The 113,607-nt window shown below is 68.5% G+C and carries 105 protein-coding genes and 1 pseudogene (2 of these 106 running past the window's edge); 45 read left to right on the top strand and 61 right to left on the bottom strand.

Translation table 11 applies throughout. The annotated features are described in order from the left end of the window. The 7 genes from DIE17_RS01540 to DIE17_RS01510 all read right to left on the bottom strand — a co-directional run. Positions 1–292, bottom strand: partial view of a xanthine dehydrogenase family protein molybdopterin-binding subunit gene (locus DIE17_RS01540; RefSeq protein WP_124920596.1) — the beginning only. 1,928 nt of this gene lie to the left of the window's left edge; 292 of the gene's 2,220 nt are visible here — the first part of the coding sequence; the start codon lies at positions 290–292; its stop codon lies beyond the left edge, outside the window. 84 nt (positions 293–376) lie between these two features. Next, the gene (locus DIE17_RS01535) at positions 377–832 is read right to left on the bottom strand and encodes a (2Fe-2S)-binding protein (protein WP_124484828.1); all 456 of its coding nucleotides are present in this window, start codon (positions 830–832) and stop codon (positions 377–379) included. A 141-nt stretch (positions 833–973) separates the two neighbouring features. Further along, complete coding sequence (locus tag DIE17_RS01530) at positions 974–1,273, bottom strand: putative quinol monooxygenase (RefSeq protein ID WP_044843118.1); 300 nt, start codon at positions 1,271–1,273, stop codon at positions 974–976. 94 nt (positions 1,274–1,367) lie between these two features. After that, positions 1,368–2,411 carry an NADP-dependent oxidoreductase gene (locus DIE17_RS01525; protein ID WP_124519462.1) on the bottom strand — a complete coding sequence of 348 codons (1,044 nt, stop codon included), beginning with the start codon at positions 2,409–2,411 and terminating at the stop codon, positions 1,368–1,370. A 205-nt stretch (positions 2,412–2,616) separates the two neighbouring features. Continuing rightward, positions 2,617–3,237 (bottom strand): TetR/AcrR family transcriptional regulator, encoded by a 621-nt coding sequence (locus DIE17_RS01520; RefSeq protein ID WP_124920595.1) that lies wholly within the window; start codon positions 3,235–3,237, stop codon positions 2,617–2,619. A 123-nt stretch (positions 3,238–3,360) separates the two neighbouring features. Beyond that, positions 3,361–4,371 (bottom strand): DNA-binding protein, encoded by a 1,011-nt coding sequence (locus DIE17_RS01515; RefSeq protein ID WP_124920628.1) that lies wholly within the window; start codon positions 4,369–4,371, stop codon positions 3,361–3,363. A gap of 246 nt (positions 4,372–4,617) precedes the next feature. After that, positions 4,618–5,964 carry a PLP-dependent aminotransferase family protein gene (locus DIE17_RS01510; protein ID WP_124920594.1) on the bottom strand — a complete coding sequence of 449 codons (1,347 nt, stop codon included), beginning with the start codon at positions 5,962–5,964 and terminating at the stop codon, positions 4,618–4,620. Positions 5,965–6,097: 133 nt separating this feature from the next. On the opposite strand from DIE17_RS01510, the gene DIE17_RS01505 reads away from it, so the two are divergent. The 3 genes from DIE17_RS01505 to DIE17_RS01495 are packed head-to-tail and all read left to right on the top strand — an operon-like array spanning position 6,098 to position 8,067. Next, a complete protein-coding gene (locus tag DIE17_RS01505; protein ID WP_124920593.1) occupies positions 6,098–6,502 on the top strand; it encodes a VOC family protein in 405 nt (134 codons plus the stop codon). Between the two features lie 35 nt (positions 6,503–6,537). Then, on the top strand, positions 6,538–7,167 hold the full coding sequence (locus DIE17_RS01500) for a LysE family translocator (protein ID WP_124920592.1): 630 nt from the start codon (positions 6,538–6,540) through the stop codon (positions 7,165–7,167). Between the two features lie 54 nt (positions 7,168–7,221). Continuing rightward, on the top strand, positions 7,222–8,067 hold the full coding sequence (locus DIE17_RS01495; RefSeq protein WP_124920591.1) for a PhzF family phenazine biosynthesis protein: 846 nt from the start codon (positions 7,222–7,224) through the stop codon (positions 8,065–8,067). 150 nt (positions 8,068–8,217) lie between these two features. Here the strand turns inward: DIE17_RS01495 and DIE17_RS01490 are convergent, their stop codons facing one another. Continuing rightward, on the bottom strand, positions 8,218–9,408 hold the full coding sequence (locus DIE17_RS01490; RefSeq protein ID WP_124920590.1) for a helix-turn-helix transcriptional regulator: 1,191 nt from the start codon (positions 9,406–9,408) through the stop codon (positions 8,218–8,220). A gap of 281 nt (positions 9,409–9,689) precedes the next feature. Between DIE17_RS01490 and DIE17_RS01485 the strand changes: the two genes are divergently transcribed. The 5 genes from DIE17_RS01485 (at position 9,690) to DIE17_RS01465 (ending at position 15,046) form a co-directional block, all read left to right on the top strand. Then, on the top strand, positions 9,690–10,628 hold the full coding sequence (locus DIE17_RS01485) for an alpha/beta hydrolase (RefSeq protein WP_124920589.1): 939 nt from the start codon (positions 9,690–9,692) through the stop codon (positions 10,626–10,628). Further along, on the top strand, positions 10,625–11,749 hold the full coding sequence (gene ribBA, locus DIE17_RS01480) for a bifunctional 3,4-dihydroxy-2-butanone-4-phosphate synthase/GTP cyclohydrolase II (protein ID WP_124920588.1): 1,125 nt from the start codon (positions 10,625–10,627) through the stop codon (positions 11,747–11,749). Before DIE17_RS01485 ends, ribBA begins: the two co-directional genes overlap by 4 nt. A 174-nt stretch (positions 11,750–11,923) precedes the next feature. Then, on the top strand, positions 11,924–12,346 hold the full coding sequence (locus DIE17_RS01475) for a helix-turn-helix transcriptional regulator (RefSeq protein WP_124484836.1): 423 nt from the start codon (positions 11,924–11,926) through the stop codon (positions 12,344–12,346). Between the two features lie 2 nt (positions 12,347–12,348). Next, positions 12,349–13,683: a type II toxin-antitoxin system HipA family toxin gene (locus DIE17_RS01470; protein WP_124920587.1), complete on the top strand. Its 1,335-nt coding sequence runs from the start codon at positions 12,349–12,351 to the stop codon at positions 13,681–13,683. Between the two features lie 127 nt (positions 13,684–13,810). After that, entirely contained in the window at positions 13,811–15,046 is a 1,236-nt protein-coding gene (locus tag DIE17_RS01465; RefSeq protein ID WP_124519470.1) for an NADH:flavin oxidoreductase, read from the top strand. Between the two features lie 71 nt (positions 15,047–15,117). Here DIE17_RS01465 and DIE17_RS01460 read toward each other — a convergent pair whose 3' ends face one another. Beyond that, complete coding sequence (locus DIE17_RS01460) at positions 15,118–16,245, bottom strand: 4-hydroxyphenylpyruvate dioxygenase family protein (RefSeq protein ID WP_044843109.1); 1,128 nt, start codon at positions 16,243–16,245, stop codon at positions 15,118–15,120. Between the two features lie 356 nt (positions 16,246–16,601). On the opposite strand from DIE17_RS01460, the gene shiA reads away from it, so the two are divergent. From shiA to DIE17_RS01430, 4 genes are all read left to right on the top strand, one after another. Further along, positions 16,602–17,909: a shikimate transporter gene (gene shiA / locus DIE17_RS01450; RefSeq protein ID WP_124484839.1), complete on the top strand. Its 1,308-nt coding sequence runs from the start codon at positions 16,602–16,604 to the stop codon at positions 17,907–17,909. Positions 17,910–18,120: 211 nt separating this feature from the next. Continuing rightward, a complete protein-coding gene (locus DIE17_RS01445) occupies positions 18,121–19,422 on the top strand; it encodes a UDP-N-acetylglucosamine 1-carboxyvinyltransferase (RefSeq protein WP_044843107.1) in 1,302 nt (433 codons plus the stop codon). Positions 19,423–19,818: 396 nt separating this feature from the next. Next, positions 19,819–20,190: a DUF4440 domain-containing protein gene (locus DIE17_RS01440; RefSeq protein ID WP_124519472.1), complete on the top strand. Its 372-nt coding sequence runs from the start codon at positions 19,819–19,821 to the stop codon at positions 20,188–20,190. A 313-nt stretch (positions 20,191–20,503) separates the two neighbouring features. Next, positions 20,504–21,274, top strand: coding sequence for an IclR family transcriptional regulator C-terminal domain-containing protein (locus tag DIE17_RS01430; RefSeq protein WP_124484841.1), 771 nt, complete (start codon positions 20,504–20,506; stop codon positions 21,272–21,274). 54 nt (positions 21,275–21,328) lie between these two features. Here the strand turns inward: DIE17_RS01430 and DIE17_RS01425 are convergent, their stop codons facing one another. From DIE17_RS01425 to DIE17_RS01400, 6 genes are all read right to left on the bottom strand, one after another. Next, positions 21,329–23,629: an ATP-dependent DNA helicase gene (locus tag DIE17_RS01425; protein WP_124920586.1), complete on the bottom strand. Its 2,301-nt coding sequence runs from the start codon at positions 23,627–23,629 to the stop codon at positions 21,329–21,331. Next, positions 23,626–25,320, bottom strand: coding sequence for a VRR-NUC domain-containing protein (locus DIE17_RS01420; RefSeq protein WP_124920585.1), 1,695 nt, complete (start codon positions 25,318–25,320; stop codon positions 23,626–23,628). Before DIE17_RS01420 ends, DIE17_RS01425 begins: the two co-directional genes overlap by 4 nt. A gap of 107 nt (positions 25,321–25,427) precedes the next feature. Further along, positions 25,428–26,306, bottom strand: coding sequence for a MipA/OmpV family protein (locus DIE17_RS01415; RefSeq protein WP_044843101.1), 879 nt, complete (start codon positions 26,304–26,306; stop codon positions 25,428–25,430). A 207-nt stretch (positions 26,307–26,513) separates the two neighbouring features. Further along, a complete protein-coding gene (locus DIE17_RS01410; RefSeq protein ID WP_124920584.1) occupies positions 26,514–26,825 on the bottom strand; it encodes a hypothetical protein in 312 nt (103 codons plus the stop codon). 17 nt (positions 26,826–26,842) lie between these two features. Then, on the bottom strand, positions 26,843–27,034 hold the full coding sequence (locus DIE17_RS01405; RefSeq protein ID WP_124920583.1) for a hypothetical protein: 192 nt from the start codon (positions 27,032–27,034) through the stop codon (positions 26,843–26,845). Between the two features lie 89 nt (positions 27,035–27,123). Beyond that, complete coding sequence (locus DIE17_RS01400; RefSeq protein WP_124519568.1) at positions 27,124–27,423, bottom strand: hypothetical protein; 300 nt, start codon at positions 27,421–27,423, stop codon at positions 27,124–27,126. Positions 27,424–27,564: 141 nt separating this feature from the next. Here DIE17_RS01400 and DIE17_RS01395 point away from each other — a divergent pair, with 141 nt between their 5' ends. The 3 genes from DIE17_RS01395 to DIE17_RS01385 all read left to right on the top strand — a co-directional run bounded on the left by DIE17_RS01395 (position 27,565) and on the right by DIE17_RS01385 (position 29,151). After that, positions 27,565–27,813 (top strand): hypothetical protein, encoded by a 249-nt coding sequence (locus DIE17_RS01395; protein WP_124519570.1) that lies wholly within the window; start codon positions 27,565–27,567, stop codon positions 27,811–27,813. Between the two features lie 343 nt (positions 27,814–28,156). Next, positions 28,157–28,588 carry a CBS domain-containing protein gene (locus DIE17_RS01390; protein WP_044843097.1) on the top strand — a complete coding sequence of 144 codons (432 nt, stop codon included), beginning with the start codon at positions 28,157–28,159 and terminating at the stop codon, positions 28,586–28,588. A 62-nt stretch (positions 28,589–28,650) separates the two neighbouring features. Continuing rightward, positions 28,651–29,151 (top strand): PRC-barrel domain-containing protein, encoded by a 501-nt coding sequence (locus DIE17_RS01385; protein WP_124484847.1) that lies wholly within the window; start codon positions 28,651–28,653, stop codon positions 29,149–29,151. A 34-nt stretch (positions 29,152–29,185) separates the two neighbouring features. Here DIE17_RS01385 and DIE17_RS01380 read toward each other — a convergent pair whose 3' ends face one another. After that, positions 29,186–29,830, bottom strand: a complete 645-nt coding sequence (locus tag DIE17_RS01380; protein ID WP_124920582.1) for a DUF4142 domain-containing protein — start codon at positions 29,828–29,830, stop codon at positions 29,186–29,188. A gap of 378 nt (positions 29,831–30,208) precedes the next feature. After that, positions 30,209–32,176: an ATP-binding protein gene (locus DIE17_RS01375; RefSeq protein WP_124920581.1), complete on the bottom strand. Its 1,968-nt coding sequence runs from the start codon at positions 32,174–32,176 to the stop codon at positions 30,209–30,211. 380 nt (positions 32,177–32,556) lie between these two features. On the opposite strand from DIE17_RS01375, the gene DIE17_RS01370 reads away from it, so the two are divergent. Next, positions 32,557–33,594 carry a sigma-54-dependent Fis family transcriptional regulator gene (locus tag DIE17_RS01370; protein ID WP_124920580.1) on the top strand — a complete coding sequence of 346 codons (1,038 nt, stop codon included), beginning with the start codon at positions 32,557–32,559 and terminating at the stop codon, positions 33,592–33,594. Positions 33,595–33,638: 44 nt separating this feature from the next. Here the strand turns inward: DIE17_RS01370 and DIE17_RS01365 are convergent, their stop codons facing one another. After that, on the bottom strand, positions 33,639–35,438 hold the full coding sequence (locus tag DIE17_RS01365) for a methyl-accepting chemotaxis protein (protein WP_124484850.1): 1,800 nt from the start codon (positions 35,436–35,438) through the stop codon (positions 33,639–33,641). 244 nt (positions 35,439–35,682) lie between these two features. Beyond that, entirely contained in the window at positions 35,683–35,937 is a 255-nt protein-coding gene (locus tag DIE17_RS01360) for a DUF3562 domain-containing protein (protein ID WP_124484851.1), read from the bottom strand. Positions 35,938–36,535: 598 nt separating this feature from the next. Between DIE17_RS01360 and DIE17_RS01355 the strand changes: the two genes are divergently transcribed. Continuing rightward, complete coding sequence (locus DIE17_RS01355; RefSeq protein ID WP_124920579.1) at positions 36,536–36,946, top strand: hypothetical protein; 411 nt, start codon at positions 36,536–36,538, stop codon at positions 36,944–36,946. A gap of 519 nt (positions 36,947–37,465) precedes the next feature. On the opposite strand, the gene DIE17_RS01350 is transcribed toward DIE17_RS01355, so the two are convergent. The 6 genes and pseudogenes from DIE17_RS01350 to DIE17_RS01325 all read right to left on the bottom strand — a co-directional run bounded on the left by DIE17_RS01350 (position 37,466) and on the right by DIE17_RS01325 (position 43,027). Further along, complete coding sequence (locus DIE17_RS01350) at positions 37,466–38,401, bottom strand: universal stress protein (RefSeq protein ID WP_124920578.1); 936 nt, start codon at positions 38,399–38,401, stop codon at positions 37,466–37,468. A 259-nt stretch (positions 38,402–38,660) separates the two neighbouring features. Then, positions 38,661–38,930 (bottom strand): annotated as a pseudogene (locus DIE17_RS01345) (amino acid permease); the annotation flags it as partial. 212 nt (positions 38,931–39,142) lie between these two features. Further along, on the bottom strand, positions 39,143–40,345 hold the full coding sequence (locus DIE17_RS01340; RefSeq protein WP_124920577.1) for an MFS transporter: 1,203 nt from the start codon (positions 40,343–40,345) through the stop codon (positions 39,143–39,145). Positions 40,346–40,486: 141 nt separating this feature from the next. Continuing rightward, on the bottom strand, positions 40,487–41,512 hold the full coding sequence (locus tag DIE17_RS01335) for a DedA family protein/thiosulfate sulfurtransferase GlpE (protein ID WP_124519578.1): 1,026 nt from the start codon (positions 41,510–41,512) through the stop codon (positions 40,487–40,489). 188 nt (positions 41,513–41,700) lie between these two features. Beyond that, positions 41,701–42,207, bottom strand: a complete 507-nt coding sequence (locus DIE17_RS01330; RefSeq protein ID WP_124920576.1) for a cupin domain-containing protein — start codon at positions 42,205–42,207, stop codon at positions 41,701–41,703. A gap of 349 nt (positions 42,208–42,556) precedes the next feature. Beyond that, positions 42,557–43,027, bottom strand: coding sequence for a universal stress protein (locus DIE17_RS01325; protein ID WP_124484858.1), 471 nt, complete (start codon positions 43,025–43,027; stop codon positions 42,557–42,559). A gap of 390 nt (positions 43,028–43,417) precedes the next feature. Here DIE17_RS01325 and DIE17_RS01320 point away from each other — a divergent pair, with 390 nt between their 5' ends. Together DIE17_RS01320 and DIE17_RS01315 are read left to right on the top strand one after the other, a co-directional pair. Then, positions 43,418–45,460 carry a PAS domain S-box protein gene (locus DIE17_RS01320; RefSeq protein ID WP_124920575.1) on the top strand — a complete coding sequence of 681 codons (2,043 nt, stop codon included), beginning with the start codon at positions 43,418–43,420 and terminating at the stop codon, positions 45,458–45,460. Further along, positions 45,457–46,104, top strand: coding sequence for a response regulator transcription factor (locus DIE17_RS01315; protein WP_124484860.1), 648 nt, complete (start codon positions 45,457–45,459; stop codon positions 46,102–46,104). Before DIE17_RS01320 ends, DIE17_RS01315 begins: the two co-directional genes overlap by 4 nt. 69 nt (positions 46,105–46,173) lie before the next feature. On the opposite strand, the gene DIE17_RS01310 is transcribed toward DIE17_RS01315, so the two are convergent. From DIE17_RS01310 to DIE17_RS01280, 7 genes are all read right to left on the bottom strand, one after another. Beyond that, positions 46,174–46,578, bottom strand: a complete 405-nt coding sequence (locus DIE17_RS01310) for a lysozyme inhibitor LprI family protein (RefSeq protein ID WP_124920574.1) — start codon at positions 46,576–46,578, stop codon at positions 46,174–46,176. A gap of 281 nt (positions 46,579–46,859) precedes the next feature. Continuing rightward, on the bottom strand, positions 46,860–47,189 hold the full coding sequence (locus DIE17_RS01305; RefSeq protein ID WP_124484862.1) for a DUF4148 domain-containing protein: 330 nt from the start codon (positions 47,187–47,189) through the stop codon (positions 46,860–46,862). 294 nt (positions 47,190–47,483) lie between these two features. Continuing rightward, positions 47,484–48,359, bottom strand: a complete 876-nt coding sequence (locus tag DIE17_RS01300) for a PilZ domain-containing protein (protein WP_124665894.1) — start codon at positions 48,357–48,359, stop codon at positions 47,484–47,486. A gap of 78 nt (positions 48,360–48,437) precedes the next feature. After that, positions 48,438–50,981, bottom strand: coding sequence for a penicillin-binding protein 1A (locus tag DIE17_RS01295; protein ID WP_185735354.1), 2,544 nt, complete (start codon positions 50,979–50,981; stop codon positions 48,438–48,440). 195 nt (positions 50,982–51,176) lie between these two features. Then, a complete protein-coding gene (lhpH, locus tag DIE17_RS01290) occupies positions 51,177–52,184 on the bottom strand; it encodes a trans-3-hydroxy-L-proline dehydratase (protein ID WP_124484865.1) in 1,008 nt (335 codons plus the stop codon). Positions 52,185–52,244: 60 nt separating this feature from the next. Beyond that, a complete protein-coding gene (locus tag DIE17_RS01285) occupies positions 52,245–53,366 on the bottom strand; it encodes a branched-chain amino acid ABC transporter substrate-binding protein (protein ID WP_124519484.1) in 1,122 nt (373 codons plus the stop codon). Between the two features lie 121 nt (positions 53,367–53,487). Beyond that, positions 53,488–54,225: a FadR/GntR family transcriptional regulator gene (locus tag DIE17_RS01280; RefSeq protein WP_044843075.1), complete on the bottom strand. Its 738-nt coding sequence runs from the start codon at positions 54,223–54,225 to the stop codon at positions 53,488–53,490. 262 nt (positions 54,226–54,487) lie between these two features. Here DIE17_RS01280 and lhpI point away from each other — a divergent pair, with 262 nt between their 5' ends. From lhpI to DIE17_RS01265, 3 genes are all read left to right on the top strand, one after another. After that, on the top strand, positions 54,488–55,423 hold the full coding sequence (lhpI, locus tag DIE17_RS01275; RefSeq protein ID WP_124920572.1) for a bifunctional Delta(1)-pyrroline-2-carboxylate/Delta(1)-piperideine-2-carboxylate reductase: 936 nt from the start codon (positions 54,488–54,490) through the stop codon (positions 55,421–55,423). Between the two features lie 187 nt (positions 55,424–55,610). Then, entirely contained in the window at positions 55,611–56,018 is a 408-nt protein-coding gene (locus DIE17_RS01270; RefSeq protein WP_124484869.1) for a response regulator transcription factor, read from the top strand. A 17-nt stretch (positions 56,019–56,035) separates the two neighbouring features. Further along, positions 56,036–56,815 carry a helix-turn-helix domain-containing protein gene (locus DIE17_RS01265; protein WP_044843072.1) on the top strand — a complete coding sequence of 260 codons (780 nt, stop codon included), beginning with the start codon at positions 56,036–56,038 and terminating at the stop codon, positions 56,813–56,815. Between the two features lie 20 nt (positions 56,816–56,835). Here the strand turns inward: DIE17_RS01265 and DIE17_RS01260 are convergent, their stop codons facing one another. The 6 genes from DIE17_RS01260 to DIE17_RS01235 form a co-directional block, all read right to left on the bottom strand. Further along, positions 56,836–57,189, bottom strand: a complete 354-nt coding sequence (locus DIE17_RS01260) for a metal ABC transporter ATPase (protein ID WP_124665889.1) — start codon at positions 57,187–57,189, stop codon at positions 56,836–56,838. Between the two features lie 169 nt (positions 57,190–57,358). Next, a complete protein-coding gene (locus tag DIE17_RS01255; RefSeq protein ID WP_124519488.1) occupies positions 57,359–57,598 on the bottom strand; it encodes a UDP-glucose 4-epimerase in 240 nt (79 codons plus the stop codon). 16 nt (positions 57,599–57,614) lie between these two features. Beyond that, a complete protein-coding gene (locus DIE17_RS01250; RefSeq protein WP_044843069.1) occupies positions 57,615–57,905 on the bottom strand; it encodes a DUF1488 domain-containing protein in 291 nt (96 codons plus the stop codon). Positions 57,906–58,008: 103 nt separating this feature from the next. Continuing rightward, positions 58,009–58,407, bottom strand: coding sequence for a DUF488 domain-containing protein (locus DIE17_RS01245; RefSeq protein WP_124920571.1), 399 nt, complete (start codon positions 58,405–58,407; stop codon positions 58,009–58,011). A 131-nt stretch (positions 58,408–58,538) separates the two neighbouring features. Continuing rightward, positions 58,539–59,741, bottom strand: a complete 1,203-nt coding sequence (locus DIE17_RS01240) for an amino acid aminotransferase (RefSeq protein ID WP_124484872.1) — start codon at positions 59,739–59,741, stop codon at positions 58,539–58,541. 43 nt (positions 59,742–59,784) lie between these two features. Then, positions 59,785–61,170 (bottom strand): amino acid permease, encoded by a 1,386-nt coding sequence (locus DIE17_RS01235; RefSeq protein ID WP_124484873.1) that lies wholly within the window; start codon positions 61,168–61,170, stop codon positions 59,785–59,787. A 318-nt stretch (positions 61,171–61,488) separates the two neighbouring features. Here DIE17_RS01235 and DIE17_RS01230 point away from each other — a divergent pair, with 318 nt between their 5' ends. Continuing rightward, on the top strand, positions 61,489–61,962 hold the full coding sequence (locus tag DIE17_RS01230; protein WP_044843065.1) for an Lrp/AsnC family transcriptional regulator: 474 nt from the start codon (positions 61,489–61,491) through the stop codon (positions 61,960–61,962). Between the two features lie 48 nt (positions 61,963–62,010). On the opposite strand, the gene DIE17_RS01225 is transcribed toward DIE17_RS01230, so the two are convergent. Further along, entirely contained in the window at positions 62,011–62,922 is a 912-nt protein-coding gene (locus DIE17_RS01225) for an EamA family transporter (protein WP_124519490.1), read from the bottom strand. 344 nt (positions 62,923–63,266) lie between these two features. Here DIE17_RS01225 and DIE17_RS01215 point away from each other — a divergent pair, with 344 nt between their 5' ends. Beyond that, entirely contained in the window at positions 63,267–64,940 is a 1,674-nt protein-coding gene (locus tag DIE17_RS01215) for a phospholipase C (RefSeq protein WP_124920570.1), read from the top strand. A 111-nt stretch (positions 64,941–65,051) separates the two neighbouring features. Further along, positions 65,052–66,470: a cytochrome-c peroxidase gene (locus tag DIE17_RS01210; protein ID WP_124920569.1), complete on the top strand. Its 1,419-nt coding sequence runs from the start codon at positions 65,052–65,054 to the stop codon at positions 66,468–66,470. Between the two features lie 24 nt (positions 66,471–66,494). Here DIE17_RS01210 and DIE17_RS01205 read toward each other — a convergent pair whose 3' ends face one another. The 5 genes from DIE17_RS01205 to DIE17_RS01185 all read right to left on the bottom strand — a co-directional run bounded on the left by DIE17_RS01205 (position 66,495) and on the right by DIE17_RS01185 (position 70,886). Beyond that, a complete protein-coding gene (locus DIE17_RS01205) occupies positions 66,495–67,226 on the bottom strand; it encodes a class I SAM-dependent methyltransferase (protein WP_124920568.1) in 732 nt (243 codons plus the stop codon). 79 nt (positions 67,227–67,305) lie between these two features. Next, a complete protein-coding gene (locus DIE17_RS01200; protein ID WP_124920567.1) occupies positions 67,306–68,616 on the bottom strand; it encodes an FAD-binding oxidoreductase in 1,311 nt (436 codons plus the stop codon). Beyond that, positions 68,613–69,368, bottom strand: coding sequence for an amino acid ABC transporter ATP-binding protein (locus DIE17_RS01195; protein ID WP_124665883.1), 756 nt, complete (start codon positions 69,366–69,368; stop codon positions 68,613–68,615). Before DIE17_RS01195 ends, DIE17_RS01200 begins: the two co-directional genes overlap by 4 nt. Beyond that, entirely contained in the window at positions 69,365–70,021 is a 657-nt protein-coding gene (locus DIE17_RS01190; protein WP_124665882.1) for an amino acid ABC transporter permease, read from the bottom strand. Before DIE17_RS01190 ends, DIE17_RS01195 begins: the two co-directional genes overlap by 4 nt. 88 nt (positions 70,022–70,109) lie before the next feature. Continuing rightward, positions 70,110–70,886 carry an ABC transporter substrate-binding protein gene (locus DIE17_RS01185; protein ID WP_059690034.1) on the bottom strand — a complete coding sequence of 259 codons (777 nt, stop codon included), beginning with the start codon at positions 70,884–70,886 and terminating at the stop codon, positions 70,110–70,112. Positions 70,887–71,046: 160 nt separating this feature from the next. On the opposite strand from DIE17_RS01185, the gene DIE17_RS01180 reads away from it, so the two are divergent. After that, on the top strand, positions 71,047–71,838 hold the full coding sequence (locus DIE17_RS01180; protein WP_059700324.1) for an IclR family transcriptional regulator: 792 nt from the start codon (positions 71,047–71,049) through the stop codon (positions 71,836–71,838). Between the two features lie 203 nt (positions 71,839–72,041). Here the strand turns inward: DIE17_RS01180 and DIE17_RS01170 are convergent, their stop codons facing one another. The 3 genes from DIE17_RS01170 to DIE17_RS01160 all read right to left on the bottom strand — a co-directional run bounded on the left by DIE17_RS01170 (position 72,042) and on the right by DIE17_RS01160 (position 75,346). Further along, complete coding sequence (locus DIE17_RS01170) at positions 72,042–73,376, bottom strand: chloride channel protein (RefSeq protein ID WP_124920565.1); 1,335 nt, start codon at positions 73,374–73,376, stop codon at positions 72,042–72,044. Positions 73,377–73,564: 188 nt separating this feature from the next. Further along, complete coding sequence (gene codA, locus DIE17_RS01165) at positions 73,565–74,806, bottom strand: cytosine deaminase (RefSeq protein WP_124920564.1); 1,242 nt, start codon at positions 74,804–74,806, stop codon at positions 73,565–73,567. A gap of 75 nt (positions 74,807–74,881) precedes the next feature. Next, complete coding sequence (locus DIE17_RS01160) at positions 74,882–75,346, bottom strand: VOC family protein (protein WP_124920563.1); 465 nt, start codon at positions 75,344–75,346, stop codon at positions 74,882–74,884. 308 nt (positions 75,347–75,654) lie between these two features. On the opposite strand from DIE17_RS01160, the gene DIE17_RS01155 reads away from it, so the two are divergent. Further along, on the top strand, positions 75,655–76,806 hold the full coding sequence (locus tag DIE17_RS01155) for a porin (protein ID WP_044843051.1): 1,152 nt from the start codon (positions 75,655–75,657) through the stop codon (positions 76,804–76,806). A 223-nt stretch (positions 76,807–77,029) separates the two neighbouring features. Then, positions 77,030–77,332, top strand: coding sequence for a DUF4148 domain-containing protein (locus DIE17_RS01150; protein WP_124484885.1), 303 nt, complete (start codon positions 77,030–77,032; stop codon positions 77,330–77,332). A 149-nt stretch (positions 77,333–77,481) separates the two neighbouring features. Here the strand turns inward: DIE17_RS01150 and DIE17_RS01145 are convergent, their stop codons facing one another. Then, positions 77,482–78,429 (bottom strand): LysR family transcriptional regulator, encoded by a 948-nt coding sequence (locus DIE17_RS01145; RefSeq protein ID WP_124920562.1) that lies wholly within the window; start codon positions 78,427–78,429, stop codon positions 77,482–77,484. Between the two features lie 191 nt (positions 78,430–78,620). Between DIE17_RS01145 and DIE17_RS01140 the strand changes: the two genes are divergently transcribed. Further along, the gene (locus tag DIE17_RS01140; RefSeq protein WP_124920561.1) at positions 78,621–80,804 is read left to right on the top strand and encodes an FUSC family protein; all 2,184 of its coding nucleotides are present in this window, start codon (positions 78,621–78,623) and stop codon (positions 80,802–80,804) included. A gap of 158 nt (positions 80,805–80,962) precedes the next feature. Continuing rightward, complete coding sequence (locus DIE17_RS01135; RefSeq protein ID WP_044843047.1) at positions 80,963–81,175, top strand: hypothetical protein; 213 nt, start codon at positions 80,963–80,965, stop codon at positions 81,173–81,175. Positions 81,176–81,322: 147 nt separating this feature from the next. On the opposite strand, the gene DIE17_RS01130 is transcribed toward DIE17_RS01135, so the two are convergent. Further along, positions 81,323–82,432, bottom strand: a complete 1,110-nt coding sequence (locus DIE17_RS01130; RefSeq protein ID WP_124920560.1) for a P1 family peptidase — start codon at positions 82,430–82,432, stop codon at positions 81,323–81,325. Positions 82,433–82,479: 47 nt separating this feature from the next. Continuing rightward, a complete protein-coding gene (locus tag DIE17_RS01125; RefSeq protein ID WP_124920559.1) occupies positions 82,480–83,886 on the bottom strand; it encodes an APC family permease in 1,407 nt (468 codons plus the stop codon). A gap of 132 nt (positions 83,887–84,018) precedes the next feature. Here DIE17_RS01125 and DIE17_RS01120 point away from each other — a divergent pair, with 132 nt between their 5' ends. Further along, the gene (locus tag DIE17_RS01120) at positions 84,019–84,819 is read left to right on the top strand and encodes a helix-turn-helix transcriptional regulator (RefSeq protein WP_124665877.1); all 801 of its coding nucleotides are present in this window, start codon (positions 84,019–84,021) and stop codon (positions 84,817–84,819) included. Positions 84,820–84,837: 18 nt separating this feature from the next. Here the strand turns inward: DIE17_RS01120 and DIE17_RS01115 are convergent, their stop codons facing one another. Further along, complete coding sequence (locus tag DIE17_RS01115; protein WP_409410389.1) at positions 84,838–86,145, bottom strand: cytochrome P450; 1,308 nt, start codon at positions 86,143–86,145, stop codon at positions 84,838–84,840. A gap of 219 nt (positions 86,146–86,364) precedes the next feature. Here DIE17_RS01115 and DIE17_RS01110 point away from each other — a divergent pair, with 219 nt between their 5' ends. Further along, on the top strand, positions 86,365–87,303 hold the full coding sequence (locus DIE17_RS01110) for an AraC family transcriptional regulator (RefSeq protein ID WP_124920557.1): 939 nt from the start codon (positions 86,365–86,367) through the stop codon (positions 87,301–87,303). Between the two features lie 21 nt (positions 87,304–87,324). Here DIE17_RS01110 and DIE17_RS01105 read toward each other — a convergent pair whose 3' ends face one another. After that, complete coding sequence (locus DIE17_RS01105; RefSeq protein ID WP_124665874.1) at positions 87,325–87,702, bottom strand: nuclear transport factor 2 family protein; 378 nt, start codon at positions 87,700–87,702, stop codon at positions 87,325–87,327. 404 nt (positions 87,703–88,106) lie between these two features. Here DIE17_RS01105 and DIE17_RS01100 point away from each other — a divergent pair, with 404 nt between their 5' ends. The 3 genes from DIE17_RS01100 (at position 88,107) to DIE17_RS01090 (ending at position 90,792) form a co-directional block, all read left to right on the top strand. Continuing rightward, positions 88,107–88,991 carry a LysR substrate-binding domain-containing protein gene (locus DIE17_RS01100; protein WP_124484892.1) on the top strand — a complete coding sequence of 295 codons (885 nt, stop codon included), beginning with the start codon at positions 88,107–88,109 and terminating at the stop codon, positions 88,989–88,991. Positions 88,992–89,155: 164 nt separating this feature from the next. Continuing rightward, positions 89,156–90,088 (top strand): AEC family transporter, encoded by a 933-nt coding sequence (locus tag DIE17_RS01095; protein ID WP_044843150.1) that lies wholly within the window; start codon positions 89,156–89,158, stop codon positions 90,086–90,088. Positions 90,089–90,417: 329 nt separating this feature from the next. Next, positions 90,418–90,792, top strand: coding sequence for a hypothetical protein (locus tag DIE17_RS01090; RefSeq protein WP_044843040.1), 375 nt, complete (start codon positions 90,418–90,420; stop codon positions 90,790–90,792). A gap of 161 nt (positions 90,793–90,953) precedes the next feature. Here the strand turns inward: DIE17_RS01090 and DIE17_RS01085 are convergent, their stop codons facing one another. After that, positions 90,954–92,471, bottom strand: a complete 1,518-nt coding sequence (locus tag DIE17_RS01085) for a CoA-acylating methylmalonate-semialdehyde dehydrogenase (RefSeq protein ID WP_124920556.1) — start codon at positions 92,469–92,471, stop codon at positions 90,954–90,956. A gap of 49 nt (positions 92,472–92,520) precedes the next feature. Next, positions 92,521–93,879 (bottom strand): aspartate aminotransferase family protein, encoded by a 1,359-nt coding sequence (locus DIE17_RS01080; RefSeq protein WP_044843038.1) that lies wholly within the window; start codon positions 93,877–93,879, stop codon positions 92,521–92,523. Positions 93,880–93,984: 105 nt separating this feature from the next. On the opposite strand from DIE17_RS01080, the gene DIE17_RS01075 reads away from it, so the two are divergent. Together DIE17_RS01075 and DIE17_RS01070 are read left to right on the top strand one after the other, a co-directional pair. Continuing rightward, positions 93,985–94,950 carry a LysR family transcriptional regulator gene (locus DIE17_RS01075; RefSeq protein WP_257772540.1) on the top strand — a complete coding sequence of 322 codons (966 nt, stop codon included), beginning with the start codon at positions 93,985–93,987 and terminating at the stop codon, positions 94,948–94,950. Positions 94,951–95,055: 105 nt separating this feature from the next. Further along, entirely contained in the window at positions 95,056–95,547 is a 492-nt protein-coding gene (locus tag DIE17_RS01070) for a 2,4'-dihydroxyacetophenone dioxygenase family protein (protein WP_044843036.1), read from the top strand. 113 nt (positions 95,548–95,660) lie between these two features. Here the strand turns inward: DIE17_RS01070 and DIE17_RS01065 are convergent, their stop codons facing one another. Both DIE17_RS01065 and DIE17_RS01060 read right to left on the bottom strand, forming a co-directional pair. Continuing rightward, positions 95,661–96,809, bottom strand: coding sequence for an epoxide hydrolase family protein (locus tag DIE17_RS01065; RefSeq protein ID WP_124920555.1), 1,149 nt, complete (start codon positions 96,807–96,809; stop codon positions 95,661–95,663). A 76-nt stretch (positions 96,810–96,885) separates the two neighbouring features. Further along, positions 96,886–97,845, bottom strand: a complete 960-nt coding sequence (locus DIE17_RS01060) for a GlxA family transcriptional regulator (RefSeq protein ID WP_124920554.1) — start codon at positions 97,843–97,845, stop codon at positions 96,886–96,888. 135 nt (positions 97,846–97,980) lie between these two features. Between DIE17_RS01060 and DIE17_RS01055 the strand changes: the two genes are divergently transcribed. The 3 genes from DIE17_RS01055 (at position 97,981) to DIE17_RS01045 (ending at position 101,664) form a co-directional block, all read left to right on the top strand. Beyond that, a complete protein-coding gene (locus DIE17_RS01055; RefSeq protein ID WP_124920553.1) occupies positions 97,981–98,781 on the top strand; it encodes an SDR family oxidoreductase in 801 nt (266 codons plus the stop codon). A gap of 11 nt (positions 98,782–98,792) precedes the next feature. Then, positions 98,793–99,554 carry an SDR family oxidoreductase gene (locus tag DIE17_RS01050; RefSeq protein WP_124519625.1) on the top strand — a complete coding sequence of 254 codons (762 nt, stop codon included), beginning with the start codon at positions 98,793–98,795 and terminating at the stop codon, positions 99,552–99,554. 319 nt (positions 99,555–99,873) lie between these two features. Then, on the top strand, positions 99,874–101,664 hold the full coding sequence (locus DIE17_RS01045; RefSeq protein WP_124920552.1) for a sensor domain-containing diguanylate cyclase: 1,791 nt from the start codon (positions 99,874–99,876) through the stop codon (positions 101,662–101,664). Positions 101,665–101,747: 83 nt separating this feature from the next. Here the strand turns inward: DIE17_RS01045 and DIE17_RS01040 are convergent, their stop codons facing one another. The 3 genes from DIE17_RS01040 to DIE17_RS01030 all read right to left on the bottom strand — a co-directional run bounded on the left by DIE17_RS01040 (position 101,748) and on the right by DIE17_RS01030 (position 105,710). Then, on the bottom strand, positions 101,748–103,103 hold the full coding sequence (locus DIE17_RS01040; protein ID WP_124484901.1) for an MFS transporter: 1,356 nt from the start codon (positions 103,101–103,103) through the stop codon (positions 101,748–101,750). A gap of 88 nt (positions 103,104–103,191) precedes the next feature. Then, positions 103,192–104,568: an MFS transporter gene (locus DIE17_RS01035; protein WP_124920551.1), complete on the bottom strand. Its 1,377-nt coding sequence runs from the start codon at positions 104,566–104,568 to the stop codon at positions 103,192–103,194. 182 nt (positions 104,569–104,750) lie between these two features. Continuing rightward, positions 104,751–105,710 (bottom strand): MBL fold metallo-hydrolase, encoded by a 960-nt coding sequence (locus tag DIE17_RS01030; RefSeq protein ID WP_124920550.1) that lies wholly within the window; start codon positions 105,708–105,710, stop codon positions 104,751–104,753. 177 nt (positions 105,711–105,887) lie between these two features. Here DIE17_RS01030 and DIE17_RS01025 point away from each other — a divergent pair, with 177 nt between their 5' ends. Beyond that, positions 105,888–107,540, top strand: coding sequence for an IclR family transcriptional regulator (locus DIE17_RS01025; protein WP_124920549.1), 1,653 nt, complete (start codon positions 105,888–105,890; stop codon positions 107,538–107,540). An 849-nt stretch (positions 107,541–108,389) separates the two neighbouring features. On the opposite strand, the gene DIE17_RS01015 is transcribed toward DIE17_RS01025, so the two are convergent. Next, positions 108,390–108,872 (bottom strand): Lrp/AsnC family transcriptional regulator, encoded by a 483-nt coding sequence (locus DIE17_RS01015; RefSeq protein WP_124519633.1) that lies wholly within the window; start codon positions 108,870–108,872, stop codon positions 108,390–108,392. Positions 108,873–109,155: 283 nt separating this feature from the next. Between DIE17_RS01015 and DIE17_RS01010 the strand changes: the two genes are divergently transcribed. Further along, positions 109,156–109,803, top strand: a complete 648-nt coding sequence (locus tag DIE17_RS01010) for a LysE family translocator (protein WP_124920548.1) — start codon at positions 109,156–109,158, stop codon at positions 109,801–109,803. Between the two features lie 91 nt (positions 109,804–109,894). After that, on the top strand, positions 109,895–110,326 hold the full coding sequence (locus DIE17_RS01005) for a YqaA family protein (RefSeq protein ID WP_124519518.1): 432 nt from the start codon (positions 109,895–109,897) through the stop codon (positions 110,324–110,326). 78 nt (positions 110,327–110,404) lie between these two features. Here the strand turns inward: DIE17_RS01005 and DIE17_RS01000 are convergent, their stop codons facing one another. Then, complete coding sequence (locus DIE17_RS01000) at positions 110,405–112,057, bottom strand: acyl-CoA synthetase (protein ID WP_124665861.1); 1,653 nt, start codon at positions 112,055–112,057, stop codon at positions 110,405–110,407. A 196-nt stretch (positions 112,058–112,253) separates the two neighbouring features. Between DIE17_RS01000 and DIE17_RS00995 the strand changes: the two genes are divergently transcribed. Then, positions 112,254–113,033, top strand: coding sequence for a Crp/Fnr family transcriptional regulator (locus DIE17_RS00995; RefSeq protein ID WP_124920547.1), 780 nt, complete (start codon positions 112,254–112,256; stop codon positions 113,031–113,033). 239 nt (positions 113,034–113,272) lie between these two features. Next, positions 113,273–113,607, top strand: the 5' end (the start) of a protein-coding gene (locus DIE17_RS00990; protein WP_124484909.1) for an efflux RND transporter permease subunit. The gene runs 2,833 nt beyond the window's last position; only the first 335 of its 3,168 coding nucleotides appear in the window; it begins with the start codon at positions 113,273–113,275; its stop codon lies off the right edge, out of view.

Below are 113,607 nucleotides of genomic sequence, written 5' to 3'. Positions count from 1 at the left end.
GCAGCGCCGTGTAGACGCCCTGGCCCATTTCGACCTTCGGCATCACCAGCGTGACCTTGCCGGCGCGGTCGATCTGCACGAACGCGTTCGGCGCGAATACGCCGGCGCGCGCGCTTTCGTCCGCATCGCCGCCGATCACCGAGCGGCGTGCATCATCGCCCGCCGCCGGCATGCTGAAGCCGAGCAGCAGGCCGCCGCCCGCCGCCGCGCCGAGCGACATGCCCGCCTTGAGAAACGAACGGCGCGACACGCCCGCGCCGGCCCGACCTGCTTCGATCAGTCCTCGCGACATGTCAGCCTCCGCAGAGCCGCCTCAACGAGGCTGACCGCCCCCTCGCGGGGCAGCGAACAAAGTGAGCGTGGTGGCTGTTTCATCTCATGCCCCCTTCGCGGCGTGTTTGACCGCCGCGCGAATCCGGTTGTAGGTACCACAGCGGCAGATGTTGCCGGCCATCGCCGCGTCGATGTCGGCGTCGCTCGGGTTCGGGTTCGATGCGATCAGCGCGGTGGCCGCCATCACCTGCCCGGACTGGCAGTAGCCGCACTGGACGACGTCGAGCTCGCGCCATGCCTGCTGGACCTTCTGCCCGGCCGGCGTCGCGCCGACGGCTTCGATCGTCGTGATCCTGCGGCCCGCGACGGCCGCGACCGGCAGCACGCACGCGCGTGCGGCGACACCATCGAGATGCACGGTGCACGCGCCGCATTGCGCGATCCCGCAGCCGAATTTCGTGCCGGTCAGGCCGACGACGTCGCGCAGGACCCACAGCAGGGGCATGTCGTCGGGGGCGTCGACCGTGCGGTTCTCGCCGTTGATGTTGAGGGTGACCATTCAGCCTCCGGGGCGGTGTATTGGGGAAGCGGCGCGAACGATGCGCTGCGCCGCGTTGTCGTTGTCATCGCCGTTGCGTCATGCGTGACGGCTGCCGCACGGTCCCGGGCGAGAACGGGCCGTGACGGGGGTACCGCGTCGTTACTCGGCCACGTCGATGCCCGACAGCACCTTGATGACGGGCGGCGCCGCGAACCAGTCGGCCGACTTCACGCGAAATTCCGTGAAATGCGGGCTGGCGAGGTGCGCGTCGAACGCGGCCTGGTCGTCGTAGATCTCGTACAGGTGCAGGTTCGGCGAACCGTCCTGCTCGCGGAACAGGTCGTAGCGCCGGTTGCCCGGCTCGACGCGCGTCTTGGCGACCATGCTGCGCAATTCGGCCTCGGCGGCCTGCGCGTGTTCGGGTTTCAGGAACAGGGAAGCAATCACGTGAAGCGCCATCTTTGTCACTCCTTTCGAAACGGAATCGAGCATGCCACAAGCCGGCGTCTCGCGACGCCAGCGTGCAATCGTCGTGTGTCGTCTTGCGCCGGTGTCAGGCCAGTTCGTCCGGACCCACGCGCACGACGACCTTGCCGAAATTCTTGCCGGCGAGCAAGCCGATCAGCGCGTTCGGCGCATCGGCGAGATCGGGGATGACATCCTCGAGCGCCTTCACCTTGCCCTGCGCGAGCCACTCGCTCATCTCCGTCAGGAACTGCGCGTAGCCCGTCGCGTAATGATCGAAAATGATGAAGCCCTGCATCCGGATGCGCTTGCGCAGGATCGTCCCCATCAGCAGCGGCAGGCGATCGGGGCCGGCCGGCAACGCGGTGTCGTTGTAATGGGCGATCAGTCCGCACACCGGCACGCGCGCATGCTCGTTGAGCAGCGGCCACACCGCATCGAACACGGCGCCGCCGACGTTCTCGAAATAGACGTCGATGCCCTTCGGACAGGCTTCCTTCAGCCGGGCGGCGAATTGCGGATCGCGGTGGTCGACGCAATCGTCGAAGCCAAGCGTGCCCTTCACGTACGCGACCTTGTCGGCGCCGCCCGCGACGCCGATCACGCGGCAGCCCTTCAGCTTCGCGATCTGGCCGACCACCGCACCGACCGCCCCGCTCGCGGCGGCGACGACCACGGTTTCGCCGGCCTTCGGCTCGCCGATCTTCAGCAGCCCGGTGTACGCGGTGAACCCCGGCATGCCGAGCACGCCGAGCGCGTGCGACGGATGCGCGAAGTCGCGGCCGAGCGGAATGAGACCGCTGCCGTCCGACAGCGAATAGTCCTGCCAGCCGCCGCGCGCGACGACCAGGTCGCCTTCGCGATACGCGGGCAGGTTCGACGCCACGACACGGCTGACCGTGCCGCCGACCATCACGTCGCCGAGCTCGACCGGCGGCGCATACGACGGCGCGTCGCTCATCCGGCCGCGCATGTACGGGTCAAGCGACAGCCAGATCGTGCGCAGCAGCACCTGGCCGGCACCGGGCACCGGTACGTCGCCGGTTTCGAGACGAAAGTCGTTCGGGGTGGGCGCGCCGACCGGGCGCGCATTCAGAATGATTCTGCGGTTTGCTGCCTTGCCTTGCGGCATGGGAACCTCCGTCAACAGGAAGGGACGTGCACGGGCACGATTGGATCAACGTTGGACAACCGTGATGCGCGAGGCTGCGGCGTTGCCGGCGAATCGGCCGGCGGCGGGGCCGCCGCCTCGCGGGTAAACCAATGTGACTTCAGCGTAAGTAGACCAGTCGTCTAGCGCTCACGCAAAAAACAAGGCGCGCCTGCGCGCGCCCACATTACGACTGCACTCCGTCAGGCTCGAAGGACGGCAGGTTCAGCATCCGCCGTGTTTCGAGCATCGCGCGTTCGAGCGGTTTGCGGTCGCGGTGAATCTTCTCCAGCAGCGTCGCGCCCAGCCACAGCTCGTAAAGGATCGCGGCCGTATGCGCCGGATCGTCGACACCGCTCAGCGAACCGTCGGCCAACCCGGCCTCGATCCCGCCCGCGAGCCGCTCGATGATCTGGCTGGTGCCGCGCCGCAGGACCGCGCGCATCGCCTCCGACAGATCGGACACTTCCGCACCGAGCTTCACCGCGAGGCACTTGCCTTCCGGATCGTCCGCGCACTGCGTGCGCAGCCAGTTGCCCCAGTACGTCATCAGGCGCTGCGCGCCCGTGCCGGCCGGGTGCTTGAGCAGGTTGTCGAGGTGCTCAAGATAGCCTTCGAAATACGATTCGAGCAGCGCCTCGCCGAACGCCTCCTTCGAGCCGAAGTAATGGTAGAACGAGCCCTTCGGGATGCCCGCCGCGGCGAGAATCTCGTTCAGACCGACCGCCGAAAACCCCTTGTGGAGCATGATCGGCTTCGCGATATTCAGGATGTGCTGGCGGACTTCCGCGCCTGAAGATGCATTCATGATGGCGTATCTTAGCAACGATTAGACCGGTCGTCTAGTAACGTCGAGCCGGCAAGTTGAGCGGCACTTTACCCGAATCGCACCGCGTCGCGGACACGTCGTCGCCGCACCGTGGCGCCCACGTCACGCGGGTTTCGGGACGCGCTTCCTCGCGACCGGTTTCGCCGCACGCAGGGTGCCGCCCGCCGGTCGACCCGGCGCCCGGCGCGCGGGGGGACGTGACGCGCGTTCGGCACGCAATGCGTCGAGTTCGCCGACGTACGCGGCATTGGCCGCGCGGGCCCCGTCGAGCTGACCTTCGAGCATGCCGCAGCGGTGTTGCGTGTCGGCCAGTTGCGCCTGCAGTGCCGCGAGATCCTTGCGGTGCTGCGTATCGCGCTGTTCGGCACGAGCCGTGGCCGCGTCGAATTCCTTCTGAACGCGTGCGGCCGCGAGCCGTTCGCGGTCGATCTCCTGAAGCGCTCGCTTCTCCGCTGCACGCAAGCGTTCCTCGGCCCGGCCCGCGTCGTCGCGCAGCCGGTCGAGTTGCGACGTGAAATCGGCACGCGCCTGCGCCAGCGCGCGATCGGCGTCCGCGTTGTCGGACTTCAGCCGCTCGATTTCCGCTTGCAGCGCACGGCGCGATGCTTCGTCGGCCGCCCTCGCCTGCTCGAGTTCCTGGATGCGCACCTGGGCCGCCAGCAACGCGCTCGTGCGGTGCTCCAGCGCGGTTTCGGTACGGGACAGGTCGGCTTGCAATGCCGCGACCTCCGCTTTCGCCGCGGCCCGCTCGGCTTCGACTTCGGCGCGCAGTGCATCGAGCGCTGCGGCGGCATCGGCACTCGAGCGGCGCCACAACGCGGCGACGAGCTCGCCCGCTGCCGCCTGCAGATCGGCCGGCAAATCCGGATGCTCGATGCGCACCCGGCTCTTTTCCCGCAACTCGGCCCAGAACTCGCCGAGCACCGCCGTCGGCGTGCTCATGCTGCCCTTGCGCACGAGCTGGTAAAGGCGGTTCGCGGTGGGCGTGACGCCGAAACGGAAGAACATCAACGCGCAGACCTCGCGATACAGCTCGCGGGTCTTCGGGAAATCGGCTCTCAGGCGGTCGATTTCGGCGATCAGGCGGGATTCGTCGGCAACGAGGTCGGACATGACGGTTTGAGTCGGTAGTTTCGTTAATAATATAACGTAAACCGTTAAATATCCAATTGCGACACCTCTGTTGTTTGACATTATTTCTATAATGTTGAAATGAGCGAGGCGTGTGGCGTGTGGAATCGAAGCAGATCGTTTGCACGATTTTGTAATCGCCAGACCAAAGAGCCGCCAATTACCGTTAGTGGGGAGAGATACAAAACCCTGCGACCAAACGGCTAGTACGGTGCTCGCCCGGTGGCGTCACGCGCGCTGCTTCATCAGCCCTGCCAGAAGTGTCAGTGCTTCTGTCAGATCGTCGAACGACGGGCCGCCGAGGCAAAGTCGAATTCCGCTCGCCCGATCCTCCGGGTTCACCATCATGGATTCCGGAGGGGTCACCTTGATACGCATCGCTGCTGCGACGGATGCGACACGATTGGCAGCGTCACGCTCCATCGGCAGCCACGCATTGTAGGCGCCGGGATGCGAGACCACTTCGCTCGCGCCGAGCAGAGAGATGGCCAGATTGGATCGACGCCGCGCCTCATGGTGCAGGTCCCGCTGGATCGAGGAGATGACGTCGGTGGCCAGCCACTCCTCAACCACTGCGCAAGAGAGCGCCGACGGCGCCATTGGCAGGTCGCGCAGCGCGTCTTCCGCTGCGTCGTTGAGTCCGGCCGGCAGCGCGAGCACGCCGATCTGCAAACCGGGGCCGAGCGATTTGGACAGCCCGTTCACATGCAAGGTGATCTCGGGCGCCAACGCCGCAAGCGGTGGCGAAGCCGGCTCTGCCGACGCATAGACGCCGTCCTCGATGATCCACGCGCCCGCCCGGCGGCAAATATCCACGATGGCCTGCCTTCGTTCCGTGCCCATCGTTGCGGTGGTCGGGTTGTGCAGCGTCGGCGTGAGATAGACCGCCTTGCTGCCGGTCGATGCGATGCCGTCGAGTGCGTCCGCCAGTGCCCCCGGCGCCATCCCCTGCGCGTCGGTCTCGACGCCCTGCATCCGATATCCGTTGCGCCGAGCCAGCGCGATCGCGCCAGGATAGGTGATCCGCTCGGTCAGAAGCAGCCCCTGCGAGCCACAGGCAAGATCGAAGGCCAACGATAGCGCCTGACGGGCGCCGCTCGTTAGCACCAGATGCGTCGGTTCCACCATCAGGCCCAGCGTTTCGAGCCAGCGAGCCAGCACACGTCGGTGCTCCATATGTCCGGCGGGCGGGGCATAGAGATTGAGATGGTCCGCATCGATCTTGCGTGCGATCCCCGTCAACGTTCGCGCCAGCAAGCGCGCGTCGAGCATGGCTGGCGGCACATTGGACGAAAGGTCGATCTGGCGATCGTGATGCGCCTGGCGGATCGCCACGAAAGTTCCTCGGCCCTTGATGCTGCGCGTCAGGCCTCGCCGTTCAAGCGAGGCATAGGCTTTCGTCACCGTGCCAAGGCCAATCCCCAGTTTCAACGCGAGATCGCGGTGAGCGGGCAGACGGTCGCCTCCCGTCAGCCGCCCCTCGATGATGTCGTCAGCCAGGGCGAGGACCAACCGCTCGGCGGTATTCGCGTCGATGTCGGCAAGTCGTGGTGACCAAGGGGATTGCAGAAGCATGTTCGCCGCCCAAATATTAGTGTCACGTGACACTATTTATGAAAGCAACAAGCGTAACATGCGCGATGTGATGGGATGAGGTCATGCATTTCTGGAGGCGCCTGATCGCCATGACAGGCGTGTGGAGAGTCGAATGTTGAGCCATGTAACTGTTGGGGCGCGTGATCTTGGGCGGGCAGGCCGTTTCTATGATGCGCTGCTCGCACCGCTCGGACTGAAGCGTCGCGTCGTCACGTCCGATGGCGGGCCTCCGGCGCTTTGCTGGGTAACCGGTCAATCGCCGCTGCCGCGCTTCTATGTCTACATCCCGTACGACGGTGAGCCGGCGACCATCAGCAACGGCAGCATGGTCGCCTTTCTGGCCCCCTCGCAAGAAGCCGTGAACACGGCCTACGCGAACGGTCTCGCGCACGGCGGGACGGACGACGGTGCACCCGGGTTACGCCCCCACTACGGTAACGGCTACTTCGGCGCGTATCTGCGCGACCCCGACGGGAACAAGGTCCATATCGTTCATCGCGGAGACCTCCAGCCGTAACGCTGGAGACGCCCCGCATCTTTGGAGAAACTCGAATGATCGCCAGTCAGATCGCACTCGCCTACGGCACCTATCTGATCGCCACCGCCAGCCCCGGACCGAGCAACATGGCGATCATGGGAACAGCGATGCGCGACGGCCGTCTGCCGGCCCTCGTTCTGGCTGCCGGCGTCATCACGGGCTCACTCTTCTGGGCGATCCTGGCGGCGACCGGCGTTTCCGCCGTGCTGGCCGCCTATGCCGAGGCGCTTTTCGTCATCAAGATGGTTGGGGGTGTCTATCTGCTCTACCTGGCGTTCCGCACGGGCAGATCGGCGCTGAAACCGGGCTCCGGCTTCGCGAAGATGGAACCAGGACGCTCGACACCTCGCTATCGGCGGCTCTACCGCCAGGGCATTCTCATGCATATCGGGAACCCGAAGGCGGTTCTGGCCTGGATGGCAATCATGTCCCTTGGGCTTCATGAGCACGCCCCCGGCGGCACCTTGCCGGCGATCATCGGTGGTTGCGCGTTCCTCGGCGTCATCGTGTTCGGTGGTTATGCGGTCCTCTTCTCGACCGCTCGGATGATCGCCCTGTATACCCGTCTCCGGCGCTGGATCGAAGGCACGCTATCCGCGGTGTTCGCCGTTGCGGGAGTCAATCTGCTTGCCTGGCAACGTTGATATCCCGGCTTGTCGGCGCCATCACGAACTGACCTGAATTGAAAGAGCGATGTCATGACCTTTGCGATCCATATGATCGATGTCTTCGGCGCCGGGCCGCTTTCGGGCAATCCGCTGGCGGTCGTCATCGGTGCCGATGCCCTGGCAACGGACGACATGCAGCGGCTGACGCGATGGTTCAACCTGTCCGAGACCGCTTTTCTCTTGCCACCCACGCATCCTGAGGCGGACTACCGGGTCAGGATCTTCACGCTGGACAGGGAGATGCCTTTTGCCGGGCACCCGACGCTCGGCAGCTGTCATGCGTGGCTCTCGACGGGCCGCGTGCCGAAGAGCGAAGCGGAAATCGTCCAGGAATGCGGAGCCGGGCTGGTTCCGATCCGACGCAATCACGAGCGGCTTTCCTTCGCCGCCCCGCCGCTGATCCGCTCCGGCGCGCCGACACAGGATGAATTGGACCAGGCCCGGCGACTGCTGGGGATCGAATCCGGCGATGTCCTTGATGCCGCCTGGATCGACAACGGTCCCGGATGGCTGGGCATCAGGCTGGTATCGGCGGAAACGGTGCTCGCCCTCAATCCGCTCCGCGGTTGGCCCGGCCGGATCGATGTCGGCGTTATCGGCCCTCATGCAACAGGCGGCAACGCGGCCTTCGAGGTTCGCGCCTTCTTCAGCGACCATCTGGGCACCGTCGTCGAAGACCCGGTCACTGGAAGCCTCAATGCTTCAATGGCGCAGTGGCTGTTCGCGACAGGTGTGGTTGACGACGACTATGTCGCCGCCCAGGGGACACGCCTCGGCCGCCATGGCCGCATTCATTTGACCCGCGACGAGGCTGGTCATATCTGGGTTGGCGGCAAGACCCGCACGCATGTCGAAGGCCGGCTCCGCGGCCTTTGAAAAGGCAAACGAGAAAGCGGCAACCGGATGTACGGGCGAGCCTCTTTTGCATGATGCCTCCATCGCCGAGCGTCACGTGCCCCGTCGACTGTTGTCGCTGGCTCGCCAGAGGAATGCGGCCGACTCCGACGGATCGACATCGGCCTCTACTTATCCCAGCGGCACCACGCTCCCGAGCAGGATTCGCACGAGTGTCGCCTGGCGCGTCACGCCCGTCTTCGAGAAGATCGCGCGCAGGTGCGTGCGCGCCGTGTTCTTGCTGATCCCCGATTCCTCCGCCGCCTCCTCGAGCGTCAGCCCGTTCGTCAGCAGCAGCGCGAGCGACGTCTCGGCGGGCGTCAGGTCGAACAGCTTGCGGATGATTTCCTGCGCGCCTTGCGGCTTGCGGTCGGGGTCGCGCAGGAACAGCGTGACGGCCGGCCGGCGCTTGTTGTCCTCCGACCAGTCGGACAGCAGCACGGTGCGCACCAGCAGCCCGAGGCGCGGCTTGTCGAAGCCGCGCGTGATCGGCATCGCCTCGACGATCGCCGCGGCCGTGCCGTGGTGCCCCATCACCGCGTGGCGGATCAGCCGCTTGAGCGTGCGGTTCTCCTGCGCATCGGTCGCCTCGATCGTGCCGCGCGCAATCGTCAGACCGTTGTTCTGCTTCAGGATCTCGTCGGCGACGCCGTTCATGTCGATGATCGTGCCGTTCTCGTCGAGCGTGATCGTGCCGATCTGCATCCGGTTGATCGCGTTGGCATAGATCGACCGCTCGACCTCGGCCGTGTCGAGCCGCGAATGCAGTTCGACCGCCCGCTTCAGGTGCGGCAGCAGCAGCGCGCAGATCGCCTTGTCGCGCGCGGAGAACTGCTTCGACGCATGATTGCGGCACACGCGGAACCGGCACTCGACGCCCGACGGCGTGCGCAGGTCCGCGCCGAGAATGTAGCGCACGTCCTGCGGCTTCAGGAACTGCTTGTACAGTTCGCTCGACCGCCAGCCCGTATCGCCGAACACGTCGTCGACCGTGACCACGCGATCGGCCGGCAGGCCGACGAACGGGTCGAGCGAATAGTAGTAGTTGTTGTACGACGCCTCGCCGTCCCCCGGCACGACCGGGCCGAACTCCGATGCATGCACGGACAGCGGCGCGCGACGGTCGCTCGCGGCCGCGCGCAGGATCAGCGTCACGTAGCTGGCCTGCAGCAGCCGGCGAACCATCTCGAGCGCGCCCGCCCACGGCGGCGTTTCCATCGGCCCCTGGTAGATGCGCGCCATCAGCTCGCTGAAATCAGCGACGCCGATGTCGGCCTCCTCGCTCGTTGACTGGCTCTCTTGCGGGGCCCATCTCGTCTCCATCAGCACGCTCCATCCTCCATGCAACTTGTGTTCGGTGCGATTCATCCGCGCCGCCATGATTAAGACGTGTCTTAATTCCGGCGTCATCGGGACATTCACTGAATGGTGAGCTTTGGCCATCCGGACGTGCGAACCATCGTCCAATCGGATGATGTGGCGCCCTGCCCGCTGCGCTGGAATGCCCGTCAGGCCGTGCCGGCAAGCATCCGGCGCGGGCTCAGGGAAAACCGCGATGCGGGTTTACCTGATTCAGACCGCATCCGATTCAGACAGGAGTTCCAATGCCGCTCGACCCTCAGGCGCAGGCGCTGCTCGCCGCGCTCGCCCAAGTGCCCCCGATCGATTTCGATCGACTGACCGTGCCCGCGTACCGTGCGAGCCTCGCCGGAGGCAGCGCGTTCGCGCCCGGCGACGCGATTGCCGCCGAAGAGGACTGGCAGATCCCGGCGCCGGGTCGTCAGTTATCCGCACGACTGTATCGGCCCGATGCCAACGGGCCGTTGCCGCTGACCGTGTTTTTCCACGGTGGCGGCTTCGTCGCGTGCGGGATCGATTCGCACGCGAACCTGTGCCGCAGTCTTGCCAGGCGGGCGCGCACGCTCGTGCTGTCGGTCGATTACCGGCTCGCGCCCGAAGCGCGCTTCCCGGCAGCCGCGCAGGACGCTTGCGACGCGGTGCGCTGGGCCGCCGCCGGTGCGCGCGATCTCGGCGCGCGCGCCGGGGCGATCGCCGTGGCCGGCGACAGCGCGGGCGGCAACCTGGCCGCGGTCGCCGCGCTGCAGTTGCGCGGCTCGGGCATCGCGATCGCGCACCAGTTGCTGCTGTATCCGGTCGTCGATTGTGCGACCGAGCATCCGTCGTACGAATCGCTCGGCGAAGGCTATTTCCTGACGGCGGACGCGATGCGCTGGTTCAAGCGCCAGTATTTCGGCGACGGCGCCGACCGCGCATCGCCGCTCGCGAGCCCGCTCGCCGTGGCGGACCTGTCGGGCGCGGCGCCGGCCACCATCGTCAGCGCGGAATTCGATCCGTTGCGCGACGAGGCCGAAGCGTACGCACTGCGCCTCGCGCAGGCCGGCACGCCGGTCTCGCTCGTGCGTTGGCCGGGGCAGCTGCACGGCTTCGCGAGCATGCTCGGCGCAATCGACGCGGCCGATCGCGTGCTGACCTTCGGCGCCGACGCGCTGCGCCGCGCCTTCGACGCGACGGAGGCGCAATGACGCTCGCCAGTACGCGGGAAATCGTCGACGAGCTGCGTGCGGGACGGATGGTCCTGCTCGTCGACGAGGAGGACCGCGAAAACGAAGGCGACCTCGTGATCGCGGCCGATCACGTGACGCCCGACGCGATCAACTTCATGGCGCGCTTCGGGCGCGGGCTGATCTGCCTGACGCTGACTGCGGAGCGCTGCGAGCAACTGCGTCTGCCGCCGATGGCCGATCGCAACGGCACGCCATTCGGTACCGCGTTCACCGTCAGCATCGAGGCGGCCGAAGGCGTGACGACCGGCATTTCGGCAGCCGATCGCGCGCGAACGATCCGCGCGGCGGTGCGCGCGGGCGCGCGTCCCGACGATCTCGTGCAGCCCGGCCACGTGTTTCCGATCGCCGCGCGCCCGGGCGGCGTGCTGGTGCGCGCGGGACACACTGAGGCCGGCTGCGATCTCGCGGCGCTCGCCGGGCTCACGCCCGCGTCGGTGATCTGCGAGGTGATGAACGACGACGGCACGATGGCGCGGCTGCCCGAGCTGCGGACGTTCGCCGCGCATCACGGGCTGAAGATCGGCACGATCGCGGACCTGATCCATTACCGCCGCGAGCACGAGTCGCTCGTCGAACGTGTCGGCGAACGGCCGCTGCATACGCCGTGGGGCCGGTTCCGCGCGATCGAGTATCGCGACACCGTGCACGGTGCGCCGCATCTTGCGCTGGTGCGCGGCGAGCCCGATCCGTCGACACCCGTGCTGACGCGCGTGCACGAATGCCATTCGCTGCTCGACCTGCTCGACGCGGAACCGTCCGCGCATTCGTGGCCGCTGCACGCGGCGCTGCAGCGGATCGATGCGGCCGGTTGCGGCGTCGCGGTGCTGCTCGACTGCGACATGCGCGGCGACGCGATGCGAACGCCGGCTGGCCACGCGCGCCGTGACGGCCGCGTGACGGGAATCGGCTCGCAGATCCTGCGCGAGCTCGGCGTGCGGCGGCTGAACGTGCTGTCGAGTCCGTTCCGGCTGCCGGCGCTGTCGGGGCACGACCTGGAAATCATGGCGTTCATCCCGCTCGGCGACGACGATCCGGAAAGCGCGGGCGCCGCCGATGCGAGCCCGCTGCGGGCGGCGTGATGATGCCGGGCTGACGGGCGCGTGCCGCGCGTCCTGGCGCGGCCCCAAGGGTTTCGCTTGACAGGCTGTCGTTTGTTTTTATGAAATACAGTCTCGGGTTTGTATTTTGACGATACATGCCATAGACTGTATTTTTCGATTACAAACGATCGCCTGTCATTGCGCGGAGAGCCCATGGCATTCCCTGTCCAGACCTTGAGCCAGTTGCGCCCGATCCTCGTCGGCTTCCGGAAGTCGGCGGGGTTCACGCAGGCGCAGCTCGCTGCCCGCCTCGGCGTGACGCAACAGTCGTACGCGCAGCTCGAAGCCAATCCGTCCGCGGTCAGTATCGAACGTCTTTTCAAGGTGCTGAACGTGCTCGGCGTTCGCCTGGCGCTCGAGCCGGGCACGCCGGACGACGCAGCGGCGCCCGCTGGCACCGCGCCGGCGCCCAAGCGCACGCCGGCCGCGCGCGGTCGCTCGTCCGGTTCGCCCGGTTCGTCCGAGCTGCCGGCTCGCCCGCCGGCCGCTGCGAAGGCCCCATCCGCCGCCACGCGGAAACGGCCCGCCGCCGCCACGCCCGGCAAGCCTCGGGGCACCACGCGGGAGGACTGGTGACGATGGCCCGCCGCCCCCGCCACGACCGCCTCGACCTGTGGATGAACGGCATCCCGGTCGGCTACTGGGAAGTCCGGCGCGGCGTCGAGCGCCTCGTCTACCTGCCGGCGTGGGTCGACGATCCGCAAGGCCGTCCGCTGTCGCTGTCGCTGCCGTTCACGCCGGGCAATCAGCCGCACCAGGGCGCGATCGTCGCCGACTACTTCGACAACCTGCTGCCGGACAGCCAGCCGATCCGCCGCCGCATCGCGCAGCGCTACCGGCTCGGGTCGACGGCGCCGTTCGAACTGCTCGCGTCGATCGGCCGCGATTGCGTCGGGGCGCTGCAGTTGTTGCCCCCGGACGAAGCACCGGTCGACCTCGAATCGATCGACGGCACCGCGCTCGACGATACGGCCGTGGCCGACGTGCTGCGCCACGCGACCGCCGCGCCGCTGCCCGGCCACGCGGAGCCGGACGGCGAGCTGCGCCTGTCGATCGCCGGCGCGCAGGAAAAAACCGCGTTATTGCGCGACGGCGATCGCTGGCTGCTGCCGGCGGGCAGCACGCCGACCACGCATATCTTCAAGCTGCCGCTGGGGCGCGTCGGGAACATGCAGGCCGACATGCGCACGTCGGTCGAGAACGAATGGCTGTGTTCGAAGATCGTCGCCGCGTACGGCCTGCCGGTCGCCGCGTGCGACATCGGCCGGTTCGACGACCAGAAGGCGCTGATCGTCGAGCGTTTCGACCGCCGTCCGTCCCGCGACGGCACCTGGATCCTGCGGTTGCCGCAGGAGGACATGTGCCAGGCGACCGGCACGCCGTCGGGCGCCAAATACGAATCCGACGGCGGCCCCGGCATCGCGACGATCATGGGCATCCTCGCGAATTCAGCCGAGGCCGCGCGGGACCGGGCGAACTTCTTCGTCACGCAGCTCGTGTTCTGGGTGCTCGCGGCCATCGACGGCCACGCGAAGAATTTCAGCATCGCGCACCTGCCCGGCAACACGTATCGCAGCACGCCGCTGTACGACGTGCTGTCCGCGCATCCGATCATCGGCACGCGCCGCAACCAACTGCCGCCGCGGCGCGCCCGGCTCGCGATGGCCGTGTGCGGGAAGAATCGCCATTACGTGATCGGCGACATCCAGCCGCGTCACTGGATCGCGCAAGGCGCGCGTGTCGGTCTGACCGAAGACGTCGTACGCGCGGCCATGGCCGATGTGGCGGCACGCACCGAACCGGTAATCGCCGGCGTCGCGTCGCGCATTCCGGCGGATTTCCCGTCAGACGTGGCCGATGCGATCTTCGACGGGATGCGCCGCCAGGCGCGCAAGCTGGGCGCGGCCGACTAGGCGGTGCGGGCGGCGGGCGGCGGGCGGCGGGCGGCGGGCGGCGGGCGGCGGATCATCCACGTGGACGATGCGATCCGGCGTCGGCTCCGCACAATGGTCGCCATCCCCATTCCGACGCACGCCCGACATGGAACCTGCCGCCCTCGATACTGCGTTCAGCCCGCTGCAGATCGGCCCGCTGACGCTGCGCAACCGCTTGATCAAATCCGCGACCAACGAAGGGATGACGCCGAACGGCGTGCCGTCGCGTGCGCTCGTCGGGTTTCATGAACGCATCGCCGCGGGCGGCGCCGCGCTGACGACGGTCGCGTACTGCGCGGTCAGCGACGACGGCCGCACGTTCGTCGACCAGGCGCGGCTCGATGCGCCCACGGTCCGGCAATTCCGCGCGCTGACCGACGCGGTGCATCGCCACGGCGCGGCGGCGTCCGCGCAGATCACCCACGGCGGCTGCTTCACGTTCCTGCCGTCGCTGTCGACGAAACGTCCGTTGAGTGCGTCGGGCGGGTTCAACAAGGTCGGCGTGATGAGCGGGCGCTTCCTGAAGCAGGCGATGACGCGCGACCAGATGACCGTCATCGCCGACGAATTCGCACGCGCGGCGCGCCACGCGCGCGACGCGGGCTTCGACGCGGTCGAGATCCATATGGGTCACGGTTATCTGCTGAGCCAGTTCCTGTCGCCGCTGTACAACCGCCGCCGCGACGCATACGGCGGCGATGCGGCGCGTCGCGCGACGTTCCCCGTCGAGGTGCTGCGCCGCGTGCTCGATGCGGTCGGCCGCGATCTCGCCGTGGTCTGCAAGATCGGCGTGACCGAAGGCGTGCGTGGCGGCGGAACGCCCGACGACGCATCCGAGATCGCACGGCGGCTCGAGGCCGAGGGCGCGCACTTGCTGGTGCTGAGCGGCGGGATGAACGTCGAGTCGGTGTGGCAGCTGTTCGGCAGCCCGCTGCCCGGCGAGGCGCGCGCGAACGCCGACAACGCGATCGTGCGCACCGCGATGGCGCTGCAGAAGCTCACCGAGCCGAAGATGGGCGCGTTTCGGGAGATGTATTTCCTCGAGCATTCGCGGCAGGTGCGAGCGGCCGTCCGGATGCCGCTCGCCTATCTCGGCGGCGTGCGCTCGCGCGAGAACGTCGCGCTGGCGATGCGCGAAGGATTCGACGCGGTGGCGCTCGCCCGCGCGCTCGTGTTCGAGCCGGGTTTCGTGAACGAACTGCGCGACGGCCGCATCGCGCAATCGGGCTGCACGTCATGCAATCGCTGCGTCGTGTCGATGTACACGCCGGGCGGTACCGCATGCGCGCTCAAGGCGCCGAACGATCCGGCGCCGAACCGTGTGCCGGCCGCGGGCGGGTGACGTTACGCGGTCGCTGATTTCTCAGTCGCACTCGCGGCCGTGGCCACTACCGCGACCACGCCCTCTGTCGCTCACCCGGCGTCGCGGGCGCGGGCCAGCGCCGCGAGGTTTCCTTCCCCGAATCCGTGGTGCCCCTGCCGCTGCACGATCTCGAAGAAGATCTCGCCGGGCCGGCGCTTGACGAAGGTCTGGAAGAACAGGCGCGGCACGCCGTCGCTGCCGATTTCGCCGTCGACCAGCACCGCGCGGCGGCGCAGCGCGTCGAGATCGACGCCGTGCCCCGGCAGCCGCGCATCGACTTCGTCGTAATAGCGCGCCGGCGGTTCGATGAATTCGACGCCGTTCGCGCGCAGCGCATCGACGCTCGCCAGGATGTCGTCGGTCGCCAGCGCAACGTGCTGGACGCCTTCGCCCGGATGGTCCGGCAAATACGCGTGCATCAGCTCGGTGCGGCGCGTGCCTTCCTCGTAGACCGGAATCCGCACCGCGCCGCACGGCGACACCATCACGCGCGACTCTTCCGACACATGCCAGTGCGCGTCGATTTCATGGATTTCGCGGAAGTGCAGCAGGTCGTGATAGAAGTCGAGCCACTCGCGCATGCGCCCCGCGCCGACCGTCTGCGTGAAATGGTCGACCTGCTGCAGGCCCGTGCCCGCGCAATCGAGATCGGTATGCGCGGTCGCGATGTCGATCGGCCGGAAATCGATGTCGAAGATCGAGATGTCGCCGACGCCGCCGCGCTGGCCGTCCCGCCCGCGCCAGCGATCGACGAAATAAAGGTGCGAATCGCCGATCCCCTGGATCGCCGGAATCTTCAGCTCGCCGACCCCGATCCGCTCGCCCTCGAACGCCCACGCGCCGAGCTCGATCGCACGCTCGAACGCGCGCCGTGCGCTGGCCACCCGCAGCCCGATCGCGCACACGCCCATCCCGTATTCCTCTGCATAGCGCGCAGCGAACGAATCGGGCTCGGCGTTGATCAGGAACTGCATCTGCCCTTGCCGGTACAGCGTGACGTTCTTGCTGACATGGCGCGCGATCGCCTTGAATCCGAGCTGCTCGAAGCGTTGCGCGAGCGCGTCCGGCACCGGCGCCGCGAACTCGACGAATTCGAGTCCGGCCATCCCGAGCGGATTGGCGGCCGGATCGGCAACGGGCGGCGTATCGCTGGACAGGGGGTGGGAATTGCCGGGCATTACAGTCTCCGGGGGTATGCGGTCGATGGGGATGACGCCCGCGCGTGCGGCATCCCCGGCCGATGGGGTGGCCGGGTGTCCGCCCGATTCGGGCAAGGTTTTGATGGTCCCGATTTTAACCAGATCGTTCACGCCGGCACACCCTGGCCGAACGGGATACGAATGCCTCGCCTAGTGCAAACCCGGGATTCGTTCGATAATCGCACATAAAAGAGCGATAATCGCGCATTTTGTCCGATCGGCCAATTGCCGTCGCGCGGCGCGCGCCCTATTCTCCGTCCACCCATCGACTTCAATGCAGCATCGGACGCGGCGCCGCCACGATTCCACGATGCGCCATGCCAGGAGACTTCGCCATGACCCCAACCTTCGACACCCTCGACGCCGCCGCCGGCGCCCGCGCGCGCAGCCAAGCCCGCAAGGCCGCGATCGGCAGCTTCGTCGGTGCCGTCGTCGACTGGTACGACTTCCTGCTGTACGGGATCGTCGCCGCACTCGTCTTCAATTCCGAATTCTTTCCGAAGGTCAGCCCGACCATGGGCACGCTCGCGGCGTTCGCGACCTTCGGCGTCGGCTTCCTGTTCCGGCCGCTCGGCGGCGTCGTGTTCGGCCATTACGGCGACCGGCTCGGCCGCAAGCGGATGCTCGTGCTGACCGTGATGCTGATGGGGCTGTCGACCGTCGCGATCGGCCTGCTGCCGAGCTTCGCGACGATCGGCTGGTGGGCGCCCGTGCTGCTGGTGCTGATGCGTGCGATCCAGGGCTTCGCGGTCGGTGGCGAATGGGGCGGCGCGGCGCTGATGGCCGTCGAGAGCGCACCGAAGCAGAAAAAGGCGTTCTACAGCAGCGGCGTGCAGGTCGGCTACGGCGTCGGGCTCGTGCTGGCCACGGGGATCGTGTCGATCCTGAGCCATACGCTCGGCGAGGCCGCGTTCAAGTCGTGGGGCTGGCGCCTGCCGTTCGTATTCAGCATCGTGCTGGTGCTGATCGGGCTGTGGGTCCGCAAGAGCATGGACGAGTCGCAGGAATTCGTCGAGAAGGTCGAGCACGGCAATCGCAAGCTGCGCCTGCCGGTGCTGGAGGCGCTGACGCGCCATCCGAAGGCGTTCCTGCTGATCGTCGCGCTGCGGCTCGCCGAACTGTTCACGATGTATATCGTCACCGCGTTCGCGCTCAGCTATTCGACGTCGAACCTCGGCATGTCGCGCGACCTGTTCCTGAACATCGGCCTGCTGGTCGGCGCGGTCAGCTGCGTGACGATCCCGTGCTTCGCATGGCTGGCGGACCGCTTCGGCCTGCGCCGCATCTACCTGATCGGCGCGCTGATCGGCCTCGCGTCGGCGGTGCCGTTCTTCGTCGCGCTGGAATCGCGCTCGATCGCGTGGATCGTGGTCTTCTCGATCCTGCTGGCCAATGCCGCGCACGACATGATCGTGAGCGTCCAGCAGCCGCTCTTCACCGAGTTGTTTGGTGCGGAATACCGCTACAGCGGCGCGGGCGTCGGTTATCAGTTCGCGAGCGTCGTCGGCGGCGGGTTCACGCCGTTCATCGCGGTGGCGCTGGTCAGCCTGGCCGGCGGTTCATGGCACCTGGTCGCCGGCTATCTCGCGGTGGGTTGCCTGATCTCGCTGGTGGTCGCCGCGCGGATGCGGGCGGCGGAGTGAGGAAATGACCGGAGGGCCGGCCGCAATACGCGCCGGCCATTTTCACACCGGCTACTATCCCCGGCGAGCCGGACGGGCCCGGCCCTCGCCCAACGTCAAACACGGTCAATCCCGCGCGCAGAAGCCCTTTTTGCCCTCTGAACATTCCACGTCACCCGCCGACCAATGGCATCATATGGGCCTACGTCAGTCACAGATACGCCCCCATATCATGTCGAATCTCATCGTCCACGGCGGCACTCCGCTGCGCGGGGACATCAAGCCGTCCGCGAACAAGAACGCCGTCCTGCCGATCCTGTGCGCCACCCTGTTGACCGATCAGCCGCTGCGCCTCGTCGGCGTGCCGGACATCACCGACGTGCGCAAGATCCTCGACATCTTCCGCACGCTCGGCAGCGACGTGTCGGTCGACTTCACGACCGGCATTCTCGAACTCCACCATCGCAACACGACGTTCGACCCGGCCGTTCACCGCCTGCCCGAGGCGATGCGCTCGTCGATCATGCTGATTCCGCCGCTGCTCGCACGCTTCGGCGTCGCGCGCCTCGAGAACGACGTGAAGGGCTGCACGCTCGGCGTGCGCGAAATCGATCCGCACGTCGAAGTGTTCGAGCGCTTCGGCGCGCACATCCAGCGCACGCCCGATTCGCTGATCGTCCGTGCCGACGGCCCGCTGACGGCCAACGATCACTGGCTCGACTACGCATCGGTGACGACCACCGAAAACTTCGCGCTGTGCGCGACGGCCGCGGGCGGCACCTCCACGCTGATGAATGCGGCGTCCGAGCCGCACGTGCAGGAGTTCTGCCAGTTCCTCGCGATGATCGGCGTCGCGATCGAAGGCATCGGCACGTCGCGCCTGTGCGTGACGGGCGGCGGCAAGCTCGGCGGCGGCGAATTCCGCTTTGCCGAGGATTTCCACGAAATCGCGACGTTCCTCGCGCTGGGCGCGATCACCGGCGGCGACATCACGGTGCGCAACTCGTCGCCGGAGCATTTCCCGCTGATCGACCGCACGTTCGCGAAGTTCGGCGTGACCGTCACGCACCGCGACGGCTGGTCCCGTGCGGAACGCGACGGCCCGCTGCGCGTGCGCCGGCCGTTCACGCAGAACATCCTGACCAAGGTCGAAGCCGCGCCGTGGCCGTACCTGCCGGTCGACCTGCTGCCGATCTTCATCGCGCTCGGCGTGCGTGCGGAAGGCAGCGCGATGTTCTGGAACAAGGTCTACGACGGCGCGCTCGGCTGGTCCGGCGAACTGTCGAAATTCGGCGCGCACGTGCTGCTGTCCGATCCGCACCGGCTGATCACGTTCGGCGGCCTGCAACTGACGCCGGCGCGCGTCGAGAGCCCGTACATCATCCGTGTCGCGATCGCGCTGCTGATGGTGGCCGCGAGCATCGAAGGCCGCTCGGAAATCATGAACGCGCTGCCGATCCGCCGCGCGCACCCGCATTTCGTCGAAAACCTGCGTTCGGTCGGTGCGAACGTCGAGTGGACGAGCAGCGAGTAATGGCAATCGGGATGCGGCGGGCGTAACAGGCGCGCCGCATCCGCCGCTTTTTGCATTCGACCGGCGGCGCCGACGCGCCGCTGCCCCCTCTTCAGCCATCGGCCGCCGTCGGGTGCGTATCGGCCACGCTCCCGCCTCACTTCCCGTCCCGGCATCGACGTCGTTCGCGTCGACGTGGCAGCATCGATCACACCATTACGGTCACGGCCCCTCGGCCGGGATTGCTCGAGCGCATGAGCTGGATGTCGCCGGCGCCAATGCATTGCATCGCTCGCCGAACGCCAGATTCAGACCTGTCCGATTGCCCAAACACCTGTCGAAGCCATAGGCTGCGTTCCTTCCCAAGCGAATAGCCGCACACACGGCAACTCGCACTTCAACCGGAATGCAAGCGACATGGAACCTCGATTCACACTGATGCAGATGCGCGAAGTCTGGATCGATGCGTATCGCCACGCCGACGTCGAGCAACTCGATTTCGTGGCAAGCCCGCACTTCTTTATCCAGCACGAAAATCGCTTTCGTCCGAAAGCGCAGTTTCTCGCTCGAATGCGCGCCCTGTCGGCCGAACGGGCGACGGTCACACGTCGTGTTGCATACCGGGATGACGCGATACAGATCGCCGAGCACGCGCAATGGGCGACGATATCCGGAACTGGATTCGTCTGGCACGACGGAACGATGGATTCTCGCTTCGATTTTCTGGAGCTGTGGTGCGTGAGCGACACCCGATGGCGGATTGCCGCGCTTTGTCACGAACACACGTGAGCCCGAGAACCTCGCGCTGCCTGACCGCCCGTCGCGACCAGAACGCCGGACGAGCGCGTGCCCGAAACCGCCGGCGCTCAGACAAACGGATTCCGCAATACTGGATCACCCTCCACCCGCAAGCCGTCATGCATATCTTCGGTGTACAGGTACTCGCAGCCCTCGATCGAGGCCGTTGCCACGATGCACGGGCTGCAAGGCCGCACAGCCGGCCGAACGGATAGCGCCGGCTGGCCGCATGTCGCATTGTCCGCCGCGCCGCGCGATAATCGCCCACTCCCGCACGAACACCGCGCACGACGCGCCCCCGACCATGAAAAAGCCCGACCTCGACCGACGCGACTGGATTGCCGGCCTCGAAAAGGGCCTGATGATCCTCGAGGCATTCGACAGCCAGCACGCGCGGATGACGCCGACCCAGGCCGCCGCCCGCACCGGCCTCACGCGCACGGCCGCGCGGCGCTACCTGCTGACGCTCGAATCGCTCGGCTACGTCTACACCGACGGCAAGCTGTACGGCCTCACGCCTCGCGTGCTGCGGGTCGGCTGGTCGTACTTCGATTCGGCGCGCCTGCCGCGCACGGTCCAGCCCTATCTGCAGCAACTGAGCGCGTCGCTGAACGAATCGGCGTACGTGAGCGTGCTCGACGGCTGGGAACTCGTGTTCATCGCCCGCAACGGCGTGTCGCGCGTGATGACGACCGGCTTCGTGCTCGGCGCGCGCGTGCCCGCCCCGCTGACGTCGCCGGGCGTCGTGCTGCTCGCGCATCAACCAGATCGCGAGGCCGTCCGCACGTGGCTCGACGACACCGAACTCGCGCCGTTCACGCCGCACACGATCACCAACAAGGCACGCCTGCTCGAACAGGTCGACCACGCGCGCGACGCGGGCTTCGCGGTGATCGAGCAGCAATTGCAGGTCGGCGTGCGCGGCATCGCGGTGCCGCTGAAGAACCGTCACGGCGAAGTCGTCGCCGCGCTGAGCACGAACATGCCGATCGGCGCGGAGACGACCGACGCGGCCGTGCGGCGCGTGCTGCCGCATCTGCAGGAAACCGCGCTCGCGATGCTCAACGTGCTTTAGGGATTCACGCGAGCCGCGCGCACGACATCCCGCGCACGACATCCGTCACGCCCGTCACCCGATCCGCCACCACCGCGGCAACAGATCGCGCACCTCCCGCCGCCGGTAACGATCGTCGATCAGATGCACGACGCCCTCGTCGTGTTCGGTGCGGATCACGCGCCCGGCCGCCTGCACGACCTTCTGCAGGCCCGGGTACAGATACATGTAGTCGTACCCGTTGCCGAAGCGCGCCTCCATCGCGCGCCGCATCTGTTCGTTGACATCGTTGACCTGCGGCAGCCCGAGCGTCGCGATGAACGCGCCGATCAGCCGCTCGCCGACGAGATCCACGCCTTCCGAGAACGCACCGCCCAGCACCGCGAAGCCGACTCCGCGCCCGCCCGCGTCGAAGCGCGCGAGAAACGCGTCGCGCTCGCTTTCGGCCATGCCGGGCGCCTGGGCCCACACGGGCACGTCCGGATGACGCGTCTGCATCAGCGCGACGACGCGCCCGAGATAGTCGAAGCTGCTGAGGAAACCGAGGTAGTTGCCGGGCCGTGTCGCATACTGCGCGGCGATCAGGTCCACGATCGGTTCGAGCGAACGGTCGCGGTCGCGCCAGCGCGTCGATACGTGGCTCGCGACGCGCACGGTCAGTTGCTCGGCGCGGAACGGCCCGTCGACGTCTAGCCAGCCGGTGTCGGCCGGCAACCCGAGCGTGTCGCGATAGAAATGAAACGGGCTCAACGTGCCGGAAAACAGCACGGTCGCGCGCGCGGCGTCGTAACGCGGCGCGAGAAAGCCGGCCGGAATCACGTTGCGCACGCACAGCATCGACTGGATGCGGCGCCGGCGCCCGGCCGGTGCGACGCCGTCGAGCCCGGCCTGGCGCGGCAGCGGCTCGCCGTGCAGCGTCGCGTCGAAGATCGACGCGCCGTCGAACGCATCGGCGAGCACGCCGAACTGGATCGCCTCGAAATGAAAGCGCAGCAGCGCGTCGCCGTTCGCGCGCGGCGCATCGGTCAGGTGTTCGCCGATCGCCGCGACGAGGTTCTGCACGGCCGACACGATCGGCCCCGGAATCTCGGGGTATGCCGCATAGCGCGCGGCCTGTGCGCGATTGAGCGTGCCCCACGCGCGCGCGAGCCGGTCGAACGCCTTGCGCAGTGCCGCGGGCGCCGCCTCGCGCGCGGCCGCGAATGCGAACGGGTCGAGCGATGCGCTATACATCTTGCGGGCTCGATCGAGCAGGTTGTGCGCCTCGTCGACGAGCACGCCGACGCGCCACTGGTTCTGCTGCGCGAGCGTATGCAGCATCGCGCTGCCGTCGTAGTAGTAGTTGTAGTCGCCGATCACCATGTCCGACCAGCGCGCCAGCTCCTGCGCGAGATAGTACGGACAGACGTCGTGCGCGAGCGCCGCCTCGCGCACGGTATCGCGATCGAGCAGCCCCGCGCCGATCGCCGCGTCGCGCGCCGCCGGCAGGCGGTCGTAGAAGCCTTGCGCAAGCGGGCACGATTCACCGTGACACGCGCGGTCGGGATGCTCGCACGCCTTGTCGCGCGCGACGAGCTCCAGCACGCGCAGCGGCAGCGCCGGCGTGCCGGCGCCGAGCGTGGTCGCCGCTTCCAGCGCGAGCGCGCGGCCAGGCGTCTTCGCGGTCAGGAAAAACACGTGATCGAGCTCGCCCTCGCCGCACGCCTTCAGCAGCGGAAACACCGTGCCGAGCGTCTTGCCGATGCCGGTCGGCGCCTGCGCCATCAGGCAGCGCTCGTCGCGCGCCGCGCGATAGACGGACACGGCCAGCTCGCGCTGGCCGCTGCGGAATCGGCCGTGCGGAAACGTCAGCGCGCGCAGCGCCGCATCGCGGGCCGAGCGGTGCGCGGTCTCGCGCTCGGCCCAGCCGACGAAGCACGCGCACTGCTCGGCGAAGAACGCGGCGAGCGCGCTTGCGCCGAGCGTCTCGGTCAGCACGGTCTCGCGCTCCGACACGATGTCGAAATACACGAGCGCGACGTCGATTTCCGCGAGTCCGCGTGCGTCGCACATCAGGTGCGCATAGACCTTCGCCTGCGCCCAGTGCAGCGCGCGATGATTGGCCGGCATCGCGTCGAGGTTGCCGCGGTAGGTCTTGATCTCCTCGAGCCGGTTCGCGACCGGGTCGTAGCCGTCCGCGCGCCCGCGCACGGTGAGCGTGCCCCACGTGCCGGTCAACGCGATCTCGGTTTCGTAGCGCGCGCCGCGCTTCGACGTGACGGCGCCGTGGCCGGCAATGCCTTCGAGCGCGGTCGGCGCGGGCGTGAAGCGCAGGTCGAGATCGCCGCGCCGCGCGGTGAATTCGCACATCGCCCGCACCGCGACGACGTAGCTCATGCGGACAACCCCGCCGCTTCGGCCTGCTCGACACCGGCTCCGGCCCATTCGACATCGACGACACGCACCGGCATGCCGTGCGCGAGGCAGTACGCGAGCCAGCGCGTCTGGTTGTCCTGCAGCCGGTCGCCGGGGCCCTTCACCTCGATCAATTCATAGCGCCGCTCGCCGGGCCAGAAACGGACGAGATCGGGCAGCCCCGAGCGGTTGCCGCGGATATCCGCGAGCAGGCGCGTGAACCACAGCCGCAGGTGCTCGGGCGGCAGGCAGGCCAGCGCCTCGTCGAGCAGTTCGCCGGTCAGCACGCCCCAGAACACGAACGGCGATTGCAGCCCCGTCTTCGTCGCGAAGTGCCGGCGGATCGTGTCGCGGTACGCGCCCGAGTCGAGTTGCGCGAAACAGGCGGCGAACGCGTCCGTGCGGCGCACGGCGAAATCGGGCGCGTGCAGGTCGGCCGGGCCGCGCTGGAACGGGTGAAAGAACGCGCCGGGCACGGCCGCGAACACGGGCTCCCAGCACAGCAGGCCGAACAGCGAATTGATCAGCGTGTTCTCGACGTAGTGAACCGGCGCATCGGGCTGCGCAAGATGGTCGCGCACCGCGTATTCGACGCTGACGAACGCTTCAGGGCGCATCAGCACGAGCGTCTCGCGCGGCACCTCGGGCGTGCCGCCCGCGCGTTCGACCCGCTGCCCGAGACGGCGCTGCAGGCGCGGCAGCATCCGCTCGACGCGCTGGCGCTCCTCGTCGCTTTCGAAGCCGCCTCGCGCATCGAGCGCCAGCGCGAGCGCATCGGTGTCGCGGCCGCAGCGTTCAAGCACGCGAATGCGCCGGTGCCGGCTGCCCGGCCACGCGCTGCGCGCATACGCGTCGAGCGCGGCAGCCCAGTCGGCGCGGCGCTCGCAGGTCTGCCCGAGCGTGAACAGCAGCTTCGCGCGGCGCGTCGCGAGCCACGGCTGCGCGCAGCCGACCGCGTCGATCGCCTGCAGCAGATCGTCGAACGGCTGGTCGTCGGGCCATGCGTCGAGTGCTTCTCGGCAGGTCTGCAGCGCGAGATACGCGTCGACGTCGTCGCGCTGCTGGAACGCGCGCGACGACGGCGCGAACGGCACGCTTTCGTACTGGAACACGCCGAGATCGGCGAGCACGAATTCGCTCCAGTCCTGATGAAGATTGCCGAAGAACATCAGCCGCAGGCGGTCGCACAGCGCGCCGACCGTCACGCGCAGCACGCAATCGTCGGCCTGCGCGCACCATGCGTCGAGCGGTTGCGCCACGTCGTGCGCGGGCCGCAGCCGCTCGAGCCACTCGGGCTTGCGCTCGCCCGCGTGCGCCGCGAGCGACGGGAACATCTTCAGCAGGTCGGCCTTGGTCGACAGCAGGAACAACTCGTCGAGCGTGAGCGCGGGTGCCGGATCGACCCAGCCGAGCTCGACGAGCGGCGCGGCCGCGTCGAGCGTGCTGCCGATTTCGTCGTACACGAGCTTGCTCGCGCGGAAGTCGGCGCCGCTGCGCATCAGCATCCGCACGAGCAACGCACGCGACCCTTTCGGCAACTGCGCGAAATGCGCGAGAAACGCATGTTCGCTCGCATCGAGCAGGTCGTCGTAACGCTCGCCGAGCCAGGCCAGCGCGCGTTCGAAATTGGTCAGGTAGTAAAACGCCGGGGGCGTCGGCGATGCAGGCGTCACGGGGATCGATCACTGTACGTTTGTACAGGTCGGAATCATATCAAATGTGACGAAAAATGCCGCATGCCGCGCACCGCCATGCGGCTGCCCCGCCGGCGCCGATCCGGTCAGAACTGGTAATTCACCGACATGTCGAACACGCCGTTCGTCGACTGCTGCGTGATCGGGCTGCGCCGTGCGCGGCCGACGAGCTGTTCGATCGCGCCGTCCATCGTCACGAACCAGTGCTTGTTGACGAACCACACCATCGTCACGCCCGCGCCGAACGACTTCATCCCCGCGCCCGACGAATAGGCCGGCAGCCCCGAGCGCGCGGACGCCCCCGCGGGCACGCCGAACCAGCTGTTCATGTAGCGCGAATCGGCGAACGACACGGTCGGCCCGGCGAACCAGAAGAAGTGTTCGTTGCTGCCCGGCATCGGCATGTACGCGGAGAAATCGCCGACCCAGCCGTTCGAGCCGCCGATGCTGCGCCGCACATCCGCGCGCAGCACGAGCGGAAAATCCTTCGAGATCACGTAGTCGGCCGCGAGCTTCATCACCGGCGCCGCGTTGATGTTGTCGAGCCCGTTCAGGTGGTCGAGGTCGTCGGCCGAGCGGCGCCCGAGGTCATAGCCGACCGACAGGCTCACGCGCCAGTTGGGCCCGCGCAACACGTTCGCGCCGAGCCCGTCGCCCGTCGACAGGAAGAACAGGTCGCGATAGCGCACGTCGAGATTCGGGCCGCCCATCACGCGATAGCGATCGGACCCCGCGTAGCGCGGCTGCAGCGTCATCGCCGCGCCGACGCTGACCTGCCACGTGGGGACGGTCGGGCTGAACAGTTTCTGCAGCGGGACGCCCGCCGAGTATTGCCATTCGCCGAGCGGCGACGGCGTCTGGGCCGACGCGTCGCGGGCACCGGCCGCCGCGAGCGCGGCGAAGGCCGACAGGCCGGACACGAACCGGCGGGTGCCGGGCGACAACAACGGGCGGGCAACTGTCATCAAGGCGGTCTCCGTCGGTTGCACGAAACGAACCTGAGGGAAAGCGCGTCGCAGCCTGGCCGGCTGCAACGGCGAGCAGCCGACGGCGCGAACGTAGCGTGCGCTGAATTGTGAACATCCTACGCTGGCGCGCGCGAAGCCGCAAAGCGCCCGTTGAACGCGGGCACTTTGCCGTATTCCGGCATGAACCGGCGCAGGGTTGCGGAATCAGAAACGCTCGACGTGATAGTCGCCGGCGAGCGCGGCCGGGCTGCGCTTCGCCATCATGCGCGAGAAGCCGTCCGCGAGACGCCCGAGCGCGAGCTGCTTCTGGCTCGCGTCCCAGTGCGTGTAGGTGTCGTAGGCGGTGTCGTCGAACGACACGGTGACGGCGACCGGGCGCCCGCTCGCGCGAAAGCCGATATGCAGCACGCCGCCCGGCAACTCCTCGATGTGGTAACGCAATGAACGCGACTCGAAATAGCGGCCCAGCACCTGGGCGATCGCGCGCTTTTCGGGCGATTGCACGTGAATGTCCATGATGGTCCTCCTTTTGATCATCGCGCGGCCGGCCGCGGTTCGCTGCCCTCGCCCGGCATCCGCATCGGCGGCGGCTGCGACGGCGGATCGCCTTGCGGCAGGCCCGGGGGCACGGGCGGATCGAACGGATCGTCGTGCTCGGGCAGCGCCGGATCGGGATCGAAGTCGGGCGTCGGCTCCGGACGGTGCAGCATGGATCGTGTACTCATGTCGCTCCTGCGCGGCGGCTCGCGCGTGTCGATGGGTGCGGCGAGCGCGCGCAAGCGGCGTGCCTGCCCGGTGGGCAGCCGCGCACCGGTCATGCATCGTAGGCCGCCATCACCAGCCACAGCGTGCGCCCTTCGGCGGCGAGGCGCGCCGCGAGTGCGAATCGATCGGACGGCGCGCATCGCGCGGCGAGCGCCCGCCGTGCGCTTTCCGGCCCCGCGTAGACAGTAGGGTTCAGCTCGCGAACCTCGTCCTTCCCGTCGAACATGCGCCGCTCGGGCCGGTGGATCTGCGATTCGCGCTTCCATGTGTCGAAACGCTCGCGCACTTGACTGAAATCGCCGCCGCACACGTTCGCGTCGTAACGTATTCTTTCCCTGGGTTCATTCATCACGATGTCCTCTCGTCCACGCCGGCGGCGGGCCGGCCACGTCTCAGCCCGCTCGGCCGGCTCGACGGCTGCAAGCGTCATGCCGCCCGCGCTGCGCGGGTACGGTGCTTGCACCCCTCGTACCCATAAGGAGGTTCGATCATGACCGCATCCGCCCCCGGTAGCCGAGACGCCGTGTCACCGGCTGCCAGCCCGCTCTCCCTGGCCACGTCGCGCAAGCCGTCCGACGACAAGACGGAAGAGCGCATCGACGAAGGGCTCGAGGAGACGTTCCCGGCCAGCGATCCGCCCGCCGTCGGCGGTGCGACCCGCATCGACCCCGCCAGGCCGTCCGGCGAACGCGAACGTCGCGCGCCCGACGCCCCGCCACCGCCCCGCGATCACGGCTGACGGCGGCACCCCGGCCCGCGATGCGCGGCAGCGTAGCGTCGCCCGGCCGGCCCAACCGGAGTGAAGTGATGAAACGCATCGAACGTGCATGGCACGAAGTCAGCGGCGCCGCAGGCGTCGCGGCGCTCGCCGCGATCGAGAGTGCGCTGGTCCTCGCAATCGTCGTGATGACGGGCGTCGGCCACTGAGCGTCGCTCGCGGCCGGGCCGCGGCTGCCGCCGTGGAAGATGTACAAGCCGGCTGGCAAATTTCTCCGTGGCCCGGCCGCCCAGGCCCGGCCTGTGCCGATTGAACGCGGCACGCGTTCTGCTTCCATGTCGTCTCGTTCACGAAGGAGGCGTTCATGTATCGCGTCAATGAAATCATGTCGCGCGACGTGGTCTGCGTCGCGCCGACCGACACGATTCGCCATGCGGCCGAATTGATGCAGCGCTTCGACATCGGCGTGCTGCCGGTCTGCGACGACACCGGGCTCGTCGCGATCGTGACGGACCGCGACCTCGCAGTGCGAGCGCTGTCGCACGGGCATTCGTCCGATACCCCGGTGAAGGTGGTCGCATCCGCGCCGGTGCAGTGGTGCGTGGAAGATGACGGCGTCGGCGACGTCCAGCAGCGGATGGCCGACGTGCAGTTGCACCGGATGCCGGTGCTCGACGCCAATCACCAGATCGTCGGCATCGTGTCGCTGGGCGACATCGCGACACGCGCGGGCGGCCCGGCGCGCGACGAGCTGGCGAACACGCTCGAGGACGTGTCCCTGCCGCGCCGCCGCTGACCGCGGCCCTCACCCGGCCCGCGCGCCGTGTGCGCCGCGCCGCTTCGACCAGGAGAACAGCGATGACAACGGACAGACCGTCGCGCACGCAGGCGCGCATCGTCGGCGACCGCGGCCGTTCGGCCGGCGGGCCGGGGCCGGACGTGATGGCCGCCAGCACGCTGGAAGACGATCGCGTGCTGACGCTGGACGGCGACGACATCGGCAAGATCACGAACATCATGCTCGATATCCGCTCGGGCCGGATCGCGTATGCGGTCGTGTCGTCGGGCGGGTTGCTCGGGATCGGCGACAAGCTGCTCGCGGTGCCGTGGAACGTGCTGACGCTCGACGCCGGGCGCCGCTGCTTCGTGCTGCCCGTTTCGACCGAGCGCGTGCGCGACGCGCCCGGCTTCGAGAAAGACCGCTGGCCGACGATGGCCGATCCCGCCTGGGCCGAGGGGCTGCACGCGTACTACGGCGCATCGCCGTACTGGCTGATCGAGGAAGGCGAAACGGTACTCGATGCGCCGCCCTTCGAGGCGTCGCCGGAGGGACCGGAAAGCGACACGCGGCCGCACTGACGGACGCGCCGGGGCGCGCGGATCGCCGTGCGGATCAGTGCGCGGCCGCGATCGCACGCTCGAGTGCGCGCGCGGCGCTCAGGTGCGCCTTCAGCGTCGGCAGCGCATTGACCGCGAACGCGCGAAGCTGCGGGTCGTGGCCGTCGCGCGCCTCGGCTGAGTAGAGCCGGATCGCCGCGTCGTGCGCGTTCGGTCCCGCCAGCTCGATGTACCCCTTTTCGAACGCATGGCCACTCTTGCTTCGCAGCGCATTCACCGCCGGATCGACCAGCATCCGCGTCTGCACGGGCAAGCCCTTTTGCGTGCCGAGCCGGCGCAATTCCGCGGTCATGCGAACGTGATCGTCGATCATCCGGCGCGCGAAGGCCTTCACGCGCGGATTCGACGACCGGTCGAGCGCGAGCTTGCTCGCCTGCAGCTCCGTCTTGCCGACGATGCCCGCCTTGTCGATGAATTCGGCGTCGATGCCGCTCGGCCGCCGCGTCATGTCCGCCTCGTCGGCGGTCGCGCCGGGACTGACGACGCCCGGCGCGACCTGAACGGACGATGCCGGCGGCGCCTGCGCATGCGCCGGCGCGAACGCCGGCACGCGCAACACCGCGAGCGCACCCGATCCCAGCAGGCACACGATGGCGGCAACCGCGGTGGCTCGGCGGAGATTCCTGTCGCTCGTTTTCATCCGGACCTCCGTATCGGTCGACGGATCGGCCCTGCCGAACGCGGCAACCGGCCCGTCATGCGGGACGATGCGCGGACGCGGGAAATCGGTCAACGCGCCTTTGCTCCATGCACCCTCGACACGCTCGATCCACAATGCGCCGGTCGCCAGCGTGTGCTCAGCGAACGTCGTGTCACGTGACCTCCCGCGGATCCGCAGCCTATCGCACACACCGCGCGCGCACCGTCGATGTCTTGCACGACCCGAATCGCGGTCGCGCGTCGCCGCTCGTCGGGTACGCCGCCCGTCGACTCGGCCTGCCGCCGGGAGCCGATGCGCCGGGCAAGGTTCGATCCCTTCATCGTGCCGCCTGGCGCGGGATGCGGAGGCCGCCGCGCGTCAGCGATGCCGCTCGGCGCTCGACACGTCGACGATGACGCTGGCCAGCGTCGACATGTCGACCGGCTTGCACAGATACGCGTCGAAGCCGGCGGCCATCACGCGGTTCCGGTCCGCCGCACCCGCATGCGCGGTCACCGCGACGACGGGCAGGCGCCCGCTGCCGTTCGGCAAATGGCGGATGTGGTCGAGCAGCCAGAAGCCGTCGCCGTCCGGCATCGCGAGATCCGACAGCACGACGCTCGGGTGCTGCCGCGCGACCACGTCGAGCGCGTCGCGCCCCGATTGCGCGGTCGACACCTGTGCACCGAGCGTTTCGAGCGCCGCCGCGAGGCTCGCGCGCGACGTCGCATCGTCATCGACCACCAGCACGCGCCGGCCGTCGAGCGCGACCGCCGTCGACGCACCGCTCGGCCGTAACGGCTGGCCGTTCGGCATGTCGGCGCCCCAGTCCACCGGCAGCATCACGGTCACGGTCGTGCCGCGCCCGGCGCCATCGCTCGCAGCCGTCACCTCGCCGCCGTGGAGCCGTGCGATGTTGCGCACGATCGACAGGCCGAGTCCGAGCCCACGCTTGGGCGAGGCCGACGCGCCTTCCGGCCGGTTGAACGTATCGAACAGATGCGGCAGGCGTTCCGCCGAAATGCCTTGGCCGGTATCGGCGACCGACAGCCGCACGCGCGCGCCGACCCGGGTCAGGGACACCTTGATGCTGCCGCCCGGCGGCGTGAACTTGATCGCGTTCGACAGCAGGTTCGACAGCATCTGGCGCACCCGCTCGCCGTCCGCGGAGATCACGCAGTTGGACATCGCGCACGCGATCGACAGTTCGAGACCGTTCGCCTCCGCCGTCGCGCCGAGTTCGCGCACCGCCTCCCGCACGACGCGCACGAGATCGACGGGCGCGCGCTCGAGCCGCATCCGCCCCGTCGCGAGCGACGAGGCGTCGAGCAGGTCGCCGACCATCCGCGACAGCGAGCGTGCGCTGCGGTCGATCGCATCGATCGCCTGGTGAGCGAAGCTCTGGCCGTCGGCGCTGCGCATCACCTCGACCCAGCCGTAGATCACGTTCAGCGGCGTGCGCAGTTCATGCGATACGGTGGCGAGCAGTTCGTCCTTCAGCCGGTTCGACTCGTCGGCCTGCACGCGCGCGTCACGCGCACCGCGTAACGAACGCAGGTTGCGCCGCTCGCTTCGGCGGCGATCGCGCGCTTCGCGCAGCGTCATCGACATGCCGGTGCAGTTGCCTTGCGCGTCGACGATCGGCGCCGCCACGAAGGTCGCGCGAAAGCGGCCGCCGTCGTGGCGCAGGCACAGAATGTCGAGCGGGCCGGCGGGGGCGCGCGCGTTCGCGAACGACGTGGGGACCGGATGCAATCGCAGCCAGCGCGGCGCGATCAGCGTCGTGACGTCGTGGCCGATCACCGCCGCGGCATCGATGCCGAACAGGCGCCGCGCGGCCGGGTTCCAGCTCGTGATCCGCCGGACCGCATCGACGCCGACGATCGCGTCGGGCGACGCATCGACCACACGGCGCAGCAGGATGTCGTCGAGCGAGCGCGCCGCGGGTGCCGGTTCGCGGCGCGGCACGCGTGCGTCGTTTTCCTCCACATCCTCGGCCCCGTGCAGCCGATCGTTTGCGAGCAGCGGCTTGATTACCATCACGAGCACGCATTCGACGAAACCGATCGCGACGAAGGCGCCGGCCTGCGCGAGCAGCGCGGGCAGCGTCACCTCGCGCCAGCCCAACGCGCCGATCACGACCGCGCTCGCGGCGATCGCGGCCAGGCCGCCGCCGAACGACGTCAGCCAGGCCGCAGCCGCAACACCGGCGTAGAAAGGCAGCTGTGCAAACGGTGCATGTACGCCGACGACGTGCATCGCCCACGCCTGCAGCGCGGACGCCACCCCGACGGCCAGCACGACCCATGCGCCCTGCCGGAACAGTTCACGGGTAAGGATCCTCATCGTGTCCCTGCATCGCCCCGGCGACCGTCGCTCGACGGCTCCCGCCTCGGCGGCCGGCATGTGCCGTCGAGCGTTCGGGGGCGAGCCCAAGGGCCGGCGCAACGCGCGTACCCGCGGCACGGCCGCGCGGCGGCTTCGCGGCGCGGCCCGCGCTGCGCGTGCCGCCGCGCCGCATCGCTCGGCCGCCCCGCCGCGTTTGCGCGGAACGCGGGCGCTGCCGACTTGCGATTTTTCATCGGTCGGCTGCAAAAAAGCATCGACACGCGGTGTCGGCTGCCGCCTGTCGGCATCGTGCCCCCGTGATCGCGTATTTCTTCGATCACCGCACCAGACATTGTAAATTTCTAAATCGCGGCACCTTCCGTGCGGTTTCGCTGTCGATGATAGATATTGCAATGAAGGGAACGTGCGGTGCCGATTTTCAAAACGGGCCGCCGACGCTTATGGCTGAATCCGCAAACCGTCCGAAGCAAGGCGCCGACGCGCGCCGGCTGTCCGGCCGCTCCGCGGCGATGCGCACGCTGCTCGGCCGTATCGAGAAAATCGCTCCGACCCGCGCCAGCGTGATGATTGCCGGCGAAAGCGGGGTCGGCAAGGATATCGTCGCGCGCCGGCTGCACGACCTCAGCGCGCGACGCGACGGGCCGTTCGTGCCCGTCAACTGCGGCGCGATTCCGGCGGACATCGCCGAAGCGCAATTGTTCGGTCACGAAAAAGGCAGCTTCACCGGCGCGATCGCGCAACGGGAGGGGTTTTTCGAAGCCGCGTGCGGCGGCACGCTGTTGCTCGACGAGATCGCGGAGATGCCCGCGTCGCTGCAGGTGAAGCTGCTGCGGGCGCTCGAATCGAACACGATCATGCGGGTCGGCGGCACCGACTCGATTCCACTCGACGTGCGCATCGTGTCGGCGACCCGCCACAATCCAGCCGATGCCGTGCGCGACGGCCGGCTGCGCGAGGACCTGTTCTACCGCCTCGCCGCGTTCGCGCTGTATGTGCCGCCGCTGCGCCAGCGCAGCGGCGACGTCGAGGCGATCGCGCATGAGTTCGTCGATGCGCTCAACGCGCGGCACCGCTCGCACAAGCGGCTGACCGACGCGGCGATCGCCGCGCTGCGCGCCTATTCGTGGCCGGGCAACGTGCGCGAGCTGCACAACACGATCGAGCGCGCGTACATCCTCGCGGACGACGGCATCGACGTCGCGTTGCCGAGGCCGGCAGCGCCGCCCGACCACACGTCGGACGACGCGATGGCGCTGCCGCTCGGCGCGACGCTGCACCATGCGCAGCAACGTTTCATCGCGGCGACGCTGCAGCACTTCGACGGCAACAAGCCGCAAGCCGCGAAAGCGCTCGGCATCAGCCTGAAGACGCTCTACAACCGGCTCGCGCTGATGCGCGACGACGGCCGCCCCTGAGCGCCGCCGCGCGCCGCGGCGCGCCCTGCGTCAACCGGCGCAGGTCATGCGACCTTGAACTGCCCGACCGTCGTCGCGAGCGCGTTCGCCTGCGTCTGCAGCGCGGTCGCGGCCGCGGTCGACTGTTCGACGAGCGCCGCGTTCTGCTGCACCATTTCGTCGAGCTGGGTGACCGCGCGGTTCACTTCCTGGATGCCGCGCGTCTGCTCGTTCGCCGCGTGCGTGATCTCGGAGATGATCGTCGTCACGTTGGCGACGTTCGACACGATCTCGCGCATCGTCTCGCCGGCCTGGCGCACCTGCCCCGACCCGGCCGACACGCTCGCCACCGTCGATTCGACCAGCACCTTCACCTCGCGCGCGGCCTGCGCGCTGCGTTGCGCGAGACTGCGCACCTCCTGCGCGACGACCGCGAAACCGCGGCCCTGCTCGCCGGCACGCGCCGCTTCGACGGCCGCGTTCAGCGCTAGGATGTTGGTCTGGAACGCGATCCCGTCGATCACGCCGATGATGTCGCCGATCCGGCCCGACGCTTCCTCGATCTTCTCCATCGTCGACACGACGTCCGATACGACCACGCCGCCGTGCGACGCGATCCGCGACGCCGCGGCCGCGCGTTCGTCGGCCTGGCCGGCAGCGGCCGCCGACTGGCCGACCGTCGCGGTGATTTCTTCCATCGACGCGGCCGTTTCCTCGAGGCTCGCCGCCGCCGATTCGGTGCGCGACGACAGGTCCTGGTTGCCCGCGGCGATTTCGTTCGCGGCCGTGCGCACCGATTCGCTCGCGTCGCGGATCTGCCGCATCACGTCGTTCAGCTTGTCGACGAAGCTGTTGAACGAGCGCGCGATATCGGCCACCTCGTCGCGGCCGTCGGCCGGCAGGCGCTGCGTCAGGTCGCCCGTGCCCGAGCCGATCGACGCCATCGCCTGACGCACCTGAGACAGGCGGCGGAACGCGGTCGTCGTGATCGCGCCGACGATCAGCGACGCGACGCCGACGATCACCACCAGCGTGATCAGCGACGCGGTCAGCAGCGAGCGCATCCCGGCCGTCGCTTCCGATTTGTCGAGCAGGACCAGTGCGTACCAGTCAGTGCCCGGCACCGCTTGCGCGCGCACCAGCTTCGCGTCGCCGCCGACGTGCACTTCGACCGGCGCGCTCGACGCCGCCAGCGTCGCGGCGCCGATGCCGCCGAGGTCGGGCGACACGTCGGCGACCGGCTTCAGCGTGAGCTTCGCGTCAGGATGCGCGACGACGTGGCCGCTGCTGTCGATCAACATCCCGAAGCTCGCGGGCGTCGGGTGGATCGACTTCACGTTCGCGATCACGCTGTCCATCGCGACGTCGGCGGCGACGACGCCCTTCAGCGCACCGTCGCGCAGGATCGGCACCGCGAACGTGACGACCAGGTTGCCGGTGCCCGCATCGACGTACGGCGGCGTGACGACCGGCTTGCCGGCCTGGGCGGCCTGCTTGTACCACGGACGGCCGGTCGGGTCGTAGTCGGGCGGAATGCCGGTCGGGTCGGAGAAATGGAACACCTTGTCGGCATAGCCCGCGTAGACGTTCGTGAAGCCGCCCGCCGCGGCCATCTGCTTGAACACCGGCAGCGGATCGGGCGACAGCGCGGCGTCCTGCAACGACGCGATCATCCGGCTTTTCGTCGCGACCCAGTCGCCGATGCCGACCACGTGGCCGCTCGCGACGGAGGTCAGGTTGCGGTCTATCGCGTCGTTGTTGTACGCGCGTGCGATGAAGTAATTGATCAGCGTGGTGGCGACGAGCGCGAACACGACGATGGCGACGCACGCGGCAAGGATGCGGGTGCGGATGGACGAGAACATGGCAACGACTCGGTAAGGGAGCGCGAACGCCCGGTGGACGAATTCACCGGGTATACGGCATCCGCGCCGCTTACTTGAGGCCGTTGTGTCGATTCGGTCAAATATATGAAGAAAGGCGCGACCGGCAGGCAGGCGCGTTGTCGGCATGCAGGCGTGCAGCGGTGCCGGTGCCGGAGGCGCGCGCGGCGCTCAGGGGCCTTCCGCTGTCATGAGGCACCGCGGCGCCGGTCGCGCCGATCGTCCCTTACAGACGGCGGCCGGTACGCGTATCCGGCTCGTCGCGCGGCGTACTGGCCGGCGTGTCGCGCTCGAGTTCGTCCTGCCTGCGCATCCGTTCGCGCAGGTGGCGGATCGCGAACACGTGGATGTAATCGTGCACGCGGGCATCGGACGACAACGCTCGCACTTCATCGTCGAGCATCGTGCGCAACTGATCGGCGCCGATCGCGCGCTCTGCGGCGACGGCCTTCAAGGCATCAAGCAAATTGTCCTGTGACATCGACGGGCTCCTGACGGTCGAGGAACGAAAGGAAAACATGACGCTATCGGAAGATTAAAGGCTGGACAGCCGCCCGGCGTACGATGCGCCGAAGCGTGGTTGCGCGCGATCAACGGCACCTTGCGTGCCGCCGCGCCGATCCGTTGCCGAACCGGCCCGCGCGCAGGATTCGCGGCGCCCAGGGCCCGCGAACGACTGGAAGGATTGTCACGCCACCCCGAGGCGCGGCACCGTGCGACCGCTCGGACGATGAACCGTCGCGCGATGCCGATGCAGTGTGGGACCTTAGACCCGCGAAAGTCCTGCGTCAAGCGACGCGCGACGGCCGCGATTCGTCTGTTCGAATGCACCGGATCGGGGCGCCGCACATCGCGCCTGCCCGCCTGCCCGCCTCGCGCCGCAGCGGCGGCTCGCCGGTCCGACGTGTCAGCGGATTCCGATACCTCGCACGCAACGTCTGACAGCGACTTCAGCACGCACCGATTGGCAGCGCGGTCTCCGCGGCGGATACTGATGTCATGAACGACGCGTTCATACCCGGTCATCGCTCAGCCGGCCCTCGAGCCGGCACGCGGGGTCGGGCGCAGGGAGACCCATCATGATTCATCGCAACTTCCCGGCGCGGGACGGACATCGGCGCACGCGCATGCTGGCCACGACCGCCGTGCCGCCCGCAATACGCCCGCCGGAAGATCTCGACGCGTTGCTCGCACTCGCGCGCGAATCGGGCTTGCTCGTCACGCTCGACGGGCAGATCGGCCGCGAAAAGTACCAGAGCGTCGCGGGATCGGTGCTCGCGCTGCAGCGGTTCGCCGCGGCGCTCCGCGCGCGGGCCGGTGCCGGCGCAACGGTCGTCGTGAGGCAGCGCCGCAAGACGCGCCCCGGCTGGCCGCGGCTGCGCAATCGCACGCCTGGCGGACGAGGCCGACTGCATGGCGTGCGTCGCGGTGCATGCGTATGCCGCGACGCGCACCGCCAGCGCGACCTGCGAGCGCCTCGCGCCGCGTAAAGGCCTGAACGCGGGGCCTTCACGCAGCCGACGCCGCACGCGGCCGCGTGAAGGCTGCGGCATCGCGCCGGACGCGCAGCGCATGCCGCGATCCACACCGAATCCGCGATCGCGCGATCGCGTGGCATCACGCGCCGTTCCACACGGCGACATCGACGAAGACAATACCTGCGAGGAAAAGAGTCAGCACGGGGCCAGGAAAGCGGACGGGGTGCAATGCACCCCGTCCGTTATCCAAGGCAGCCGCCGGCTGCCTACCCTCGTGCCAGAGAGTTCGTGATCGGCCGATGCGCGATGCGCTGCGCGGCACGGCTCCGGAAATCGGCTGAATCGCAACGGCGTCGGACATGCGCCGGTTCGCGCGGTTCCGGACCGACGTGTCGAATCGCGGCGTCGGGTACGGACGACGGACCATCCGCCGCATGCACACGCACCTCGTGCGACTATCTCATGCAAAACGCGCGACGTTTCTGATGCAGGTCAATGAAAGTCCGCTTCGCATTCGTCGCAGCGCAATCCTCACCCGGCCTCGCGCACGAGCAGCACCGGCACCTGCGCGAGATGCGCGACCCGGCGCGCCACGCTGCCGATCAGCCAGGCCGCGATGCCGCGCCGGCCGTGCGTGCCGACCACCAGCAGTTCCGCATGCCAGTGCACCGCGTCGCGCATCAGCGCATGGGCGACGTCGTCGCTGGTCGGACGGGTTTCGACGATGCCGCGCTTGGTCGGGTTCCCCGTTGCATGGAACAGCGGACCGATCCGCGCCAGCGCATCCTCGCCCTCCGCGCGATACGCATCCTCGAGCGCGCGCACCGGCACGAGATCCGTCAGACGCACCGCGCGATCGACGACATAGGCCGCGTACAGCAGCGTCGTCGGCACCGCGAAGCCGAGCCCGACGCGCACCGCGTGCAGCGACGGCTCGCTGCCGTCGACCGCGAACATCAGGCGCTGCAGCGGCCCGTCCGACGGCCGCACATAGTCGGCGGGCACGATCAGCAGCGCGCAGCGCGCGCGCGCGGCCAGCGTGTCGGACACCGCCCCCTCGACGAGCCGCAGCAGCCCATGGTGCGGATTGGCGCCGACCACGAGCACGTCGGCGTGCCATGCCGACGTGTCGTTCGCGAGCGCATCGGCCACCGTGCCGCCCGTGAGCGACGTATCGATGATCATCTGCTCGATCCCCACGCCGCTGCCGGCGAACAGTTCCGCGATGCGTTCGAGCGTCGCCTGAGCTTCACGCGTCATCTCCTCGCGCGCGGAGGTCAGCAGCGCGTCGACGCGCGGGATGTCGGGCAGCACGAGACGCGGATTGTCGATTGCGCAGACGATGCGCACCTGCATGCCGGGACGCAGCAGCGTGCGCGTGTAGCGCGCGGCGGACAGCGACTCCGGCGTCAGATCGACGGCCAGCGAGATCCGCGCGAGCGGCGGGATGGTCGGGGTGGACTGCATGGCGAAAGCCTCCTTGCGGACGCGTCGTCGCGAACGACGACCGGAGCTTCGCGCAGGCAGCGGCGAACGACGAACGGCGGACGGACGGCCGACGCGGTCGCGCGGATCGGCGGACGGCCACGCGAAGCGCGGACAAGCGATTCAGACAGCATATGTCGTCCGGCCCGCACGTGCATGATCGCGATCAATACCCGTGCGGGCCGCGATGCGCCGCGCACGCCTGTGCGGCGCGCGGCGCGGCGACTTTCGGCCGCTTGGCTTACGACTTCGTCGACGCGGGCGCGCTCGCCCGGTTCGCATGGAACACCGCGTATGCGATGCCGAGCAGCACGATCCAGACCGGGCCGATCACGAGCGCGACGCGCGTATCCGGCGAGAACGCCATCAGCACGACGACCAGCGCGAGAAACCCGAGTGCGACGAACGAGCCGAGCGGATAGAACGGCACGCGGATCGGCAGGCGCGCGATCCTGTCGGCCGACAGCGTGCGGCGAAAGCGCATCTGCGCGATCAGGATCACGCACCACGTTTACTTCGATAACGGCCGGACTGTCGACCCTGTCGACACCCGTCAGGCTCGATCCGGTCGATGCAGCGAGATTACGATCACCCCGCATCCGGGTTCGAGCGCCTGCCCCGCCCCGGTCACGATCACGTCCGGGAATGCAGCGACTTCATCTCGCACCGCGCCGAACACCGGTTTCGCGTCGCCAGCGCCGTACTCCTTGCGGCACCGCCGCGTCAGTCCGAAACGCGCGCAGTCGATCGCGGCCGGCCGGCGCCAACGGCAATGACCGCGCCACCGAGTATTGCCATGCCGATCGAGGTCAGCGTCACGACGAGCGCAACGCGCCCGTGACCGGAGAAGAGCCCCACAAGCAGCCCGGCAAGCGGCTGCGTCGCGTTATTCAGCAGGACGATGACGCCCGTCGTCTTGCCATAGTCCCGAGGGGGAATGATGGCCTGCCGGGCGCTGCGTATGTACACGTTGAACATCTTGTCGAAACCGATGACCAAAAGGAAACCGGCGACGTACATCGCAATCGAGCCGGCCATGCCCATCGCGAGACCGCCAGCCGCGATCGCGACGAATGCGACGATGCCGAGCCGCTCGCGCGCTACCTCGATACGCGCGACGAACAGCAGGATCGCGACTGTCGCGACGGCACCCGTGATCTGCAGTCCGGCATAGAAATCGCCGGACTGCCGAAACGCACCGGTGACCATCGCAGCCGACGTCGCAAGTGTCGTCCCGATCACGAGGTTTTCCGCCGCTGCGAGCAGGATCAGCCGCAACAGCCCCGGCAGCGTGACGACATGCTTCAGCGCCACACCGAACGGTGCATACCACGGCCCCACCGAGCGTTCCGGAGGCGCAACGCGTGCCGTGCTGGTCCGTTGCCAGACGAATGCCAGCAAATCCGCCGAGACAAACAGCAGCGCCGCGGAAGCGACAGCCCACTCCCAGTCGCGATACCCAAGCAGCGCCGCCGCGACGATCGGTCCAAGCACGACGCCCAGCTGATCGGCGAGCTGCGTATAGGACAACACTTTTTCGAAGCGCTGCTGCGGAAAGATCTGCGGCAGCAACACCTCACGAGCGACGAGACCTTGGCTCGTGAGTGCGCCGCATACGGCGGACAATGCGATCAGCCATCCGATTCCGCTCCAGGCGACATAGCCGGCGATGCCGATCACGCAAGCGACGGCCCGGCTGGTCTGGCTCGCTCGCAGCACGCGGATCGGTGACACACGGTCGCTCAGTGCGCCACAGACCGGAAAGGCGATGAATCGCGGGAACGCCTCGACGAAAAAGGCGAGCCCGGACCACGTCGCTTTCCGAGTGACCTGAAAGACGACGAGCGGCACCAGAAAGAGCAGCATCTGGTCTGCGAGCCGCGACAAAAAGAAAGAACCCAGAAAGGCCGGCTGATCGACGCGCATCCCGCGTATGCCCCTGCAGATTTATTCCACCTTCACGACGTGTTGGCAAAGGGACTGATCCGCTTGGGCTGTTCGGGACCACACACGAATTGGGTGCACGCTTCGGACACTTTCCGTCATGAACGGAATCCCGCGCACGACTCACTTCGACAACGTCGCGCGCACCGTATATTCGCCTGCGAGCGCCGCATGTTCCGGCCGCACGAAATACCTCGATGAATCGAGATCGGCCGGCAGCGGCTCGACCGGATAGCCGTGCTTCTCCCACGCGTCGAGGCCGCCCTTCAGCGCCTTGATGTTGTGCAGCATCTTCTTGCGCTGCATCTTCGCGATCAGGCGCTTCGCGGTCGCCTCGTTCGGGCACACGCAATACACGACGATCGGCCGCTTCAGCAGTTCCGGATCCAGCAGGTCCGGCGAATCGAGATCGACCGGCACCGCACCGGCAATCCGGTACGGCTCGCGTTCGCGAATCGCGCGCGGCCGCGCATCGAAGATCAGCGGCGGCTCGTTCGACGTCATCATCTCGACGAGTTGCGGCGGGGAGATGCGCACTTGCGCGAGGTAGCGGCGGAACTGCACGCGGCGCACCCAGCGGTACAGCAGGAACGTGATGAAGATCGCGAGGAACGCGTCGAGGATCGTGCCGCCGCTCGCGCGCACCCACAGCACGAACTGGACGATCTGGTCGTGCACGGCCGCGCCGCCGATGAGCCAGAACGCGGCCCACAGCGACGCGCCGGCCAGATCCCAGAACAGGAACACGCCGACGCCGATCGCGGTCGTGCCGAGCAGCGGCGCCGACACGAGGCCGAGGCCCGGCAGGAATTTGGAGAGGACGAGCAGCGGCGCGCCGTATCTTTCGAATACATTACGCGCGAAGCGCAGCGTCGTGTCGAGCGACAGCGAGAATCGCACGAGCCCGTTCAGCAAGCGCCGACCGCGCGTGCGGCCCATGAAGAACCACAGCGAATCGGCGAGCATCGCCGCGCCGATCGCCGCCACGAACATGCTCGCCCAGGACGCCTGCCCCATCGCCGCCATCGTACCGCCGAGGATCAGCATCGGCACGGCCGGCACCGGCACGCCGAGCTGCGTGATCAGTACGCTCGCGAACACGGCCCACGGGCCGAGCGACGAGGGAATCGCGATGGGAAAGTGCCACACGGCGGCGCTCCTGGAAGACATGCGGACCGTGCGACGGGGGCGGCCGTCGATACGGCAAGCAGCGATCGCCACGGCACGTCCGCGGCCGATCCTGCACCACCGTGCATTCTAAACGGGTTTGGCCGCGGCCGCGCGGAACGGCTGCCGTCGAAGGCGGCTCGGTGCGGCCGGCATGGCCGCCGGCGCACTCACGCGTCGGAGCGCTGCGCGAGCCCCGCGACGTATTCCGCATACTCGGGGAATGCGGCGGCCAGCGCCGTCGCGTCCGCGAGTTCGAATTCCGCAAACTCGAACCCCGGCGCAACCGTGCAGCCGACGAGCGCGACGTGCTCCGGCGAGGCGCAGCGCGCGCCGAACCAGCGCCCGGCCGGCACGACCGCCTGGAATACGGTGCCCGGGTGCGTGAGCGGGTTGCCGAGCCGGTGGATCGTCAGGCCGTCGCGCTCGTCGAGCACCCATACTTCGAGCGGATCGCCCGCGTAGAAATGCCAGACCTCGTCGGAACGGATCCGGTGCCACGATGAATACGCGCCGTCGCACAACAGGTAGTAGATCGCGGTCGACGCCGCACGCGAGGCGCCGTCGGCCGGACGCACGACCGTATCGGCCGCGCGGTAGGTTTCGCGGAAATAGCCGCCCTCGGGGTGCGGTTGCAGATCGAACTGTTGAATCACGTCGGCGGCGGAGATCGGCATGGCGGATGACGTCGATGAAGGAGTGAACCGGACACGCAACGCGCGGCCCGTCCGATCGACGATGCGATCGACCGGCGTCGCGTGCTGCTGCGTCGATCGCCGCGGCCATGCACGCGGCGACCGGGTCGCGCGCGGAACGCGGCGCGCGACGATGAAGCGAACGCCGGTCGATGCTGCCAGAAGTGCAGGCCACGATGCAACCGGCGCGACGTGACACCGCCGTTGCGGCGCAGCGTATGCGCGGCATGGCGATCGATGCAACCGGCGCACCGTCGAACCCACATCACGCCGGCGCCCGCGCGGCAGCCCCTGCCCGCCGCCGCTCACGCGTCGGTGCCGTACCGCCCCGTCACGCGGTCGCCGCCGCGGCCGGCTCGTCGTGCCGCACCAGCAGCACGGGCCGGTCGGCCGCGCGCAGCAGCGATTCCGCGACACTGCCGAGCAGCAGCCGGCGCAGGCCGTGGCGCCCGCTCGTCCCCATCACGATCAGATCCGCGCCGACCTCGGCCGCCGTGCGCATCAGCACCGCGGCAACATCCTCGCCGTACGCGTCGATCGCGCGCACGGTGCCCGCCACTTGCCGCTGCGCGAGCGCCGCTTTCGCGTCGTCGAGCACGGGTGTCGCCGCAGCGGTTGCCGCCGCGTCGCCATCGCGTTCGGCCGCAAATCCCGCATCGACGTCGACGAGCTGCGGCCGGTGCTCGACGACATACGCGCACGTGACCTCGCCGCCGGATGCCGCCGCGATCCGGATTGCCTCGTTCAGCGCGAGACGCGCACTCGGGCTGCCATCGAGCCCGACGAAAATCCGCTTGTACATGGTCCACCCTCCGACCGGGCACCCGTCGCGCATCGCGCATACGGCGTCCCCGTCACCGCAAGCCGGCCCGATGCCGGCTCGCCTGCCGAACAGTCTGCCCCACGTGCCGACGCGCCCGTTGACGCGCGTCAAATGCGGCCGGGACGCCCGCTACACCGCCCGGCTATCTCATTTTTAGCTGACCCTATTACAAAAAACGCGTAAAACGCGCACAATTTCATCTTGAAAATAGACGTCGCACGCGGCCGGTGCGAGTTTTTCCCGGTTTTTCCCGGTTTTGCCGCGCTGCCCGCGTGCCACGGGCGGCCCCGACACCAGAATGGCCATCGAATGACCACCGCCAGTGGAACCCCGTCGCGTGACGCCCGAGGGCCCGCGCGTTTCCAGATCATGTTACGCCAGCCGCTCGCGGCTGGCGTCGTTACGCTGTTCGCCGGCGCGGCGCTGTCGCTCGGCGTCGCGCTGCTCGTGCGCGAGCAGTGGCAAGGCGCCGTCCATACGCGCTTCGAACGCCGCACGACGCACGTGACGGCGATGCTGCGCCACGAGCTGCAAGGCAGCGTCGCCGTGCTCGAAAGCGCGCGCGGCGCATTCGCGCTTGCGCCGCAGATCACCGCCGAACAATGGCGCCGGTATGCCGACACGCTCGATCTCGACAGCGGGCGCTCTCCGATCCGGCAGCTTGGCTATGCGCCGCTGTCGACCGCGGCGCGCAGCGCCCTCGCCGGCCACGCGCCGATGCCGGCCGGCCCGCTCGCGGTGGCCACGCTCGTTGCGCCGGCATCGAGCTCGGCCGGCGTGCGCTTCGGCGCGCCGGACCAGGCTCCGCTGGCGCACGCGCTGCGGACCGGCGATATCGCGCTCGGCATCCATCCGGCCGACAACGATACGTCCCGCGATGCGCGCACCCTCACGCTGTTCGTCCCCGCGACGGCTTCGTCGCGCACGGCCGTCGCCCATGACGCCGGCGCGGACGGCGTGCTGTTCGCGGAAGTGAGCCCGAATCGCCTGGTCGAGCGCGCGCTCGACGCGGAACGCGGGCTCGACCTTCGGATGAGCGCGGGCGACGATCCGCACCCGATCGCGAGCGCCGAGACGACGACCGACGAAGCCTCCGCGTCACCCGACCTGATGCGGCGCACCGACCAGCTGAATTTCGGCGGAACCGTGCTGAAGCTCGCCTATTCCGCGGACGGCCGACCGAGCGCGACCGGCGCGCAGCGCGCGGCCGGCACGGTGCTCGCCGCGGGGCTGATCGCGTCGTTCGCGTTCGCGGCGCTCGTCCATGCGCTGCTGCGCGGCCGCGCCGGCCACGCCGATACGGGTGCCAGCAGCCGCGGCATCCTGAACGAGGCGCGGATGATGGGCATCATCCGTTCGTCGATGGAAGCGATCATCACGATCGACGAGAAGCAGACGGTGGTGATCTTCAACCCGATGGCCGAACAGGTCTTCGGCGTGTCGGCGATGGAAGCGATCGGCGCGCCGCTGTCGCGCTTCATCCCCGAGCGGTTTCGTGCCGCGCATGCGAAGCACGTCGACCAGTTCGGCGTGACGGGCGTGTCCGAGCGGCAGATGGGCCGCCAGCGCGTGCTGTTCGGGCTGCGCGGCAACGGCGAGGAGTTCCCGATCGAGGCGTCGATCTCGCAGATCCGCGATGCGTCGGGCAAGCTCTATACGGTGATGCTGCGCGACATCACCGAGCGGCAGCGCGCCGAGAATGCGCTGAAGCAGTCGCGCCAGGAGCTGCGCGAACTCTCGGCGAACCTGCAGAACGTGCGCGAGGAGGAAAAAACCCGCATCGCGCGCGAACTGCACGACGACCTCGGCCAGCAACTCACCGCGCTGAAGATGGACCTGTCGGTCATCGAGCAGCAACTGCGCACGCCAGAGCATGCGCAACCCGAAGTCGGCGTGCTGTCGCACCTGCAGGGCATGCGCCGGCTGATCGACGCGACCGTCGCGTCGGTGCGGCGCATCGCGGCCGACCTGCGCCCCGTGATGCTCGACGATCTCGGCCTCGTGCCGGCGATCGAGTGGCTCGCGAACGACTTCACGAACCGCTACGGCATCGACGTCGAGCGCCACATCGAAACGGGCGGCCTCACGTTCACCAGCGCGGGGGCGACCACGCTGTTCCGGATCGTCCAGGAAGCGCTGACGAATGTCGCGCGCCATGCGGACGCGACGCGCGTCGCGCTGCGCCTCGACATCGAGGAAGGCTTCTGCGTGCTGCGCGTCGCGGACAACGGCCGCGGCGCGGCACCGGTCGGCACCGCCCACGAGGACAAATCTTTCGGCCTGATCGGCATTCGCGAACGCGCACACATGCTGGGCGGCAGCGTGACGATCGACACCGCGCTCGCGCGCGGCTTCTCGATTACCGTCGCATTCCCGCTCGGTTCCGTACAACAGGAAACCACCCTCACATGATCAAGGTGCTCATCGCCGACGACCATACGCTCGTGCGCGACGGTCTGCGGCACATCCTCCAGAACGCCACCGGATTCGAAGTGGCCGGCGAAGCATGCGACGGAGCGTCGACGATCGCGCTCATCCGGTCGACGCCTGCGCAGGTGCTGGTGCTCGACCTGTCGATGCCGGGCCGCAACGGCGTCGAACTGATCAAGCAGATCAAGGACGAGAAGCCCGCGCTGCGCGTGCTCGTGCTGACCATGCACGCGGAACAGCAATACGCGGTGCGTGCGTTCCGCGCCGGAGCGTCGGGTTATCTGACCAAGGAAAGCGCGAGCGCCGAACTGGTCGGCGCGGTGACCAAGGTGGCGTCGGGCGGCGTCTACGTGAGCCTCGCGATGGCCGAACAGTTCGCGCAGAGCCTGAACGAGCCGGCCGAGACGCTGCCGCACCAGCGGCTGTCCGATCGCGAGTTCGACGTGTTCCGCCGCATCGCCGCCGGGCAGACGCTGACCGAGATCGCGCAGGCGCTGTGCGTCAGCGCGAAGACGGTCAGCACCTACAAGACCCGGATCCTGGAAAAGATGCAGATGCCGCACGAAGCGGCGCTGGTCCGCTACGCGCTGCGGCACAAGCTGCTCGACGAAACGGACGACGTCTAGGCGAACGGGCCGGCGAACCATGCCGGCCGCGCGACGTGCGCTATAAGCTGGCCGGACGTCGCGCAGCCGTTACTTCGCCGGCACCGGGCACGCGAGATCGCCTTCCTCGCAGGACAGATAGCCCTTCAGCGTCTCGGTGCGGGTCTTGGTCAGATCGTCGAGGCAGGTCGACACGACCATCGGATAGGCGCTGCCGCCTTCGGCATTCGCGCTGGAGAAGTTGCATTCGGCATCGCGGTAGGCGATCCACGCGCGCTGCGCGTTCACGAGTTTCTCTGCGAGCGGCTTCGCATCGCGCAGGCGCGCGGTGACAGCCTGGTAGGTGCGGTTCAGCTCCGCGTCGGATTTCTTGTACGCGCGATCGGCACATGCCGTCATCGCCGCCTGATCCGTCGCGTCCGCGCAATTCGCCTGTGCGTGGGCAAGGTCCGCCGTCAGCGCCAGCGCGCACAGCAGACCGGTCAAGACACGCATGGATGCTCCTGTTTGTTTTCGTTGAAGTCGTGGAACGTGATGCCGGGCTTGCCGCCGCGCCTCGGCGCGCGGCGTCGCAGGCCGGCCGGCGCTACCCCATTCGCCGCGGCTGCGGCTACGGTAGCGTGGCGATGCCGACCGGGATGCTAGCGCACGCGCGGCGGATTGTCAGCCGGCGCCACGCTTGGCCGCGCACGCAAAAAAGCCCGCGCTCGACATGAGTGCGGGCTTTTCGATACGGCTTTGCCGGCGGCCCGGAGGCCGCGCGGTGAACGGCTTGCTCAGTGACCGAAGTACACCGACGAACGATCGGCTGCGGCCGGCACGGTCACGCGCTGGCCCGACTGCGACGTCGCCGCCGGGTTCGCGCCGTAGCCCGTTGCATCAGCCTGCGCACCGGTGTTCTGGGCTGCCGCGATCTTCGCCTGTGCGGCCTGGATGTTTTCCGGATAGTTGATCCAGTCGTTCGGGTTGTAGCCGGCCTTTTCCAGCTGGGCCAGTTCGGCACGCACTTGCGCGCGCGTCAGCGGCTGCTGGTTCGATTGAGCGAACGAGACGACCGGTGCGGCCACCAGAGCGGCCAGTGCAACTGCCTTGATCAGCGATTTCATGATGCGTTACCTCCAGATTTGTCTTGTCAGGCGCTTCGGACTGGGTAGTCGTTGCGCATGAGTGAAAGTCTAGGCGGCACGGTTATCAGGGTAAATACTTAAATCGCAAATTCACTGTTGACCGAAACCGTACAATTGCCGCGCATTCGATCGAATCATCAGATGATTATGACCGCATCCGCAGCCAATAGGCTCTGCGCGCTCTCGCCCGGCTCGCGCGGTGCGGATCGATTCACCGGGCCGTGGACGACCGCCCAGCGGTTGCACGTTTGCCCCGCTTCTCCGTTCGACACATCAGCGGACCTGCTCCGCCTCCACCGCCCCCGACGACAGGTCGAACAGCAGCGCCTTGAGGCGCATCCGGTCGGCAGCAGCGACTTCGTCGAACGCCGCGTGGTGAAGCGTCCAGCCCGACCCGGCCGGATCGGCATGCACCGCACGCACCGTCCCGTCGAGCGTCAGCAGCGCGACACGGTCCTCGTCCGCATACGGCAACTGCACGCGCAACGGCTCGCCGGCCGCCGCGAGCGGCCGGTCGACCGCGATCGACAGTCCGTTCAGGCTGAGATCGCGCACGATCCCGATGCCGTCGGCCTGCGCCGGCCCGCCGGTGCAGCGGGCCGCGATCCGTACCGGCACGCGCGGCTCCGCGCGCGTGCGCAACCGGTCGACGAAGCCCGGCGGCGACAGCACCATGAACGGCGCGGCGCCCGTCGCCTGCACCGCTTCGACCGTCGCACCGAAGCGCGACACGGCCGACCGGCCGATCGCGACCGCCTCGACGTCGTCGCCGCGGGCAAACTCGAGCACGACCGCCGGCTGCGGCTCGACGAACAGCGCGCCCGATGCGCCGACCCCGATCAACCGGCAGCGCTGCAGCACGCGGGTCGCGCCGACCCGCCGCCGGATGCCGATCGCGGCGCCGGCCGACAGCCCCATGCGCGTGGCCGCCGGCACGGTGTCGTGCGCCGGCGCGGCAGGCTCGGCGTCATCGCGCCGGCGCACGGGCCGGAAGTGATCGAACAGGAAGTCATGCTGCGCGGGATCGCGCAGCGTCGTGCCGGCGGGCAGCAGCGCGGCGCCGCCGGCATCGTAGAGATCGAAGCCGAGCGGGACGCCGGCGGAGATGTCATCGCGCGCGAGCGCGACGTGATCGGTGATGAGCCGCATCGGAAAGGCGCGGAGCGACCGCGCGAGCTGTCGTGACAACGTTATTACGGCAGCCTCGCGCGAAATCTGAACGGCTCGTTACTCCGAACCGCTGGTCGCGTCGGGTGAAGCCGGTGTCGGCGCCGGCGTTGCGGAAGGCGCGACGGCCGGGGCGGAGCCGAGGCCGCCACCGGCGTTGCCCGGGCTCGTCGCATTGCCGCCCGCCGCCGCCGGCGGCTGCGCGACCGGCGGTTGCGACGCCGACAACGCAGCGGCCGATGCCGCCACCTCGGACGCGGGCACCCATTCCTCGACGATGCCGCCGGATGCCACCTCGGGCGCCGACGCGCCGGATGCGGCCGACGCCGCGGCTGCATCCGCCTCCGGCTCGCGCTCGATACGCTGCGTCCTGACGGGCGCCGCCGCCTGCTTCGGCTCGGGACCGAACCAGCCGTCGACCAGGTCCGTCACCCGTTCACGCACCGACGCGAACCAGCCGGGCGACGGTTCGGTGTCGAATTTCAGCTTCGTGTCGACGATCCGGGCGCGCTGCGCGCGCTGGAAGAAGTCGCCGACGATCGGCAGCGCGCTGTGCGCGCCTTGCCCCCAGTAGTCGCTGCGCAGCGTCACGCGGCCGTCGTCGAAACCGACCCACGCGCCGGCCACCAGCCCGGGCTGCATCAGGATGAACCAGCCGTCCGCGTTGTCCTGCGTGGTGCCGGTCTTGCCGGCCACGTCGCCGCGAATGCCGAAGCGCGTACGGATGCTGCTGCCGGTGCCGCGCGTCACGACGCCGCGCATCACGTCGAGCAGCGTCTTGTCGGTTTCGGCGTCGAGCGCGCGCTCGGGCGGCGCCGGCGCGTATTCGGCAAGCACCTCGCCCCGGCGGTTCTCGATGCGCGTCACCATTTGCGGCTCGACGTACAGCCCGCCGTTCGCGATCGTCGCGTACGACGCGACCATCTCCTTCAGCGTCACGGGGCTCGTGCCGAGCGCAAGCGACGGCACGCGCTCGAGCGGGCTTTCGCGCACGCCCATGTCGCGCGCGAACCGCGCCACGGCCGCCGGACCGACCTTCTCCATCACCTGCGCGGTGATCCGGTTGCGCGACAGCGCGACCGCGTCGCGCAGCGTCATCGGCTTGCCCGTCGGCGGCGCATCGTCGCTCGGCCGCCAGATCTCGCCGCCCTTCAGCGGAATCTCGACCGCCTGGTCGATGAAGGTGTCGTCCGGCTTCATCCCGTTCGCGAACGCGACGCCATAGACGAACGGCTTGAAGGTCGAGCCCGGCTGACGCCGCGCCTGCGCGACGTGATCGAACGGCTCGTTCGTGAAGTCGCGGCTGCCGACCCACGCGCGAATCTGCCCGTCGCGCGGATCGATCGCGACGAAGCCGGCCTGCACGTCGGTCTTCGCCTTGCACAGCGCGCGCATGAAGCCGCGGTCGGCGGCGAGCTGCTTCATCGCGGCCGCATCGTTCTTGCCGGCGTCCTGCGCGGCCTTGTATTCGGGCGACTCGCGCATGAAGGTGCGGAACACCTCGTTGTCGGTGCCGCAGCCGTCGCGGCCGCTCCACGCATTGTTCGCGATGCCCTGCAGCTGGTTCGCCTGCAGCGTCAGCGCCTGGGTCGCCATCTGCTGCAGACGCGAATCGATCGTGGTGCGCACGATCAGCCCGTCCGAATAGATGTTGTAGTCGTTGCGGTCGGCCCAGCCGATCAGCCATTTGCGCAGTTGCTGCGCGAAGTGCGGCGCGGGCCCCGGCGGCTCCTTCTGGCGCTCGAAGTCGATGCGCAGCGGCCGGCGCTGCAACTGCGCGAACTGCGCCGGCGACAGCTTGCCGTACTTCACCATCTGGCCGAGCACCGTGTTGCGCCGCTGCAGCGCGCGCTCGGGATTCAGCACCGGGTTGTAGTAGCTGTTGCCCTTCAGCATCCCGACGAGCGTCGCGCTGTCGAGCACGTCGAGCTCGTCGGCCGACTTGTCGAAATAGGTGCGCGCGGCCATCTCGACGCCGTACGCGTTGTACAGGAACGGCACCGTGTTCAGGTAGGTCTCGAGGATCTGGTCCTTGCTGTAGACGGCCTCGATCTTCAGCGCGGTGATCGCCTCCTTCACCTTGCGCGTGAGCGTCGGCGCGCGGCCGATCTCGTCCGGATACAGGTTGCGCGCGAGCTGTTGCGTGATCGTCGAGCCGCCCTGGCGGCTGCCCGAGAACGTATGGAGCGCGGCCGACGCCGTGCGCTTCCAGTCGAGACCGTGATGCTCGTAGAAACGATGGTCCTCGGTAGCGATCAGCGCATCGACCATGTGCGGCGAGATCTGCTTGAGCGACACCCATTCGCGGTTCGACGGCTTGAATTCCGCCAGCACCTTGCCGTCGGCGGACAGCACCTGCGCCGGCTGGTCGACGCGCGCCTTGCGGATGTCGCCGATGCCCGGCGTGAACGGAATCAGCACCAGCACGTACAGCAGGAACAGCGCGGGCACGGCGGCAGCCGCGCGCAGCACGCCGCGGCGCGTCGGATGACGGAGATGGTGCCAGGCGCTGGCCAGGACACGCTTGACGAGCACGGCGGCAGCGGCCGCGACGGGTTGGGCGCGCGCGACCCATTTGGCACTGAGGTCACGCACTGACGACACGTTTCGGCGATTCACGCGGGTGGGGGATCTGCTGGAAAGGCTGCATCGTACCAAAACTCGCGCGGCCCACCGGCCGGCGGCCGTCCCGGGCCTGCGCGAACGGCGTCCGGGCGTGCGTTTTTACAACAAAAAAAGCGCGCGCCCCGCAACGGGGCCGCGCGCCAAGCCTGGTACAACGGTGCCGTGCGCCGCTGCTCAGCGCACGAGAAAACCGTAGGTCAGCGGATCGCGCTCGTCGACGATCCAGTTCGCGAATCCGCAGATGTGCGCGCTGCCCTCCACTTCCGGGATCACGGCCGGGATGTCGCCGACCGTCGTCTCGCGCAGCACGCGCCCCTTGAACACGGTGCCGACGATCGACTCGTTGACGAGCGTGTCGCCGGCCGCGAGCCGGCCGCGCAGGTACAGCTGCGCGACGCGGCCGCCGGTGCCGGAGCCGGTCGGCGAGCGGTCGACCTCGCGATCCGCGAACACGCAGCAATTTGCCTGCGTCGAGCCCGGATGGCGCGGCGCGTTCGCGATGATCGTGCCGTAGATATGGTTGATCTCCGGAATCTCCGGATGCACGACCGGATATTTCGCGTTCGCGGCGGCTTTCACTTCGGCGCCGAAGCGGATCAGCTTCTCCACGGCCGCCTCGCGCACCGGCAGGTCGAACGGCGCGCCGTCGACGTAGAAATAGAACGCGCCGCCATACGCGATGTCGCCGGTCACGGTGCCGAACGACGGCGTGTCGACCGACACGTCGCGCTGCCAGATGAACGACGGCACGTTGACGAAGCGCACCGGCCCCGCATGCTCGCCGTCCCATTTCACGAACGCCTCGATGAAGCCGCATGGCGCGTCGATGCCGACGCGCGTCTCCGGCACCGTGCGCTGCACCCAGCCGAGCTCGACCGCGGCGGTCGACAGCGCGATCACGCCGTGCCCGCAATGGTCGCTGTAGCCTTCGTTGTGCACGAAGATCACGCCGAAATCCGCGTTCGGCGACACCGGCTCGGTCAAGTAGCCGCCGTACATGTCGGCGTGGCCGCGCGGCTCGAACATCAGCGCGCGGCGGATCTCGTCCGCGTTCTCCTTGAGCCATGCGCGGCGCTGGACGATCGTGTCGCCGGGCAGGCGCGGCAACCCGCTCGTGACGATGCGGAACGCTTCGCCGCCGGTATGGACTTCGACGGTGGAAAGGGATCGGGAAATTTTCATGAAGATCGAATGCGTGAAGACGAACGACGGCGCACCGGCGCCGTCGTTCCGGTAACGGTTTTACTTCGCGTACGGTTCGGGCAGCCCGTTGCGGATCACGTAGACGCTGGTCGGCGCGCCCTTCAGGTCGCCGTGTTCGTCAAACGAATAGGTGCCCGCGACGCCCGCATAGTTCGACTTCGCCAGCTGCGCGATCAGCTTCGCCTTGTCGGTGGTCGTGCCGGCCTTGACCATCGCGTCGGCGAGCAGCTTCATGCCGTCGTAGTAGTTGACGCCGTAGACCTGCGTATCCGTGTGATAGGTGTCGTGGTACTTCTTCAGGAATTCGCGGCCGGCCGGCGTCTTCTCGAGCGCGACGCCGCCCTGCGCGCAATAGACGATCGACGCGGCCTCGCCCGCGACCTTGCCCATGTCGGCCGAGCAGATGCCGTCGCCGCCGAGCAGCTTCGCGCGCAAGCCGCGCTGCTTCATCTGCTTCGCCATCGGCGCGCCCTGCGCCGCATAGCCGCCGAGGAAGATCACGTCGGGATTGCTGGCCTTGATCTTGGTGAGAATGCCGAGGAAATCGGTGGCCGACGAGTTCGTGTACTCCTGGTCGACGATCTTGATTCCGTTCGCCTTCGCGACGTTCATGAACTGCTCGGCGACGCCCTGCCCGTACGCGGTGCGATCGTCGATGACCGCGGCGGTTTTCGCGTTCAGCGTCTTCGCGGCGAAGGTCGCCATCGTGCCGCCGAGCTGTTCGTCGCTCGCGCCGATCCGGAAGATGTTCTTGAAGCCCTGCCGCGTGAGTGCCGGGTTCGACGCGACCGGCAGCATCGGGACGCCTGCGTTGCTGTACACACGCGATGCCGGGATGGCGACGCCCGAGTTGTACGGCCCGAGCACCGCGACCACGCCCTTGTCGACCAGGTTCTGCGCGACCTGCACGCCCGCTTTCGGGTCGGCCTGGTCGTCGTCCGACACCAGCTTGAACGTGACCGTCTTGCCGGCCACCTTCACGCCCGCCTTGTTGAGCTCGTCGACGGCGAGGCGCGCGCCGTTTTCATTGTCCTTGCCGTTCGCGGCCTGCGGGCCGGTGAGCGGCGCGGAATGGCCGATCATCACGACTTCCTGCGCGTGCGCGGCGCTCAGCGCGCCGGCGGCAACGGCCACCGAGAGCGCGGTAACGAAGTGTCGCATGGTGTCTCCTGATTGGTTTTGTGTGAAACCAATGTAGGACACATGTGGTCACCATGCAAGCAATTTCAAAAAGATTTTTGTTATTCTGGTCATTTTTTAGACCAGAGTGAGGCGGCGCGCATCACTTCGGCGTGATGTCGCGACGCACGCGAAGAATGTGCTGCTCGACATAGAACGCGGCCGCATCGGCGTCGCCGGACACGATCGCCTCGTAGATCAGCCGGTGCTCGGACACGTAGAGCCGGATCCGGCCCGCGTCGTAGATGCCGTCGTCCTTCAGCCGCTTCCACAGCGGCTGGTCCATCGTCTTCGCGACTTCGTCCGCGATCTTCACGATCAGCGCGTCGCCGGTCATCAGCGCGAGCTGCCGGTGGAACAGCCGGTCGCTCTCGTTCCACAGCGCGCGCTGCTGCGGATCGTCGATGTCGGAGACGGTTTCCATCTGTGCGAGATAGCCTTCGGCGACAGGATCGGCGCGACCGTGCGCGGCCGCGAGGCGCGCGATCGCGGGCTCGAGGATGAGCCGCACGTCGAGCGTCGACGTCGGGCTGAAGTCGGCATCGGGCGCGCCTTGCGGGTCGCCGCGCTGCGCGAGTACGTCGAGCGGCGCCGGCACGACGTAGGTGCCCGAATTGCGCTTCGTGAACACGAGCCCTTCGTTCTGCAACGCGCCCAGCGCCTCGCGCACGGCCGGCCGGCCAACCTGGAACAGCGCCGCGAGTTCGCGCTCCGACGGCAGCCTGGAATCGGCCGCGTAGCGCCCCGCGCGAATCTCGTCGCGAATCCTTTCGGCGACCTGTTCGTAGATCTGCAGCGGCCGGAAACCGGCTTCGAGCGATTCGGGACGTGCGGACATCATCTGGGGCTCCTGCCCGGTCGGGTGGGGGATCGGGAATGCGTCGCACTATACCGGAGCGGTACCGGCGCCGGTGCGCGCGACGCCCATCTGGACGGATATTAGAACCAAAATCGGTCGTCCGCTGGCTTTTCCGGCTTGCCGGGTGGCCGGAAACTGGTATAGATTTGATCCAGACCGCCTGCCACCGCGACAGCCGGCCGCCTCCGTGGCGAGCGCGCGATGCGCCCGTCACCCACGCCCACCGCCCCAACCGACCGACACGATGACCGCCATCTCCCGGATTCCCTCTTTCGACGCCGCCGAAACGGCCGCGCTGCTCGACTACCCCGCGCTGCTCACGACGCTCAGGCACACCGTCGCCGAATACGCGGCGGGCGAGATCGTCAGTCCCGAACGCCTGGTCGTGCCGCTGCAGGCCGGCGGCGTGATGCTGTCGATGCCGTCGAGCGCGCGCGACCTCGCGAGCCACAAGCTCGTGAACGTGTGCCCCGGCAACGGCGCGCGCGGGCTGCCGACGATCCTCGGGCAGGTGAGCGCATACGATGCGACGACCGGCGAGCTGCGCTTCGTGCTCGACGGCCCGACGGTCACCGGGCGCCGCACGGCGGCCGTTACCGCGCTGGGCATCCAGGCGCTGCACGGCGCCGCGCCGCGTGACATCCTGCTGATCGGCACCGGCAAGCAGGCGGCCAATCACGCGGAAGCGCTCGCGGCGATCTTTCCGGACGCGCGCCTGCACGTGCGCGGCTCGCGCGCCGACAGCGCGGCCGCGTTCTGCGCCGCGCACCGCGCGCAGGCGCCGCAGCTCGCGCCGCTCGACGGCGATGCGATTCCCGATGCGATCGATGTCGTCGTCACGCTGACGACGAGCCGCACCCCCGTCTATCGCGAAGCGGCACGCGAAGGCCGCCTCGTGGTCGGGGTCGGCGCGTTCACCGCGGATGCCGCCGAGATCGACGCCGATACCGTGCGCCACAGCCGGCTCGTCGTCGACGATCCGGCCGGCGCGCGCCACGAGGCCGGCGACCTGATCGTCGCGCAGGTCGACTGGCAGCAGGTCGCGTCGCTCGCCGACGTGCTGCGCGGCGCCTTCGCGCGCGGCGGCCCGCTGCTGTTCAAGACCGTCGGCTGCGCCGCATGGGATCTGGCCGCGTGCCGCACGGCACGCGACGCGCTGGCCGCGCGCCGGCACGGCTGATTCGACGGCGGCGGCGGCGACCGGCAACCTGCCGGTTGCACCACGCACGCCAGCCAGCGCGGCTCGGGCGTCGCCGCCGCCTTCGCGTACGCGTTGTAGGAATCGCCCTACAACACGTCGAAGCGGCCTACACAAACTTCCAGTTCGGCCGATTTCATTTTTGGCGGCGCAACACGATACTGCCGGCATGAATGCCAGCCTGTCACCCGCCGTCGCGCTCAGGGTGTTTCTCGTCGATCACGCCATCGCCGTCCGGCAACGGATCGCGCTGCTCGTCGGCGCGATCCGCGGCGTCGCGGTCGTCGGCGAAGCGGAAGACGGCCAGGACGCGTGGATGCACATCCGCAGCAGCCACGCGGACGTCGTGATCGTCGACCTGCGGCTCGCGGACGGCAGCGGTCTCGACCTGATCGGGATGCTGTCGAAGGCCACGCCGCGCGTCGTGACGATCGTGCTGACGAACCACTCGGCGGCGGCATTCAGAGAGGCATGCGCGGCGGCCGGCGCCGATTATTTCTTCGACAAGACCGCCGAATTCGACGCCGCATGCCGCGTCATCGAATCCCTGGTGCACGCTCGCGCGCACCACCCCTGATCGAGCCGGAGTGACTCATGTCTACCGCCACTGCCTGCGCCACCGCCCCGCCCGTCGCGCCTCGGCCAACGACTCCGCTTCGTGCGGTCGCGCGCACCGACGCCGTCAAAACCCCGGCCGCGCGCTGCTCGGGCTGCGCGATGCGCTCGATGTGCCTGCCGCCCGACCTGACTGCGGACGAGTACGGCCGCCTCGACGCGATCATCTGCTCGACCCGGCAGGTTCGCCAGGGCGACGCGCTGTTCCGCATCGACGACCCGTTCCACAGCATCTATGCAGTCCGTGCGGGCTCGTTCAAGACGGTGATGATGCATCGCGACGGCCGCGAGCATGTGACCGGCTTCCAGATCGCCGGTGAAACGCTCGGCATGGACGGCATCGGCAGCGGCCAGCACTGCTGCGACGCGATCGCGCTCGAGGACAGCGTCGTGTGCATCATCCCGTTCGGCGCGCTCGAGGCGGCGTGCCGCGAGATGAAGCCGATGCAGCATTTCCTCTACCAGATGCTGAGCAGCGAGATCGTCCGTGAATCGAGCCAGATGCTGCTGCTCGGCACGATGTCGGCCGAGCAGCGCGTCGCGCAGTTCCTGCTGAACCTGTCGGCGCGCTTCGAGGCGCGCGGCTATTCGGCATCGGAATTCAACCTGCGGATGACGCGCGAGGAAATCGGCTGCTATCTCGGCATGAAGCTCGAGACCGTCAGCCGGATGTTCTCGCGGTTCCATCGGGATTCGCTCGTCGAAACGCGCGGCAAGCGCGTGCGGATCCTCGACGCGCAGGCGCTCGCGCAGGTCTGACGCCCGACGCGCGGCCGGCGTCATTGCGCGGCCGCGCCCGTCGTGGCCGCATGCCGCGCGACCGCTTCGGGTTCGCCGGCCTGCCAGGCGGACAGCGCCTGTTCGGCTTGCGCGAACACGCGCCGGATCGTCTCGTTCACGTCGTCGCCGCTGCTGCCCGGCAGCACCGCCGGCGCGCGATCATGCATGAGCAGTTCGAGGCGCACGTCGTAGGTCCGGCCGCCGTCGCCGGTCGTGCGCGACTCGATCGCCAGCAGGCAATCGTCGAGCCGCGCGCGGAATCGTTCGAGCCGCACCAGCTGCGCCCCCGCCTCGCCTTCGAGCGCGGCGGAACCCGCGAATCCGACGCAGACGATCTGCATGCCCACGCCCATGTCGTTCCTCCTGACGCGGTCGCCGCTCGTCGACCGGATTGCCTGCCCCATGTTTCCCTGCCCTGCCCGCCGCGGAATCCGCCCGCACGCATGTCGCGCGGCGCGACGACGGATGCGGCGATCACTGCCGTGGCAGCATCGCCTCCGCGCGCCGTCGGCGCGAGGCGGTTCACATGCTGAACGTCTGCGACGCCTTCATTTCGATCCACGTCATCCCGGCCCGCAACCCTTCGATCGCGGCCTCGTGCTCCGTGGGATACGCATGACTGTGCTCGAACGTGTGGTGAAAGCGCGCCGGCCCGGTGCCGTGCTCGACCGACACACGGCAGCGGAACTCGCCGGATTCGCACTGTCGCGTCTCGATCTCGACCGACCAGTCGCGTTCATGAATCGTGCCTTGCAGTGTCATGCGTCCTCCTGCGGAATCAGCCGTCCATCCGGAAGTGACCACTGTGCAGCAACACCGGCCGGCCGCCGATTTCGTCGAGCATTTGTCGTGCCTTCGCCTCGATCGCCGACCGGTGCGCATCGAACGCGTCCAGCAAATCCCGTTCCAGCAGCGACGGCGCACCGAAATGGTCTTCCAGTGCTTCGGCCGTGATCGCGCACTGCACGCAGCGGCCGTCGACCAGCGCCGAAAACGCGACGACCAGATCGCGCGCGCAATATTCGGGCGGTTCGGGTGGAAAGGCAATCTGCATCTGTCCGCCTGTCATCGTCGGGGCAATTCATGACATGAGCATAGCGGCCCGCGGCACCGCACGCTTGACCCACGTCAACCGGTTCGCTGCGCCGCACGAAGCAACGCCCGACGGGCGCTCAGCCCGCTTCCGCGGCGATCGCCGCGCCGCGCTCCGCCAGCAGTTCGCGCAGCACGCTGCGATGGCAGCGGCGCTCGTCCTCGCAGTAGCAGCCGATCGAGAACGCGCTCGTCGCCGACAGCGCAGCGAGCAGGTCCAGCACCTTCGGTGCGTCGCCGTGCGCCATTTCCGCGCGGAAGTGGCGCGTGAACGCACGCCATTCGGCATCGGTTTCGGCAGCCTGCGCCTGCGCGACCAGCTCGGGGCTCGGCGACAGCGTCGGCAGCCACACATCATAGTAGTTGCGCGATGCGAATTCCGCCTTGGGTACCCCGCGCGGCGGCCGCCGCACCGTGCCGATCCTCAGGCCCTCGCCGGCCGCGCGCGGCGTGCCGAGCCGTACGATTCGAATTGCCATGCCGCTCCTTAGTCTTGCGTTCGATCCGCCATCGTACCGCCGCGCCGCCGCCGCGCAAGAAAAAACCGGCTGCCTCCGCGAGGGAAACAGCCGGTTCATGCGATGCGATCGGGCGCCCGGGGGCGCACCGGTCAGACGCCGCTCTTCAGCACCTTGCCGATCGCATCCGCGACGATGCCGACGTTCGAATCGTTCAGCCCCGCGACGCACATGCGGCCCGAACGCAGGATGTACACGCCGTGCACTTCGCGCAGCGCATCGACCTGCGATTCGGTCAGGCCCGTGTACGTGAACATCCCGCGCTGCTTCACGTAGCGCGTGAGGGCTTCGCCGCTGACGTAGTCGCGCAGGCCGTCGTGGATCGACTGGCGCATCCGCGCGATCCGGCGGCACATCGCGGCGAGTTCCTCTTCCCACTGCTTGCGCAGCGCGGGCGTGTTCAGCACGGTCGCGACGACCTTCGCGCCGTAGGTTTGCGGGTTGCTGTAGTTCGAGCGCACCGCGCCGGCCAGCTGGCCCAGCACGCGCTCGGCCGCGGCCGCATCGTCGCAAACGACGCTCAGGCCGCCGACGCGCTCGCCGTACAGCGAGAAGTTCTTCGAGAACGAGTTCGCGACGAGTGCCGGCACGCCGCGGCGGGCCAGTTCGCGCACGGCGAACGCGTCCGCGTCGAGGCCCGCGCCGAAGCCCTGGTACGCCATGTCGACGAACGGCAGCAGCCCGCGCGCCTCGATCACGTCGATCAGCTTCTCCCACTGGCCTTCGTCGAGATCGACGCCGGTCGGGTTATGGCAGCACGCGTGCAACAATACGATGCTGCGCGCCGGCAGCGCGTCGATCGCCGCGAGCATCGCGTCGAACTTCAGGCCGCCCGTCGCTTCGTCGTAGTACGGGTACGTGTTCACCGTGAAGCCCGCGCGCTCGAAGATGAAGCGGTGGTTTTCCCAGCTCGGGTCGCTGAGCCACACCTGCGCGTCCGGGAAGTAGCGCTTCAGGAAATCGGCGCCCACTTTCAGCGCGCCCGAGCCGCCCAGCGTCTGCACGGTCGCGATGCGCCCGGCCGCACGCGCCGGATGATCGGCGCCGAACACCAGCGCCTGCACGGCGTCGCGATACGCGGCGAGGCCGACCATCGGCAGGTAAGGCTTCGGGCCGAGGTCGCGCTGCAGCGCGGTTTCGGCTTCGCGCACGGCCCCCATCACGGGAATCCGGCCTTCGGCATCGAAATAGATGCCGATGCTCAGATTGACCTTCTGATCGCGCGGATCTTTCTGGAAGTTCTCGTTGAGCGTCAGGATCGGATCGCCCGGGTACGCGTCGATGTGTTCGAACATGGCTATGTCGGTCTCGTTTGGAAGAATGGTCGGGATGCCCGTGTCAGCGCGCGGACGCGCCGTCGCGCATCACATAGTCCGCATTCTTCTGACGGAAGCGATACCCGACCGCGAGCACCGCGAGCCATACGGGAATCAGGTACACCGACAGGCGGAGATCCGGCGTCAGGTACATCACGACGAGAATGCCGGCCATGAACGCCAGGCACAGGTAATTCGTGAAAGGATAGCCCAGACTGCGGAACGAAGTCTGCTCTCCGGCGATGCGCTTGGCCTGGCGGAACTTCAGGTGGATCAGCGTGATCATCGCCCAGTTGATGATCAGCGCCGACACGACGAGGCCCATCAGCACCTCGAACGCCTTGCCCGGCATGAAGTAGTTGACCAGCACGCACGCGCCGGTGGCGAGCGCCGACGCGCCGAGCGCGGCGAGCGGAATGCCGCGCTTGTTCACCGAGCACAGCACCTTCGGCGCGTTGCCCTGCTTCGCGAGGCCGAACAGCATCCGGCTGTTGCTGTACACGCCGCTGTTGTAGACCGACAGCGCGGCCGTCAGCACGACCACGTTCAGCACGTTCGCGACCAGGTTGCTGCTCAGCGCGTGGAAGATCAGCACGAACGGGCTGCCGCCGGTGACGACCTTCTCCCACGGATACAGCGACAGCAGCACGGCGAGCGCGCCGATGTAGAAAATCAGGATCCGGTAGATCACCTGGTTGGTCGCGCGCGGAATGCTGTGCTTCGGATCGTCGGCCTCCGCCGCGGTGATGCCGATCAGCTCCAGCCCGCCGAACGAGAACATGATCGCCGCCATCGACATCACGAGCCCCGACACGCCGTTCGGGAAGAAGCCGCCGTGCTGCCACAGGTTCGCGACGCTCGCTTCCGGCCCCGCATGGCCGCTCGCGAGCAGCCAGCCGCCGAAGCCGATCATCCCGACGATCGCGGCGACCTTGATGATCGAGAACCAGAATTCCGTCTCGCCGTACGACTTCACGCTCGCCAGGTTCAGCAGGTTGATCGCGACGAAGAACACCAGCGCCGACACCCAGGTCGGCACGCCGGGCCACCAGTACTGCACGTAGATCCCGACGGCCGACAGCTCGGCCATGCTGACGAGGATGTACAGCACCCAGTAGTTCCAGCCGGACAGGAAACCGGTGAAGTGGCCGACGTACTTGTCGGCGAAATAGCTGAACGAGCCGGCGACCGGCTCGTCGACCACCATCTCGCCGAGCTGGCGCATGATGAAGAACGCGACGACGCCGGCCACCGCGTAGCCGAGCAGCACGGACGGGCCGGCCATCTTGATCGTCTGCGCGATGCCGAGGAACAACCCCGTGCCGAGCGCGCCGCCGAGCGCGATCAGCTGGATGTGCCGGTTCTTCAGCCCCCGCTTCAGGCCGTCCTTCTCGTTTCCAGAAACCATGTCTTCTCCATTTTGCCCGCCTCCGCCGGAAGCGGTGCGGCGCGCCTCGGTGTGCCGGGCGCTGTTTTGCTGTGCCGGCGGCCGTTCGTGGAGCCGCCGGGTTGGGGACTGCAATCTTCGCGTGGCGACCCCCGATTCCTGTCGGCAGGCCCACCAGACCGGCCACCGACCGTCGCTCTCGCCGCCTTGCTGCAGGCGCACACGAAAATCCGGCGTCAGTTTAGCGTCGCGACAGCGAAATCGGGTTGCGTAACCGGCTCATGCAAACCCTACATTATGAGATAAGATTGCGCCCGGGAGACAGATGAGGAAACAAAAATGCCTGAACCGGTTCTCGATCGCATCGATCGCCATTTGCTGTCGGTGCTGCAGGAGAACGGCCGTGCGTCGAACCTCGACCTGGCGAAGGCCGTCGGCCTGTCGCCCGCGCAGACGCTGCGACGCCACCGCCGGCTGGAGGAGATCGGCGCGATCCGCCGTTACGAAACCCGTCTGTGCCCCGACACGCTCGGGTTCGGCGTCACCGCGTTCGTGCACGTGACGATGGAGCGCGGGCATATCCGCGACCTGTCGAAGTTCCAGAAGCTCGTGTCGGATCTCGCGCAGATCCAGGAATGTTTCTCGGTGACGGGCGATATCGACTACGTGCTGAAGGTCGTCGCGCGCGACCTGAAGGGGCTGTCCACGTTCCTGCTCGAAACGCTGATGCGGATTCCCGGCGTGAGCGGCGTGCATTCGAGCGTGTGCCTCGACGAGATCAAGTGCACGAGTGCGATGCCGGTGGAAGGCTGATGCGGCGCCACGCGACCGGCGGGGCGATGCCCGGTTCGGCAGCCGCGCTCAGCGCACCGCCTCGAACGCGCTGATCAGCAACGCCCCGCACGCAATCACCAGACACCCGCCGGCGCGACGCGGCGTCAGCCGCTCGCCGAGATAGACGCGCGCGATCAGCGCCGCGAACACCACGCTCGTTTCGCGCAGCGCCGATACCGGCCCCATCGGCGCACGCTCCATCGCCCAGATCACGATCCCGTATGCGAGCGCCGCGCACACGCCGCCGCATGCGGCCTTCGCCGTTTCACCGACATCCTGCGCGAGCCGCAGCGGCCCCGCCCGCAGCCGGTAGTACACGGCCATCAGCAAGCCGGTCAGCACGAACATCCACGCCGTATAGCCGACCGTGCTGCCGCTTTCCCGCACGCCGATCCCGTCGACCACACTGTACGCGGCGATCGATACGCCGGTGGCGAACGCAGTCGGCAGCACCTGCGTCATCCGGTGCCGCGCGCCGCGTCCGCGCTCCAGCCCGATCGCCATGATGCCGGCGCAGATCAGCACGAGCCCGCATTGGGCACCCGCGTTCAGGCGCTCGCCCGCGAACGCCGCGGCGCCCAGCGTGACGAGCAGCGGCGCGGTGCCGCGTGCGACCGGATACGCGACGCTCAGGTCGCCGTGCTCGTAAGCGCGCACCAGCAGCAGCGTATAGACGACGTGGAGCACCGCCGATGCGACGACGCAGGCCCAGCTCGCGGGCGTGATCGGCGCGGCGGCCGGCAGGAACAGCAGCGCGAACAGCCCGATCGCGATCTGCAGCACCGTGGCCGAGCGCAACCGGTCGCCGCTGCTGCGCACGAGCGCATTCCACGACGCATGCAGGAAGGCGGCGCACAGGACGGCAAACAGAACGGGAATCGGCACGTTGAGTACTCGCTGGCGGCCGGCAACGCGAAATCGTCGCCGCGGGCCAACCATCGTATGAATGCGTCACACGATTGTCAAAAAAAGAACGCGGCCCGGCACCCCGCGAACCGGCCCGCCGCGCGCTGCCGCCCGCCCCGCGCGGCATGCACGACCGTGACCGTGCCCGCCGCCCAATGTGTCGCCCAGATTGCATCCGCGTGGCCCCTTTCCGCTTTCTTTCGCGCCGCGTCGCGCCGTAATGGAATCGATACCGCGGCGCAACCGTCGCGAAACCGGTCCGCCCCCATATCTTCATACCGAACTGCTTCAATGCCGGTGCTTTATCGCGTTCCGCGCCGGACCGACACGGCGACGGGGTCGATCTTCACCGTCGAAAGCCTACCTGGAGTTTCCCGATGTTCCGTCAAGCCTTGCTCGTCACCGCCTGCGCAGCCGCGGCGCTTGCGCTGTTCGCCTGCGGCGGCAGCGACGATCCCACGTCGACGCCCGCCGTGTCGTCGCAGGACGCGCTGCAGACCGCCACGCCGATCAAGCACGTCGTCGTGATCTACGGCGAAAACGTGTCGTTCGACCACTACTTCGGTACCTACCCGAACGCGTCGAACCCGTCCGGCGAACCGGCCTTCAACGCGAAGCCCGGCACGCCGGCGATCAACGGGCTGACGGGCACGCTGCTCACCGCGAACCCGAACTTCACGAACACGGCCAACGGCACCGACGCCGCGAACCCGTTCCGCCTCGACCGCACGCAGGCCGCGACCGCCGACCAGAACCACGCGTACACGGCCGAGCAGCAGGCCGAGGACAACGGCCTCGCCGACCTGTTCCCGAAATACACCGGCAAGGGTTCGTCCGGCGGCGCCGGCGCATTCGGCACGAAGGGCCAGGTGATGGGCTACTTCGACGGCAACACCGTGACCGCGCTGTGGAACTACGCGCAGCGCTTCGCGATGAGCGACAACGCGTACACGACGGTCTACGGCCCGTCGACGCCGGGCGCGCTGAACGTCGTGTCGGGCCAGACCAACGGGATGCAGATCGTCAAGACGTCGAAGCAGCCGTCGACGCTCGCCGCCACCTCGTACTACATCAACGACGGCCAGGGCGGCTTCACGATGATCAACGACGTCGATCCGGGCTTCGACGTGTGCTCGAGCACGACCGACCAGGCGATGATGAGCGGCAAGAACATCGGCGACCTGCTGAACGGCGCGAAGATCACGTGGGGCGGCTTCATGGGCGGCTTCAACCTGTCGACGACCAACAGCAACGGCACGACCGGCTGCAGCCGCAGCACGGTCGCCACCGCCGTGAACGCGGCGACGACCGACTACATCCCGCACCACAACTGGTTCCAGTACTACGCGTCGACCGCGAACCCGCAGCACACGCGCCCGAGCACGGTCGCGGCGATCGGCTCGAGCTTCGAAGCCGACGGCAAGACGGCCGAACCGGCGAACCACCAGTACGACACCGACGACTTCTTCGCGGCCGTGAAGGCCGGCAACTTCCCGTCGGTCAGCTTCCTGAAGGCGCCGGCCGCGCAGGATGCGCACGCCGGCTACTCGGATCCGCTCGACGAGCAGGCGTTCGTGACGAAGGTCGTCAACTTCCTGCAGCAGCAGCCGGACTGGCAGAACACGGCCGTGATCGTCACCTATGACGACTCGGACGGCTGGTACGACCACGCGTACACGGCACCGACCCGTGCGTCGTCCGACGCGGTCGACCAGGTGAACGGCAACGGCAAGTGCGGCTCGGGCGGCACCACCGGCGTGAACGGCGGCACGGTGAACGGCCGCTGCGGCCCGGGTGTGCGCATCCCGCTGGTCGTGATCTCGCCGTACGCGAAGCAGAACTACGTCGACCACACGTTGATCGACCAGGCGTCCGTCGTGCGCTTCATCGAGGACAACTGGCTCGGCGGCCAGCGCATCGGCGGCGGTTCGTTCGATGCGACGGCCGGCGACCTGCGCGGGCTGTTCGACTTCTCGTCGAAGCCGAACACGGCGCCGCTTTATCTCGATCCGGCGCAAGGCACCGTGCTGAGCGCGGCGCCGTCGATCTGACCGGCATCGCGTAACCGGTCGCAGCAGGCAACAGCAGGCCGGCGCATCGTGCGCCGGCCGTTTCCGTTTAACGCGCCGCTTTCACACGGTGCCCGATTTTCGACCGACAGCATGACAGCTCGTCCCGCGTTCCCGTCTCCCGACGCATCCGGCGCCGCCGCGTCGCGTTCCCCTGCCCGCGTGCCGCGCCGCGCGGCGTTCGCGCTCGGCGCGGCCGTGCTCGGTTACGGCGCGTTCGCGATTGCGTTTCCGGCCCGTACGCCGGCGGCGATCGGCGACGTCGTCGCCGGCTGGACGGGTGCGAATCCGCATCCGGTCGTGCTGCAGCGCCCGGCCGCGCAGCCGCTGTCGGCGGTCGCGCAGCTCGGGCGCGCGCTGTTCGCCGATCCGTCGCTGTCGGCATCCGGCAAGCAGTCGTGCGCGTCGTGCCATAGCCCCGATCATGCATACGGGCCGCCGAACGGGCTCGACGTGCAGCCGGGCGGCCTCGCGATGACGCAGCAGGGCTACCGCCCGCCGCCGTCGCTGATGTACCTTTATCGCCAGCCGAACTTCAGCATCGGCCCCGATGCCGGCGAAAACGACGCCGCGCCGAGCGTCGCGCAGCAGGCGGCATCCGCGGCCGGCGTAGTCAAGGCGCAGAAGGTGGCCGGCACGTCGGCCGCGCCGCAGCTCGTGCCGCAAGGCGGGATGTTCTGGGACGGCCGCGCCGATACGTTGCAGCAGCAGGCGTTCGGGCCGCTGCTGAATCCGGTCGAGATGGCGAACGCGAGCATCGACGACGTCGCGCGCAAGCTCGCGCAGTCGCCGCATCGCGCGCAGTTCGAGCAGCTGTTCGGGCCGCGTGTGTTCGCCACGCCGCAGCTCGCGGTGTCGGAGGCCATGTTCGCGATCGCGCGCTATCAGGTCGAGGATCCGTCGTTCCATCCGTACAGCAGCAAGTACGATCGCTGGCTCGAAGGCCGCGCGCGCCTCACGCAGGCCGAGTTGCGCGGGCTGAAGCTCTTCAACGATCCGGACAAGGCGAATTGCGCGGGCTGCCACCTGTCGAAGCCCGGCAAGGACGGCTTGCCGCCGATGTTTACCGACTACCAGTACGAGGCGCTCGGCGCGCCGCGCAACAAGGCGCTCGCGCAGAACCGCAACCCGGCGTTCTACGATCTCGGCGTGTGCGGGCCGTTCCGCGCGGACCTGAAGGACCAGACGCAGTACTGCGCGATGTTCCTCACGCCGACGCTGCGCAACGCGGCGACGCGCCACGTGTTCTTCCACAACGGCGTGTTCCATACGCTCGACCAGGTGATGGCGTTCTACAACGAGCGCAGCATCTCGCCGCAGAAGTTCTATCCGCGCGGCGCGGACGGCAAGCTCGACGTGTACGACGACATCCCGGCGAGGTACCGCGCGAACGTCGACGTGACGGATGCGCCGTTCGACCGCAAGCCCGGCGACAAGCCCGCGATGACCGAACAGGACATCAAGGATGTCGAAGCGTTTCTCGGCACGCTGACCGACGAGCCGGCACGCTGACGGCTGGCCCGCCGCCGATTTTGGTCAGCGCTGCGCGCGGATGCAGAGGAACGCCGGCGCCAGCGACAGCTCCGCATGGAGCCGCTCCGACACGGCCTTCATCTCGGCCAGCGGCGTCGGTTCGACGAACCTGTCGAGCCGCCAGCCGGCGTCGGCGAGCGCGTTCAGGATGTCGGCAAGCGGCCGGCGCCACGCTTCGACATAGGGCTTCGGTTCGCCGAAACCCGACCAGTGGAAGCCGAAACGGCTCGTATCGAAGTACGTGGCGTCCCCGCGTGTGCGCTCGTCCATCCAGTCGCGCATCGGGTGCGCCATCGAGAACACGAGCGTCCCGCCGAGCCGTGCGACGCGTCTGAATTCACGCAGCGTCGGGGCGAGGTCGCGCACGTAGTCGAGCGCGAGCGAGCACAGCACCTTGTCGACCGACGCGTCGGGCAGCCACGCGAGCGGCGCCTCCAGGTCGCCCTCCACGACGTCGACCGTGAGGCCTGCGCAGCGCGTTTGCGCGAGCGCGACCATCTCGGGCGTGATGTCGAATGCGTGGACGGTCGCGCCGTGGCGCGCGAGGTGCGCGCTGCAGATGCCGGGCCCGCAGCCGGCGTCGAGCACCGTCAGGCCGTCGACGTCGCCGAGCAGTGCCATCGTTGTCGGACGCTCGTAGAGTGCGTTGTGCGCCTTGGTCGGCGCGATGTCCGCGTAGCGTTGCGCGAAGCTCGCGTAAGCGCGGCGGGCGGGAGGTTCGGTCGGGTCGGGCATGCGGCGTCCGTCGGTGGAAAGGCGGCAGGCCGATTCTGCCCGATCGGACGATGGGTGGCGACCCGCCCTCGCACCGGCGTCAGGACAGGCTGTCGAGCAGCCGATACCACGCGACCCCGGCCGCGATATAGAAGCGCTGCAGCCCGTGCAATGGAATCGGCCGGATCTGCGTGACCCGGAACGGCAGCGGCAGTTGCGCATCGCCCGACAGATGCGCGGCCAGATGTTTGCCGAGCGTCGTCGCCATTGCGATACCGCGACCGTTGTAGCCGAGCGCGATCGTCACGCCCGGCGCGGGCTCGTGCACGTGCGGCAGGAAATCCGCGGTGATCGCGACGCGCCCCGCCCAGCGGTATTCGAACCGGACGCCCTTCAGTTGCGGATACAGCAGCGTCGTCGCGCGCTCGAGATGGCGCCAGTCACCCGGCGCACGCGGTTCGGCGAACGGGCCGCGGCCGCCCATCAGCAGGCGCCCGGCGGCGTCACGGCGGAAGTACAGCAGCAGACGCCGCGCATCCGATGCGACCTCGCCGCCGGAGAGGATGTCGCGACCAAGCTCCGGCGCGAGCGGTTCCGTCGCGACGATGAAACTGTTCGCGGCGATCACCGACTGGCGCAAGCCGGGCCACAGCCCGTCCGTATAGCCGTTGGTCGCGATCACGACACGCTGGGCGGACAGCGTCGCGCCGCCCGACGTCGCGATCCGCCAGCGGCCGTCGACGCGTGTCAGCCCGACGGCGCGGGTCGAGCCGTGCACGACGGCCCCGCTCGCCTGCGCGGCGCGCACCAGGCCGCGCGTATAGCTGAGCGGCTGCACGCTGCCCGCGCGGCGATCGATCCAGCCGCCCGCATACGCATGCGTGCCGAGCCGCCGCGCGACGTCGTCGCGGCCGAGCACCTCGACCGGCGCACCGCGCGCGGCCCATTGCTGCGCCCGGCGCGCGACCGTGTCGAGCATCGCGGCGGTCGGCGCCGGCTGGATCCAGCCGTGGCGACGCGCATCGCAGTCGATCGCGTGCCGCGCGATCAGGTCGAACACGGTGTCGGCCGCGCCGCCGACGATGCCGGCAAGCTGCTCGCCGGCCGTATCGCCGAACCGGCGCACCAGTTCGACCGGGTCGTATTTCAGCCCGGGAATCACCTGCCCGCCGTTGCGGCCCGACGCCCCCCAGCCCGGCTGCGCGCCGTCGATCACGCGAACGTTCACGCCGCGCTCGGCCAGGTGAAGTGCGGTCGACAGGCCGGTGAAACCGGCGCCGACGATCGCCACGTCGCACGATACGGACGCGTCGAGCGCGGGCGTATCGGGTGCCGGCGCGGCGGTCGCCGCCCATAGCGAATCCGGCCACGGCGAGTCGGGCCATCCGGGTGCCGCGTTCGTTGCACTCATGTTCGATCCGGGTTGTCGGCGCCGTCCGACGCCAGCAGGCGGCGCAGGAATTCCTGCGTGCGGGGATGCGTCGGCTGCGTCAGCACGGCGCGCGCCGGCCCGCTTTCGCAGATGGTGCCGTCGTGCAGGAAGCACACGCGATCAGCCACCTCGCGTGCGAACGCCATCTCGTGCGTGACGACCACCATCGTCATTCCGTCGCGGGCGAGCCCCCGCATCACGCCGAGCACTTCGCCGACGAGTTCGGGGTCGAGCGCCGACGTCGGTTCGTCGAACAGGATCGCCTGCGGCTCCATCGCGAGTGCGCGTGCGATCGCGACGCGCTGCTGCTGGCCGCCCGACAGCTCCGACGGATACGCATTCATCCGGTGCGCGAGCCCGACCTTGTCGAGCAGCGCGCGGGCCTGCTCGCGCGCTTGCGCGGCCGGCCTGCGACGCACGTGCACCGGCCCTTCCATCACGTTCTCGAGCGCCGTGCGGTGCGCGAACAGGTTGAAGCGCTGGAACACCATGCCGACGCGCATCCGGAGCTCGTGGATGCGCTTCGAATGTGCGTCGACCTTCACGCCGTCGATCGTGATCGCCCCTTCGTCGTAGGTCTCGAAACCGTTGATACAGCGCAGCACGGTCGACTTTCCGGAACCGGACGGCCCGATCAGGCACACGACTTCACCCTGCTGCACGTCGAGGCTCACGCCCTTCAGCACCGCGTGTTGCTGAAACCGCTTGTGTATCGATTCGATCCTGATCATGCGCCCCTCCTCAGTGCGAGCCGCTTGCCGAGCCGGTTCACGCCGAACATCAGCGGCAGGCCGAGCGCGAGATACAGCAGCGCGACGAGCGTGTAGACGCTCATGTTCTGGAACGTCGACGACGCGATCAGCTGGCCGGCACGCGTGATTTCCGCGACCGTGATCGTCGACGCGACCGATGAATCCTTCAGCAGCATCACGAGCGTATTGCCGTACGGCGGCAGCGCGATGCGGAACGCCTGCGGCAGCACCACGCGCTGCATGATCATCGGGCCGCGCATGCCGATTGCGTGCGCGGCTTCGATCTGGCCGCGATCGATCGCCTCGATGCCGGCGCGGAAGTTCTCGGCCTGGTACGCCGAATACGCGATGCCAAGGCCGAGCACGCCGGCCTGGAACGCCGACAGTTGCACGCCGAGATCGGGCAGCACGAAGTACATGTAGAACAGCTGCACGATGATCGGCAGCCCGCGGATCACGTTGACGATCGTGCTGCCGGCCGTCGACACCGCCCGGTTGCGCGACACTTTCATCAGCGCGAGGATCAGTCCGAGCACCGAGCTGAGCACGAACGCGCATGCCGTGATCTCGACGGTGATCACCGCGCCCTTCAGCAGGATCGGCAGGAAATCGATCGCGTTCTGAAAAAACATGAGGTCTCCTATGCGACGCCCGAACGGCGCGCCGCGGTGGATGCCCGCGACGCGCGGGCGATGCCGGACGGGAATCGGGCGCCGGTGCTCAGCTCATGTGCCACTTCTGCAGGATCTGCTGCAGCGTGCCGTCGCTCTTCATCTTGCGGATCGCGCCGTTGAGCTGTTCGAGCGTCGCGTTGTCGCCTTTGCGCACGATGAAGCAGACCTGCCCCTTCACCACGCTCTGGTATTCCGGCACGAGCCGCACCTGGCGATTGACGCCGTGCTCGATCTGGTAAGCGACGATCGGCTGGTCGGCGAAGCCGGCCTTGATGCGCCCGAGTGCGACGTCGCGCATGATGTCGGCGATCGAATCATAGGTCCGGACTTCCTTGAAGATGCCCTTCTTGTTGAGCGCATCGACGAACGCGGTGCCGACCTGCGCGCCGACCACCTGCCCGTTGAAATCGTCCATCGACGTATAGCGGCCCGGATCGTCGGCCTTCACGATCAGGCCTTCGCCGAACGAGTAGACGGTGTCGGAGAAATCGACGACCTGCTGGCGCGCAGGCGTCTTCAGCATCGCGGCCGAGATGATGTCGATCTTCTGCGTGGTGAGCGACGGGATCAGCGCCGAGAACACGGTCTGCTGCACGTCGACGCGAAACCCGGCCGACTTCCCGGCCGCGGTGATCGCATCGACCATCATCCCCTGGATCGAATTGCTCTTGACGTCGAGAAACGTGAACGGCACGCCGGTGGCCGTCGCGCCGACCTTCAGCGTGGGCTCGGCCGCAACGGCGCTCGCCGAAGCCGTCGAGAGTGCGATACAGGTGGCGAAACCGGCGGCCAGTGCGCCGAACCGCTTGATGAACGAAACCATGACGTCTCCTTCTCGATTAACCCGGTGCGTCGGCCGGCCGCTGATCGACACTGCGACGATGACCCGATCTTAAAACGAATCAAAAATATCGCAAAAAGATTTTTGCGTATCGATATTCGATACGATAGGATGTGATATCGAATCAATCCCGTCCCTCGCCATGGAAACGTCACCCGATCAATCAAACGATCTGCTGTTCAATCAGTCGCTGGAAAAAGGGCTCAACGTGCTGCGCGCGTTCAGCGCGAAGCGGCGCACGATGACGCTGGCGGAAGTGGCCGACGCGGCAGGGATCACGAAAAGCTCCGCGCAGCGGATGGTCTATACGCTCGAGCAGCTCGGTTACATCCGCAAGCATCCGGTCACGCGGCGTTTCCAGCTCACGCCGCACGTGATGCGGATAGGCTTCAACTATCTCGCGGCCGATACGTTGATCGACGTCGCGAATCCGTTCCTGTCCGAGCTCACGAACCTGACCGGCGAGACCACCAATCTCACCGAGCCGGACGACGACGAAATGGTCTACGTCGCGCGTTTCGTATCGACGAAGTTCGTGCCGATCCACATGCCGATCGGCAGCCGTATCCCGATGTACTGCACCGGGAGCGGCCGTGCATTCCTGAGCGCGTTGCCGCCGCAGGAAGCGCGTGTGCGGCTCGACGGCATGGTGCGTACGCCGCATACGCCGCGTACGGTCACGGCGCTCGACGAGCTCGTCGCATTGCTCGACGGTGCACGGCGCGAAGGCTACGCGACCAACCAGGAAGAACTGTTCATCGGGGACATGTCGATTGCCGCGCCCGTGCTCGGCAGCCAGGGGCAGCCGGTCGCGGCCGTGCACGTGGTCGCGCCGACGAGCCGCTGGACGTTCGACGATGCGCGCCGCAAGCTCGCGCCGGCGGTGATCGACTGCGCGCGCGGAATCAGCAATTCGATCCGGACGCTTGAATAGCGTCGGCGAAACGGCATCGGGCGCGCCGTTGCATTGCGCAATGGCGTCTTATCGCTACTGCGGCTTCGGCGAATGCTCGATCCGATAGGTGCTGTTCGGGCGTAATACGTGCTGCTTCGCGGCGGCGTCCAGTTCCTTGCCGTGATATAGATCGATGCACTTCAGCGGCGCAGCCCGCGCGCCGCAGCCTGTGCCGAGGAGGGCTACCGGGTCGCCGTCACCGGCGTGGCGACGGCCGCGGCCGCCCCGAGCCGTCCCTCCACCACCCACTGCGCGAACCGGTACGCAACCAGCGAGCCCGCCACGGCCAGCAGCATCGGCACCAGGCTGTCGTGATTCGCGCGCGTGAATTCGAGCAGCAGCACGACGGCCGTGATCGGCATCTGCATCGACGCGGCGAGGAACGCGGTCGCGCCGACCAGCGCGCATCCGCCGATCGACGCGCCCGGCCACACGAGGCTCCACATCCCGCCGAGCACGACGCCGAGCAGCGCGCCGTTCGCGAGACCGGGCGTCAGCAGCCCGCCCTCCGCCCCCGCGCGCAGGCTGCCCGCCTCGATCGCCACCTTCAGCACGAGCAGCGTCGCCGCGAGCCCGATCGTCAGCGTGCCGTCGAAGCCCATCGAAGCCGGCCCCTTGCCATTGCCGAGCAGTTGCGGAAAGCGCATCGCCAGCACACCGATCACCGCGAAGTTGACCAGCGCGAGCACCGGCAGCAGCCGGCCCTTCGGCGCGTCGGCCCGTGCGCGGCTCGTGAGCCGCACGAAGCCGTACGCGGCGAAACCAAACAGCGGCCCGCAGACGATCGACCACGCGACGAGCGGCGTACTCAGCACGAACGCAGGCACCGTGTACTGATGTTCGTTGCCGAGGCCGATCCATGCGACGGCCGCCGCGATCGCCGAGGTGACGACGGCCACCACCAGCGCGCGCAGTTCGAACGTGCCGAGCAGCACTTCGAGCACGAACACCGCACCGCCGAGCGGCACGTTGTAGACGGCCGCGAGCCCGGCACCCGCGCCGCACGCGACCATCAGCCGGCAGTCGGCGGGCGTCAACCCCGCGCGGTGCGCGAACTGCCCGGCCAGCAGCGAGCCGATCTCGCGCGGCGCGACTTCGCGGCCGAGCGGCGAACCGAGCGCAACGGTGACGATCTGCAGCAGCGCGTGCACCGTCGTGCTGACGAACGGCATCCGCGGATCGGCGGCACGCACGGCACGGCGGATGCTGACGAGCGGCCGGCCGTAGCGGTACAGCGCCCACCAGCCGCCGCCCGCGACCAGCCCGCAGACGACGAGCACCGCGAGCCGGCGCTGCGGGTCGGCCTGGCTCACGCCGGCAAGGAAGCTCTCGGTGCCGACCACGTGCGCGAGGCTGTAGCCGTACGCGATGTGCTGGATCGCGTGCAGCAGCAGCGCGAGCAGCATCCCGCCGACGCCAGCGCCGATGCCGGTCAGTATCGTGACGGCAGCCATCCGCGCGAACGGACTGGCGGACGGCGAGGAAGACACGGGAGCAGACGGAAGATCGAGGCGCATGAGGTCGGCGGACGATGATCGACAAGACGGCGCGCACCATGCACGCCGCCGTCAGGACCGCATCGTAGGCGTCGATCTCTCATGAGACAAACGTATTTTTTTGATCAACTCATGCATTCAGCGCATACAAGAAAGACGGCAGTTCCCGACGGGGCGTGCCGCCGTGCGCCGCCGTCGCGGCAGCCGCGTCACTCCGGATACGTGACGCGCTCCGGCTCGCGCCGCATGATCACCTTCCCGTGGCGCACCGACAGCGTGGCCTTCACCTGCCGGCGCACGGCTTCATAGTCGCTGTCGGCATCGAGCACGACCAGGTTCGCCGGCCGCCCGACCGCGATCCCGTAGCCGTCGCCGAGATGCATCGCCGTCGCGCTGTGATCGGTCACGAAGTCGAGGCAGCGCTGCAGGTCCTGGTAGCCCATCATGTGGCAGATGTGCAGGCCGGCGTCGAGCACGCGCAGGATGTTGCCGTTGCCGAGCGGATACCACGGATCCTTGATCGAATCCTGTCCGAAGCACACGTTCAGGCCCGCGCGATCGAGTTCAGCGACACGCGTGAGCCCGCGCCGCTTCGGAAACGTGTCGAAGCGCCCCTGCAGATGAATGCTCTCGGTCGGGCACGACACGAAGTTCAGGCCCGCGCGCTTCAGCAGCCGGAACAGCTTCGAGCAATACGCGTTGTCGTACGAGCCCATCGCGGTCGTGTGGCTCGCGGTCACGCGCGCGCCCATGCCGCGCACGCGCGCCTCTTCCGCGAGGACTTCCAGAAAGCGCGAATGCGGATCGTCGGTCTCGTCGCAGTGCACGTCGACGAGGCAGCCGGTGCGCTCGGCCAGCTCCATCAGGAAGCGGATCGAGCTGACGCCCTGCTCGCGCGTGTTCTCGAAATGCGGGATCCCGCCGACGACGTCCGCGCCGAGTTCGATCGCCTGCGCCATCAGCGCGCGGCCGCCGTCGAACGACTCGATGCCTTCCTGCGGAAACGCGACGATCTGCAGGTCGATCAGCCCGCGCGCCTCGTCCTTCACTTCGAGCATCGCCTTCAGCGCGGCCAGCGTCGGATCGGTGACGTCGACGTGGGTGCGCACGTGCTGGATGCCGTGATCGCGCAGCATGCCGATCGCCGCATGCGCGCGCGCCTTCGTGTCCTCGTGCGTGATCGTCGCCTTGCGCTCGGACCAGCGCTCGATGCCCTCGAACAGCGTGCCGCTCATGTTCCAGGCCGGCTCGCCGGCCGTGAGCACCGCATCGAGATGGATATGCGGTTCGACGAGCGGCGGAATTGCGAGACGGCCGCCCGCATCGACATCGCCGGCGCCGACCGATGTGACCGGCGCGGCCTGCGCGTCGATCCGCGCGATCCGGTCGCCGTCGATGCCGATCGTGAACAGCCCGTCGCGGCCGCGCAGGCGTGCATTGAAGAGGTTCATGGTGGGTCCAGGCGTCATGCGGCGTCAGCGCGCCGCGTGGTGGGGAAAAACCGGCTCCTGCGATGCGTGCCGCGCTTATTTGAAATCCTCGATCGTCAGGCCGGTCGCCGCGCTCATCTCGTCGTTCGCCACGTCGCGCACGTGCTTGCCGAACGTCCACACATGCCGGCCGGGATCGCGCGCGCGATACATGCGATCGCCGTAGAACTGGTCGGCCGGCGCCTGCAGGATCTCCGCGCCGGCCGCACGTGCGCGTTCGCAGTGCGCGTCGATGTCGGCGTCGTCGGGAAGATGCACGTGGACGTGCTGCGTGTTCCGGTCGCCCGTGTCCTGCGGCGACGCGATGAAGTCGGCCCACGCGCCGCCGATCATGACGAGGCCGTCGCCGAATCTCATTTCGGCATGCGCGATGTCGCCTTCCGGCGTGGTCACGACCAGCGCGCGCTCGAAGCCGAATGCGCGTTCGAGCCACGCGAGCGCGGCTTTCGGGTCGCGGTAGCACAGCGCGGCACTCAAGGAAGGACGGCGCGGCGTGGTCATCGGGGGCTCCGGATCTCGGCAATGGTCTGCCCATTCTCCACGCGCGCGGCGCGGCGATCAACTCCCGCGCCGGCGACGCGCGTGTTGTCAATGCGCGACACGGCATGCGCGGCCGCCCGACCGCTCGCGTCGCGCCGTCGGCGAAAACGCACGCCGTCCGGCCTCCGGACCGATTTGTGAACGGCGTGTGACGCACTCTTGCGCAACTCGCAACGGTGTACTCGCGCGCCTGCGGCCGGAATCGCACGACCCCGCCCCTACACTTGCGCCGAACTTTGGTCACCCGTCCCACACGCAGGAGCTGTTACATGCACAAAACGAACAAAACCCTGATTGCCGCCGCATCCGCCGCCGCACTCTTCGCCCCGCTCGCGCACGCCCAGAGCTCGGTCACGCTGTACGGCCTGATCGACGCCGGCATCGCGTACACCAACAACGCCGGCGGCGCATCGCTGTGGCGCATGACCTCCGGCACGGTCAACGGCAGCCGCTTCGGCCTGCGCGGCACGGAAGATCTCGGCGGCGGCCTGAAGGCGCTGTTCGTCCTGGAGAACGGCTTCAACGTGAACAACGGTGCGCTCGGGCAGGACGGCAAGCTGTTCGGCCGCCACGCGTATGTCGGCCTGACCAGCAGCGGCTACGGCACGCTGACGCTCGGCCGCCAGTACGACACGATGGTCGACTTCGTCGCGCCGCTGTCCGCGACGGCCGGCGACTTCGGCGATACCGGCTTCGCGCATCCGTTCGACAACGACAACCTGAACCACTCGGTGCGCATCAACAACGCGGTGAAGTACACGAGCGACACGATCGCGGGCTTCAAGGTCGGCGCGCTGTACGGCTTCTCGAACTCGACGAACTTCGCCGGCAACCGCGCGTACAGCGTCGCGGCAAGCTACACGAACGGCCCGCTGAAGCTGGCCGGCGCGTACCTGCAGATGAACGGCACGAAGGGCTCGACGAGCGCAAGCCCGGGCGCGACCGACGTGGCCGAAGCGAAGAGCGTGAGCCAGGGCGGCTGGTCGGTGGGCGCGGACCGCATGCGCTCGTACGGCGGCGGTGTCAGCTACGTGTTCGGTCCGGCGACGGTCGGCTTCGTCTATACGCGCTCGCAGTACGACAACTCGGGCTCGTTCGGTTCCACCGGCCAGGTCGCGTTCAACAACTACGACGTGAACGTGCGCTATGCGGTGACGCCGGCCGTCAGTCTCGGCGCGGCCTACGTGTACACGGACGCCAGCGTGTCGAACCCGGACAGCAAGCACGGCACCGATCCGAAGTGGCACCAGGTCGACCTGCAGGCCGTGTACAAGCTGTCGCGCCGCACCGACCTGTACGCGGAAGCGATGTACCAGCACGCGTCGGGCCGCGGCTACCAGGCCTTCATCAACACGTCGGGCGGCGCCTCGAGCACCGCGAACCAGATCGTCGGCACGATCGGCATGCGCACGCGGTTCTGAGTTCCGCGCCGCGTGAGCGCCCGTCGCCCGTCCGCCAGGACCCTGTCCTGGCGGACGGGTTCGCGCGCTGTGGGCGACCTGCACCAATGTTGTTCCATCTGGAAAGCTGCCTGCCCGGAATCGGGGTTTTTGTGCGCGCGTGTGCTGCATAGACTGGCATCGACGGTTCGGATCGCGCGTCGATCACCGGACCGGCCTCACACCCCGTCTACTGGAGAACATCGTGAAATCGCTCGTCGTTACCGCCGCCGCTGCCGTCCTGCTTGCCGCACCGGCCCTGTCGTTCGCTCAGTCCGCCAAGGCGCCCGTCACGCGCGCCCAGGTGCTGCAGGAGCTCTACGACCTCGAATCGGTCGGCTACAACCCGTCGCTCGGCGACGCCGGCAACTATCCGGACGACATCATGGCCGCGCAGGAACGCCTGGCAGCAAAACGGCTCGCCGAGCACAAGGCCGCGCAACGCGCATATGGCCCGGCCGGCGCGGGCGCAACGGAATCGGGCGTGGCGGCAAAGCCCGCGCTGTGAAGGCACGCAGCAACGCTGCACCCGCGCGACATGCGTCCCGCGGGCGCGGCGGAAATCGCGCGAAACGGTTCGTCACGATGGATGCGGCCGGACAGCGTGCCGTCCGGCACGCGGCCATCTCGTCCTGGATTCGCTCTCGGGCTGCCTGATCAGGCAGCCTGCGGCTCGCGGTCGATCGCGTTCAGCATCTCGACGTCGCGAGCAATCATCCCCGGCACCTGCGCACGCAGCATCTCGACCCAGGTGCGCACCTTCGCGTCGATGAAACGGCGCGACGGATACAGCGCATACACGTTCATCTTCTGCAGGATGTGCCCGGGCAGCACGCGCACGAGCGTACCGTCCTGCAGCGCGTCGATCGCCGCATACAGCGGCAGCATGCCGATCCCGATACCGTCGCAGATCGCGAGCGCGAGCGACTCGGCCGTATTGGTCTGCACCGGCCCGGTGACATGGATCTGCTCGATGCCGTCGGCGCCTTCGAGCACCCATTCGTGGGTCGGGAACGCCGGCGTGCAAAGTGTCAGGCACGCGTGCGCGCCGAGATCCTGCGGGCGGGCCGGCGCGCCGTGGCGCTTCACGTACTCGGGCGACGCGCACAGGATGCTGAAGGTCGAGCCGAGCAGGTGCGACACGAGCTCCGAGTCGGGCAGCGACGATGCGGTCACGACCGCCATGTCGCTCGTGCCGTCGAACAGGTCGGGCATGCGCTGCGACAGCGACAGCTCGATCGACACGTCCGGATATTGCGTGTGGTAGCGCGTGAGCGCGGGCATCACGTAGTGATGGCCGACGCTCGCGAAGCTGTGCATGCGCAGCACGCCGGCCGGCCGTTCGTGCGCGCAACTCGCCTCCTCCTCGGCGCGATCGACGTCGGCAAGAATCTGGCGGCAGCGCCGCAGATAGCTTTCGCCGGCCGACGTCAGCGCGAGGCGGCGCGTCGAGCGATTCATCAGACGGGTGCGCAGACGCGCCTCGAGTTCCGACACCGCGCGCGACATCGCGCCCGTCGTCGAATTCAGCGATTGCGCGGCCGCGGTGAAACTGCCCGTCTCGACGACGCGCGTAAACACCCGCATGTTTTGTAGGGTATCCATTCCTGTGAGCCACCTGTAGCGGAGCCGCTATTTTCCTCCAGCGGGTGCGACAGATTGTTACGCGGCCTGCAACTATCGTTTCCCCGTAGCTGCGTTAATGCCCACGCGCCGCACTCCTACAATCGGCGCCTCACCAGTCGAACGGACCCGTCCGGACGCGCCGCGGCACCGCACGCGCCCCGCTTTTTTTCATGAAGCCACAACCTGCGATCGAGCGACCTTCCATCGAACCGGCCCGATGGAGAACCTGGCTCGATCCGCTCGGCGGCGCCGCGCGCGACTGGGCCGCGAGCGACGGGATGATCTGGCTGCACCTCGCCAAGACCGTGCTCGCCGCGCTGCTCGCGATGGGGATCGCGATGCGGCTCGAGATGTCGCAGCCGCGCACGGCGATGACGACCGTGTTCGTGCTGATGCAGCCGCTGTCGGGGATGGTGTTCGCGAAGAGCTTCTACCGCATGCTCGGCACGGCGGCCGGCCTCGTCGCCGCGCTCGCGCTCGGCGGGCTGTTCGCGCAGCAGCCTGAGCTGTACATGGCCGGCATCACGCTGTGGGTCGGCGGCTGCATCGCGCTCGCGGTGCGCAACCGCCATTTCCGCTGGTACGGGTTCGTGCTCGCCGGCTACACCGCCGCACTGATCGGCCTGCCCGCGGTGATGACGCCGCAGACGCTGTTCCAGTCCGCGCTCACGCGCGCCGCGGAAGTCGCGCTCGGCATCGCATGCTCCGGCGCGGTCAGCGCGCTGATCCTGCCGCTCAGTTCCGCGAAAGCGCTGATGCGCTCGCTGAGCGCGCGTCATGTGAAGTTCGCGGCGTTCGCGGCCGGCGCGCTGTCGGGCGACCTCGCGCGCGGCGACTTCGAGCGGCGCTTCGCCGATTTCGTCGACGAGATCGTCGGGTTCGAGGCCAACCGCGCGTTCGCGTCGTTCGAGGATCCGCACATTCGCGCGCGCAGCCGCCGGCTCGCGCGGCTCAACAGCGAGTTCATGAATGCGTGCACGCGCCTGCATGCGCTGCACCAGCTCGTCAAACGCCTGCGCGCGAACCGGTCGGACGCGGTGCTCGACGCACTCGCGCCGCACATCGATGCGCTCGCGCAGCGGATCACCGCATTGCGCGACGAGCGGCAGCGCGGCATCACGTCGACCACCGGCGCACTGCTCGAACTGCGCCGCTTTCACGCAGCGTTGCCGAAGGCCGCGCGCGCGTCGCGTCGCGCGATCGAGGATCACGCGGCCGGCGGCCTGCTCGACTTCGACACCGCGATCGAGCTGATGTATCGCTTCATCGGCGAGTATCTCGGCTACGCCGACACCAACGCGTCGCTCGACCGCGACGATCACGCGTTCGAACGCTCGGTCACGCACTACGCGGTGAAGACCAATTCGTTCTTCGTCGGCTTCGCGTTCCTGCGCACGCTCGTCGCCGTCGGCGCGATGAGCGCGTTCTGGCTCGCGTCCGAATGGCCGAGCGGCTCGCTCGCCGTGATCGCGACCGCGATCGCGTGCGCGCTGAGCTCGACGTCGCCGCGCGCACCGAAGTTCGTCGCACAGATGGGCGTCGGCGCGGCGTTCGCGACCGCCGTCGGCTACGTGTTCCTCTGTTACGTCTATCCGAACATCGACGGTTTTCCGCTGCTGTGCGCGGCACTCGCGCCGGTGCTCGGCCTCGGCGCGTTTCTCGCGATGCGCCCGGGCCTGTCGGGCTACGGGATCGGCTTCGCGGTGTTCTTCTGCCTGCTCGCGGGCCCCGACAACGCGATCGCGTATACGCCCGAGGTGCTGATCAACAACGGCTTCGCCGTCGTCGTCGCGATGCTCGCTTGCTCGATCGTGTTCGCCGTGGTGTTTCCGACCCACATGCCGTGGCTCACGTCGCGGATCGCGCACGACCTGCGCCGCCAGGTCACGTTCGCGTGCGAAGGCGCGCGCGACGGGCTCGCCGCGCGCTTCCAGTCGAGCACGCACGACCTGATGGCGCAGCTGCGCACGCTGCTCGTCAAGCGCACGCGACAGCATCGCGACGCACTGCGCTGGATGCTGTCGACGCTCGAAGTCGGCCATGCGGTGATCGACCTGCGCGACGAGCTGCACGGGTTCTGCGAATCGAAACCGCCGCAGACGCTGCGCTGGACCGCCTCGGTCGACGCGGTGCTACACGAGTTGCCGCGCTTCTTCGACGATCCGACGCCGGGCCATCATGCGCGCACGCTCAAATCGGTGAACCTGTCGATTCGCGCCGCACAGCACACGCTGCACGCATGGTACGCGGTGCCCGATGAACGCCACCGCATGCAGCGCATCGTCGGCTGCCTGCACTTCATTCGCAGCGCGCTGCTGGACAAGGATGCGCCGTTCAACCGCCATCGTCATTGAGCGCCGACGAGGGTCGGCGGGAGATCGATGCGTACGCAACGTCACCCTTGTTCCGATTGGAAATAAGCTCTGCACCCGCGGTGATTAATTTCCAGGCAGTGCGAGCCTATAGTTTCCTCACTGCCAGCGAGACTGGCACTGACCCAGGAGAAACCGAAATGAAGCCGCTGCACCTCGCCCTCGTTGCCCTGTCGCTCACCGCCGCCGTCGCGCACGCCCAGAGCGCGCCGGCCGACGTCGCGCAACAACCGGCGAACCGCGCCGAAGCCGTCCAGGCCTCGGGCCGCGTCGATCGTGCGCAATCGAAGCAGGAAGACCCGAACGCATGCGTGGGCCCCGTCAGCTTCTGCAACGTCTACTTCGGCAGCTGAGCATGACGCCGCGTCGTCACGGCCGGGCCCGCCGCGCGCACATCGCACGTATCGCACGTATCGCCTGCGCGCGTGCACGACGAGCCGGCCGATCGCCGCAGCGACCCTGCCCGCCACGCCGCTTCGATTGAAGCGGCGCATGCCGTTTCAGGCGCCGCGCCCCGGCCGCCACCCCACTTCGCGCAACGCATCCAGCAAGCGCGCCTGCCCCAGCCCTTCGACCCGCGCGCCGCGCGACTCGACGTCGCTCCCCGCGACCAGCGCATTCACGATCGCTTCCTCCACCGCTTCCGCCGCGGCGACGAACAGTGCGGAGATGTGGTCGTTGTTCACCATCTTCACGGCCGTCGTCGGCGCGCCCTTGCTGCCGTAGTTCGCGGCGGGCAAGCCGTCGTTCCCCGTTGCGAACGCAAGGAAGATGTCGCCGCTCGAATCCTCGGTGCCGCCGCCGACGCGTGCCAGCCCGACGCTCGCACGCTGCGCGAGGCGCGTGCATTGATGCGGCAGCAGCGGCGCGTCGGTCGCGATCGTGACGACGATCGAACCCATCCCGGCCTCGCCCTGCCCGTCGGGCGCGCGAAACGGCGAAGGCACGTGCCGCAGCACGTCGCCGACCGGATAACCGGCCACGCGCAGCATCTCGCGCACGCCGTAGTTCGCCTGCACGAGCGCGCCGACGGTCCAGCCGCCCGCGTCGGCCGCCACCACCCGCGACGCGGTGCCGATGCCGCCCTTGAACTCATGGCAGATCATGCCGGTGCCGCCGCCGACGCCGCCTTCGGCGACCGGCCCCGACTGTGCGGCGGCCAGCGCGCGCAGCACGTGCTCGGCGCGCACGTGCTGCCCCCAGATGTCGTTGAGCAGGCCGTCGTAGGTTTCCATCACGACCGGCATGCACCAGTACACGCGGCCGGCCGTCGCCTCGCGTTCGTTCGCGACCAGCGCATCGCGCACCGCGCCGACGCTGTGCGTGTTCGTATAGGCGATCGGCGTCGTCAGCAGGCCGGCTTCGCGGATCCATTCGAGCCCGGTCGCGTCGCCGTTGCCGTTCAGCACATGGACGCCCGCGAAGCACGGCGAATCGTGCGCGGCACCCGCGCGCGGCTCGATCACGGTCACGCCGGTGCGGATCGATGCATCGCCGTTCTCGACGTTCAGCGTGCAATGTCCGACCCGCACGCCCGGTACGTCCGTGATCGCGTTGAAGCGGCCCGGCGTGCCGAGTCCGATGCGGATGCCGAGATCCCTCGTGCGCATGATGCAATTCCTCCAGTCTTTCAATGGTTCAGTGTGTGTCGGGTGGTTCAGAGCGAGCGGAACGCATCGCTGTGGCGGGCCCAGACCGCATACATCGCGAGCGCGGCCACCAGCAGAGCGCCGATGATGATCAGGTCGGTCGGCTTGGTCGCCGTCGCCAGCGTCGTGTAGAGCGTGTATGCGGCACCCGCGACCGCGACGAGCGGCGTCACGGGCCACAGCGGCATCCGGTAATGATGCTCGACGTCGCGGCGCACGAGCCGGCTCGCGAGCGCGGCCAGCCCGACGACCAGGTAGATCAGCAGCAGCAGGTCGACCGTGAACGCGGTCAGCTCGTCGAGACTCGACACGAACACCAGCCCCGACGACGGCACGGCGAGCGCGAGCGTCGCGAGCCACGGCGATTCGAAGCGCGGATGGATCGTCGAGAACGCGCGGTTGCAGGTGCGCGACCAGAGCGCATGGCGGCCGCTGCTGTACAGCAGGCGCCCCATCGTGATCACGATCGCGATGATCGCGTTGAATACCGACAGGAAGATCCCGCCGCTGACCGCGCGCGACACCGCCGGGTTGCTCAGCGAGCGCACGACATAGCCGATCGGGTCGGCGCTCTTCGTCAGTTCCGTCAGCGACGGCGCGCCGAGCACGATCGCGGTGAGCGGAATCAGTTCGACGACGAGGATCACCAGCAGCGAATAGATCACCGCCTTCGCGACGTTGCGGTTGCCGCCGCGCAGGTCTTCCGCGAGATAGGCGGCGGAGCCGAAGCCGTTGTAGCAGAAGATCGCCGTGCCGATCGCGGGCACGATCGCCGCGAGCGTGGCCGGCACCAGCGCATTGCCGCTCGCGACGACCGGCGCGACCAGTGCGTCCGCGCCGCGATGCGGCGTGCCGAAGCCGAGCCCCGCAATCAGCATCAGCACGCCGATCTCGACGACGAGAAACGCGCCGGTGATCCATGCGTTCGTCTTGATGTTCAGCATGCCGAGCACGTAGCTGAGCAACACGATCGTCAACGCGACCGACTGGTTGCTGAAGTGCGTGCCGAGCGCGTTGTTCAGGTAAGGCGCGGCGCCGCTCGCGAGCACTGCGGGAATGAACACGCTGACGGACAGCACCGTGATGAAGGTCAGATAGCCGGGCAGCGTGCCGAACACGCGTTTGGCCATCACGTATTCGCCGCCCGCGCTGCGGTGCGCGGCGCTGAGCTCCGCGTAGCAGAGCGCGAACGCGAGCGCGAGCACGCCGCCGAGCAGGAACGACAGCACCGCGCCGCTGCCGGCCTGCTGGATCGCGAACGGCGCGATCACGAAGATCGAGCTGGCGGGCGTCACGCCCGACACGGTGATCATCACCGCGTCGCGCACGCCGAGCGTCTGCGACAACGCGCGCGGCGCGCCTTCCGTGGCAGGCGTCGCTTGCAGCGTGCCCGTCGATTCCGACATCATCGCCATTTCGTTCTCCTGTTGCTTCTGTCCTGCGCTTTTTTGAACACCCATACTCGGGCCCGATTGATTGCGTGGCAGTCTAGGAAGCCAATTTCAGGACCGCTATTCCCCCTTCGTGTTACACCCTTCGGTGGTGATATGGATCGACTCTTCTCCGAAATCGCGATGCACCAGGCGCTCGGCCGCGCGATCGATCATCTCGGCCAGCCGCGCTTCTGGCGTTTCCTGGTGCTTCTGCTCAACGAGATGGTGCCGTTCGACAACGCGCTCGCGACCGCGATCGGCCGCGACGGCGTGCCGCTCGTCCTCGACGAATACGACACGGGCGGCGCCGACAGCGCATCGCCCGTGCCGCTTTACCTCAACGGGTTATATCTGCTCGATCCGTTCCTGCAGGCCGCGCACGACGGGCTCGCCGACGGCTGCTACCGGCTCGAGGAGGTCGCGCCCGACCTGTTCCGGCAGAGCGAGTATTTCCTGAACTACTTCCGCCATGCGGTCGGCGACGATGAAATCCAGATCCTGCTGCGGCCGAACCCCGACCTGCTGCTGTCGTTGTCGCTCGGCGCGGCCGCGCGCTTCGACGTCGAACCGCTCGGCAAGCTGACGGCCGCGATGCCGTGGGTGCTCGCGACGATCCGGCAGCACTGGCGGCTGGTGGGCGACGCCGCGCGCGTGACACCCGACGACGATCTCGGCGCGCGCGTCGAGCAGGCGCTCGCGCGCTTCGGCGCGGGCGTGCTGACCGATCGCGAGATGTCGATCGCGCGAATGGTGCTGCGCGGCAATTCGTCGAAGGCGATCGCCGAGCGGCTGGCGATTTCACCGGAAACGGTGAAGGTGCATCGGCGGCATCTTTACGCGAAGCTCGGGATCTCGTCGCAGCCGGAGCTGTTTTCGCGGTTCATCCAGGCGCTTGGGGAGGATGCGGCGGGGTAAACGCGACACGTCGCCGCGTTACGACAATGCGACGTCCGCCGCCAGCCCGGTCGGCGCGATCGCCACGTGCAGGGCGCGCTCGGGCCGCAACGTCACGTTCAGCGCCGCGCGGGGCGCCGCCATGCCGGGCGGCACGGACAATTCATGGCGCTGCAGGATCATCGCCGCCACCACCGTCATCTCCGTCATCGCCAGATGCTGCCCGAGGCACACGCGCGGCCCCGTGCCGAACGGCATGTAAGCGCCGCGCGGAATCGCCGGTGCGTCGTCGGCGAAGCGCTCGGGCCGGAAGGCCTGCGGCTCCGGAAACCATCGTGCATCGTGATGCATCAGCTGAATCGGCAGCATGAACAGCGTCCGCGCCGGAAACTGCCATGCGCCCAGCGCGACCGGCCGCAATGCGCGACGGCTGATCAGGATCGGTGCCGCCGGATACAGGCGCATCGTTTCCTCGAGCGTCTGCGTCAGGTAGCGCAACGCGGGGCGCGTGTCGGCGGTCGGCGCACGGCCGCCCAGCACGCGCACGACCTCGTCGCGCGCGGCGGCCTGCGCGGCCGGATTCGCGGCCATGTTCCACACCCACCAGGTCAGCGTGGCCGCGGCCGTCTCGTGGCCGGCCAGGAATGCCGTCATGCACTCGTCGTGCACGGCCCGCAGCGGCCATGCGTACCCGTCGGCACGGTGCAGCCGCAACAGGCGCGACAGCAGGTCGTCCGGCCAGCCGTGCTCCGGCATGTCGAGACGCGCATGCAGTTGCCGGTCGATCAGTCCGTTCAGCACCGCCAGCGCCCGCGCCTTGCCGCGCTTCCACGGCATCCAGTCCGGCGCGCCGGCCGGCTGGTAGAACTCCGCGTTCGCCGCCGCGCCGACCGTGCGCACGGCCTCTTCGGCAACGCGCGCGTGTGCGCCGATCGAATCCGAGAACATCGTGCGCATGATCACGTCCATCGCCAGCGACGTCAGCGCGCTCTCGACCGGCCAGTGTGCGTCGCACGCGGGCCACTGCGCGAGCGCACGACCGGCTGTCGCGGCGATCGACGGCACGAACGCCTGCACCGGTTTCGGCGCGAAGTTCGCCTGCAGCGCGTGCCGCTTGTCGCGCCATGCGTCGCCCTCGGCGACCAGCACGCTGTGCCCGTGAACCCGCGAGAACACGCGAATGCCGCGCTCCCAGCGCACGAACGCATCGTGATGCGTGACCAGCAGCTCGCGCACGAGCGCGGGATCGGTCACGACCACCGCATGTTCGGGCCACATGCGCAGGTGCACGACGTCGCCATGCGCACGCTGCCAGCCTGCGAGCGCGCCGGTCAGGTCGCGCGACATCGCGCGCAGCAGCGGCCAACCCGTCAGGCCGGCACGCGGCCCCGGCGGCCATACGCCGGGCGGGTGAAGCACGGGCGACGCATCAGCGGCGTCCGCATGAAACGGGCATCGGGAAGAGGATCGTGGGTTCATGCTCCGGATTGTCCGGATCGACACGCTGCCGGTCTTGAACGCAAACGACATCGACACGTGCGGCGCCGGTCCCTATACTCCGGCGTCATGCCCTCCGGTCCGTCTCCGAATCCGTCACCATGTCCCGATCCGCACGCGCGTGCGCCGCGCGTGCGGTGCGACGGCCGGTCGCCGCCCACGCGGCTGTATCCGCCGCCGGCCGCGCTGCGAGGCGCGGTCGTCGCGATCGTCTGCCGCGACACGCGCGGCTTCGCATTGAGCGACGCGCAGCGGCTCACGCATTTCCCCGCGTCGCCGATCGTCTGCCTGTCGTGGTATCGCGGCTTCGACGTCGGGCTCGCCCGGCGCACGGACGACGGCCCCGTATGGCGGCCGTTCGGCGCATCGGCGACGCTGTCGGGCAGCCAGTCGATGCCGGTCGCGAGCTGGGCGCCGACGGGCGGACAAGGCGGCATCGTCTGCCTGCATGCCGATGCTGCGCGCGCGCTGTTCGGCGTCGCGCTGCCGGCGATCCACGACACCTTCGTCGACGCACATGCATGCCTCGACGACAGCTGGCGGCCGCTGCTCGATGCGCTCGCCGGTGCCGAGCACGACGACGACGCGCTGGCCGCGCTCGACCGACACCTCGCGCCGCGCTGGCATGCGCTGCGCGGCAGCGTGTCGCCGCTGTCGTCGCTGCGCGATGCCGGGCGCAGCTGGGTCGGGCGGCTCGCGTCGATCGCGCGCGAATGGCGGCACACCCACAGCCCGCGCCAGGTGGAACGGCGCATCAAGGCGTACAGCGGGCGCTCGTTGCGCGACTGGCAAATGCTGGTGCGCACCGAAGGCGTGTTCTTCGCCGCGCGCGACCGGCAGGACGCCGGACAACCGGTCGACTGGGCCGCGCTCGCGCTGGACGAAGGGTTCGCCGATCAGGCGCACCTGAGCCGCGCGACGCGGCGCATCACGGGCTTCTCGCCAACCGAGTTCGTGCGGCGCTTCGCCGAGGACGAATCGTTCTGGATGTACCGGCTCTGGGTGTGACCTGCCGCTGCACGTCGCGCGTCAACCGCCCGATTCGATGAACGCGCCATCGGGCGCCTGATGCGGCACGTACCAGCCGAAATACACCTCGGCCTCGACGATCCGGCCGTCGCGGACCCGCAACCGCTCCGCATTCCGGAACCGCCTGCCGGCGGTCGTCGCGGCTTCGTACACGACGAACACGTATTCGCCGTGCACGGCGACGTCGACGAACTCGAAACCGGCGAGCATCGCGCTGTTCGGCCAGCAGCGCGCGAGATACGCGTCGCGATCGAGCCGGTTGTCGAGCGGGCTCGTGAAATGGAAGTCCGGCGCGATCAGCGCTTCGATCGCATCGCGGTCCTTGTCGACATACGCGCGATAGCTGGCGCGCGCAACCTCACCGGGGTCCTCTGGCATCGTCATTACCTCCGCAAAGAGCCGGGGCGACGCGACGGCACGCGTCGCCCCGAGGTATCGATGAAACGCAGGCGGGCGGCAGGCGCGAGCGCGGCCCATCCTGCGTTCACGGATGAGCGCGCCCGCCCGGCTCGATGCCATTCACGAAAACCCGCACCGGCCGGTCCGCATGCGACGCACCGCGCGTTCTGCCGCATTCTGCCGCGGGCAGCCGATGCCGCCGCTGCCGCGGTTGCCCGTTTCCGCACGCGCGGGCATGATGTCCGGCAGCGTGCCGGCCGCACCCGCCCGCTTCGACGGCCGTCGGCGGCGTCGGCAGCGCAATCGGCACGTCGCCCCTGCACCGCCTCCGGCATCATCGAGCAATCCGCGTGCCGGTCCCGGCCGCCCCTCTCATCGATCCCATGTCACTACGCGCATTCAGAACCCTGGTCGCGATCGCCCGATACCGCACCTTCGCGCGCGCCGGCGAAGCGATCGGGCTCACGCAGTCCGCCGTGAGCCTGCAGGTCAAGACGCTCGAAAGCGAATACGACGTCCGGCTGTTCGACCGTTCGCGCCGCCAGCCGGTACTCACCGAAGCCGGCAAGATCCTCGTCGCGCAGGCCGAGCAGGTGCTCGCGATGGTCGACCGGATTCCCGATGCGCTCAGCGACGAGAAGAAGCTCGTCGGCCGTCTGCGAATCGGCGCAATCCATACCGCGCTGTCCGGCCCGCTGCCCGATGCGCTGCTCGCGCTGCGCGATGCGCACCCGTCGTTGCGCGTGCACGTATCGGCCGGCATGTCGGCCGAACTGGCGAACCGCGTCGCGGCCGGCGAACTCGACGCGGCGATCACGACGCGCCCGGTGCGCCCGCATCCGGCGGAACTGACGTGGACCACGCTGTACGAAGACCGCTTCTGGCTGCTCGCGCCGCCGCACTACGCGGAGCGCGACGCGGGCACGCTGCTCGAGGCGCTGCCGTTCATTCGCTTCGACGCGCAGGCGTGGGCCGGCCGGATGATCGCCGCCGAGCTGCGCCGCATCGGTGTGCGCGTGCGCGAGGAGATGGTGCTCGACAGCGCGGAGACGATCGCGCGGATGGTGGCGCGCGGGCTCGGCGCGGCGATCGTCGCGCTCCCCGACGCGACGCTCGCGCGGCTGCCGCCCGTCACGCGCTTGCCGTTCGGCCAGCCGCAGATGGGCCGCGCGGTCGTGCTGCTCGAACACCAGTCGCGTCCGGCCGAGCGTTTCGCACGTGCGCTGGCCGCCGAAGTCAGCGCATCATCGATGAGAATTTCTCATTGAACACCCGATAATTCACCATTATTCCTGCTGCTTGCGCGTGTTAACTTGGCGGCATCGTCACTCTTTCGATTGCGTGCCGCCATGTTGCCCGCCGGATGGATTCCCGCTTCGTTCCGCCGCGCCGCCCGCCGGCCGTTCGGCCCGCGTCGCCTGAAGGCGCGTCGATGATCGGCCCGATCGTGCTCGCGCTCGCGCCGGTCGCGCTGCTGGTCGCGCTCGGCCACGGCCTGCGGCGCACGGGCTTCATCGCCGATGCGTTCTGGCCGCACGCCGAGCGGCTTTGCTATTACGTGCTGCTGCCCGCGCTGTTCGCGCACGGTCTGGCGACTGCGCGGCTGCAAGCGCTGCCGGTCTTGCCGCTCGCGGCGGCGCTGGTCGGCTCGACCGTGCTCGTCGCGGCGCTGCTTCTGCTGGTCCGCCGGTTCGTGCAGGTCGACGGCGCCGGGTTCACGTCGGTGTTCCAGGGCGCGGTGCGCTTCAACAACTATGTCGGCACCGCCCTCGCCGCCGGACTGTTCGGCGCGCACGGCATCGCGCTCGCGGCCGTGTGCGTCGCGGCGATCGTGCCGACCGTGAACCTGATGTGCGTGCTGGTGTTCGCGCGCTACGGCGACACGCGGCTCGGCGCGTGGGCGCTCGTGCGCCAGATCCTGTCGAATCCGCTCGTCGTCGGGTGCGCGCTGGGGATCGCGATGCAGGCCGCCGGCCTCGCGTTTCCGGCCGCCGTCGAACCGGCCGTGCGCGCGCTCGGCGCCGCATCGATGCCGCTCGGCCTGCTGTGCGTGGGCGCGGCACTGAAGTTCGACGCGGCGCGCGGATGGATGCAGCCGATGTGCATCGCGTCGGCGTTCAAGTTCATGGCGATGCCGCTCGCCACGCTCGCGGCCGGCCGCCTGTTCGGGCTCGGCGATGCCGCGCTGACCATCGCGCTGCTGTTCCAGGCGCTGCCGACTTCGTCCTCGTCGTACATCATGGCGCGCCAGCTCGGCGGCGACGCGCCGCTGATGGCCGGCATCACCGCGTTCCAGACGATCGCCGCCGCGCTCGCGATGCCGGCCGTGCTGACGGCGCTCGCGTCGGCGCCGGTGTTTCGCTGACGGCGTGGCACCGTTGCCGAACGCAACGAGGCAGCACATGCGGTGCCGCTTCGCGCTGCTGCGGGGACGGATAGCAAATACCGCTGCGCGCGCACGACCGCCGCGACGTTGCGCGACGCCTACGCGCCGCCGATGCGCCCCCGGTTCTTCTCGCAGCCCCGCGAAAAACCGCCTATGGTGAATGAAGCGGGTCCGTTCCGCCGTCATTCGACTTCGCGTCGCTCGCACCGGCGGCCACGGCGCCGCGTTCCGGCACCATTCCCCGCGCTCGCGCGCACGCCCGGCCGTGCGCGCGAGGGCGCCGCCCACCGGACTACAAGGAGGTAATCATGAAAGCCGTGCTGCTCGTCAGCTCCGCCCTGCTCGCCATGGCGTCCGTTTCGGCCTCGGCTCAAGGCTCGATCACCAAGGTCGAAAACGGCGCGCTCGTCGCCGCGAACGGAATGACCGTCTACACCTTCGACCAGGACAAGCCCAACGCCGGCACCAGCGCATGCAAGGGCCAATGCGAGTCCTTCTGGCCGCCGTACAAGGCCAGCGCGACCGACGTCCCGGTCGGCCCCTATACGATCGTCAAGCGCGACGACGGCAGCCCGCAATGGGCCTACAAGGGCAAGCCGCTGTACTTCTTCGCGAAGGACATGAAACAGGGCGACCGCAACGGCGACAACTTCAAGAACATGTGGCACGTGGTCGCGCCGTAAGCGTTCTTTCCCCGTCTTCAGCGTCGGCACGACCGCCGTACATGTAAAAAGGCCCGCCCCGATCGTCGACCGGGGCGGGCTCGTGCGTCCTTGCGCGGGCCGCGTGGCGACACACGCCGAGCGGCGCGCGTCGCGTTGCGGCCCGATCGCGCGTCAGCGCGTCAGCGGTTCGACGGGAAGCTGAATACCGTCCCTTCGCGCACGCCGGCCGACGGCCAGCGCTGCGTGATCGTCTTGCGCTTCGTATAGAACCGCACCGCATCCGGGCCGTACGCGTGGAGATCACCGAACAGCGAGCGCTTCCAGCCGCCGAACGAGTGGTACGCGACCGGCACCGGCAGCGGCACGTTGATGCCGACCATGCCGATCTGGATGTTGTCGCTGAAGTAGCGCGCCGCTTCGCCGTCACGCGTGAACAGGCACGTGCCGTTGCCGTATTCGTGCGCGTCGATCAGCGCCATCGCCTCGTCGAGCGACTTCACGCGGATCACGCCGAGCACCGGCCCGAAGATTTCGTGCTGATAGATCGGCATGCCGGGCTTCACGTTGTCGAACAGGCACGGGCCCAGGTAGTAGCCGCCGTCGTGGCCGTCGACCTTCACGCCGCGGCCGTCGACGACGAGCGTCGCGCCGGCCGCCACGCCCGCCTCGACGAAGCCCGTCACCTTCTCGAAATGCTGCTGCGTGACGAGCGGACCCATGTCGACGCCGGCCCCGTTGCCCGGGCCGACCTTCATCTTCGCGATCTCGGCCCGCAGGCCTTCGACCACCTTGTCACCCGTTTCCTCGCCGATCGCGACCACCAGCGGAATCGCCATGCAGCGCTCGCCGCACGAGCCGTACGCGGCGCCCATCAGCGCGTTCACCGCGTTGCCGATGTCGGCGTCGGGCATCACGACCGCGAAGTTCTTCGCGCCGCCGAGCGCCTGCACGCGCTTGCCGTGCGCGCAGCCGGTCGAGTAGATGTATTCGGCGATCGGCGTCGAGCCGACGAAGCTCACCGCCTTCACGCGCGGGTCGGTCAGGAGCGTGTCGACGGCTTCCTTGTCGCCGTTCACGACGTTCAGCACGCCCGGCGGCAGGCCGGCCTCGAGCGCGAGCTCGGCCATGCGCAGCGTCGACGACGGCGTGCGCTCGGACGGCTTCAGCACGAACGTGTTGCCGCACGCGACGGCCATCGGCCACATCCACAGCGGCACCATCACCGGGAAGTTGAACGGCGTGATGCCGGCGGCCACGCCGAGCGCCTGGAATTCGCTCCACGAATCGATCGCGGGGCCGACGTTCTTGCTGTGCTCGCCCTTCAGCAGCTCGGGCACGTAGGACGCGTATTCGACGTTCTCGATCCCGCGCTGCAGTTCGCCCATCGCGTCGGCGAGCACCTTGCCGTGCTCGGCGGTAATCAGCGCGCACAGTTCGTCCGCATGCTCCTCGAGCAGCGTCTTGAAGCGGCTCATCACGCGCGCGCGCTTCAGCGGCGGCGTATTGCGCCATGCCGGGAACGCGGCCTGCGCGGACGCGATCGCGGCTTCGACGGTCAGCTTGTCGGCGAGCGCGACGCTCTTGTGCGATTCGCCGGTGGCCGGGTCGAACACCGGCTGGACGCGGCTGCCGCCGTCGACGCGCTTGCCGTCGATCAGGTGGCCGAGGGTGGAGGTCACATTGCTGTCGTGTTTCATCGTTCAGGCTCTTTCGTGAATTCGGTTGTCGCGGAAAACGGGCCGCGGCTCAGTCCACTTCGTTCAGCGCGTCGGACAGCGCGTTCACGAGGTTGTCGATCTCGCGCTTCTCGGCGATGAACGGCGGCGCGAGCTGGATCGTGTCGCCGCCGTAACGCACGTAGAAGCCCTTCGCCCAGCAGCGCATCGCGATCTCGTACGGGCGCCGTGCCGGCTCGCCCGGCAGCGCCGCGATCGTCAGGCCGGCCGCCAGCCCGTAGTTGCGGATGTCGGTGATATGGCGCTGGCCCTTCAGCCCGTGCACGGCCGCCTCGAAATGCGGCGCGAGATCGCGCACGCGGGCCACCGCGTCTTCCTTCACGAGCAGGTCGAGCGCCGCGACGCCGGCCGCGCACGCGACCGGGTGCGCCGAATACGTGTAGCCGTGCGGGAACTCGAGCATGTACTCGGGGCCGCCCGCGGCCATGAACGTGTCGTAGATTTCCTTCGTCGCGATCACGCCGCCGAGCGGCTGCACGCCGTTCGTCACCTGTTTCGCGAAGTTCATGATGTCCGGCACCACGCCGAACGCGTCGGCGCCCGTCATCGCGCCGGCACGGCCGAAGCCCGTGATGACTTCGTCGAAGATCAGCAGGATGTCGTGCGCGGTACAGATGTCGCGCAGGCGCTTCAGATAGCCCTTCGGCGGGATCACCACGCCCGCCGAGCCGGAGAACGGCTCGACGATCACGGCCGCGATGTTCGACGCGTCGTGCAGCGTGATCAGGTCGAGCAGGCGGTCGGCCAGGTCGGCGCCGTTTTCCGGCATCCCGCGCGAGAACCGGTTTTCCGCGAGCTGCGTGTGCGGCAGGAAATCGGCGTCGATGCCCTGGCCGAACAGCTTGCGGTTCGCGCCGATCCCGCCGACCGAGATGCCGCCGAAGTTCACGCCGTGATAGCCCTTCTCGCGGCCGATCAGGCGCGTCTTCGTGCCCTTGCCCTTGGCGCGCCAGTACGCGCGGGCCATTTTCAGCGACGTGTCGGCCGCTTCCGAGCCCGAGCCGGTGAAGAACACGTAGTCGAGGCCGGCCGGCGTCAGGTCCTTGATCTTGTTCGCGAGCTCGAACGACTTCGGATGACCGAACTGGAACGCCGGCGCGTAGTCGAGCTGCGCGACCTGGCGGCTCACGGCTTCCGTGATTTCCGTGCGGCCGTGACCGAGGCCCGTGCACCACAGGCCCGACAGGCCGTCGAAGATCTTGCGGCCTTCGCCATCCGTGTAATACGCGTCCTTCGCCGACACGATCATGCGCGGATCGGACTTGAACTGGCGGTTCGCCGTGAACGGCATCCAGTGGGCGTCGAGCCACGCGGCGTCGGTGCGGAGGTTCGTCTCTTCCTGCTGCTTGGCGATGGTCGTATCGGTCATGTCGGTCGGCGCGGCGCGCCCCTCCTTCTTGTGTTGATGTTGCGCATTGTCGGGACGACAATTAGTCTCTTCAATATCGCAATATCAATGTTCACTTGCTCATCTATGCAAGCAAAGAAACCGAAGAGCCGCGCGCTGCTCGGGCAGCTCAGCGACATGGATCTGCGGCTGCTGCGGGTCTTCAAGGGCGTCGTGCAGTGCGGCGGGATGGCGGCGGCCGAACTCGAGCTGAATATCGGCATCTCGACGATCAGCCGGCACGTGAAGGATCTGGAAACACGCCTCGGCCTCGTGCTGTGCCGACGCGGCCGCGCGGGCTTCACGCTGACCGCCGAGGGTCAGACCGTCTATGAGGAAACCCTGCGCCTGCTCGCGTCGATGGAGGCATTTCGCAGCAGGATAGACGGCATTCACGACAAGATGGGCGGAGAACTGCACGTCGCCGTATTCGACAAGACCGCCACCAACCCGCAGGCGCGGCTCGGCGACGCGATCCGCCAGTTCGCGGACGAGGCGCCCGACGTCGCGCTGAACCTGCACGTCGCGTCGATCAACGAGGTCGAGCGCGGGATCATCGACGGCAGCTATCAGGTCGGCATCATCCCCGCGCACCGCAGCTCGGGCAGCCTCGTGTATTCGGAACTGTTCGACGAGCGGATGCTGCTGTACTGCGGCCGCCAGCACCCGCTGTTCGACGCGCCGCACGGCAAGCTCACGTGGACGACGATCCGCAATCATGCGTTCGCCGGGCTCGGCTTCCATTCGCCGAACATGGAACTGAGCCATCGCGCGAAGCTCACGCGCAGCGCGACGGCGTCGGACCAGGAATCGATCGCGACGCTGATCCTGTCCGGCCGCTATCTCGGCTTCCTGCCCGACCATTACGCGGAGAGCTTCGAAAACAAGGGGCTGATGCAGCCGATCGCGCCGCACCGCTTCAACTACCGGTGCCGGTTCGTGAGCCTGCTGCGGCGCTCGCCGCGGCCGTCGCGGGCGGCGCTGCTGTTCCAGTCTTGCCTGGAAGCCGCGCATGCGGCGCCGCGACCGGGCGACGACAGCGCCGCCGCGTAGCCCGGTTCAGGCTTCGCCCGCGCTGGCGTCGGGTCGCGGCCGTGGCTGCCGCCCGCTCGCGCTCTGCGATAATGCGCACTTCCCCGTTTCCGCTCTCCCTCCGCCATGACGCAGCCGTCCGCCCCGCTCTCCACCGACCTGCCGCCGATTTCGTGCCTGCCCGGCGACGCGCTGCCGTGGCTGCCGATGAGCGCCGACCTGCCGGGGCTCGCGATCAAGTATCTGCATATCAATGCGGCGGAAGACACGCTGACCGCGCTGCTGAAGATGCCGGCCGGCGGCACGCTGCCGCGCCATCGCCACGACGGCGAGGTGTTCGTCCATACGCTGCAGGGTGCGTGGCGCTACCGCGAGTACGAATGGGTCGCGCAGGCCGGCTCGACGGTGCTCGAACCGGCCGGGTCGGTGCACACGCCGGAAACGCTCGGCGCGCCCGGCGACGACGTGATCACGCTCAACGTGATGCGCGGCGACCTGGTGCTGCTCGACGACGACGGCCGCGAGACCGCACGCGAGAATTGCCGCGTCGCGCTGCTGCGCCAGCGCAAGCATGCGCGTACCGCGCCGCACGATGCGGCGCCGTTTGTTACGCGATAAGTCATGCGATAAGACAGGCGAAATCGTCGCGTCACGATACGCACGGTGCCGGCACGCGCCTGCGCGCGGATGGCCGCCGGCGCACTTCGCCAGCGACGCCGCCTCCCGGCGCCTTACCGAAAACGCCGGAAAAATCGGCGAATATCGCCGGCCAGCAGGTCCGGTTCTTCCATCGCGGCAAAATGCCCGCCGCTCGGCATGTCGGCCCACTGCACGACGTCGAACACCCGTTCGAGCCAGCTGCGCGGCGGGCGGCTGATCTCCTTCGGAAAGCGCGCGAACGCGACGGGCACCGCCACGCGTTCCCCGGCCGCGAAGCGCATCGGCTGCAGCCGGTTTTCCCAATACATCTGCATTGCCGAGCCGATGCTGCCCGTAAACCAGTAGAGCGAGATGCCGGTCAGCAGCGTGTCGTGCGAAAACCGCCGCGCGACGTCGCCGCCGCAATCGCTCCACGCGCGGAATTTCTCGGCGATCCACGCGGCCAGCCCGGCCGGCGAGTCGTTGAGCGCGACGGCCAGCGTCTGCGGCTTCGTCATGTGCACATGCGCGTATCCGCCCTCCAGCGCGGCCCACTCTCCGCGCTGCGTCACGAAGGCCCGTTCGTCCTCGGTGAGCGGCGAAGCCGCGTCGGCCGGAGGCTCGTAGCTGCCGGGCAGGTAGTTCAGATGAATGCCGTCCACCACGCCGGGATGTCGCGCGCCGAGCGCAATCGACACGCCTGCGCCGAGATCGCCGCCTTGCGCGCCGAAGCGGCGATATCCGAGCCCGGACATCAACGCCGCCCAACTGTCGGCGACCTGAAATGCCGACATGCCGGGCGCCGCGGGCGCGGGCGAGAACGCGAAGCCCGGAAGCGACGGCGCGACGACGTCGAACGCGTCGTGCGGATCGCCGCCGAACGCGGCCGGATCGCACAGGCGATCGATCAGCGCGTCGAACTCGAATACGGAGCCCGGCCAGCCGTGCGTGATGACGAGCGGATACGGCTTCGGCCCCGCCCCGCGCCGATGGATGAAATGCACGCGTTGCCCGCCTGCGTCCGCGACGAACTGCGGCAGCCTGTTTAGCGCGCGCTCCGCCGCACGCCAGTCGAAGCGCTCGGCCCAGTACGCAACCAGTTCGCGCAGCCACGCGCCATCCACACCCTGCTGCCACGGGTCGGCGGGCGTCAGCAGCGGTGCGCGCATGTCGCGCAGGCGCCGACGCAGGTCATCGAGCGCGCGATCGGGAATCGCAATGTTGAACGGGGCGGCGTGCATGGTGTCTCCTCGCGAGGAATGCGGGAGATTCTGCGCGATTTTCCCGACCCGCGCTGGCGGCTCGCGCCCGCGAACGTCAGGCCGATTCGCGCTCGTCCACCCGCGCGTCGCGTCGCACCGCCTGCGGCGGCACGCCGAAACCGCGCACGAACGCGTCGCGCAGGTGGCGCCGGTCGCGAAAACCGTTCTCCTTCGCGATCACGTCGAGCGAGTGCCGGCTCTGCTCGATCATCAGCCGCGCGGCCTCGAGACGCAACCGCTCGATCGCCTTCGCCGGCGACTGCCCGGTTTCCAGCGTGAACACGCGGCTGAACTGGCGCGGACTCAGGTGGACGGCGTCAGCCAGCTCCTCGACGGTCAGCGCGCGGCCGAGGTTCTGCCGCGCATAGTTCAGCGCGTTCTGGATCCGGTCCGATTTCGGCGCGAGCTCCAGCATTTCGGAATGCTGCGACTGCCCGCCCGAGCGGCGCTGGTGCATCACGAGCTTGCGCGCGACCGAGCGCGCGGCGTCCGCGCCGAGATCCTTCTCCACCATCGCGAGCGTCAGGTCGAGGCCGGCCGTCATCCCGGCCGACGTCCAGATCGGGCCGTCGACGATGTAGATCCGGTCCTCCTCGACACGAATGTCCGGAAAGTGCTTCTGCATCTCGCGGCCGTACGCCCAGTGCGTCGTCGCGCGGCGCTGCGCGAGCAGCCCGGCCTCGGCGAGCACGAACGCGCCCGTGCAGATGCCGGCGACCCGCCGCGCGCGCGCGTTCGCGCGCCGCAGGAACGCGACGACGCCGGCCGGCGCCGGCGATGCGAGCGGATCGTTGACGCCCGCGACGATCCACGTATCGACGTCGACCCGGCCGCTGAGCGCGCGCGTCGCGACCGACAACCCGAGCGACGAGCGCACGTCGCCACCCTCGACGGAATAGTTGTCCATCACGTAGAACGGTTCGCCCGCGGCCAGGTTCGCGTACTCGAACACCGACTGCGTGGCGAGCGCCATGATCTGGAAGCCGTCGCTGATCAGAAAGCCGATGCGGTGCATGCGTGTCTCCGGTGGCGGGCGGCACGATCGGCACCCGATGTCCTGAATCATACCCATCTACGTCATTTGTGTCGCGGCGATTCGAGGCCAGAATGCCTTCACGCACTCACCCTTTCCTCGACACGGAGCGACATCATGACTGAAGCACATCGCGGTACCGCCGTCATCACCGGCGCATCGTCCGGCATCGGCGCGATCTATGCGGACCGCCTCGCGCGCCGCGGCTACGACCTGATCCTCGTCGCGCGCAACCGCGACCGGCTGGCCGCGCTCGCCGAGCGCATCACGAACGACACGCAGCGCAGCGTCGAGATCGTCGGCGCCGACCTCAACGACCGCGCGGCGCTCGCCGCCGTCGAAGCGAAGCTGAAGCAGGACGCGAGCATCACGCTGCTCGTCAACAACGCGGGCGTCGGCACGCACACGCCGCTGCTCGACAGCGACGTCGACGCGATGACGCGGCTGCTCGACCTGAACGTGACCGCGCTCACGCGCCTGACCTATGCAGCCGTGCCCGGCTTCGTCGCGCGCGGCCGCGGTGCCGTGATCAACATTTCGTCGATCGTCGCGCTGTCGCCGGAAACGCTCAATGGCGTCTACGGCGGCAGCAAGGCATTCGTGCTCGCGTTCAGCCAGTCGCTGCATCACGAACTCGCGGACCACGGCGTGCAGGTGCAGGCCGTGCTGCCCGGCGCGACGGCCACCGACTTCTGGGAGACCGCCGGCCTGCCGCTCGAACATCTGCCTAAGGAGATCGTGATGTCGGCGTCCGACCTGGTCGACGCGGCGCTGGTCGGCTTCGATCGCCGCGAGCTCGTGACGATTCCGTCGCTGCACGCGGCCGACGAATGGGATGCGTTCGAGGCCGCGCGCCGCACGATGGCGCCGCACCTGTCGACCGATTCGCCGGCGCCGCGCTATGCGGCCGCCCGCTGAGGCGCATCGTCATGAAACTCGACGGCAACACCATCCTCATCACCGGCGGCACGTCCGGGATCGGCCGTGCGCTGGCGATCGCGCTCGACGAGCTGGGCAACAAGGTCGTCGTCGCCGGCCGGCGCACGAAGCTGCTCGACGAGATCGCGCGGCAGTATCCGAACATCGACACGATCGAGCTCGACGTCGGCGATGCCGCGCAGATCCGCGCGGTCGCGGCGCGGTTGATCGACCGCTACCCGGCGCTGAACGTCGTGATCAATAACGCGGGCATCATGCCGTTCGACGATGCGGCCGGGCCGCTCGACGACGAACAGGCCGTGCGCCTCGTCGAGACGAACCTGCTTGGCCCCGTGCGCGTCAGCGCGGCGTTCGTCGAACACCTGAAGCGGCAGCCGGACGCGACGATCATCAACAACAGCTCGGTGCTCGCGTACGTGCCGCTCGCGTCGGCCGCGCTGTATTCGGCGACGAAGGCCGCGATCCATTCGTACACGCTGTCGCAGCGTTTCATGCTGCGCGACACGAGCGTGCGCGTGCTGGAAATCGCGCCGCCGTGGGTCGACACCGATCTCGTGCACAAGAGCGGCGATCCGCGCGCGATGCCGGTCGATGCGTTCGTCGCCGAGACGCTGGCGCTGCTCGAGACCGCCACCACCGAAGTCGTCGTCGAAGCGGCGAAGCCGTTGCGCGACAATGCCGGGCCGAACGAGCACGCGTTCGTCGACGAGTTCAACCGCTTCGTCGTCGACAACCCGATTCCCGTCGCGTGACGTCGCGCAGCGCAATCCTGCGCACGCATTGATCTGCCGAAAGGCGCCGGCTTCCGCACGATCGGACTGCGAAGCCGGCGCTTGCCGGTTTGCCCGCGCATTCATTCAGGGCCTGAAGCGGCCCTTCTCTGCGCTGCTTCTCTGCAACGCTTCTCTGCAACGCTTCTCCACGCCCCGAACTCGCCGCCCACCCACCCGGTTTCGCCCTTGCTTGCCACGCATTCCACGCGACGATAAGCTCTACGATCTCAGCCTCCGAAGCAGCGCCCTCCGGCATTCGTCCGATCATCGGCGCAATCGACCGTCGCGGATTTCGACCATGCGGTTCCGTATGTTCACCACCGGGACCGGCGACACGCCCGGCTCCTGTCGCGCTCCCGCCGACGATCGACCGGCGCTTGCGCCGTTGCCCGAACTCGACACCGTGTGCCGTCTCGCGCGCGCGCATTTCGGCACGGCCGGTGCGTTCATCGCGTCCGCCGAAGGCGGCGCGCAGCGCGTGGCGGCGTCCGACGGCACGCTGCCCGCCACGCTTCCTGCCATGCGTTTCCCGTCGCGTGCCGAGCCCGCTCCGGCGGCCGGCCGACGCTTCATCACGCCCGCCGCGGGCGACCTCCCGAATGACGCGCCGCACGTCGTCGCGGCCTGCGAGCTGCTCGCGCCCGACGGCAGCGCGCTGGGCGCGCTATGCGTCGCCGGCAGCACCGGCCTGACGCTCGACGCCGCGCAGCGCGCTTTCCTGCACGACCTGGCGACACTGGCGGAACGCGCGATCGGCCGCGCGAACGCGCAAGCCGCGCTGCGCGAACGGCTCGGCGTCGTCGAGGAACACAGCGCGCTGACCACGCTGGCGCTGAACGAAAGCGGCACCGGCGTGTGGGATCGCAACGTCGAAACCGGCGAGATCCATTACTCGGCAGCCTGGAAGGCGCTGCTCGGATATGCGCCCGATGAACTGACGAGCCGGATCGAGGATGCATACGAACGGCTGCACCCGGACGACGTCGCCGGCGTGAAAGCCGCGATGCTCGCGCACTTCGAAAGCCGGACCGACAGCTATGCGGTCGAACACCGCATTCGCTGCAAGAACGGCACGTACAAATGGATCTGCAGCCGCGGCAAGGTCATCGCCCGCGACAGCCACGGGCGCGCGCTGCGCATGGTCGGCACGACCACGGACATCACCGCGCTGCGCGAACTCGCCGGCCGGTTGAGCGACTCCGTCACGCTCGTGACGAGCCTGACCGACCAGGTGCCGGGCCTCGTGTTCCAGCTGCGGCAGACCGCCGACGGCCGCCGGTTCTTTTCGTACGCGAGCGCGGGCGCACGCGACATCTACGAACTGACGCCCGAGCAGATCGCCCGCGACGCGGATACGGTCGAAACCCGGATTCATCCTGCCGACCTGGTTGCCTACCGTCAGTCGCTGCGGGTGTCGGCGGAGCGCCTGGCGCCGTGGCGGCTCGAATACCGCGTGCTGCTGCCGGACCAGGGAATGCGCTGGCGCGAAGGCGACGCGCGCCCGCAACGCACGCCGGACGGCGGCACGGTCTGGCACGGCTTCATCACGGATGCGACCGAGCGCAAGCACATCGAGACCGAACTGCACCGGATGGCGACGACCGATCACCTGACCCAGCTGTCCAACCGCCACGCGTTCATGCGGCATAGCGAAGCCGCGTTGCGCGGCGTGCGCGCGACCGGCCAGGACGCCGCGGTGCTGATGCTCGACCTCGATCACTTCAAGGCGCTGAACGACCGCTGGGGCCATCCGCTCGGCGATCGCGCGCTCCGGCATTTCGCGCGGCTGCTGCTCGCGGAGATCGGGACGGACGGCATCGTCGGGCGCATCGGCGGCGAGGAATTCGCGATCGTGCTGCCGCACACCGGGATCGACGCGGCGTGCGCGCTCGCACTGCGCGTGCAGCAGCGCGTGGCCGATTCGCGGCTCGTGCACGAGGATCAGCCGCTCGTGCTGACCGTCAGCATCGGCATCGACGCGATGCGGACGTCCGACTTCGGCGCGTACCAGGCGCTGTCGCGGGCCGACAAGGCGCTGTATGTCGCGAAGGAGCGCGGCCGCAACCGGATCGAGGTGTATCGGGAGTAGCGCGCGTTCCCGCCGACAACGGGCTCGCGCCCGTCCTGGCCGCCCACCCCGTCGTACGCGCGCCGCGTCGACGCATCACGCGATCAACGCGCCACGGGCGCCGCGTCGCGCGAGGTCGCCCGCACACCGAGCAGCATCGCGACCGCGCACGCGGCCAGCAATCCCGCGATCATCAGCATCGCCGCATCCATGCTGCCGGTACGGGTGCGGATCACCCCGACGATCCACGGCGTGATCATCCCGCTCGATACGCCGATGCTGCTGATCAGCGCGATCCCGCCCGCCGCGCCGGCGCCCGAGAAATACGCGGACGGCACGGCCCAGAACACCGGGTGCGCGGCGAAGATTAGCATCGCCGCGATCGACAGCAGCGCCATCATCGCGACGATGCTCGGCAAGTGCAGCGTCAGCAACGCGAGCGCCACCGCGCCGCCGAATGCGCACGCGGCGAAGTGCCGGCGACGCTCGCGCTTGCGGTCGGAGCGCCGCGCGATCGCGATCAGGCCGGCCGCGCCGATCGCGTTCGGCACGATCGACAGCAGGCTGATGTGCACGACGTCGTGAATGCCGAATTCGCGAATCATCAGCGGCATCCAGAACAGCAACATCAACAGCGCCGTCGTCAGCGAAAAATAGATGAATGCGAACAGCCAGGTGCGCGGCGCGGCGAGCACCTGCCGCAGCGACGACGCCGCATGCGCGGGCGCCTCCGCCCGGTCGGCGGCCAGGTCGGCCGCGAGCCGCTGGCGGTCGTCGTCGGACAGCCAGCGCGCCTGTTCGGGGCGGTCGCACAGCCAGAACCACGCGATCACGCCGAGCAGGATCGCGGGCGCGCCCTCGATCGCGAACATCCACTGCCAGCCGTGCAGCCCGAGCACGCCCGACATCGCGCGCATCAGCCAGCCCGACAGCAGCCCGCCGACCATCCCGGCCACCGCGACGCCCGCATAGAAGATCGACAGCACCGACGCGCGCCGGCGCGCCGGATACCAGTAGGTCAGGTAGAACACGACGCCCGGGAAGAAGCCGGCCTCGAACAGCCCGAGCAGGAAGCGCAGCACGTAGAAGTGCTTCGCGCTGTCGACGGTGATCATCGCGACCGACACCGCGCCCCACAGGACCATGATCCGCGCGAACGTGCGGCGCGCGCCGAAGCGGCGCAGCAGCGCGTTGCTCGGCACCTCGAACAGCACGTAGCCGACGAAGAACAGCACCGCGCCGAGGCTGTACATCGCATCGGTCAGGCCGAGATCCTGCCGCATCTGCAGCTGCGCGAAGCCGATGTTGCTGCGGTCGAGGATCGACACGATGTAGCAGATGAACAGGAACGGCACGATCCGCGCGCCGATACGGCGGTACAGCGCGTCGTGGTCCGACGCCGGCGCACGGGAACCGGACGCAACCGCCTGCGCGGCGTCCGCTTGAAGGGGGGCTGACATCGATCGTCTCCTCGATGGATGCGGATACGGTGCGGACAGGAAATGCAGCGCCGGTCGCCGCCGCCCGCCGGCAGCGCCCGGCCGCGATTCAGGCGCGGCGTGCGGGTTCGCCCTTCACGCCGAGCATCAGCGCGGCGCCGCTCAGCGCGAGCAGCGCGGCCAGCAGGTACACGGCGAGATCCATGCTGCCGGTGCGCGTGCGGATCAGCCCGATCACCCACGGGCTGACGATGCCGCTCGTGATCCCGATGCTGCTGATCAGCGCGATCCCGGCCGCGGCCGCGTTGCCCGACAGATAGCGGGTCGGCACGGCCCAGAAGATCGGCAGCGCGGCGAAGATCAGCGTCGCCGCGATCGACAGGCACGCGAGCATCGCCGCGAAGCTGTGCAGGTGCAGCGTCAGCGCCGCGAGTGCCAGGCCGCCGCCGATCGTGCAGCACGCGAAGTGCTTGCGGCGCTCGCCGGTGCGGTCGGAATGGCGGGCGATCAGGATCAGCCCGACCGCGCCGACCGCGTTCGGCACGACCGTGTAGAGGCTCACCGACACGACGTCGGTCACGCCGAAATCGCGGATCATCAGCGGCATCCAGAAGTTGAGCGTCAGCGATGCGCAGGTCAGCGAGAAATAGATGAACGCGAACAGGTAGACGCGCGGGTTCGCGAGCGCGGCGACCAGGCTGCGTTTGTCGTGCGCACTGTGCGCGCCATGCGCACGGCCATCGCTGCACAGCGCGGCGACGCGCGCCTTTTCGTCGGACGTGAGCCACGCTGCGTCCTGCGGCCGGTCGACCAGGTACGTGAACGCGAAGCATGCGAGCACGATCGCCGGCGCGCCTTCGATCGCGAACATCCATTGCCAGCCGTGCAGCCCGAGCACGCCGCTCATGTCGCGCATGATCCAGCCCGACATCAGGCCGCCGAGCACCCCCGCCACCGCGACACCCGCGAAGAACACCGAGATCGCCGCCGCGCGGCGGTTCGCCGGGAACCAGTAGGTCAGGTACAGCACGATGCCGGGAAAGAAGCCGGCCTCGAACACGCCGAGCAGGAAGCGCAGCACGTAGAAATGCGACGGCTGCGACACGAACATCATCGCGGTCGACGCGATGCCCCACAGCAGCATGATCCGCGTGAACGTGCGGCGCGCGCCGAAGCGCGCGAGCAGCAGGTTGCTCGGCACCTCGCAGAACACGTAGCCGACGTAGAACACCGCGGCGCCGAGGCCGTACATCGCATCGCTGAAGCCGAGGTCGTGCTTCATCTGCAACTGCGCGAAGCCGATGTTGATGCGGTCGAGGAACGACACGACGTAGCAGAGGAACAGGAACGGCACGATCCGCCACGCGATCTTGCGGAACAGCAGCGCGTCGCCGGCAGCGGACGCCGGCGCGGATTCACAGGCGGAAGCCGACGCCGCGGCACTCGCGTGCGCGATCGTCGCTTCGGCGGGAAGCGATTGGGGCATGTCTCTCTCCAAACGGGCCGCGCGATTCGGGCGCGCGGCAGTCTCCGCGGGCGTACATGCGCCCGGCTTTCTTGTGAGAACGGAAGTCGGCTCCCTGAACCGCCGCGCGATGCGGCCGCCGCTCAGGCGCCGTCAGGAACGCGGCGCGGCGCCCGCCCGGACGCCCCGCCGCGGTGACCCGCTCAGTCCTGCAGCGCGTCCCACATTTCCTTGTCGCGCTGCGCGGTCCAGATGCGCGGATGCGTGATGCCGCTCGCCTCGTCGTACGCGCGCGACACGTCGAACGGCAGACAGTGCTCGTAGATGAACACGTGGCCGAACTTCGGATCCATCGCTTCGCGCGTGAGCGCCATCGACGCCTTCAGGTCGAGCTTGCGCTCGACGGCCTTGCGGCCCTGCGCGAGCAGCGTCGTCACGAAGTCCTTCGTGTAGTCGAGGCCCTTGTTCACTTCGGCCGGATTCAGCAGCGCGGGGCCGCGGCCCGGCACGAGCTTTTCCGCGCCGAGCGCGCGCAGCGCCTCGAGCGTGGCCGGCCACTGTTGGAGCTGCGCGTCGCCGCAATAGCAGGCCGCGTCGTACTCGACCAGGTCGCCCGAGAACAGCACCTTCTGCGACGGCAGCCAGACGATCGTGTCGCCCTTCGTGTGGCCCGAGCCGACGTGCATGATCTTCACCTCGAGCTTGCCGAGGAACAGCGTGATCTCGCGCTCGAACACGAGCGTCGGCCAGGTCAGGCCCGGCACCGTCTCGACGCCCGCGAACAGCCGCGGGAACCGCTCGATCTCCGACTTCATGTCGGCCTCGCCGCGCTCGACGATCATTTCGTAGGTGCCGCGGCTCGCGATCACGTGCTGCGCGCCTTCGTCGAAATACGCGGACGCGCCGAGCACGCGCACCGCGTGGTAATGCGACAGCACGACGTGCTTGATCGGCTTGTCGGTCACGCTGCGGATCTTCGCGATCAGGTCCTGCGCCATCGCGGGCGTCGCGGTCGTGTCGACGATCAGCACGCTGTCGTCGCCGATGATCACGCCCGAGTTCGGGTCGCCTTCGGCGGTATAGGCGTACGCGTTCTCGGACAGCTGCGTCCAGGTGACTTTCTTCTCTTCCAGATCGGCTTGGGAGGCGAATGCTTTGGCCATGTTGCGTTCCGTGGCTGCGAGCCATGTGTTGAGGGGAATGAGCGGATCATCTTCCCGCGCCGATTATTTGTCAATGACAAATTAGCTTGCTATTGTCTAATGCGGGTAAACCTGCGGGCTGGCGCGTCAAATGGCGTCGGATACCATGCGGGGTTTCGTCAATGGAAGAATCATCGCGTGCAGAACCACGAAGTCAGCGCAGACGACGCGCCACCCAAGGCGCAGCGCGGGATCCAGAGCGTCGAGGTCGGCGGCCGGCTGCTCGACGCGTTCGCGCGCCGGCGCAAGCCGCTCGGGCTGTCGGAGCTGGCGGCCGCGGCCGACCTGTCGACCGCGCAGGCGCACACCTATCTCGTCAGCCTGACGCGGCTCGCGCTCGTGAAGCGCGACGCGCTCACCGGCAACTACGAGCCGGGGCCGCTGTCGCTGCGGCTCGGGCTGATGTCGATCGAGCGCCAGCCGGCCTATCGCGCGGCGCTGCCGCACGCGGCGCGGCTCGCGGAAGCGGTCGGCCTGAGCGTCGCGCTGTCGGTGCCGGGCGCGCTCGGGCCCACGATCGTGCGCATCGAGCACGGCGGCTATCCGCTGCACGTGAACCTGCACGTCGGATCCGTCATGTCGCTCGACACGACGGCGACCGGCCGGGTGTTCCGCGCGTTCGGCGACCCCGCCCAGCTCGACGCGATGGCGGCCAGCCAGGCCGGCGCCGGCGCCACGCTCGCCGGCGCGGAAGGCGACCAGCCCCCGTCCGACGCCCGCGCGTGGCAGGCCGAACTCGACGCGATCCGTGCGCGCGGGATCGAGCGCGGCGTGGATCGGCCGAGCCCCGGCGTCAGCGCGATGTGCGTGCCGGTGCTGGACGCGGACGGCCGCCTGCAACTCGCATTGACGGTGATCGGTTCGAGCGGCTCGATCGATGTCGGCTGGGACGGCCCAATCGCGACGGCGCTGCGCGATGCGGCACGGCAAGCCACCGCGGCGCTCGACGCGGGACGCGACGCACCGCCGGTCGCGCCGGGCATGCCGCCCGCCACGCAGCGCATGCCGCCCGCACTCGCCGACGACACGAAGGCGCAGCGCGGCATCAACGCGCTCGACAGCACGGGCGAGCTGCTGCTCGCGCTCGTCTCGGCAGGCCGTGCGCTGCCGTTGCGCGATCTCGCGGCAGCCGCCGGCATGCCGGCCGCGAAGGCGTTTCCGCACCTCGTGAGCCTGCAGAAGATCGGCCTGCTGAGCCGCGACGACGCGGGCTGCTTCGGCGGCGGGCCGCTCGCGCAGGCGCTCGGCCTGATCGCGATGCAGCGCGTGTCGCCGACGCGCGATGCGGAAGCCGAAATCGTCGCGCTGGCGGCCGCGACCGACCTGAGCGTGGCCGCGGCGACGCTCGGGCCGCTCGGGCCGACCGTGATCCGTCTCGAGGAATCGGCGCGGCCGCAGCACGTGAGCCTTCAGGTCGGCACGGTGATGTCGCTCGTGAATACGGCGATCGGGCGGATTTTCGCGGCCGGCATGTCCGACGACGTGCTGGCCGGCCTGCTGGCCGACGAGCCGGTGCGCCTCGCAGGCTGCGCGACGCAGGTTGACGACGCGTTCCGCGCGCGGCTCGCGACGATCCGCGCGGACGAACTCGATTTCGCATTCGATGCGCCGGTGCCGGGCATCGGGACGATCGCCGCGCCCGTGTTCGATCACACCGGCAGCATCCGGCTCGTGATTGCGATCATCGGCTCGTCGCGCGGCTTCCCGCGCGGGCCGCACAGCGAACTCGCGCATACGCTGCTCGCGGCGGCGCGCCGCCTGTCGTGGCGCTTCGGGTGGATCGGCGGGTAATCGCCGCCCCGCTGCCGCGCCCGTTCTCGTCGCCCCGCTTTCCGTTTTCGCCCGTCAATGCGAGGCCGCGCTCGCCGCGGTCTCGTCACGCCTGCCCGCCACGCAGAAGGTGGCGCAGCTCATGTTGCGCGGCAGCAACATAAATTGTCAGTAATTCTCATATAACGAAATCGCATTTCACAAGACGGTGACGTTTCTTTATGATTAGGGTTATCCCTAACTCGCCACCTACATGGGGCTTCGTCATGCAAACGTCTAATGTCTCCGATCGTTCCACCCAATCCGCTGGCTGGCTCGCACGTGTCGGCGAGCTGCTTGCAGAAGCATGGGCACTGCACCTCGAGAACTGCGCAGTCATCGCTGAAGCGCACGCACGCCTGCCGCGCTGAGCGCGGCGACCGGCCGCCAGCCGGCCACGCGCCATCTCCATCCGTCTGATGCGCCTTGCGGGGACGCGCGCCGAAAGGCCGCCGCGTCCGGCACGAGGCGCCGGACGGAAGTCGCAAAAAAAGGGCGAATACCCTCGATGGCATGGTGCTCACGCGCTGTGAGCACGGTCGCAGCGATGTCGATACGCGGATGCCGGTCCCGACGAACTTGTCGGCACGGTGTTGATCGCAGCTTCCCGGAATGTCCGGCCGCTGCGTAGCCGATGCATGCCCGCTGCGCGCCACGCGCCGGGCCTGGCCGTCACGGAAGATTCATCCGTTTTCCCGCCGCGCGGGCACGGCCTGCCGGTATCCGGCTCCGGGCCGCGCGCAACGGACGCGACAGCCCGATTCCCACCCCTTCTCCAGCACCGCCGCGAACCGCGTCGTCACGACGCCGCGCGGCGCGTCGCCCCCGTCTTCACACCTGAATCGACGGCACATCTTTCATGCACCGCAGCGCGAACATCGAGCGGCTGTGGCGAATGCTCGAAATCCTGTACAGCTTCTCGCGCAGGAAGCGTTCGTAGCCGGCCGTGCCGTCCACCGCGACCTTGATCCAGTAGTCGTATTCGCCCGATACGAGGTAGGCCTCGAGCACTTCGGGCAGTGCCGCGAGTTCGGCGCCGAAACGCGCGAGCGCATCGTCCTCGTGGCGATCGAGGGTGACTTCGAGGATCACGATGTCCGCGTAGCCGAGCATGCGCTGGTTGACCAGCGCGACGTAGCCGTCGATGTAACCGTCGAGTTCGAGCTGCCGCGTGCGGTTCCAGCAGGCGGTGGTCGACATGCCGATCTGTTCGGCCAGTTCGGCGTTCGACAGGCGCGCATTTTTTTGCAGTGCACCGAGGATCTTGCGGTCCTGGTTGTCGAGGGTTTTCGGCGTGCGTTCGCGGATAGCCATGACAGGAAGAATCTTCTACTGAAAATCCGCATTCTATCTGAACAGGCTTCCGGTTTCGGGTGCGTTTTGCTGGAAAACAGGAAGCCTTTTAACCGGCCCGCTTGATACATTTTCTCCATGCCTGGTGTCCGGCACGCTCCCCGCGACAACCCCTTCGCACCGGGACGCCTGGCCGCAATCACGAGTTGCGGCGCAGGACACGCAGGCATGCAACGTCCCGCCCCCCGCGCGCCTACCCGGTCGCACGGGCCGGCGCCTGATCCTCCGTTTCCGCACTCCCGTCATGTCGTTCAGGCTTTATCTGTCGTTCCTCGCTGCGTCCGCCGTCCTCATCTACGCCCCCGGCCCCGTCAACCTCCTCACGATGAACCAGGCATTGCGCGCCGGCTGGCGCCGCGCGCTGCCGTGCGTCTGGGGCGGCACGCTCGCCGTGCTGCTGCAGCTCGCGCTGACCGCGCTGTGCCTGAATTCGCTGGTTCACCTCGACGAGCACGCGCTGACCGTGCTGCGCTGGGCCGGCGCCGCCTACCTCGTATGGCTCGGCTGCAAGCAATGGCTCGGCCGGGCGCAGGTCACCGCGCCCGCCGCGTCGACGGACGCCGGCAACACGGCACCCGACGACACCGCCACCGGACGCGCGCTGTTCTGGCGCGGCGTCGCCACCTCCGGCCTGAACCCGAAGACGCTGCTGTTCTTTCCGTCGTTCTTTCCGCAGTTCATCGTCCCGGATCCCGACTGGAGCCTGAACGCGCAATTCCTGCTGCTCGCGGCGAGCTTCGCGCTGCTGTTCGCCGGCGGCGTCGCGTCGATGGCGCTGTTCTCGCACCGGCTGAGCCGTGCGCTGCAGCGGCCGGCGCGGATGCGCGCGATGAATCGCGTGACGGGCGGGCTGCTGGTCGGGATGGGCGCGATCATGGTCGGATGGAATTGAGCGGCCGCCTGCGCGCGTGACGTGGCGCGCTGCAGCGCGCGCCCTCCCACGCCGGCCGACGCGCGGCCGGTACGACCAGTACAATCGCGCGATGTCCGAACTGCTCACTTACGGCGGCCTGTTCGCCGTGTCGATGGTCGCCGCGACCCTGTTGCCGCTCCAGTCCGAAGCCGTGCTTGCCGGCCTGCTGCTCGCCGGGCGCGAACCGGTGTGGGCGCTGGTGCTGGTGGCGAGCGTCGGCAACGTCGCGGGCGCGGCGATCAACTGGACACTCGGCCGCGGCATCGAGCACTTCCGCGACCGCCGCTGGTTTCCGGTGAAACCGGCCGCGCTCGCGCGCGCCGAGGGCTGGTATCGGCGCTATGGCCGCTGGTCGCTGCTGCTGAGCTGGGCGCCGGTGATCGGCGACCCGCTGACGATGATCGCCGGCGTGCTGCGCGAGCCGCTGCCGACCTTCGTCGCGATCGTGACGATCGCGAAGGTCGGGCGGTATCTGGCGATCGCGTGGCTCGTCGTGCCTTGACGCCTTGACGCCTTGACGCCTTGACGCCTTGACGCATTCACGTATCAAGGCGTCCGCCCGCACGACGCCCCGTCGCCGTTACTTCTTGTCTCCCGCCAGGTCGATCGCCTTGTCCGATCCGACCGCGTTGCGCAGCTGGAATTTCTGGATCTTGCCGGTCGACGTCTTCGGCAGCTCGCCGAAGCGCACGACCTTCGGCACCTTGAAACCCGCGAGCAACTGCCGGCAGTGGGCGACGATCTCCGCCTCGGTCGCGCTCGCGCCTTCGCGCAGCTCGACGAACGCGCACGGCACCTCGCCCCACTTCGGGTCGGGCATCGCGACCACCGCCGCGACCGCGACGGCCGGATGCCGGTACAGCGCATCCTCGACCTCGATGCTCGAGATGTTCTCGCCGCCCGAAATGATGATGTCCTTGCGGCGATCCTTGATGCGGATGTAGCCGTCCGGCGTCAGCACGCCGAGATCGCCCGTATGGAACCAGCCGCCGTGGAACGCTTCCTCCGTCGCGTGCGGATTCTTCAGGTAGCCCTTCATGCAGATGTTGCCGCGGAACATGATCTCGCCGAGCGTCTCGCCGTCGGCCGGCACCGGCGTCATCGTGTCCGGATCGAGCACCGTCGCGCCCGCTTCCAGGTGATAGCGCACGCCCTGCCGTGCATTGAGCCGCGCGCGCTCGTCGTCGGGCAGCTCGTCCCAGTGCGCCTGCTTCGCGCATACGGTCGCCGGGCCATAGACCTCGGTCAATCCGTACACGTGCAGCAGGTCGAAGCCGATCTCCTTCATCTTCGCGATCACGGCCGGCGCGGGCGCGGCACCGGCGACCATCGCGTGCACCGTGTGATCGATGCCGGCGCGCAACTCGGCCGGCGCATTCGCGATCGCGCTCTGTACGATCGGCGCGCCGCAGTAATGCGTGATGCGCTCGCGGCGGATCAGGTCGAACACCGTCTTCGCGTCGAACCTGCGCAGGCACACGTTCACGCCCGCGCGCGCCGCGACGGCCCACGGGAAGCACCAGCCGTTGCAGTGGAACATCGGCAGCGTCCACAGATACACCGCGTGCTTCGGCATGTCCCATTCGAGGATGTTGCTGATCGCCGCGAGATACGCGCCGCGATGGTGATACACGACGCCCTTCGGGTCGCCCGTCGTGCCGGACGTGTAGTTCAGCGCGATCGCCTCCCACTCGTCGGCGGGCGGCGTCCATGCGTAGTCGGGATCGCCGCCCGCGACGAACGCCTCGTAGTCGGTCGCGCCGGCGAAGCGCGCGGGGTCGGCCGGCATCGCATCGGCAACGCTGACGATCTTCAGGCCCGGCACTTCTAGCGCCGCGCGATGCGCGAGCTCCGCGTATTCGGTGTCGACGATCAGCACCTTCGCCTCGCCGTGACGCAGCATGAACAGCACCGATGAAATGTCGAGCCGCGTGTTGATCGTGTTGAGCACGGCGCCGGCCATCGGCACGCCGAAGTGCGCCTCGACCATCGCCGGGATGTTCGGCAGCAGCGCGGCCACCGTCTCGCCGCGCGCGACGCCGGCCCGCGCGAGCGCGCTCGCGAGCTGCTTCGCCCGCGTGTAGGTCTCGCCCCACGTGCGCCGCACGTCGCCGTGCACGATCGCGAGGCGCGCGCCGTAGACTTCGGCCGCACGGACCAGAAAGTCGATCGGCGTGAGCGGCACGTAGTTGGCATCGCGGCGGCCGAGTCCGGCCTCGAACATCTGCGTCATGATCCTGTCTCCCGTTTTCTGTCGACCGGCGCGTGCGTCGGCCTCGTATCCGGCAAGTGTGCATGCACCCCGACCGGTCTTGATGTGGTTCAATTGCCGACAGCCTAACGGGCGCTATTGTGAGCCGTCTGTCATCGAAACGACAGAGTGCCTCATGAGCGCTGCGCGTTATCCCTATCCTCGCAAACCCGCATCCATGCACGACCACCTCGTTGCGCCGCCCGACGCGGCCGCCGCCGCTGTCAGCCCGCCGGCCAGCCCGCCGGCCGACACGCCGCTCGAACCGGGCCCGATGCCCGCCCTGTCCGTGCTGTTCGGCCAGTGCGCGTGGTTCCGCGCGCTGGCGCCGGAACACCAGGCGCTCGTGCTCGCGCAGTCGCGCGCCGAGCAGCACGAGGCCGGCGACGTGATCGCGCAGCGGCTCGCGCCGTCCGAATACTGGATCGGCGTGCATCGCGGGTTGCTGAAGCTCGCGATCTTCAACGCGTCGGGGCGCGGCTGCACGTTTTCCGGCGTGCCGTCGGGCGGCTGGTTCGGCGAAGGCAGCGTGATCAAGCGCGAGCTGCGCAAGTACGAAGTCGTCGCCGTCCAGCGCTCGATCGTGCTGTTCGTCCCGGTCGACACGTTCCATGCGCTGCTCGACACGAGCCTGCCGTTCACGCGCTTCGTGATCCACCAGTTGAACAACCGGATGGGCGAGTTCATCGCGTCGATCCAGAACAGCCGGCTGCTCGATGTCGACGCGCGCGTCGCGCAGGCGCTCGCGCAGCTGTTCAACCCCGCGCTGTATCCGGACACCGGCCCGTCGCTCGCGATCTCGCAGGAGGAACTGGGAATGCTCGTCGGCGTGTCGCGGCAGCGGATCAACCAGGCGTTGCAGCAACTCGAGAAGCTCGGCGTGCTGCGGCTCGCGTACAACCAGATCGAAGTCGTCGACCTGGCCGCGCTCGCGCGGGTCGGGATGGAACAGATCTGAGCGACGCCCGATGAACGGAAGCGTCGCTGCCGCGGCATGCGCGTGCGGTGCGGCGGCCTTTTTCGGGCATCGGCGTCCGTGCGCGTTTTCATCCGATCAATCGACCTGAAGTCGCCTCGGTCGCCGCGCGCCGAACCTGACAAATCCGCCAGTTTCGTGTCAGTGACTCGTTCAGCCCCGACGCCTATCATTCGGGTTCCCCTCACCGCCGCCTGATCACCGCCTGTCCCGCCGCCTCCATGTGGATCGTCAATCTCGCGCTCAGGCGCCCCTACACGTTCATCGTGATGGCCATCATGATCGTGCTGGCCACCCCGCTCGCGCTGATGCGCACGCCTGTCGACGTCCTGCCGGCGGTCAACATTCCCGTCATCAGCGTGATCTGGAATTACACCGGCTTCTCCGCGAAGGAGATGACCAACCGCATCACGGCCGTCCATGAACGGATCCTGACGACGACCGTCAACAACATCCAGCACATCGAGTCGACGTCGCTGCCGGGCATCGCGGTCGTGAAGGTGTTCCTGCAACCCGGCGCGAACGTGCAGACCGCGATCGCGCAGACGGTCTCGTC

Origin of the sequence: Burkholderia sp. Bp9099 (genome assembly GCF_003857805.1) — a bacterium.
In the GTDB taxonomy this organism is placed as follows: Bacteria; Pseudomonadota; Gammaproteobacteria; order Burkholderiales; family Burkholderiaceae; genus Burkholderia.
The sequence above is the reverse complement of the archived record's forward strand: the minus strand, read 5'-3'. Positions and strand labels throughout refer to the sequence as shown.

Coding starts and splice junctions, on each gene's coding strand:
- DIE17_RS01430 (WP_124484841.1), top strand. CDS start 20,504: ATGAAAAAGCCCGACCTCGACCGACGCGACTGGATTGCCGGCCTCGAA.
- DIE17_RS01515 (WP_124920628.1), bottom strand. CDS start 4,371: ATGTCCGACCTCGTTGCCGACGAATCCCGCCTGATCGCCGAAATCGAC.
- DIE17_RS01490 (WP_124920590.1), bottom strand. CDS start 9,408: ATGGAGACGAGATGGGCCCCGCAAGAGAGCCAGTCAACGAGCGAGGAG.
- DIE17_RS01405 (WP_124920583.1), bottom strand. CDS start 27,034: ATGAGTACACGATCCATGCTGCACCGTCCGGAGCCGACGCCCGACTTC.
- lhpH (WP_124484865.1), bottom strand. CDS start 52,184: ATGAAAATTTCCCGATCCCTTTCCACCGTCGAAGTCCATACCGGCGGC.
- DIE17_RS01280 (WP_044843075.1), bottom strand. CDS start 54,225: ATGATGTCCGCACGTCCCGAATCGCTCGAAGCCGGTTTCCGGCCGCTG.
- DIE17_RS01270 (WP_124484869.1), top strand. CDS start 55,611: ATGAATGCCAGCCTGTCACCCGCCGTCGCGCTCAGGGTGTTTCTCGTC.
- DIE17_RS01385 (WP_124484847.1), top strand. CDS start 28,651: ATGACAACGGACAGACCGTCGCGCACGCAGGCGCGCATCGTCGGCGAC.
- DIE17_RS01245 (WP_124920571.1), bottom strand. CDS start 58,407: ATGGCAATTCGAATCGTACGGCTCGGCACGCCGCGCGCGGCCGGCGAG.
- DIE17_RS01040 (WP_124484901.1), bottom strand. CDS start 103,103: ATGTCAGCCCCCCTTCAAGCGGACGCCGCGCAGGCGGTTGCGTCCGGT.
- DIE17_RS01520 (WP_124920595.1), bottom strand. CDS start 3,237: ATGAATGCATCTTCAGGCGCGGAAGTCCGCCAGCACATCCTGAATATC.
- DIE17_RS01210 (WP_124920569.1), top strand. CDS start 65,052: ATGACAGCTCGTCCCGCGTTCCCGTCTCCCGACGCATCCGGCGCCGCC.
- DIE17_RS01125 (WP_124920559.1), bottom strand. CDS start 83,886: ATGGCGATGATGTCGGAATCGACGGGCACGCTGCAAGCGACGCCTGCC.
- DIE17_RS01425 (WP_124920586.1), bottom strand. CDS start 23,629: ATGAGCTACGTCGTCGCGGTGCGGGCGATGTGCGAATTCACCGCGCGG.
- ribBA (WP_124920588.1), top strand. CDS start 10,625: ATGACGCTCGCCAGTACGCGGGAAATCGTCGACGAGCTGCGTGCGGGA.
- DIE17_RS01285 (WP_124519484.1), bottom strand. CDS start 53,366: ATGCGACACTTCGTTACCGCGCTCTCGGTGGCCGTTGCCGCCGGCGCG.
- DIE17_RS01340 (WP_124920577.1), bottom strand. CDS start 40,345: ATGCGCGTCGATCAGCCGGCCTTTCTGGGTTCTTTCTTTTTGTCGCGG.
- DIE17_RS01180 (WP_059700324.1), top strand. CDS start 71,047: ATGGAAACGTCACCCGATCAATCAAACGATCTGCTGTTCAATCAGTCG.
- DIE17_RS01135 (WP_044843047.1), top strand. CDS start 80,963: ATGAAGCCGCTGCACCTCGCCCTCGTTGCCCTGTCGCTCACCGCCGCC.
- DIE17_RS01170 (WP_124920565.1), bottom strand. CDS start 73,376: ATGCGCCTCGATCTTCCGTCTGCTCCCGTGTCTTCCTCGCCGTCCGCC.
- DIE17_RS01145 (WP_124920562.1), bottom strand. CDS start 78,429: ATGGATACCCTACAAAACATGCGGGTGTTTACGCGCGTCGTCGAGACG.
- DIE17_RS01305 (WP_124484862.1), bottom strand. CDS start 47,189: ATGAAATCGCTGATCAAGGCAGTTGCACTGGCCGCTCTGGTGGCCGCA.
- DIE17_RS01355 (WP_124920579.1), top strand. CDS start 36,536: ATGATTCATCGCAACTTCCCGGCGCGGGACGGACATCGGCGCACGCGC.
- DIE17_RS01325 (WP_124484858.1), bottom strand. CDS start 43,027: ATGTACAAGCGGATTTTCGTCGGGCTCGATGGCAGCCCGAGTGCGCGT.
- DIE17_RS01080 (WP_044843038.1), bottom strand. CDS start 93,879: ATGACCGATACGACCATCGCCAAGCAGCAGGAAGAGACGAACCTCCGC.
- DIE17_RS01090 (WP_044843040.1), top strand. CDS start 90,418: ATGAAAGCCGTGCTGCTCGTCAGCTCCGCCCTGCTCGCCATGGCGTCC.
- DIE17_RS01000 (WP_124665861.1), bottom strand. CDS start 112,057: ATGACGCAGATGTTCGAGGCCGGACTCGGCCGCCGCGATGCCAACTAC.
- DIE17_RS01035 (WP_124920551.1), bottom strand. CDS start 104,568: ATGCCCCAATCGCTTCCCGCCGAAGCGACGATCGCGCACGCGAGTGCC.
- DIE17_RS01410 (WP_124920584.1), bottom strand. CDS start 26,825: ATGGACATTCACGTGCAATCGCCCGAAAAGCGCGCGATCGCCCAGGTG.
- DIE17_RS01495 (WP_124920591.1), top strand. CDS start 7,222: ATGACCTTTGCGATCCATATGATCGATGTCTTCGGCGCCGGGCCGCTT.
- DIE17_RS01160 (WP_124920563.1), bottom strand. CDS start 75,346: ATGACCACGCCGCGCCGTCCTTCCTTGAGTGCCGCGCTGTGCTACCGC.
- DIE17_RS01510 (WP_124920594.1), bottom strand. CDS start 5,964: ATGCTTCTGCAATCCCCTTGGTCACCACGACTTGCCGACATCGACGCG.
- DIE17_RS01050 (WP_124519625.1), top strand. CDS start 98,793: ATGAAACTCGACGGCAACACCATCCTCATCACCGGCGGCACGTCCGGG.
- DIE17_RS01010 (WP_124920548.1), top strand. CDS start 109,156: ATGTCGTTCAGGCTTTATCTGTCGTTCCTCGCTGCGTCCGCCGTCCTC.
- codA (WP_124920564.1), bottom strand. CDS start 74,806: ATGAACCTCTTCAATGCACGCCTGCGCGGCCGCGACGGGCTGTTCACG.
- DIE17_RS01105 (WP_124665874.1), bottom strand. CDS start 87,702: ATGCCAGAGGACCCCGGTGAGGTTGCGCGCGCCAGCTATCGCGCGTAT.
- DIE17_RS01250 (WP_044843069.1), bottom strand. CDS start 57,905: ATGACAGGCGGACAGATGCAGATTGCCTTTCCACCCGAACCGCCCGAA.
- DIE17_RS01525 (WP_124519462.1), bottom strand. CDS start 2,411: ATGCCGCAAGGCAAGGCAGCAAACCGCAGAATCATTCTGAATGCGCGC.
- DIE17_RS01060 (WP_124920554.1), bottom strand. CDS start 97,845: ATGCACCGCATCGGCTTTCTGATCAGCGACGGCTTCCAGATCATGGCG.
- DIE17_RS01030 (WP_124920550.1), bottom strand. CDS start 105,710: ATGGCCAAAGCATTCGCCTCCCAAGCCGATCTGGAAGAGAAGAAAGTC.
- DIE17_RS01350 (WP_124920578.1), bottom strand. CDS start 38,401: ATGCAGTCCACCCCGACCATCCCGCCGCTCGCGCGGATCTCGCTGGCC.
- DIE17_RS01395 (WP_124519570.1), top strand. CDS start 27,565: ATGACCGCATCCGCCCCCGGTAGCCGAGACGCCGTGTCACCGGCTGCC.
- DIE17_RS01045 (WP_124920552.1), top strand. CDS start 99,874: ATGCGGTTCCGTATGTTCACCACCGGGACCGGCGACACGCCCGGCTCC.
- DIE17_RS01300 (WP_124665894.1), bottom strand. CDS start 48,359: ATGCGGCTCATCACCGATCACGTCGCGCTCGCGCGCGATGACATCTCC.
- DIE17_RS01185 (WP_059690034.1), bottom strand. CDS start 70,886: ATGGTTTCGTTCATCAAGCGGTTCGGCGCACTGGCCGCCGGTTTCGCC.
- DIE17_RS01535 (WP_124484828.1), bottom strand. CDS start 832: ATGGTCACCCTCAACATCAACGGCGAGAACCGCACGGTCGACGCCCCC.
- DIE17_RS01015 (WP_124519633.1), bottom strand. CDS start 108,872: ATGGCTATCCGCGAACGCACGCCGAAAACCCTCGACAACCAGGACCGC.
- DIE17_RS01255 (WP_124519488.1), bottom strand. CDS start 57,598: ATGACACTGCAAGGCACGATTCATGAACGCGACTGGTCGGTCGAGATC.
- DIE17_RS01445 (WP_044843107.1), top strand. CDS start 18,121: ATGTCGAATCTCATCGTCCACGGCGGCACTCCGCTGCGCGGGGACATC.
- DIE17_RS01390 (WP_044843097.1), top strand. CDS start 28,157: ATGTATCGCGTCAATGAAATCATGTCGCGCGACGTGGTCTGCGTCGCG.
- DIE17_RS01330 (WP_124920576.1), bottom strand. CDS start 42,207: ATGCCGATCTCCGCCGCCGACGTGATTCAACAGTTCGATCTGCAACCG.
- DIE17_RS01440 (WP_124519472.1), top strand. CDS start 19,819: ATGGAACCTCGATTCACACTGATGCAGATGCGCGAAGTCTGGATCGAT.
- DIE17_RS01195 (WP_124665883.1), bottom strand. CDS start 69,368: ATGATCAGGATCGAATCGATACACAAGCGGTTTCAGCAACACGCGGTG.
- lhpI (WP_124920572.1), top strand. CDS start 54,488: ATGACCGCCATCTCCCGGATTCCCTCTTTCGACGCCGCCGAAACGGCC.
- DIE17_RS01055 (WP_124920553.1), top strand. CDS start 97,981: ATGACTGAAGCACATCGCGGTACCGCCGTCATCACCGGCGCATCGTCC.
- DIE17_RS01400 (WP_124519568.1), bottom strand. CDS start 27,423: ATGAATGAACCCAGGGAAAGAATACGTTACGACGCGAACGTGTGCGGC.
- DIE17_RS01500 (WP_124920592.1), top strand. CDS start 6,538: ATGATCGCCAGTCAGATCGCACTCGCCTACGGCACCTATCTGATCGCC.
- DIE17_RS01075 (WP_257772540.1), top strand. CDS start 93,985: ATGCAAGCAAAGAAACCGAAGAGCCGCGCGCTGCTCGGGCAGCTCAGC.
- DIE17_RS01115 (WP_409410389.1), bottom strand. CDS start 86,145: ATGTCGCGCGACCTGACCGGCGCGCTCGCAGGCTGGCAGCGTGCGCAT.
- DIE17_RS01065 (WP_124920555.1), bottom strand. CDS start 96,809: ATGCACGCCGCCCCGTTCAACATTGCGATTCCCGATCGCGCGCTCGAT.
- DIE17_RS01485 (WP_124920589.1), top strand. CDS start 9,690: ATGCCGCTCGACCCTCAGGCGCAGGCGCTGCTCGCCGCGCTCGCCCAA.
- DIE17_RS01110 (WP_124920557.1), top strand. CDS start 86,365: ATGCCCTCCGGTCCGTCTCCGAATCCGTCACCATGTCCCGATCCGCAC.
- shiA (WP_124484839.1), top strand. CDS start 16,602: ATGACCCCAACCTTCGACACCCTCGACGCCGCCGCCGGCGCCCGCGCG.
- DIE17_RS01230 (WP_044843065.1), top strand. CDS start 61,489: ATGCCTGAACCGGTTCTCGATCGCATCGATCGCCATTTGCTGTCGGTG.
- DIE17_RS01370 (WP_124920580.1), top strand. CDS start 32,557: ATGATAGATATTGCAATGAAGGGAACGTGCGGTGCCGATTTTCAAAAC.
- DIE17_RS01260 (WP_124665889.1), bottom strand. CDS start 57,189: ATGGGCGTGGGCATGCAGATCGTCTGCGTCGGATTCGCGGGTTCCGCC.
- DIE17_RS01465 (WP_124519470.1), top strand. CDS start 13,811: ATGGAACCTGCCGCCCTCGATACTGCGTTCAGCCCGCTGCAGATCGGC.
- DIE17_RS01265 (WP_044843072.1), top strand. CDS start 56,036: ATGTCTACCGCCACTGCCTGCGCCACCGCCCCGCCCGTCGCGCCTCGG.
- DIE17_RS01470 (WP_124920587.1), top strand. CDS start 12,349: ATGGCCCGCCGCCCCCGCCACGACCGCCTCGACCTGTGGATGAACGGC.
- DIE17_RS01320 (WP_124920575.1), top strand. CDS start 43,418: ATGTTACGCCAGCCGCTCGCGGCTGGCGTCGTTACGCTGTTCGCCGGC.
- DIE17_RS01315 (WP_124484860.1), top strand. CDS start 45,457: ATGATCAAGGTGCTCATCGCCGACGACCATACGCTCGTGCGCGACGGT.
- DIE17_RS01415 (WP_044843101.1), bottom strand. CDS start 26,306: ATGACAGTTGCCCGCCCGTTGTTGTCGCCCGGCACCCGCCGGTTCGTG.
- DIE17_RS01360 (WP_124484851.1), bottom strand. CDS start 35,937: ATGTCACAGGACAATTTGCTTGATGCCTTGAAGGCCGTCGCCGCAGAG.
- DIE17_RS01215 (WP_124920570.1), top strand. CDS start 63,267: ATGTTCCGTCAAGCCTTGCTCGTCACCGCCTGCGCAGCCGCGGCGCTT.
- DIE17_RS01530 (WP_044843118.1), bottom strand. CDS start 1,273: ATGGCGCTTCACGTGATTGCTTCCCTGTTCCTGAAACCCGAACACGCG.
- DIE17_RS01205 (WP_124920568.1), bottom strand. CDS start 67,226: ATGCCCGACCCGACCGAACCTCCCGCCCGCCGCGCTTACGCGAGCTTC.
- DIE17_RS01235 (WP_124484873.1), bottom strand. CDS start 61,170: ATGGTTTCTGGAAACGAGAAGGACGGCCTGAAGCGGGGGCTGAAGAAC.
- DIE17_RS00995 (WP_124920547.1), top strand. CDS start 112,254: ATGCACGACCACCTCGTTGCGCCGCCCGACGCGGCCGCCGCCGCTGTC.
- DIE17_RS01005 (WP_124519518.1), top strand. CDS start 109,895: ATGTCCGAACTGCTCACTTACGGCGGCCTGTTCGCCGTGTCGATGGTC.
- DIE17_RS01100 (WP_124484892.1), top strand. CDS start 88,107: ATGTCACTACGCGCATTCAGAACCCTGGTCGCGATCGCCCGATACCGC.
- DIE17_RS01190 (WP_124665882.1), bottom strand. CDS start 70,021: ATGTTTTTTCAGAACGCGATCGATTTCCTGCCGATCCTGCTGAAGGGC.
- DIE17_RS01200 (WP_124920567.1), bottom strand. CDS start 68,616: ATGAGTGCAACGAACGCGGCACCCGGATGGCCCGACTCGCCGTGGCCG.
- DIE17_RS01365 (WP_124484850.1), bottom strand. CDS start 35,438: ATGTTCTCGTCCATCCGCACCCGCATCCTTGCCGCGTGCGTCGCCATC.
- DIE17_RS01095 (WP_044843150.1), top strand. CDS start 89,156: ATGATCGGCCCGATCGTGCTCGCGCTCGCGCCGGTCGCGCTGCTGGTC.
- DIE17_RS01155 (WP_044843051.1), top strand. CDS start 75,655: ATGCACAAAACGAACAAAACCCTGATTGCCGCCGCATCCGCCGCCGCA.
- DIE17_RS01460 (WP_044843109.1), bottom strand. CDS start 16,245: ATGCCCGGCAATTCCCACCCCCTGTCCAGCGATACGCCGCCCGTTGCC.
- DIE17_RS01140 (WP_124920561.1), top strand. CDS start 78,621: ATGAAGCCACAACCTGCGATCGAGCGACCTTCCATCGAACCGGCCCGA.
- DIE17_RS01505 (WP_124920593.1), top strand. CDS start 6,098: ATGTTGAGCCATGTAACTGTTGGGGCGCGTGATCTTGGGCGGGCAGGC.
- DIE17_RS01130 (WP_124920560.1), bottom strand. CDS start 82,432: ATGCGCACGAGGGATCTCGGCATCCGCATCGGACTCGGCACGCCGGGC.
- DIE17_RS01070 (WP_044843036.1), top strand. CDS start 95,056: ATGACGCAGCCGTCCGCCCCGCTCTCCACCGACCTGCCGCCGATTTCG.
- DIE17_RS01240 (WP_124484872.1), bottom strand. CDS start 59,741: ATGTTCGAACACATCGACGCGTACCCGGGCGATCCGATCCTGACGCTC.
- DIE17_RS01085 (WP_124920556.1), bottom strand. CDS start 92,471: ATGAAACACGACAGCAATGTGACCTCCACCCTCGGCCACCTGATCGAC.
- DIE17_RS01380 (WP_124920582.1), bottom strand. CDS start 29,830: ATGAAAACGAGCGACAGGAATCTCCGCCGAGCCACCGCGGTTGCCGCC.
- DIE17_RS01225 (WP_124519490.1), bottom strand. CDS start 62,922: ATGGTTGGCCCGCGGCGACGATTTCGCGTTGCCGGCCGCCAGCGAGTA.
- DIE17_RS01475 (WP_124484836.1), top strand. CDS start 11,924: ATGGCATTCCCTGTCCAGACCTTGAGCCAGTTGCGCCCGATCCTCGTC.
- DIE17_RS01310 (WP_124920574.1), bottom strand. CDS start 46,578: ATGCGTGTCTTGACCGGTCTGCTGTGCGCGCTGGCGCTGACGGCGGAC.
- DIE17_RS01375 (WP_124920581.1), bottom strand. CDS start 32,176: ATGAGGATCCTTACCCGTGAACTGTTCCGGCAGGGCGCATGGGTCGTG.
- DIE17_RS01120 (WP_124665877.1), top strand. CDS start 84,019: ATGGATCGACTCTTCTCCGAAATCGCGATGCACCAGGCGCTCGGCCGC.